The organism is Merdibacter massiliensis (assembly GCF_900155395.1).
Lineage (GTDB): Bacteria > Bacillota_I > Bacilli_A > Erysipelotrichales > Erysipelotrichaceae > Merdibacter > Merdibacter massiliensis.
Map to the genome: position 1 here is coordinate 57672 of NZ_LT699722.1, position 86164 is coordinate 143835.

Here is an 86164-nt window from a genome sequence, read left to right on the forward strand (position 1 = left end):
AACAAACTCATTTTCATAAATGTCTAAATTAATGCCTTTCAGCACGATCTGGCCATCGAAATCTTTCACGATATTTCGAAACTGAATCAGTTTTTTCTGTTCCATGCTTCCTTCCTCCCCTAAAACATCGGCGGTGTCGTGATCCATAGGATTCTTGCTTCTACACTGCCCGGATTACTTAAATAATGGCTTTCGGTCCCTTCGATATAGAAGGTTTCTTTCGCTTTGATACGATAACTTCGATTCCCTTTTACTAATAAGATGCTTCCTTTGAGCACATACCCAAACTCTTCTCCACTGTGGCTTGACATCTCCATGCTTTTTGCCCCTGGACGCAAAGTCAATAGGATAGGCTCCATGTCATTTTTCTGTGCATTGGGAACGATCCATTCGATCTTATATTCATCACGCTCATCCTCAAAAAAATCAGAAGTATGAAACACGATCTTCTGTTGTTTTTCCTGCTGAAAAAAATGGGAAAGATCCGTACCTAGTGCTTCCAGTATATCTTCCAAAGTCGAGATACTGGGACTGGTAAGATTGCGTTCTACCTGTGAAAGAAATCCTTTGGTCAGCTCGCTGCGGCTTGCCAGTTCTTCCAATGTCAGATCATTGGAAAGACGAAGCTCTTTGATCTTCTTTCCTATATCCATTGCACGCACCTCCTTGTTTTGTAATCCTAAACTTTTCGTTCAATAAAACCAAACAAGAATATTATACACGCTGTCATTGCAATTGCAATATAAATTTCAATATTATTAAATTTTTTGTTTGAAATTACTAAACTTTCCAACTGTATGCCTATTTTGATTTTTATATTTCGAATACACATGCACTATTAGGATAGATCAATATATGCATCTTTAAACAAAAAAAGCTTTGCCTTTTTTCACATTGACAAAGCTTATATTGCTGATATTACCATGTTGTTAGTGATTTGGGGAAAGATACACTTCTTTGATCACCGCTAAATTTTGCATAGCGCTGCTTTTCGCGATTACTTTCCAAGCGAGCAAGGAAATGGTGAAATCAACCATGCTGTGTACAAGCGATCCAATCCCTACCAATACAAACAATAAATAAAATAAAGAAGATGCATCATAGCCTCCATACATCGGGAATACGATCAACACCTCGCATACCGCATGAACGACACCGATCACAAAATTAAACACAACGATCTTCCACGGACTATGAAAAAGATCCGGATGTTTTTGTAAGTAAAGTGCTCCTCCATACGCCCAGATAACATGGGTAAGTGCCCGCAATACAACAGGCAGCGTAAACCCTGCCAGATAGAAACCAACGGTTGTACCAAGCGCAACTCCTAATGCTGTCATCGGTGAAACGAACATTGCGGCCATGATTGCCACATGGGAACCTAAAGTAAAAGACATCGGCTCTAACAAGATCTTGATTGGCGAGATCATAGGAATTAAAATGCCGATAGCAATCAACATTGCTGTAATGCACATTAACTGCACGTGCTTTTTTGACTGACTCATAAAACAACCCCCTTAGTATAGATATGTGTCAAGACACATATCTATACTATACTTTTTGAATGAGCAAAAGTCAATAAAAAACACAGAATACTCTGTGCTTTAATGTTTGATTGGCAATCGTTGAACGATCAACGGCACAAGGATAAGTCCTACGATACAAGTAGCAATCATATATGGTGCATTGTAAATAATGGATCCCCATAACGTTGTTTCCCATACCAATACTCCACCAATCATGTGTGAAACAAAACGCAGAAAGTTTGTAATAAGCACCCCTGTATAAAAATAACCAATATTCGGGAACAAACTTGCAATGCCGTAAATTGAAAATGCAAATAAATAGTCCAGGAAGAATCCTAGTAAGTTGGACATATACATTGGACCTGTTACAAATTGAATCAATACCGATACAACACCGGAAATCATCGCTTTCTTCCATCCCAGATGGTAACTGCAGACCAGCAACACAACTGTTGAAATACCGATGCTTCCGCCATTAGGCATTTTTAAGAAAGGAATAAACGAATTGGAAATCACATCCAGCACCGCAAATAAAGCAGCATACATTGCCATAAAAACCAGATCTTTTACATTTTTGTTCATAAAAAAACACCTCCATCAACGAGGCGTAAGGATACTGAAAAAAATACAGACTCCCTACGCTGGCATTACCCAGATCAGGTCATGAGGGACCGGCGATTTGCTCATCTCAGCATTTTCTTTAAAAATGCGCCCCTGTCTTTGACAGTTTTATTATACGTTTTTTCGCATAAATGCAAGAAAAAAAGGTGATTGCCCACCTCTTAGTGCCGCAAGCGAAAGGTCTTAGAAGCATGCTTGCCGATCAAATAATAAGCAATCACCGCATAAAGAAAAGAGAATACGATCATTAAGATACCGAATAAGAATGCATCTACACGAAGATAGATAAATGCAAAGCACAGTATATAAGTGATCCCCATAACCATGCCATAGGTAGCACTTTTCGTTTCTGTTGCTGCATTATACGGCTGTAACAAATAATAACAAGTTAAATAATGAATAGAGAATAATACACTGGATGCAAGCACGCTGATGATGACAACCAGAGAAGTCCATGCAAGGGTTGGATCACATACAAGCAATATTCCGGCATATCCTGCCCCTAATATCAAGGCCGGCAATAAATTGATACGAATGACGGCAAACAAACGAAGCCGAAACAAAGACAGGATCGTTTCTTTTCTTCGATAAAACGAATACGTCAACATACTGTGATCACAATTGCGAAACATTGCCTGCACAACAGATTTTCCTGAATGGAACGAATAAACCAAAAAAATCAAATATGGCAAATACACCAATAATACATCTCTTCCTTCAGCTTTTGCTTGAGGAAAATACAATAACGCTAGAAACAATACCAGCCATACAAGCAAAGTAATCAATGAGATCCGCTTTGCATAACGCCACAACAGCCGTTGATGCCGTTTAATAAAAAGCTCATTGAAATAAGCATACCCATGCTTGTTGCTTGTAATCAAATGATCATCGCTGATCTTGTTTTGATAATTTTCATTTGTGACCGTATTCAAACTTACATGTACTGCCGTATTCTTTTGTTGAAAAAGTTGTTGAGCCAAAGAACGATAATGAGCAAACTTCCATAAATAAGGAAATACGAATAAGCCAAATACGAAACTGCATGATGCCGCTGTCATGATACAGAAAGCGGGAAGAAACAGTTTAGGTATAATAGCACCATAAGCCAGAAAGAAACAGATCGCAATCGTGCCCCACACCCATTTGACAGGGGAATTCTCATTGCGTACAATGCCTTTCTGTTCATAGTGATAGAGCGATACAGCTACACTGATCGTTTTTGCGCCGGCAACGCCAAAAGGCAATAAACCAAGCCAAACAGGTGCCTGCCATCGTATAATCAAGAACAACAAAAACGCCTGTGTTCCCACAAATACACGAGCTATTGAATATAGGTGTTGTGTGACAGAATAAGATCGGGCATTCATTCGCATCAAAATAATTGCATAATAAGTATCTTTTCTGGGATCAAAAACTCGACAATTACAAACTGCTCCGGCAATGGTCAAAAACAAATAGATATGCGCAAATGCATCATAGGAAAAAGCAAAATATTGCATTGGAAGAAACACACAGATAAACAAGTACAAGCCATTATTCAAAAACATGGAGAGAAATTCCCAGATGATCGAACATATCAGAGCAAATCTCTTTAATCCTTTGGAAGCATATAAAGAGATTGGCAATAACCGTTTGATCAAAGGGAGTTGTTTCAATGAATATAGGATCGTATTAACACGATAAGCAATGCGTAAACGCATAGAGATCCAAAATGTATCAATCATGTGACTCCTCCCGTAATGCAGATAAAATAGAGTGACGGAAAGTTTCTTCATCCTCTATCTTCTCTATTTGTGTCAATGTTCCTTGATTTAATACTACGATTTCATCACACAGATCTAATGCGAGTTCCATGATATGCGTAGACAAGATCAAGATACAGTCTTTTTTCAATTCCCGCAAGATGTCTTTCATTTCTTCTGCAACAACTACATCCAGCGATGTCAATGGTTCATCCAGCAGCAGCACTTTAGGATGAGCAATGATATTGATCAACATCTGCATCTTGTTTTTCATTCCATGCGAATAATCTTTTAACAATCGATCTCGATCTTCCGTCTCGATATTGATAAAATCAAAATACGAATCGATTGATTTTAGATCCGATATCTGATCTGCATGAATTTCAATAAAAAACTTTAAAAATTCCCTCGCTGTTAGAAACTCCGGTACTTGCGGGGTGGAGAGCACATAGCCAATTTGTTCCATAGTTAACGGCATTACTTGTCCTTTCTCCTCTAAATAAAAAGAGCCTCCATCAATTATCAGATCCTGATTCAAACAGTTGAACAAAGTTGTCTTGCCTGCTCCGTTGCGTCCAAGCAATCCATAGATCTTTCCTTGTGAAAAAGTAAAATGGATATCTTTCAGCACTTTCTTTTCTTCAAAATTCTTTTGTAAATGTTCAATTCTTAATTGCATAACGACCTCCGCCCAATTGTCCTCATCATACCATGAAAGATGCTTCTATCATACCCCCCCCCCCCACGATTTTTTGTCAATAAAAAAGAAGTGTGGATTCTACACTTCTCTTTCATGCGCCTGTATTTGCTTTTCATATTCTGTCAATATTTCATCGAATCGCGCATATGTAGAAACACGGGCCAAACGCTCTTTAACCGGATGGCTTCCCGGCAATCCTTTTATATACCACGCGGCATGTCCGCGCATCTCTTTCATTGCGACATTTTCACCTTTTAAATCAATGAGGCGATGTGCATGTTCTCTTGCGATAGCAAAGCGCTCTTGATAGCTCACTTCTGGCAGCTGTTCTCCAGTCTTCAAGTAATGCACGCATTGGCGAATCAGCCAGGGATCTCCTAATACGCCCCGTCCAATCGCAACAGCATCCACACCGGTCTCATCAAACATTCGCTGCATATCCTGCACGCTGCGCACATCTCCATTTCCGATCACCGGAACGGAAACAGCCTGTTTGACCTGCTGAATGATCTTCCAATCAGCCTTTCCCTCATACATCTGTGCACGAGTGCGGCCATGGATACAGATCGCACTGGCCCCTGCTTCTTCCATATATTGCGCAAACATCACTGCATTGATATGTTCACTGTCAAATCCTGAACGAAACTTTACGGTCACTGGTTTTTTTACTGCTTGAACGATTTCCTTGACCAAAGAACGCGCATATTCCGGTTCTCGCATCAATGCACTTCCTGCATGCGCTTTGATCACTTTATTAACAGGACACCCCATATTGATATCGATGATGTCGCATTGTGTTTGCGTATCCAACAGCTTTGCAGCATATACCATGCTTTCGATATCATGTCCAAATATCTGCAGACTCATAGGATGTTCCTCTTCCAGCACTTGGGTCATATTCAACGTTTTTCCATTATCATAATATAAAGCTTTGTCACTGACCATCTCTGCACAGACCAGCCCAGCACCAAACTGTTTACAGATACTGCGAAATGCAATATTAGAAACGCCCGCCATTGGCGCAATCACTAAACGATTAGGAATAGATACATCCTTGATCTGCCAGCTACTGCTTGCTGAAAGTGTCGATGAATTTTTCGAGTTCACGCAGTTCCTCCTCACTGAAATGGTAATGTTCATTACAAAAATTGCAAGTAATATCGCAACCGTGATCTTCTTCGATCATCGCTTTTCGCTCTTCTTTTGACAATGTAGTCAACACTCTTTTCATCGTTGCTTTTGAACAATGACATTTAAAGCAGATATCTTGTGACGACAGGATCTTTACATCCGGAAATGCCTCTTTCAGTATCGTTTCCAGTGAGTCTTTTTCTTTGATCAATGTGGACATCGGCGCTAACTGTGACAGTACCTTTTCACAGAAGGCAATATCTTCTTCCGTAGCATCCGGCATCATTTGCACGATCATTCCTCCAGCAGAAATGATATGGTTATCTGTATCCACCAATACTCCTACGCTGACAGCACTTGGCGTCTGTTCGCTTACTGTAAAATAATAAGCGAAATCATCACCTATCTCCCCGCTTTGCAAGGCAACGGCTCCTGACCAGTTTTCTTTCATGCCCATATCCTTGATGACTTCCAATGTTCCTTCTTTGCCCACGGCAATGCCTACTGCCAATTTGCCAGTATCATTGTATTGATAATGTACATGCGGGTTTGATACAAAACCACGAACATGACCATCACTATAAGCATCTACTAAAACGGTACCGATCGGACCGCCGCCGTTGATGCGGATAGTCAATTGTTCTTTTTCACTTTTTAACATACTGCCCATCATGGACCCAACGCTCAAAGTTCTGCCTAATGCGGCAGAAGCTGTCGGCCATAAATCAAAGCGCTGTCTTGCTTCTTCTACAAGATGTGTAGAAGAACAAATATAAATGCGTACATGTTCCTCGCATGCGACTGCTTTTAACAAATAATCCTTCATAAAACACCCTCCTTTGGAGCTTTTCAAGTATAGCATAACTCCGTATGCCGTGCATATTTATTTTACCACGAAAATAGAAAGCAGGACGTCTGTCCTGCTTCTCCTGCTTATTGTTTTTTTGATAACTCTTTTACTGCTTCATCCAATTCATCTTGCGAAACTTCCGGCTGTGTCGGCACATCCTCTGTACCCTCAGCATCGGTTGACGTTTCTTCTTCTGAACTGGTTTGTATATCAGCAGCATCTTGCGTTTCTTCTGTTTGTTCTTCCTGCTGTTGCGGAGATGTCAATGTTCCATATTCCACCAAATTATTGATCTGTTCTTTTGTCAAAGTTTCTTCCTCAAACAATGAATTTGCGATCAAATCTAATAAATCGCGGTTTTCGGAAAGGATTCGCTTACAGTCAGCATAACATTCATCTACGATCTTGCGGACTTCCTTATCAATTTCTGCCGCAACACCTGCAGAATAATTATTTCCGTTATTGTAATCCCTTCCCAAGAACACATTGCCTTGCGGGTCTGCATATTGAATAGGTCCTAAAGACGACATACCAAATACACGAACCATGTTTTTCGCAATCTTTGTAATCTTCTCGATATCATTGACTGCACCTGCGCTGATTTCGCCAAAGACCAATTCTTCCGCTACGCGTCCGCCCAGCAGGCCTGTAATTTGCGCCATGTACTCGCGTTTGCGATGAAAATACTTTTCTTCCCGCGGTGTCATCAAGTTATAGCCGCCAGCATCCCCGCGTGGAATGATCGTTACTTTTTGTACCATATCTGCATCTTCCAGCTTGATACCGATCACCGCATGCCCAGCTTCATGATAAGATACCAGATGTTTATCATCTTCATTGTATTTTTTCGATTTTTTGGCCGGTCCCATCATAACGCGGTCGATTGCTTCATCCAGATCATCCATCGTAATCATCTTACGGTGATCGCGGACTGCCAGGATGGCACCTTCATTCAATACATTTTCCAGATCAGCACCCGAGAATCCCGGTGTTCTTTGTGCCAAATTTTCTAATGAAATATCTTTTGACAGTTTCTTATTGCGCGCATGTACACGCAAAATAGCTTCTCGTCCTTTTTTATCCGGCAGGTTGACTGTGATCTGACGGTCAAATCGTCCACTACGCAACAATGCCGGGTCCAATACGTCCGGACGGTTCGTTGCCGCAATGATCACGATTCCTTTGTTCTCGCCCATGCCATCCATTTCAACCAATAATTGGTTCAATGTCTGCTCACGTTCATCATTGCCGCCGCCCATACCGGCACCGCGCTGACGGCCAACGGCATCGATTTCATCAATAAACACGATGCAAGGAGCTGCCTGCTGTGCTTTTTTAAACATATCGCGCACACGGCTGGCACCAGTACCGACAAACATTTCTACGAAATCAGATCCACTGATGGAGAAGAAAGGAACATCTGCTTCTCCGGCAACTGCTTTCGCCAATAAAGTCTTACCTGTACCAGGAGGGCCCACCATCAATAATCCCTTTGGAATACGTGCCCCCATATCCGTAAACTGTTTTGGATTTTTTAAATAATCGATGATTTCTCTTACTTCTTCTTTTTCCTCATCACATCCGGCTACATCCTTAAAGCGCACTTTTACATTTGATTGAATCTTCGCCCTTGATTTTGCAAAATCAAATGCCTTATTATTTCCGCCTGCATTCATCTTAGAGAAGAAAAAGAGAAAAACACCAACCATGATCAAGACTGGAAGCAGGCTTCCAATAATGTTCATAAATTGATTTTCACGATTAGGGTCTGTAACTGCAATTTTTCCTTCACCTAGTATTTTTGTCAGCCATTGAATATTTTCGTCTGTATTCGGTACGCTGACCGTAAAGCTTTGTGTAACTCCATCTTTATCCTTATACGTACCTTGTACATCAATGACCGTAGATCCTACAGAAAGCGAGGATTGCTGGAAATTCATCGTTTCTGCTTCACTTACAAATGTTGAGTAATCATAATTTTTTGTCCGGCTATCATTGCTGAAAATGATCAGCGAAGCCAGAATGATAATCACCAAGGCATAAGGCAGGTAATTCATCCATTTTTTCATTATTTCAACCTCCTCTGCGGCGAATAGTCAAATTTACTTTTTCTCGTAAACTGACGGTTTTAATACACCGATATATGGCAGATTACGATACATTTGGTTATAATCCAAACCATAACCAACCACAAATTCATTTGGAATCTCAAAGCCGACATAATCTGCCTGGATCTCAATCACACGACGATCCGGCTTATCGAGTAGCGATACGATTTTCACTTCTGCTGCTCCTTTATTAAACAGCAGCTGTTTTACTTCTTTTAAGGTCCGTCCTGTATCTACGATATCTTCAACCAACAAGATAGACTCTCCTTTTATGGATGTATCTAAATCCTTATTGATCTTTACATCTCCAACAGATTCTGCGCCATCATAACTGGATACATCCATAAAATCGATTGTGATATCTAAATCGATATGTTTCATGATTTCCGCTAAAAAAGGGACACTTCCTTTCAATAAACCAACTACGATCGGAGTTACTCCTTTTCTTTGGTAATCTTCACTAATTTGTTTTCCTAATTCCTTACTGCGTTTTACAATTTCTTCTTCACTTACTAAAATACGATCTATTGCGTCTATCACTTCAAAATCCTCCCAATGTAGAACAATCTTTATTTTATCATAAATATGGTAGGATTGTTAGAGAAATGTGTAACATCACACCCAATTTTCGGCACAAATATCACATCCCCCTTGGCATTGACCATGACCGGCCAGCATAGACGTTCATCCATCGGAATATGACGATCTACAAACCAGCGATGAATCTTCTTTGTCCCAAAACGCAAACGAATGGCATCGCCGGCTTGAACAGGGCGAATCGTAATCGGAAAATCTTCTTTTGTCAAAGTAATGCCTTCAATTTTTTCCCCATGGGCACTCAGCATAAAATGAGGGGTTTCCATATAACATATCTCATCATATGTGTACAAATAATCACACATCTCTAGTTTATCCACAGATAGCCGCTCATATTCCTTTTTTAATGCCCAATGTACATCTAAAGACTGTGTCCACTGTGCTTTTCCATCCTTCATGCGTCTTAGCAGATCTTTTTGTGCTGCTTGCGAAAGAGAAAGATTGCATTCCTTACGGATCCAATGCTGCAGAAAATAAGCACGATGCGGCTGTGATAACAACATTTGACAAGTTCCATCCCAAGCTGCCAAGAAGGTATCGGCTTGTTCTTGTAATACGCAAAGATTTTCGTTTGCTTTTTTTATTTCCTCTAACAGTGCTTCCCGCTGTATTTGATTCATTTTTTCCAATTGGTGATGCCGTACTCGATTACGCTCATAATCGTCACTAAAATTGGATTCATCATCCTCATAAGGAACGCCCTCTTGATGACAATAGGTACGTAATTGCTGCCTGGAATAAGATAACAACGGCCGTACCACACGAACACCGTAAATGATGCTTTCTTTTTTCAGGCCATAATACGCGGGTAGTGAGCCGCGCTGTTTTTGCATCAAGTAAGTCTCCAGCACATCATCTTGCTGATGCGCCACTAGTACGCCTTCACATTGATATTGCACACACAATTGCTGATAAAATGCATATCTTTCTTTTCTGGCATTTGCTTGAAAATTGCCTTTTTCTTCATTTTTAGCATACAGTACATGAATCGGAATGGACCATTGTTTACAATAACGTTCGCACAATCGCTGATCACGATCTGCCGTATCACGATGATGATAATTAACATGTGCACAACATAATGCAATATGATTTCGTCTGCAGATATCTAATAATGCCATGGAATCGCCGCCACCACTGACACCAATCACCCAACGGCCTTTTTCAAGCATTTTTTGATCTTCCAATTTTTCCATGAACGTATTATAGTACACAGTTTTTAAATACGCAATCAATTAACCTGAAAACAATGATTTACTTCTATATCGAAAGAAAAAGACAGAATACTCTGCCTTTATTTAATTAAGAAACGGTTCTAAACGTAATAAAAGTGCTGTTGAATCATCATCTCGGACTCGTCTATTTAATATTTGCATCAGTTGTTTCAGCTCGTCATGTACATCGCCTTTTTTTCTTGTCTGCATCCAATACTGTACCTCTTGTAAATGTATACCGTCGCTGATCATCAATATCTCATCCTCTGGTTCTAATTGCAGCTCTATGCAGTCCGGTTCTATTTCCTCTATGATCCCTACAGGAAGAGAATGACCATCTAATTGTAATAAATGTCCTTTGCGGATCAAAAAAGTAGGACATGCCGCAGACTTTACTAAATATGCTTTTTTTGTATGAGCATTCATGCAAATGATATCCAATGTGGCAAAAACATCGCTATGAATAAGAGAGTTGATCGTTTTTACCGCTTGTACTGCTTCCATATCACTGGCAATCATGCGCTGCAGGATGCCGCTGATCAAAACCGAGCTCCTCGCAGCCTCTTCTCCGCACCCCATTCCATCTGACAATGCACAAATCGTCAACATCTCATGACGAAAAATCGAACAAGTGTCTCCATTTTCCTTCTCATTCACGCTGATGGAGTCATAATATGCCTCCACTCGCCATTTAGGAGAACTGTCAAAAAGAAAGGAAGTTGAACGGTAAAACAAATGTGAATCTTGCAAATATGCAATATGGAAATCACTCATATATAACGTATTCAACAAGGGCAATAAGGTTCCTTCTATCTCTTGCTTCGATACTTGATCGATCTCGCCTTTGATCCGAATATGCACATCTTGTTGTTCCACTTGCAATGAATGAACATTAAATTGATAACCTTCCAATATTTCTTGTAACATATGGGTATCCATACGAGCAGATTTTGTATTAAACAATAAAGCCATCTGTTCTACCCCGTCTGCCATTTGAAATAATAAGCCGCTTTCCTGCTGATGCAGATGCTCATAAAATTTTCCCAACGAATAAAAAATACCTGAAAAGTTTTGCAAGCGCCGTTTGATCCTTCGAATTTCCTCATCTTGTTCCTGTATCGGCAACAACGTTGCCGTTTGCACATTTCTTTGCCAGATAAGAAACTGTAATAAAAGAAAGACAATCATAATGGTGCACTGTAAAACATCTGGGTGCAGCATCCAGTTGGAACACACATATAACAATACAGCCAGGCTGTTCGGTTTTGCCAGACGCAGAAATAAAACGGTGAAGCAAACAAGGATGGGGAGATGAGAAACATACATGCTCATCAACAGGATCAATATGCCGCCATTCAATGGCCGACATAAAAACAGAATCAGAGAAGAAAAGATGATCGTAATGACATCCGCATCCTGCGGCAAATAATACAGCAGCAACAAGCAGAGAGAAACTAGCATCGCCCCTTTCCATAAGTCATTTTGCTGCAGATCATTGTGCATCCATGCATCACTATGCAGCTGCTCTATATACAATGCACTTAAAAGTCCCATGGCTAATACGATCTTTTCAATATCCTGTAACTGAATGACATAGGTGAGCTGAATCGCTAAATTAATCACGGTCACCCAGCGCGGCATGGAAGCATGGGCAATGCTCACACAAGAAACAAGCACAAAATAAATAAGGATTCCCAATATGGTCAGATATGCAGTAGAAACAGACAGAGCCAATAAAAAAAGCGATAATGAGAAGAAAAAAAATAACAGTGCTTTTCGATTATGCAGATATCCATACGTTAATATGGGAAACAATGCAATATATTGAAAGCGCAGCGGAAAAACAGCTACGATTATCCCTGCGCCCAGATATAAAAGGATCTCTAAATTTGTATGTAAGCGAATCCCCTCATTATTTCTAACAATCTTTTCCACAGCATCACCTCACGGATTTATTGTATTGAGCATGTGCGTGAAAAATTGTCATTTTCTGCGGTTACTTTCAAAAAGATGCATCAACCGATCACCTGTTGCATACGATGATAAATTTCCGTAAAAAGCGGACTGTCTTTTTCTAAATGAGCTTTGATATCTATGATACGTGCCGTATTGATAAATTTACAGTCATTTAAAAATAAAGTGGATGGTTTACGCAAACCGGGAAGAAGACCTAACCGCATCAAATGTCTTTTTCCATTCGGATTTTCATAGCGATCATACGCCTGTTGAAATGCAAGCGGATTCCCGCTCATCGGAATGACAAACGCTTTCCCATGAAACAATTTCATGATAATGCCGAAATGTTGAAATCCAATCTCACATTGATAAGCATCTGCACCGAAATCGATAAAACAAATATCTCCCACATGAACTTCGATTCCCACATCTTCGCAGGAAAACAAAGCACAGCGTTCACTATGATTTGCCTCTGAGATCAAATGTTCAGCTTTTTCTTTCCGATTCATTTTTGAAAACAAAACTTGTTTTTCGCGCAATAGTTCATCCATAAGATTTTGCCATTGCAGAAGCGTCTCTTTTGAGAAAGATCCTTTTCCTTGTGTATATAATGTCCGAACATCCATACGATTCCTCCTTTCATCCCTTATATACGTAATGATTCATTTTTCCCCTGTTGTTTTCATTCAAAGTATGTCCAGACATTCTCATTTTCATACAAAAAAAGCATTGATTCCAATGCTTTCATGTTATGTTTCCGGCCGGTATAACAACCCTTTTTCTTGTAAGGAAGCCTGCACTCTTTGAAACATTTCTTCATCTTTACAACGGATCGTATGCAAATGTACGCCATGTGTCAGCTCACTTAGCGGCTCATTCCCTTCAATTTTAGAAATAAACTGATCTACTTCATAGCGAGAAGATAATTGCAATGACGCAACAATCTGTCCATATGTCGGATGTTCAACGATCACATCCAATACCTCGGCTCCCTGATCAACGATTGCATATAATTCTTCCTGCATCCGTTCTCTTGTATGGGATACCGCCACTTTTTTCTCTAGTCCGTTCGCTTTTCTTTCTAATACATAGCCCCGCGGAGTAGCTAATATTTTCATACCGCTTGCCCGCAATAAAGCAATATCTCCAACAATGATCTGTCGGGAAACGTGCAGTAACTTAGCTAAGGTGGATGCGGAAATGGGTCGCTGACTATTTTGAATTTCTTCTATGATACGCTCTTTTCGATCCATCTTTCATCCTCCTTTATCACCACTATCTGCATTATAACAGAAAAGTAAAATAACTGTCATAGAAACTGAAATAAGATTGCAAAAACGATCCATGGCGCAAATGGCAGCCTCGTCTGTAAATTGACTCTTTTAGTCAATAAAATAAACAACGCAAATACACCGCCGACCAGGATGCTATAGCGCATGGCCGATAAAAAAGCGTATCCATAAGCAAAGGCTGCTGCCATGCATAATTTAACATCACCCCAGCCAAAACTGCCTTTCCAAAAGAAATAAAGCAAAATCACGATACCCACAATAATGATACAGGCATGGATCCTCTCCGAAAGAGGCACTTCTGATTGAAAACTGCTAAATATGAGAAAAGAAATTGTCAAGGTATCTGGAATGATCATAAAATATACATCGATCAAAAAAATGAATGCCAAAAGCAGAAGAAGAAAATATTCATACAGTGATTCAGAAAGAAGATAGAGAACAGCAGAGAGCATAAAATAAGCAAATATATGATACCAGTGCGTCGTATGAGGCATGAACGCAAACACTAACCACAGAATGCCGCTCGCAAACAAGATCCATAAAATAATTACCACCCTTTCCCTTCTCCTATACGAAAAAAAGAAGGATTTCTCCTTCTCTCTAATGATAAGTAATGATATCTGATGCTATTTTTCTTTTTGGCTTTAACGGGTCAATATCTGCATACCCAACTGCGATGACGCTCACGATTGTTTCTTCTGGCGGAATACTTACTATTTCACGCAGACGTTCTTCGCTGCGAATCCCCATTACTAAGGTGCCTAAACCAAGTTCAGTAGCTTTTAACAATAAATTCATTGTCTGTAATCCGAGATCATAACAACCCCAGCCATTTCCTAATTCATTGCTTGGTTCCCCAGTCTTTTCAAAACCGCTGCGATTTTTTACAAAAGTCTCAACGATCAATACAGGGGCATCTTCTACGTTTTCGCCATTAAAACGAGCAAGACCCTCCCATTTCACTTTCTCCAGCATCTCTTGTGATGTAATCACATGGTAACGGCCAGTTTGTGAATTTTTCCATGTAGGAGCTAGGATTGCTGCTTCAATGATCTGTTCGATCAATTCCTTTGCAACTTCTTTTTTTTGATATTTACGAATACTTCTTCTCTTTTCCATAACATCTTGTAATTCCATCTGTATCTCCTCCTGCTCTTTTATCTTCTTTCCTTCAGTATACCCTCTTTTCATACAAAAGAAAATCACCTTTTTCGACAGACCAATAAATAAAAATGAGCATCGCTCATTTATCGCTCATTTTTATTTTAATATAATTTCTTTTTGTACTTTTCCTGCTTTTTCACTTTGTACCTGTAAAAGTACAGTCTGGCCTTTTTTTCCTTTTACGATCCATGTGATCTTTTTCATCAAAGGCGCATTATTACCCGTCTCAATACCATCGTAACCATATTCCGTATTGATATTAAAGAAACCTGCTAATTCTTCCACTGTACTACTTTGTGTCAGAATTTCTGCATTTTTCAAACTGATTTCCAAAGGCTGGTTTACTTGTGCTTTCTTTGCCTCTTCACAAATATAGGTTGGTAAATAACCTTTATTGGCAATCACTGCATCGATCTGGAAAATATCTTCACTTTGTTGCGTCACTTTCACATCATCAATGATCAGTTTCGGTAAAACTTTTGCATGACGCAATGCAAATGCCGTTGTCTTCTCCATCTCTTGCAGCAAATAATCTGGCGGACAATTCTGACAAGTAAATTTAAAATCAATGCCTCCGATCTCAACATCTCCTAATTGCGGATGTGTGCAATGTGTCCAAGGTAAAATGCCGGAAGGACAATGCTCTTTTACCCATGCTGTTACTTTGAAGAATTCTTCTTCTTTTTTTGCATCGCTCTTATCTCTTTCAATCGGCCATTGTTGCGGACATCCAGCTCTTTCTTTCACATTCCAAAGCTCCACTGTATAAGCAGGGATCCCCTGTGTATGATAACACCAGTCATCAAATGCTCCAGAAGAATAGTTAACTGTATCTTGTAAAAAATTATCAAAGATATTTACAACAGGATAGTGCATTTCCTGAGTTGCCATCACGCCAATTTCTTTATACATGCGCATGTCTTCCTGAGAAGCTTCTTTACTAGGCATCGTTCCCGGAGGGTAAACAAGCACTCCGCCTGTCGTATGCATCGTCAATACACTGCCAATATTTTTGTGAGCAATAACAAAATCGGCAACCGCTTTATTTTCTGGATTCGATAAAGGATATTTCCCGGCACCCGGCTGTCTGGCTTCGATAAACCATCCGAATGGATAATTTCTATTAAAATCTAATCCCCATTTTTCTGTACCAATTTTGATATTTACACCATCAAAATTTACGATCGTTCCTTCTGTATAAATATTATAAAATTCACCTTCCTGATCATCAGGCAAGCGCTTAGTCATGACAAAATCATCGCCATCGCGCTTCTTCCATGCACCAAACGGAGTCTTTACACGCATCATTGCAATAATACCGTCCTCATTGATATCCTGCGCATGCAGTCCGTCATCTAATGCTGCTTTTGGATAGGGACGATTGACAGAACGAAGCTTGTTAGCGGTATGCAAATACTCATCGCTGCCGTCCGGTGAAATCTTAGGGATCACATAGATCGTTGTTTCTGCTAATAACTTTGCCATGGATGGCTCTGCATGGTTTGTCAAGATTGCATCGATAAAATGCATACATGCCATAGAACCGGTTACTTCCCCCGCATGATGATTCCCGTCCATGTAGTAAGCCGGTTTATCCATAGCGTCGCCTGTCGTTTTATCTGTCAGTGTCACCGCCCAGACGTTTTTACCCTCTTCGCTTACACAAATACTTTCCAGTTTCATGATTGTAGGATATGTTTCCTGCAATGTTTGTAAACAAGCGGTCAATTCTGCATAGTCATAATAATGATCATATTGAAATGTCGTTTTCATTTAACTCCTCCTTTTACAAAACCTTGCTCAAAAAGTCAATCGTACGTGGATTCTTAGGGTGTTCAAAAACTTCCTGCGGCGTTCCTTTTTCTTGAATGATACCTTGATCCATAAAGAATACACGATCACTGATTTGTTTTGCAAATGCCATCTCATGTGTCACAATAACAATGGTCATTCCTTGATCTGCTAATTCTTTGATAACATCCAGTACATCTTTAACCATTTCCGGATCCAATGCACTTGTCGGTTCATCCATTAAAATGACATCTGGATTCATGGCAAGCGCACGAACAATTGCTAAACGTTGTTTCTGCCCGCCTGATAATTTACGCGGATACTCATCTTTCTTATCTAAGAGTCCTACTTTCTCTAACAAAGCACAAGCATTTTTTTCTGCTTCAGCTTTGCTGACACCCAATTCCAATGTAGGTGCCAAGGTAATATTCTCTAATACGGTCAAATGTGGAAATACATTAAAGTGCTGAAAGATCATACCCATTTTTTGACGATGCTTGTCAATATCGATATTTTTATCTGTAATGTCCACACCTTCAAAAATAACTTGGCCCTTGTCTGGTGTTTCCAGCAAATTTAAACAACGTAAGAAAGTTGATTTTCCACTTCCGCTAGGTCCGATGATCGAAACGACTTCTCCTTTATGAATTTCTTCACTTACCCCTTTCAGGACCTCTAAATCATTAAAACTTTTATGCAGGTTTACGACCTGAATCAATGCATCATTAGTCACTGACACTCAATCTCCTTTCCATGAATTTCACACCTTTTGACAATGTGAATGTAACAATGAAGTAAATCAAACCAACGATCACTAATGGTTCGATCGATTTATACGTTGCTGATTTGATCACGGTATTGACCGTCATCAATTCTCCAATAAAGAAGGTAGATGCCAAAGAAGTTTCCTTTACCATCATAACAAATTCATTACCTAACGCCGGCAATATATTCTTGACTGCCTGTGGAAGGATGATCTTTGTCATTGTATTGCGATTGCTCATACCTAATGACTTAGCTGCTTCTCTTTGTCCTTTATCTACAGACTGGATACCGCTACGAATGATCTCTGCAACATATGCACTACTGTTAATGATCAATGCAATGATAACACTGACTAACATCGGCATATTGCCGCCGGACAATGTAGAGAAGACAGTAATAAATAACCATAATTGCAATAACAATGGTGTACCACGAATCAATTCTACATAAGCAGTGCAGATTGCCTGTACGAGCTTATTCTTGCTCATTTTGATCAATGCAAAGACAGCGCCGATCAAGGTTCCGCAAAGTACAGTAATTGCAGCTAATCCCAAAGTAATCAATAGACCTTGCAATAACTGCGGCCAGAATGCTTCTACGATTTGAACGATCGTTCCAAAAAAATTCGTTGCAGTAATCGAAGTCATATTGTTATTCAATTCGATTGCCTCTTCATACCATTGTTCATAGAGTCCCTGTTCATTGACATCTTCTAGGATCTTATTGACTTCTTCGATCAGTTCTTTTTCACCTAACGGTGCCCCGACACGCGTACCAGCATATTCAGCACTGATATCGAACTCCTGTTCCATCATCATCAGTTCACTGTTATTTTCTGCATATTGGATACCAGTCGGTTCTGATGTCGCTACCGCATCTACACTGCCATTTTTTAATAAAGCAACACCATCATCAATGGAAGAGATACTTTGCAGCTGTGTATTCGGCAACTGATCTTTTACATACTGTTCTTGAATGGAACCAGATTGAGCAGCAATCTTAATACCATCTAAATTATCAAATGTCTTATATTTTTCAGCATCTGCGCTTCGAATCAATACGCCCTGCCCTGCTGATTCTGAATCAGCTTCCATATTATAACCAATGGACATCTCCATAGACTGTGCTCTGGCAGGTGTATAAGCTAGTCCTGTAATTGCCAGATCAATTTGTCCAGTAGATAAATTAGCAAGAACCGTATCAAAATTGGAAGCTTCAATACGCAGATCTACTCCCATACGTTGTGCGATATATTTTGCTAACTCTATATCGCTGCCGACATATTGATCTTGTCCGCTTTTTGTTGAATCAATAAATTCATTCGGCGGGAAGTCAGGAGAAGTTCCTACGATCAACACGCCTCTTTCTTTGATTTCATCTAGTAATGACTGCTTACCATCCTGTGTTTCTTCAGCAAAAATATGGATCGGCATCCAAGCAAATGTCAATGCAACAGCCATCATGCACGCAAATAATTTCTTTAGTTTCTTCATTATTTCGTCCCCTTTCTATCAAAAAAGTCCTTGTCATCAGACAAGGACGTTCATCACGCGGTACCACCTTACTTCCCATATGGCTCTCCCATATGGACCCTCGACCTTTAACGCAGGTTTTACGGCCATTCCCTCACTTTGTTTCGAGAATGCAACTCCAAGACACGTTCATCATCTTTGTTTACCTGCTTCCACCACCCGCAGGCTCTCTAGCAAACGCTGTATGATTACTTCTTCTCTTCCTTGTTTTTTTTATATAAAAACGTCCTTGTTATCAGACAAGGACGTTCAATACGCGGTACCACCTTACTTCCCATATGGCTCTCCCATATGGACCCTCGACCTTTAACGCAGGTTTTACGGCCATTCCCTCACTTTGTTTCGAGAATGCAACTCCAAGACACGTTCATCACCTTTGTTTACCTGCTTCCACCACCCGCAGGCTCTCTAGCAAACGCCGTATGATTACTTCTTCTCTTCTTTGTTTCTTGTTAGTATTATACGTGCCTTTTTTATAAAATGCAACTAATTTTTTGAAAAAATATCAATTTGTTTCTGAAAATGTTTTCATTCATTGGCATGATCATAGTCCATCTGCTCAACTGTCCAATCTTTTAAAACTGCTGCATACTCTTTTGCGTAGTAATTTGCCTTGTGCAGATCATGATCTAAATAATTTCCACATTCTTTGCTGCAGGAAGCGCCTGGAATCTCTCCTTTGAATTCTGCAATAAAAGCTAAAGTCTCTTTTACCAACAAGAGAGCTTGTTCCTTGGACATAGTATCCCTTGTTAATAAATAAAAACCTGTCCGGCATCCCATTGGACCAACATAAATGATCTGTTCACTCATTTTTGAATTTCGCACATAAGTAGCAAACAAATGTTCAAACGTATGCAATCCCGCATTTTCTAAATATCCGCCTTGATTTGGTTTCACCATACGCAAATCATACGTTATGACATCTCCATCTATCCGCGAAACATACATGCCCTTTTCTAAACGATCATGATCTACACAAAAACTTTTTATTTTTTCCATCTTCTTTTGCTCCTTCATAAAAAGATCCGCAACTGCGGATCTTTACATACCTAATTTTGATCAGCCATCGCCTGTGCATATGTACGGCGTTCTGGACTCAAATTATCTACATAATAGCGAACCGTCAATGTACCTGCACATTTGCTTCGATTTTTTGGTTCAACGATAAAATTATCGCCTTCCAACATCTTTGACAACATTGCTTTGCAGCATGCATTTAAATTTTTTACCCCCGGTTCACATTCATTCATAAAATCTTTTGCATTCACTTCGATATAAAGCCACAATTTATCGTGTGCCTCACACTTCATGGCTTGTAGACGTTCACAGTATTTTTCAACACTCCATTTCTCCATAATGCAAAACTCCTTTTCGTTTTCTCTTACGATTATAGCATGTTTACAATACAATGACAAATCGCCGTTGTTTTTTCATCTTCTTTCATTGTCTTACAAATCTTCTTTTTATATCAAAAAAGAAGAGAACAGATTCTCTTCTTAACAACTATAAACATTAATAGGCAATGATTTCAACACCATGTTCTCCGATATAGATCGTATGTTCCCATTGTGCACTTAATGATCCATCACAAGTATAGGCCGTCCAGCCGTTGTCTTCATCGATGAACAATTCCCATCCTCCGGCATTGATCATCGGTTCTACCGTGATCACCATGCCAGGTGCTAATACCATACCTGTACCCCTCATTCCTATATGCGGAACGATCGGATCTTCATGAAACCCGTTGCCTACACCGTGCCCTGCAAAATCACGAACGACGGTATAACCGTTTTTATGTGCATGTTCCATGATTGCTGCACCAATGTCGCCAACATGGCCCCAAGGTTTGATTGCATCTAATCCGATCTGCAAACATTCCTTTGTTACTTCTACTAAACGTTTTGCCTCCGGCGAAACATCTCCGATCATGAACATACGGGATGCATCTGCGTAATGCCCTTTATAGATCGTTGTAACATCTACATTGACGATATCTCCTTCTTGCAAGATCACATCTTTGCTTGGAATACCGTGACATACTTCATCATTAACAGAAGTACAAACGCTTTTAGGAAATCCTTCATAATTTAATGGAGCCGGAATACCGCCATGCTCTATGGTGTAATTATGCACCAGTGTATTGATATCCTCTGTTGTCATTCCTACATGGATTCGCTCGCTCACCATATCCAATACACCATTATTGATATCCGCTGCTTTTTTTATCAATCGCAGATCTTCCGGACTCTTGATCAAGGAACGAGCCGGCATGGAATGCCCTTCTAATTTCAAGATATTATATCGGTCATCCCATTTTTCATGGCAGTGTTTATATTTCTTTCCACTTCCACACCAGCAACGAGAATTTCTCTGTATTTTCATATTATCACCCTCATTTTATGATTATAACACAAAGTTGAAATAAACGCTTCCCTTTCAACTCTCCTTCGCATGCAAAGCAAAAAAGAAGCCATATGGTGGGTGCATATGGCTTCTCTGCTACAGGATGAAATGAAAAAGTTGATATTAGGGATAGAGGTCCATCCTGCAACAAGCTTTGCAACAGCATGCTCTTTTGACAAAGACAAGACAGATACACACTGTTGCTATTTAAGCATAGCATTCGATTGTGTTGTTTTTGTGACAGTTCTGTGAATTTTTTAAAGGCCGCAATATATAAACAACATTCGATTTTTCCCGCTAAGATCTTTTATGATTTCAATTCTGGCTTGTGGAAAAAACTGTTTGGCCAGAGCGGACAAACGTTCCCCTTGATCATATCCCATTTCGAAAGCTAAGATTGCTTTTTCTTTCAATACACGATGTGCATTTGCAAAAATCTCCCGATAAAATTTCAATCCGTCTTCACCGCCAAACAAAGCAACATGCGGTTCATAATCTACAACACTATGCTCCATCTGTTCATGTGCAGGAATATAAGGCGGATTTGAAACTAAGATATCGCAGTGTATCGCATGATCGATAAACGGCTGCAGCATATCCCCAACCAAAAATTGAACATCCGCTTCATTGGATATTGCATTTTCTTTTGCAACTTTAATTGCTGCCTCACTAATATCGCTTGCCGTCACATGCAGATTGCTTTCTTCCTTGCACAAAGATATCGCAATGGCACCGCTGCCTGTACCTACATCGATCACATCGATTTCCTGATCAGGAAAATATTCATCATATGCAGCCAAAATATTCGCTACCAATTCCTCTGTTTCCGGACGAGGGATCAATACATCGCCATTCACTTTAAAACGGTATCCGTAAAACCATTCAAATCCTAAAACATGTCCCAAAGGCTCCCCTTGTTCCATGCGCCGAATGCCCTCTTCAAAAGATGCCAAGAGATCATCTGGCACTTCTTCATCATATTCCATATAGAGATTGTGTGCCTGCATATTTGCCAGCTCTAGCATCAATAACTGTGCAGCTTGTTCTCCCTGGTTTGCTTCATACAAGCGTTCTTTGGCATCTCGTAATACTTGTCGATAACTTGCCATTACTTTTCTCCTGCCAATTTTGCCTGTTGATCTGCTTCGATCAAAGCATCTAAGATATCATCCAAACGGCCTTCCATCACACGGTCTAGTTGTTGGATCGTAAAGCCGATTCGATGATCTGTCACACGATTTTGTGGATAGTTGTACGTACGAATTTTTTCTGCACGATCGCCTGTTCCGATTTTTGAACGGCGTTCGATACCTTGTTCTTCTTCTAACTTTCTTTGGTGTTCTTCATAAACACGGGAACGAATCGTCATGAGTGCAGTAGCTCTGTTTTCGTGTTGTGAACGTCCATCCTGGCATTTGACAACGATTCCTGTCGGTTTATGCACGATACGTACAGCAGAGTCAGTTTTGTTGATGTGCTGCCCTCCGGCACCGCTGGAACGCATGGTTTCAATTTCTAGATCATTCATATCAATTTCGAAATCTTCCGCTTCTACTTCTGGTGTTACCAAAACTGTTGCTGTAGAAGTATGAATACGTCCCTGGCTTTCTGTCTTAGGCACACGTTGTACACGATGACTGCCGGATTCAAATTTCAAACGCCCATAGACCCCATCTCCGCTGATCTTACAGGAAACCAGCGCAAAGCCGCCAGCTTCACTTTCGTCCATTTCGATCGTTTCGACACGCCATCCTTTGGATTCAGCATATTTTGTGTACATGCGGTATAGATCTCCCGCAAAGATGTTTCCTTCATCTCCTCCAGCAGCACCGCGGATCTCTAAGAACGCATTATGTGAATCGTTTGGATCTTTTGGAATCAATAATACTTCCAAACGGGAAAGAAGCTGTTCTTGTTTAGGTTCTAATTCTTCTACTTCCAATTTTGCCATTTCACGTAATTCTTTATCATCTTCATTTAACAACGCTTTCGCTTGTTCCAATGCTTCTGCTGTTTTCTTATATTCCGTGTATGCTTCTACTACCTGCGTCAATTCTGCCTGTTCACGTCCTAATTTTGCAAGTTGTTTACTATCTGAGGTAATCTCTGGCATCATCATCAAATCGGTGATCTCATTATAGCGGTTGACCATGCCTTCTAATCGTTCAATCATTACACTCATCTTACTACCTCCTTTAAAAAACCATAATTTCGCTTTTATACTATATCATGCCTCAGCACTTTGGAAAAGAGGATTTTCTGATGATTCTATGCTTTTTTCGCATTTAACAAGGCCTGAAATAAAGACAGACATCCTTCTTCCCGGTAGGAAGGAACAATTTGTTTTGCATATTGTTTACAAAGTGCACTTCCATTCTCCAAAGTCACCCCATAAGCGCTGTGCTGAATCATCTTTGCATCGCTATTGCCATCTCCGATAGCCGCTGTTGTCGCAAAACTTTGACCGGTCAAAGCAAACAATTCTTGTAAACCGTTTTCCTTGGTGCATTTTTCCTTCACGATATCAATGATCGTATCCGTACTGCGAACAAGTTGATATGGATATCTCCCGTTTACTTCTTGTTGAAAAGGTATAAAAGCTGTATCCAGTATCTCTTTCTTTTGTGAAGCAGCACATTTCCAAATTTCATCTTTTACATAAATAGACGGCCGGTCGGTGATCAAATAATCGATCTCACAATTTTTATGGTCTAAATAAAAACCTTCGCTATAGCCACTGGCAATCATATAAGATGGCTGTGCAATAGCAAAATCAAGTCGAAGCTGTACAGCTGTATTCCAAAGAAACAAACTATCTTCTTTCTTTATGTCATGTAGAAACAACACTTTTTTATTTGCTACATCATATCCCATCGTCCCATTTTGAGCAATGATATATCCCTGATAATGATCCATCTGCAATTGCAATGCAATCGGAAGGATGCCTTGAAAAATACGTGCAGATGCTAAAACAAGAGTAACTCCTTTTTTTTGTAAAGAGATTAATGCATCAGCAACTGTATCGCTCAGACGAATGCCCCCTCCCGGGGCAAGCAAAGTACCATCCAAATCACAAACAAGTGTCTTGATGTGCATAATTATGACCTCCATCCTTTTCACACAAAAATCGTAGCATATTTTTACTTGATTTTCTATCGATCCCTCTAACCATGACAAGCACAGATCTATTCGTTTTCCCGTTTCTTTTCTTCTTTCTATCGTAAAAAAATGCTATACTATTATTGATTCCCAAATATCGGAAGATCCAGGGAAATCAGCCGTACAGCGTTTTCTTTCATACACCCAATTAAGAAAACTTATCCTTTTTTATAGCTATGCTTGGAGATTTCCACTCTCCAGAACTAGAAAACGACTGTTGGCTTCTAATAAAAAGAAAGGATAGATGTTTTATTCAAAAGAAGTGGAACTTTTTGAATAAAACAAAGAGGTATTCATATGAACGAAAACCCTTTAAAGCAAATTATCGCAAAGCAAAAAGCAGGTGAAGCTGTTGGAATCTATTCTGCCTGCAGTGCAAACAGCTATGTAATTGAAGCTGCAATCGAATGTGCAAAACGTGACAATTCCTGTGTCCTGATCGAATCTACAGCTAATCAGGTCGATCAAAATGGCGGATACACAGGAATGAAACCAGTTGATTTCCGCAACTTCGTGCATGAGATTGCTGAAAAAGTTGGATTCCCTACTAATCGCATCTTCTTAGGCGGAGATCATTTAGGTCCTTTAACTTTTGCATCCAAACCAGAAGCAGAAGCAATGGCAGATGCACGTGAATTGGTACGTTGCTATGTCGCAGCTGGATTTACCAAAATTCATATCGATACAAGCATGAAAGTTGCTGATGATGATCCAAATGTTCGTTTAAGCGATGAAACGATCGCCCGCCGCGGTGCAGAATTGGCTCGTGTCTGCGAAGATACATATCAGGAACTGCTGAAAACGGATCCTGCAGCCATTCGTCCTGTTTACATCGTAGGTAGTGAAGTTCCAATTCCAGGCGGTGCACAAGATCCAAATGCCGGTATGCAGGTTACACGTGTAGAAGATTTTAAAGCAACAGTTGCAGCCTTTGAAAAAGCATTTAAAAATGAAGGTCTTGAAGAAACTTGGAAAGATGTGATCGCTTGCGTCGTACAGCCTGGTGTAGAAGAAAAAGATGCCGGATGTACAGAATATGATCGAGCAAAAGCAGCAGAATTGATGGCCAGCATCAAAGAATTCCCAAATCTTGTATTTGAAGGACATTCAACAGATTATCAGACGAAATACAAATTAAAAGAGCTGATCGAAGATGGTGTCGGCATCTTAAAAGTTGGACCAGCATTGACTTATGCAATGCGTGAAGCTTTATTTGCCCTTGCTTATATGGAAGAAATGATCATGCACGGAAAAGAAGAAGAACAGTCTCATTTTATTGATGTATTGGATCAAGCTATGTTAGCAGAACCAAAGAACTGGAAAAAGCATTACCATGGAGATGATGATGAATTATGGTTCAAACGCAAGTTCTCTTTCTCTGACCGCAGCCGTTATTATATGCCGGTACCTGAAGTAGAAGCAGCAAAAGACAAACTATTAAGCAACTTACGTAAATATGGTGTTTCACTTGCTGTTTTATCTCAATTCATGCCGCTGCAATACACAAAAGTGCGCGAAGGTGTCTTAGAGAATGATCCGGAAGCATTGATCAAAGATCGTATCAAATACACTATTGATGAATATTTGTACGCTTCCCACCAGGAAAAGTTGTTTTAATGATTAGAATGCCGGTATGCACCGGCATTTTTTTATATACAACGAAAAGAAATTCATTTGTTTCCTTCTCACAAACACTTCTTTTCATGTTATATTGTAGTTAGTGTAAACGCTATCATAGAATGATTAGGAGGGAGATATGAGCAGACTCACGATCATGACCGCTACGAAAGCTCAGCGTGTCATTGAAGATCTTTATAAAGATCTCGAAAGAAGAATCATAGCCAGTCCACCGGGGCTGTGTCCGGTGGATATGGCCAGTGCTTTTTTAAAACTTTGCCATGCGCAAACTTGTGGAAAATGCGTGCCCTGCCGTGTTGGACTTGCACAGCTGCAGTCACTATTGGAAGATGTCTTAGAAGGCAGAGCATCGCTTGATACAATTGATCTTATTGAAAAAACAGCCCAATCGATTTCATGGAGTGCAGACTGTGCCATCGGCTATGAAGCAGCAGAGATGATATTAAAAGGTGTCAGAGGATTTCGCGATGATTATGAGGAACACATATTATATGGAAGATGTACGGCCAGCCTGAATCAGCCTGTACCTTGTGTCTCCTTATGTCCTGCGGGCGTTGATGTCCCGGGATACATCGCTTTGGTAAAAGAAGGAAGAAATGCAGATGCTGTCCGTTTGATTCGAAAAGACAATCCGTTTCCTGCCGTATGTGCCTTCATTTGTGAACATCCTTGTGAAGCACGCTGCCGTAGAAACATGTTAGATGATCCCATCAATATACGCGGTATCAAACGTTATGCCGTTGACCACGCAAGAAATGTACCAGCAGAAAAATGTGCGCCTGCTACAGGTAAACGCGTTGCCATCGTCGGAGGCGGACCAGGAGGTTTGAGCGCAGCCTATTATCTGCAGCTGATGGGCCATCAAAGCGTCGTATTTGAAAAAAGAAAACAATTAGGCGGCATGCTGCGCTATGGTATTCCGAATTATCGTTTACCAAGACAACGGTTAGATGAAGAAATTCAAATCATCCTATCTACCGGTGTTGAGACGCATACCGAAATCGATATTGGAAAAGATATTACGCTGGCCCAGCTAGATAAGCAATACGATGCTGTCTATCTGGCAATTGGAGCACAGAACGATAAAAAGGTCGGTATTCCTGGTGAAGAAGGTGAAAATGTCATATCTGCCGTTACCATGCTGCGAAATATTGGTGATGATCAGTTGCCAGACTTTACAGATAAGCGCGTACTTGTAATTGGCGGCGGAAATGTTGCAATGGATGTTGCCAGAAGCAGTCTTCGACTAGGAGCAAGTTATGTCGGCATTGCTTATCGAAGAAGAAAAGAAGACATGACTGCTTTACCTGAAGAAGTAGAAGGAGCTTTGGCTGAAGGTTGTGAATTATTGCAACTACAGGCACCAAAACGCATCGAATTGGATCACGAAAATCGTGTATGTGCACTTTGGGTGCAGCCGCAAGTCATCTCCACTTATCGTGGAGGAAGACCTGCCCCAAAAGATGCCGAAACGAGCGAACAGCGGATAGCCTGCGATATTGTCATCGTTGCCATCGGACAGGGGATCGAGTCTCAGCATTTTGAAGAACAAGGTGTCCCGATCCGTCACGGAGCCATTGATGCTTTAGATTCTTCCGGAGTAGAAAATAAAGCGGGAATCTTTGCAGGAGGGGATTGTGTTACTGGTCCCGCTACTGTCATTCGTGCCATTGCAGCCGGTAAAGTAGCTGCAGCCAATATCGATGAATATCTAGGCTTTCATCATATCATCGCTTGCGATGTAGCCATTCCGGCAGCAAACTATGCAGACCGTCCAAAATGCGGACGTGTCCAATTAAAAGAAAGAGGATCCACGCAAAGAAACGAAGATTTCGATTTGATCGAACATGGTATGAGTCAACAAGAAGTCCAGCAGGAATGCGGGCGCTGCTTGCGGTGCGATCACTTTGGCTTTGGCATATTCAAAGGAGGTCGAACAACCAAATGGTAACCATTACGATCGATCAACAAAAAATAACAGCGGAAGAGTCTGTCACGATTTTGGAAGCTGCTCAAAAAGCGCATATCCAAATACCGCATTTATGCTATTTGAAAGATATCAACGAGATTGGTGCCTGCCGCATCTGCGTGGTCGAACTAGAGGGGAAAGACAAACTTGTTACTGCGTGCAACACCATTGTACAGGATGGAATGGTCATTTATACAAACTCTCCTAAAGTACGCGCAACAAGAAAATGCAATGTACAATTATTATTGTCCCAGCACGATTGTGAATGTGCTTATTGTTCCCGAAGCGGCAACTGTGAATTACAAAAAATCAGCAATGACCTGGGAATTACTTCTCTTCCTTTTGAAAAAAAAGTTACGTATATCCCTTGGAACAAGAACTTTCCTTTGATTAGAGAAAGCAACAAATGCATCAAATGTATGCGTTGTATCCAGATTTGTGATAAAGTGCAGGATCTGCAGGTTTGGGATGTTCAAAAAACCGGATCCAGGACAACGGTCAATGTTTCTTTCAACCGCAATATTGAAGAAGCACAATGCAGTTTGTGTGGGCAATGCATCACGCATTGTCCTGTCAATGCCTTACACGTGCGTGAGGACAGCGAACGCGTTTTTGATGCTTTCAGCGATCCAGATAAAATCACGATCGTACAGATTGCACCGGCTGTACGCGCTGCATGGGGAGAATCACTTGGTTTGCCTAGGGAAGAAGCAACCATTGGAAAATTAGCAGATGCTCTACGGAAGATGGGGGCAGACTATGTATTTGATACAGACTTTGCGGCAGATTTAACTATCATGGAAGAAGCTAGTGAATTCCTGGAGCGGTTCAAACAGCAACAACACCTGCCAATGTTTACTTCTTGTTGTCCAGGATGGGTGCGGTTTCTTAAATCACAATACCCTGATATGGCAGATCATTTGTCATCTGCAAAATCACCCCATCAAATGTTTGGAACGATCACGAAAACCTGGTTTGCAGAAAAGATCGGGGTCGATCCTTCTAAGATCTACAATATTTCGATCATGCCTTGTGTAGCCAAAAAACAGGAAATCGATCTTCCAAATATGAATGATTCCGGTTATCGCGATGTTGATGTCGTTTTGACCACAAGAGAAATCAGCAGAATGATCAAAGCTGAACACATTGATGTAAATTATTTAAAAGATGATCCGCTCGATGACCCGCTTGGTACCGCCAGCGGTGCCGGCGTGATCTTTGGAGCCAGCGGCGGTGTAATGGAAGCAGCGTTGCGCAGTGCATATTACTTTGCGACCAATCAAAATGCAGATCCGGACGCTTTCTCCCATGTACGCGGCATGAAAGGATGGAAAGAAGCTACTTTTCAGATGGATGGCAAAGAAATACGCTGTGCTATAGTGAGCGGATTAGGCAATACACGAAAACTCATGCAGGCATTACGCCGTAAAGAAGTTGCCTATGATTTCATAGAAGTCATGGCCTGTCCAGGAGGATGCAGCGGAGGCGGCGGACAGCCAATTCATGAAGGCGTGGAACTGGCAAAGGACCGTGCACAGGTTTTATATCATTTAGATGGAAATTCGAAGTTGCGCTTCTCTCATGAAAACCCGGCTATTCAAATTCTTTATTCAGAGTTTCTAGGTAAGCCGTTGTCGCCATTAGCAAAACAGCTGCTGCACACAGATCATGATGCTTGGCAAATGCCGTTGTATCAAACAAAGTAATCTTGGAAATATGAAAATACCTATCTGATCATAGTAAAAACTAGAATTAGATAGGTATTTTCTTTTTTCATTTAATGCAGGCTCCTTATCGATTAATTCTTTGTCCGCTGACAACTGGTCCACAATCAATATAATCTACTTTGTAATCATCAACTGCTTTTTCTGTCACGACTAGCATCGTTGTCATTGAATAGCCTTGTTTACGGATAAAATCAGCATCCACTTTTACAGCAGTCTGCCCTGCATAAACAAAGTCTCCCTGCTTAATATAAGGATGAAAACCTTTCCCTTGCAAATTAACTGTATCGATGCCTATGTGGACCAAAAAGCCATTTCCTTCTTTTGTTGTTACGCCAAATGCATGTCCGCTTGGAAACAGGGCCGTTACCGTTCCATTTACAGGAACCACTACTGTATCATTGGACGGTTCAAATCCAATGGTCTGTCCCATGCATTCAGTACTGAAAACAGGATCAGCGATATTGCTTGCAGGAATCATTTCTCCCGTAACAGGTGCGCAAACGGCATCATCTGGCATCCTTTTTATTTTTTCATCCGGTTGTTTCCTTTTAAATAAACGCATATTAGTCTAAACACGCTCCATTTGTTTCAATCACATTCTTATACCATGCAAAACTATCCTTCTTGATTCTTTCTTTTGTCCCATTTCCATGATCGTCTTGATCCACATAAATGAATCCATATCGTTTTTTCATCTGAGAGGTAGAGCCGGCAATCATATCAATGCAGCCCCAATACGTATAGCCAAAGCAATCCACGCCATCTTCATTGATGGCAAGCATGACCTGTCGCAAATGGTCGCGTACATACTCAATTCGATAATCATCATGAATTTTTCCATCTTCTACAGTATCATTATAACCAAGACCATTTTCTGCTACGAATACCGGTTTTCTATATCGATCATACATTTGATTCAACGAATAACGCAGTCCTATCGGATCTATTTGCCATCCCCATTGTGTCTGCTTTAAGTATGGATTTTTTTCACCTACCAATAGATTGCTGTTGCTTAGATCTTTTTCTTCTCTTCCCGCGCTTGTTACAAGACTGGCATAGTAACTAAACGAAATAAAATCAACTGTGCCCTGTTTCAGTGTTTCCTGATCATCCTTTGCAAAATGAACAGATATTCCTTCTCTCTTCCATTTATTTAAAAGTGCAGGAGGATAACTGCCAAAAGCTTGTACATCTGTATAAGAAGTATCTTCTAATGTTTCCAACAAACACTGCATGTTATCTTCTGGTTTGCAAGTTTTTGCATATTTCAGATTTTTTGTAGACATGCATCCAATCTTTATATCCGGATAATGTGCATGCGCATATTGAATGACTTTTGCACTTGCCACAAATTGATGATGCAATGCCTGCCAGCAAGCTTGTTTTTCATCGCTTGTCTTTTCTTTGATCATACCGGCACCCACATAAGGAATATGCACAGTAGCATCGATTTCATTGAACGTGATCCAATATTTGACTTCTTCATGAAAAGCATCTAAGATGCATTTCCCGTAACGTTCAAACAGATCGACCAGTTTTCTGTCTTCCCATCCGTTGTATTTTAAAGATAGGGCTAAAGGCAGATCAAAATGAGACATCGTTACTAACGGTTCAATGCCGTTCGCCCGCAAGGTATGAAAAACGTCTCGATAAAATTGAAGCCCTTCTGGATTGGGAACCTCTTCTTCTCCTGTAGGAAATATCCTGGACCATGCAATGGACATTCGAAATACTCGAAATCCCATTTGCGCAAAAAGCTGTATATCCTTTTTATAATTATGATAGAAATCAATACCTCTGCGTTTCGGATATAATGCATCGTTACGATCTTGTGCAGCTTTTACTATTGTTTCATAAGGTAATTCGAAACATCCGTTTTTTACTTTTTCATCAAACTGGAAAACATCCCAAACAGAGAGACCTCTGCCGCCTTCTCTGCATCCGCCTTCAATTTGATTAGCAGATACAGAACCGCCAATCAAAAAATGCTCTGGAAATTTCATATTTATTCCTTCTCTTCTTTTAATCCAAGAACTGCAAGAGTGATCATGGAAACAATAACAGAAACAACGATAGCTAATACATAATACAAGAATTTATCACCTAAGAACAATGCGATTCCTGCCAGCGGAACAGGTCCAATACCGATACCAACTACACCAAACAAGGAAATGATGATTCCTCCTGCTGCACCGCCAACAAAGCAAGAAATAAAGGCATTGCGATAGTTACTAACCACACCATACAAAGCAGGTTCCGTAATACCGATGATTGCTGAAAAAGCACTTGTAGAAGCCAATGATTTCATCGTTTCCCGCTTGCTCTTGATTGCGATCATCAACGTCGTTCCGGCAACAGCCGCATTGCCGACTGCACAGAATCCTAAGATCGGGTCAATACCAATTTGTGCAATCTGCTGTAATTCAATTGGTGGAATCGCTTGGTGCAAACCAAAGAAAACCAGAATTGGATAGACACCGCCAAATACAATTCCGCCAAAAATGCCTGTTGTCTGCAATAACCATACTGAACCATTACCAACAGCATTCGCAATCGTATTGATCACCGGTCCAACCAAGCATAACATCAACGGCGTCATGATAAAGATCGTTAACAATGGCACAAACAAGAAAGAAACAATTTTTGGTATGATGCGTTTCAATCCTTTCTCGACCCAAGACATGATGTATACACCAATGATAATCGGGAAAACAGTTGCTGAATAATTGACATATTGAATAGGTAATCCAAAGAAATCTATCTGATCACCTAATGTAGCAAAATTTGGATGAATCATGATAGCTGCAATTACAACTGCAACAAATGGATTTGCTTTAAAGTATTTTGCAGAAGTATATGCTAACAGAATTGGCAAGAAATAAAATGCTGCATCACCGATCATGTTCAGAATACCGTATGTGGTAGTCGTTGCATCTACCATACCCGCAAAGGTCAGTGCAACCAGTATCGCTTTACTTAATCCCCCTGCTACCAATGCCGGGAAAATAGGAATAAAGATCTGCGTTACCATTTCTACCAGCTTATCCATGATATTCTTTTTTTCAAGATCTTGATCTTTATGTTCGTTTACGATTTCTTCACTAGATAATCCTGCTATCTTGATCAGGTCAGCATATACTTCATCCACTTTGTTGCCAATGATGACCTGTAATTGTCCATTATTAAATAATGCTTTGTTCACAATTCCAATGGAATCTAACTGTTCCAATTGCGCCTTATCATTATTGACTAAATCGAATCTTAGACGGGTAAAACAATGTGTAGCTTTGACGATATTTTCTTTTCCACCAACAAACTCTAATATTTGTTTTGCTTCCGTTTCGTATTTCATAATAATCTCCTTTTCCTCGAGGACTGCAGTTCCTTTACATGCCTTATTTTAGTGAGTTAAGCCCTTTCATACAATTACGAAAAGGCTATCATTTTCGATTGCTTAGTTACCTATTCCGACTTCATATATGATAAAATATAAACATGAAAATGCTTGATGAAATAAAAAGTGAATATTCATCCTGTAGAAATATTCATTTTGTAAATGAAAACGAAATGCTGCATGCAAAATATGATGTAGGTAGAAAAACGATTCTAAAAGAAGGATATTACATCTTTCAAACGCAGGAAAAGTTTTCTACCTCAGTTTGTTTTTTTCATAATAAACAAATGTCTGCTTTGCAGTTTTCCAATGGCTCTCCTTCACTCTATCATTTTTCCGATAAAATATTTTCTCCATTTAAAACAAATTATATGGAGATCCGTTATATTTTAGAAGGATTTTTACAAGTAGAAATCAATGGAGAAACTTTATGCATGCAAGAAGGGGATCTGTTAATTGTTTCAGAAGATGCGATTCATCGCGATTTACCAAGTCAATCTGAAGGTATCGTATTAAATATTTCCTGCATCAACGATGTATTTACTCCTGTTTTCTTTGAAAAAATTGATACAAGTCCATTAAAAGAGTTTTTAAGAAAAAGTATCCTTTTTTACAATCAGGATAATAAATATATCTATTTACAAAGCACTTCCAAATCACAGTCAGAAGAAATGCAATGGTATTGTTACAACTTTTATCGAGAAGCAAAGAATCAATACCCCGGCTATGCTGATATTTGTGTTGGACATTTAGTCCGCCTTTTTTCCTTATGCATCACCAGTTATCATTTTCATTTTTCAAAAAGTGATCATGCCCTTTATTTAGAGACTTTATTTCATTCCGTCAGCGAATATATGAAGGAAAATTTAATTTCTGTCAAACTAAAAGACTTAACAGAAATCTTTCATCACAACCCGGATTTCTTCAACCGGCTGATAAAAAAACACACTGGAATGACGTATTCGCAGTATCTAATATCTTTACGTATGGATCGTGCAAAAACACTTTTAATTACGACCGGTCTTTCGATCGAAACGATCGTATTTCAATGCGGATATAATAATAAGGGGTTCTTTTTCCGGAAGTTTAAAGAATATACCGGCTATTATCCAAAAGAATATCGACTATCCACTGTCATCAAAAACAGGTAACACTTCATAAGAAAACTGATGTACTGAACCATCTTGTCCTTTCTTAAAAGTTTCTGTAAAATAGCCATGTAAAGGAGGATTACGATATGAAAATCGGTATTTTAGGAGCAGGAAAAATTGCACATACAATGGCAGCGACACTCATCCAGATGAAAAACAGCAATATTGAACTGTATGCTGTTGCCTCTTCTTCTTACGAGAAAAGCAGACCTTTTGCACAAGAATATCATATTGCAAAAGCCTATGGTTCTTATGAGGAATTAGTAAAAGATCCTGATGTAGAATTGATTTATATTGCGACCATTCATACTATGCATTATGCACATGCGCTGTTATGCATAGAAAACCACAAACATGTATTAGTGGAAAAACCGCTGACTATTTGTCATCAGCAAGCACAGAAATTATTTGCAAAGGCAAAAGAGAACAATGTTTTTATTAGTGAAGCCATGTGGACCAGGTTCATGCCTTCAGCAGCATTTCTGCAAAATATACAAACCTCTCAACTGATTGGAGATGTCAACAGCATCGATGCACATATCGGTTATCGCCTGAATGATGTACAGCGCATGGTCGATCCTTCCTGCGGTGGAGGTGCATTGCTAGATATCGGTATCTATTTATTGCATTTCGCGATGATGGTATTTTCGAACAATGTGCGATCTGTTGAAGGCAGCTGCCTTCCTCTTTCAACAGGTGTAGATGCAATCGATTCCATCACCATGCAATGGGATAATCATTTAGCTACTCTGCAAGCAACCATGCTATCAGACAGTGACAATCACGGTTATATTTATGGTTCTCAAGGTTATTTAAAAGTAGATAACATCAATAACCCTCACAAGATCGAACACTTTGACCGTTCTAACCAGCTGATCGATACTTATGATTTTTCAGATCAAATTACTGGATATGAATATGAAATGATCGCAGCTGTGCAAGCCATTCAGGAACATCAACTAGAATCTTCTTTCATTCCTCATACACTGACGCTGCAAGTATTGCAGTATATGGATCAATTACGTCAGCAATGGTCGATCCATTATCCGCAAGAACAATAAAAATACAAAGACGCAACTCCCTAAAAGTTTGCGTCTTTTTTTGCTTATTTCATTATATATCTTCCCATACGATGCAGTACAAATATAATAACCTGCGTAATGAGATATACAAACAGGGTTTTAAACAGATCTATATGTGCAATTGACGTATAAATAATGAAACACAAGATAAATATAGGAGCAAAGATAAGAATACGAACTGGCAATGACTGACAAATATGCTTCTTTTCCAAAAACATATTTAAAACATATACTGCGCCAATGATGACACCCGTACTGCAGACAACGAATAAAGTTTCCATAATGATTTCCTCTTATATGCATTACATTGTGATTATAGCATTTTATTAATTAATAGGAATATTTATCTTACATAGTTTTGTTAGAATATTATAACTTATTATTTTCTCACAACGTTAACTTTTTGGGCTATACTTTATCCGGCTGCTGTCCGTCATGAGCTTTCCATCTGCACTCTGTAAGCTGCATATTGGAAAAAACTGCTTTAAACGAAGAATTCTCAGGTGAACAAGCATAAATGCCAAAGCGTATCGTTTCATTGCCTTTGTGCATATGACAAATCCGCATTTGTTGAAAGACAATTCCGTCATAGGAGCATTCTATACAATAGTCATCCTCTCTTCGGCTGAAACGATACCATATGGAGCGAATGCCTGCATCTATTTCAGTGGTTGCCCAATCAGAATATCCTAGATTGGTAACAACACTGCCTAAATGCTGAAACTGAGCATTCTCATATTCAACAGATGCTTTTAACCAATTCTCGCTGTCCAGATACATCACGATTCCACACTGATCAAAACGGCAATGACTATCTTGAAAATCTGTTTTTACAATAAAACTAAAGAATTTTTCATCTGTCTCCATTTGAAAAACAGGCGCATTGTCATTTCGAAAATGATAATACGTTCTTTGCCACAAATCTGTATAGGGCTTTGTTATCACTTCAACTGAATGCTCATTTACTTCATATTGTTTTGGCTGTCGTATCCAATAAAATCGGTTTAGATCCATCATTTCTCAACTCCCCTATCTACTATATTACAACAATGCACCTGCAAATAGATGCACTTTTATCAAAAATATCTTATGTATCGGGCAAAACAGCAGAAATAATTCATACTTTATTTATAGTGTTGATAAAACAAAATGAACGATCCATGCGATGAAAGAAAGGGCCATCAGTCCGCAAGACACTAGCAATATTCTTTCTTTATTTAATCGATATTTCGCATAAAAGGTGAATGCACTAAACCCGGATAATAATGCCTTATAACCTGCGGTTTCTTCTCCTACGACCATTGAGTAAATCATTAATAAGGCAATGACACAAAGCAAAAAAATCGCACCCATAAAAACTGCTTTATACTGGTTATAATTTGACAGCTTTATAAAATTTTGTTCCGCCTGCTGCATATATTTTTCTTTTGAAATATGTTCACCAGATAATATTTCATTCACAGTAACTTCTAATATTTCACTCAAAGGCTTTAAAAGCCGAATATCCATCAAACAGATACCACGTTCCCATTTACTGACAGCATTTTTACTGATATTCAATCTTTCAGCCAGCTGTTCCTGTGTGATATGTTTTTCTTTTCGACAGCTGCTAATAAACTTGCCAATTTTGATTTGATCCATCACTCACGCCTCCCTGTCATCAAAGTAACATATTTCTTAGGTCAATTCCACACACCTCAGGTTTACTTTGCCATTTCTGTGTTGACATGATTTGATGAGAGGCCTGTTTTCTATTTACTGCATTCTCGTATGCAAATGAAAAAGCTACTCTTTTTTCTTCATGACTAATTGAAAATTGGAATCATAGTACAATCCCAATTCTTCACAAATTTTTTTATTAACAGCTTCAACAGCATCATGATATTCTTTATACTTTGGAGATAGTTTGATCATATTTGGTATAAAAATATCATTATAACCTTTATTTTGTAATTCTTTCATCAATCTTCGCTGAGTGAATCCTGCTAAACTATATTTGTATAGAATGCTGTTTCGTATTTTCACACCTTTCACAACTCTGTTTTTCAGTTTCTCATATTTTTCTGGTGTCATATCTTTATAGTATGCCATATTCTGATCTATTTTTTTGATCATCTCATTCATAGCTGGTCTGGGAATCCATTTATATAATAAAAATCCCATCACTTTGTAACTGAATGGCAATCGAATGGTTGTTGTATCCCAAAAATCAACGATATTATCGAACGCTTCCTGCTGTTCTTTTGTTTCTATGCTTATTTGTAAATAAGGCAGAAAATGATTGATAAAATAATATCCGACAAATCCCGGAACAGCATCCTGCATCGCATCTGCTATTGTTTGATAATCCAATAGTTGATATATCTCATCCACATTATGCGTTTGGATAAAAGTTTGTAATGCTTTTACTTCATCTGCTTTTTCTGATAATTCCATTTTCCTCTTTTTAAGAATATCCAAAAGAATCTGATCCTGATTTTTCTTTTGCAGTTCCTTGATGTCTTGGATAGAGATGCCCAACTTTCGATAGACGGAAATCTCTTTCAGTGTCTCAATATTTTCTTTCGAATAATTTCTATACCCATTACTGTCACGTTGTACCTTTAGCAAACCCTCTTCTTCATAATATTTTATTGCACGTTTGCTTAGCTTTACTTCTTTGATCACTTCATTTATCTTCATATTCCTTCTCTCCTTCAATAAAAGTGTAATCTTATACGTAACGTGCAGGTCAACAAAAATTCTATTTTTCTACGTTCAAATATATACAGTCAAGAACTATTCATTTGAATCAGACAGTTACTTTCTATAAAAAAATAGAAGCACTGATGAAAACGGCACAAAAGATTGATTTTGCTGAAAAAAAGATTTCTATGGTAAAGTGCACTCTATAATTTGTGTTGGGAATTCCAGGTACATATTATAGAGTGCACTTCATGGAAAGAATATTTTACATTTTTAGGATTCACACATTATCAATTTTCCATCTTCCAATCGATAATGCATCTTACATCTTTCTGCTAGTTGATTATCATGTGTAACCATTATAATCGTTTTCCCTTTATTATTTAATTCTGATAATAACTTAAATACCAATTCTTTATTCTTCGGATCCAAATTCCCTGTCGGTTCATCAGCTAGTATGACATCGCAAGGTTTGATTAATAATCTAGCCAATGCGATTCGCTGTTGTTCTCCCCCAGAACATTGACATACTTTTTTATTTTCGAATCCAGAAAGTCCAACGATATTTAAAGCTCGCTGTATTTTCTCAAAACGTTCTTTTTTTCTTTGAACAAAGTTAAATACTAAATCACAATTATATTCCACTGTTTTATTTTCTATAAGAGCGTAATTTTGAAATAAATACCCGATATGATATTTTAATACCTTTTGTGCTTTCCTAGAAAATGGCTTTATATTCTTCTGCCCAAAATAATGCATTTCGCCTTGATCGGGAGATTCCAACAGACCTATGATGTTTAACAATGTCGATTTACCACTTCCAGATAAACCTGTGATGGCAATAAAATCACCTTGTTTTATATCCATATCTAAATGATCTAAAACAACAGCTTTCTGATATCTTTTTATAATATCCCTTAATTAATTCTATAATTGTATCGTTCAATTAGATTCCTCCTCTCAATGCAGGTACCATTTCATGCTTCTCAGTTTTATGTATAAAAAACAGAATATTTATCGTATCTAAAGTAAAAAACAGTAATGAGAATTCAATACAAATCGATATAGGATAATGGTTCAAGAGCAAACTTGCTAATATGACTATTACATAAATAATAAAATTGATCAGCCATATGGATCCATATCTTTCGATCTTGGATTTTCCATTCAGATATTCAATAGCAATTTCCTTTTTATAATTATCCATATACAGGTAACAAAACTGAATAATAAATAGGCCATAAAGCAAAATAAAGATGATCGTAATTGAAGCGCAGCTTAATATTGTATCTTCACAGTTTATGAGTTCCCGGCTGACATTCACATCCATTTGATGTACCAAAAAACTTTTATTTGTTGTGCTTGAAACCAAGTCTTCAATTTCACTTCCGCTCTTATTTGAAAATAAGACATTGTTTGGATAGATATTCATGCCAGTATATTTCGGATAATAAACCAAGATAGGCTGCTTGACTTGATAAAGCGGCTGATCTGCATGTAAGTTTTTGTGCACACCAGTGCTTTCCACATAAACGGCTGTACCATCATCCGGACGATAAATTGCCGATTTGCCAAGAGGAATCAAGTAGGTTTTTTCTTTGAACTTTGATAAATCTATTTTATTATGATCCTCATCATAGAATTGATAATTGTTTTCTATCAGATATGTCTTGTTCACATACAAGAGAGGAAGACTTTCTTCAATACCTTGATAATCATACAATGATAAACCGGTAAGACTGTAAGCTGTATAATCGTTCATATATGCATAATCGGACATATCAAAATAGATGGTCTGATCGTAGATCTTTTGCAGTTCTTCGGAAGAACCATTAAAATAAGAAAAAGTATAGAAACTACGCAAATAGGATTCGTTTATCTTCAAATATTGGTATTTTTGTAAGTTTGGAATCAATCTATTAAATGTGGTGATGAATGGAGAAAGAACAACTATAGAAATAATGATCTTTAAGCCAATATTAGCATAATTCATTAAACTGTATGATTGATTGTTCTTTAACTCTAAGACATGTGTTGTAGTCTTGATATAAATAGCCGATGCCAGTAAGACAATTGGAACCAGCAGCATGCCATAGAGCATATAGCTGAAGTTTTCATTGATTAGATCAGAAAAGTATGGATCAAATACATCCGTAAAGAACATCAAAAGCAAAAATGTACTAATAGTAAATAACAGATATAAAATAGCTAGAAAACGAAGATATAATTTTATCGCGATAGATAGGGTCTTTCGTCCGTGTAGTCTCATGATCAAGATTTCTTTTTTGTCTTTTGTTATTAAACAGATGATTAAAAAAATGGTAATCATGATGCTGCAGATGATTACAAATAAAATTTCTCCTGACCGATATGTACTTTGAATTGATTCTTCACTTCCTCCATATCCGCCGACAGCTTGAAATTGAAAATCATTTGTATAGTATTTTAATAAAAAATTCTTTATATCTTTCGCACTTTCTTCTGAGTCCAAGTAAAAAGTAATAATCGGTTCATCTGCAGCATTTAAATTGCTTACATTCATTATTTGAATTACTTCATTTTCCTGCGAAAAATGCTTATTGTTATAAGAAGAAAATGTACCAGCTGCATTTTTGTCATTTGAATCTGATGAAAGGTATTACTTATTTGTTGAAGAAGTTAATGAGATTTTCTTGCCGCTCGTCATATGGATCGACTTATATATCCAGCGATCATCTACAGTTTGAACATAGTAATGGTACAAGTAAGTTCCATCCTCTGTTGGCATCAGTTTTTTTATGATAAATTGGATATTATGATCGTCTGAATATGCAGTAACTGCTTTGGCCAGATCTTCCGCTTTCTCTTGATTTTCGATCACCAAATTATAACAATGCTTTTCATTAGATAAAGCATTTTCTAAATTTAATATATTACTATAGTGAATATAATTAAATGAATCGTAAGTATAGTAAAACAAAGCACAAGCAAGGAAAATGATAAATGCTCCTAAAATTTTTTTCATTTCTTTTCCTCCTGGTATGAATGAAGCATCAGAGCAGCTCTGATGCTTCATTAACAATATTCTTTCATGCTTAATAGATCAATACTAACAGATAAACTTAAATGCAATAACTTATATTTGTAGAAAAGAGGCATATACATGTAACAAACATAAATAATAGAATGATCTCAAATAGGAATATATAGATAAAATAATAACTATCTCTCTTATTTTGCAAAATCATTTGATACCTTTTATAGATTAGCCAAGGGATGCACGGCAGAGCTATTAAATTTATAAACATCAAGTTAGACACACGCATGATAAGCATAACAGGTATACAGCAGAGAAGAATCACAAAAATTAATACCGAAAAATAAATGATATAAGATAATTCCATTTTTTGACTCGTCTTTGAAATCTGTTTAAGAATTTTTTCAACAATAAATGGGAACATAATGAGCAAAATAAATAATATACCTAAAACAAATATATAACTGAATTCCATTTTGTTCACCTCTACCTTTCTATTAGAACCAGAATTCCATACATACTATAGACAAATATGAGTAGATTTTATTTCATGATGATTATTCTCACACAAGAATCAATAGTGAAATAAAAACAGCAAATAGAAAAAATCATCAGTAATCCTTTATATAGAATATTGCTGATCATATGAATATTACAAAATCATTATGTAGAATCATGCTCTTCCTCATAAAGACGAATGTTTCTATAATCCGCCGTACTGGAATCTGCATGATGCAATCCATAACTATTCTCTATGCATTTCTTAAAAATCAACAGGATAATAAATTATATGTGATAAGAAAGCAGTACACGTTTTATCAGGTATCTAACTATATTTTATATAAAAATCATAGCAAAAATTGTCTTGTATAATAAGACTTTATATATCTTTTTAAAAATGTTATTGTTAAATAATAAATTTATGTATATATAATTTTTATTAATTTGATAAATATTCTTGTATCAATATATGTTTAGCTTAGAAATTACTTTATTTATTTAGTAATCGATAGATATCAATAGATTTTTATCCCTTAAAATATATACAAATATAAATATGAATCCAATAATCCTCAGCTTGCATATTCATTCAAACCATATGCATATTTTATGATAAATATTGACAACTATCCTATTAAAATGTGCAATATATAAGTGAAATATGCTATTTTTTTGTGGTTTTCTATTGTGCATTTTTTTATTCTGTCTATACTTATATGTAAAAGATCTGTTACACAATGCTATATTCAAAACGAAAAATAGATAGGTATTTGTTAAATTGAAGAACAGAACCAAATAAGACATCATTGACCAGTAAAGGTCCAAGACAAGCAGATAAGGATAAATCCATCATACGATTTGGTTATCAAAATGATAAAAGTATCATCTATATCTATTTTGTAGAGGGAGCAAATTATAAGATAATTACTAAGTATGATTATTAATGCAAAATGTCTTAAAAACACATCTAAAATTGAGCCATCTAAACAATATATCGAAAATGATACACTTATTATTTTTGATAAACTACAAGTTTTTTCCAGAAATTGATACTACGATATTTAAATTCTTCAAAATCGATGAACATTTTGATGTAATATGTAGAGATGCTCTTTTAAGAGTTAACTATTAAAGAATAACAACAAAATCAAAATGAGGTGATAAGTGTGAATAAAACTGTAAAAAAAAAGCCGACTTAAAAATAAGTAGTAAAAATATCGAAAAAATTTATAAGTTGATTTGAATAGAAGATATATCAATGCCGGATTGTTTCAAAAAGTTTAATGCTTCTTCAACTGTTAGTGATTGTTTGGTATCGGATCGTGGATTCATGAAGGATTCATAATCCGTTGGTTGAAATACTTCGCCTGTTAGGATCATGTGATAGATACTGACCAACATCATGCGTGCGATCGCAATGATGGCTTTCTTGTGACCACGTCGTTTCTTGATATTGGAATACTTTCTTCCAAAATAAGATGTCTTATCTTTGATGGTCGATAAAGCACATTGGACAAGCAGTGGTTTGAGATATTGTCCAGCTTTGGAGATACGAACTGACTTTTTCTTGCCGGCACTTTCGTTGTTGGCAGGAGAAAGTCCAGCCCAACTGACAAGTTGTTTGTCGGATTCAAACTGAGACATATCGATTCCTATTTCAGAGATGATCAGAATGGCCGATAAGGAACTAATTCCTTTTATTTGTGTGATATGCTGGAAAGATTCGCGTAAAGGATAAGCCCGCTTGACCAATTCTGCTTCACATGAATTGATGAGTTGATCCAAGTACTCCATATGATTCAATGATTTTTCCATCTTGAATCGTTGATCCGCTTCGATGTGATAGCCGTGAAGGGAGTCTAGTATCTTATCTTTGTTCTTACAATTTTTGTGAATGAGTTTTAAGATCTTGTCATCATCAATCACGTTTGGCTTCATGACTTCTTTCATGATATTGGAAGCTGTCTTGCCAAAAGGATCGGAGACAACAGAAGCTAATCCGATATTGGAAACGGTCATACAGTTCTGATAACGATTCCGTTCTGAAGAACGCATGCAGACCAGCTTGTATCGGTAACGGGCGATCTCACGCAGTTCTCGGATTTCTTTTGGAGGGATAAACGAGAATTTGATCAGATCATGTTTGAAGAGATCACAGATCCATTTGGAATCTTTCTTATCAGTTTTTTTGCCTTTGATGGCTTTGACATACTTGGGATGAGTTAAATGGACATTGATCTCACCTTCAAGAATGTTGAAGATAGGGATCCAGTATTTACCGGTAGATTCCATGCAGACATCACAACAGTGATAAGAATTCAGCCAATCCTTTAAACGATATAGGTCCGAGTTTAAAGTGGAAAAAGATTGTTGGAAATATTCTGTGATGTTCGACTGTCTATCGGTGATCCCAATAGTAGCGACAACCAGGTTTTTGTGAACATCCATGCCACAGCAGTTGAAACGAACGATTTTCATTGCCATATAAAAAAGCTCCTTTCATACAAAAGGAGAGGTGGCATTGACTGTCATCAAAGCGAATCGACAACAGTTGATTGAACAATCATAAGTGTCCAGGCTCAAAGTCCTACTTATTTGTGCTTGATATGATGACGGCAACTTATAAAAATACAGGATATTCAATTGAGTAGAATTCCTACTCACCTCCACGTGCTCTGTAGTATACCACCTCTCTTATAGGGTAACACGAAAATAAAGCATGTGGGATTTATTGATGAAATATTTGTGTCCGCGCGACTTTAGGCGCGGGGAAATGGAGGAAAAAATGAACAAGATCAGTTCAAACGAAAAACTAGCAATAGGAATCTGTCTAGGATTAGCAATAGGTACCGTCTTTGATAATATCGGCATAGGATTAGCTCTCGGTGTAGCCTTTGGAGCCATTTGGGGTTCAACTGACAATAAAGATCAAAAATGAAAGTATTGTTTTCTATGTTGATTTTCGTTGCTTGTTAGAAACAAGCATTCTTTATACGATTTAAATGTAGAAAGAAAGGAATGTTTTAACATGATAAACGAAAATATCAAGTATTACCGTAAAAGAAAAGGTATAAGCCAAGAAGAAATGGCAGTAAAGCTGCATGTTGTTAGACAAACCGTTTCTAAATGGGAAAATGGGGGTTCACTTAGATAAAGATACCACACCAATCCCACGCTGACTTTTGCTCAACCAATACAGCCGGAGGGCTGGATAACAAGAAAAGGCGGTATGCGCCCCGTGGAGGGGTAGCATATCGCCTTTTCTTGTGGGGGTTTCCAAAGGGGGCAACGCCCCCATTTGGCACACGACTTTGCGAAGCAAAGTGTAGTGTGTTATACGCTCTGTCGGCGTTGTCGTGAAAATGCCGTTGCCGCCGGGGAGGGCAAGGGCATTTGAAGCGGCAAGATTTGAAGCGGCAAGAAAACAGGGCTGTGCTTGCGTGGCGTGGAGCCGCAAGCGCAGGTCTGGTTTCATCAGCAGACAGGGCGTATATGAAAGCCCCCGTCCCTCGTCCTACGCTCCGACTTGTGGACAAAGTGTCCCGAAGTTGTGGCCACACTCCCGGAAAAGTAGCAGGACAGCGGGCAACCGTCAAGGCTGAAATGAACGGGGTTACACCCGGCCTTGACCGCCGCCCGCCGCCCCGCTGGATGGGTGGACAAGGCGGCCAATCCCTCAAAGTGCTTGGCCGCGCTCTTTCTGATTTTGAGGTATTCAGTTTTTCAAAATTGAATAATCAAAATAAATTTTTTCGATTGAAAAAATTTTATTTGTTATCATCTTCAATGCCATATTTTTTCTTTTGCCGAATCACATAATTACTGATTTTTTCATCATATAGTGGATACTGGTAATCCAACTGGCATGCCACTTCTGACGAAACCTCCCGGAACAATGCCATACATTGTTCAAAGGATTCCCACATATGGGGATAGGAATCCATATTATAAGTAGACATAAGTCGTTCCCACAATTCCTCTGGGACATATTGCTTCATAAATTTATAGTTTTTTCCCAAACTGAAATGAAATCCCTGTTTGATACCAATCAGCCAGGAAATCATGCGAAGCAATTCTTTTCGTACTATATCATTCATATGGTCAATAGCAAAAAGAATTTCTTTGCGGCATAAGCCCTTTACTACATATGTTGTAGTATTCCAAAATTCATTACAGCAATCGTCAAACATTCTTTGAGTAGGCTTCTGCAAGTGGTAGTCTATATCCGTTGGTATTGGCGGCTTTACGATACGGTTGTCTTTATCCAACAGTAACTTTACCAGTTTATCCCATGTAAAATACTCGTCTATCAGTTCCAGCGGCAGCAAAGTTAAATCTATCTTAACATCATCAGTAAACAGCATTAAATATGAAAATCCCTTTTCTACAGCTGGAAATAATTCCATATCTTCCGGCTTTTGCAGAATCAACCTTTCACCAAATATATCTAGCCATTTATCATCACTTGTGAAGCTGTCCATATCCGTAACAAAAAAAGTAATATCAAAATCCTGAAAATCATCAGGCGGAATATTTGTATTTGTTCTAGATCCTTCCAAAGTAACCATGCGAATGCGTTTGTCTGTTTTTGCAAAATTCAAAACAATATCATAAACTTCCTTTTCTGATCTCATTTTTTCCTCCATTTCCCCGCGCCTAAAGTCGCGCGGACACAAATATTTCATCAATAAATCCCACATGCTTTATTTTCGTGTTACCCTATAAGAGAGGTGGTATACTACAGAGCACGTGGAGGTGAGTAGGAATTCTACTCAATTGAATATCCTGTATTTTTATAAGTTGCCGTCATCATATCAAGCACAAATAAGTAGGACTTTGAGCCTGGACACTTATGATTGTTCAATCAACTGTTGTCGATTCGCTTTGATGACAGTCAATGCCACCTCTCCTTTTGTATGAAAGGAGCTTTTTTATATGGCAATGAAAATCGTTCGTTTCAACTGCTGTGGCATGGATGTTCACAAAGATCTGGTCGTCGCTACTATTGGTATCACCGATAGACAGTCGAACATCACAGAATATTTCCAACAATCTTTTTCCACTTTAAACTCGGACCTATATCGTTTAAAGGATTGGCTGAATTCTTATCACTGTTGTGATGTCTGCATGGAATCTACCGGTAAATACTGGATCCCTATCTTCAACATTCTTGAAGGTGAGATCAATGTCCATTTAACTCATCCCAAGTATGTCAAAGCCATCAAAGGCAAAAAAACTGATAAGAAAGATTCCAAATGGATCTGTGATCTCTTCAAACATGATCTGATCAAATTCTCGTTTATCCCTCCAAAAGAAATCCGAGAACTGCGTGAGATCGCCCGTTACCGATACAAGCTGGTCTGCATGCGTTCTTCAGAACGGAATCGTTATCAGAACTGTATGACCGTTTCCAATATCGGATTAGCTTCTGTTGTCTCCGATCCTTTTGGCAAGACAGCTTCCAATATCATGAAAGAAGTCATGAAGCCAAACGTGATTGATGATGACAAGATCTTAAAACTCATTCACAAAAATTGTAAGAACAAAGATAAGATACTAGACTCCCTTCACGGCTATCACATCGAAGCGGATCAACGATTCAAGATGGAAAAATCATTGAATCATATGGAGTACTTGGATCAACTCATCAATTCATGTGAAGCAGAATTGGTCAAGCGGGCTTATCCTTTACGCGAATCTTTCCAGCATATCACACAAATAAAAGGAATTAGTTCCTTATCGGCCATTCTGATCATCTCTGAAATAGGAATCGATATGTCTCAGTTTGAATCCGACAAACAACTTGTCAGTTGGGCTGGACTTTCTCCTGCCAACAACGAAAGTGCCGGCAAGAAAAAGTCAGTTCGTATCTCCAAAGCTGGACAATATCTCAAACCACTGCTTGTCCAATGTGCTTTATCGACCATCAAAGATAAGACATCTTATTTTGGAAGAAAGTATTCCAATATCAAGAAACGACGTGGTCACAAGAAAGCCATCATTGCGATCGCACGCATGATGTTGGTCAGTATCTATCACATGATCCTAACAGGCGAAGTATTTCAACCAACGGATTATGAATCCTTCATGAATCCACGATCCGATACCAAACAATCACTAACAGTTGAAGAAGCATTAAACTTTTTGAAACAATCCGGCATTGATATATCTTCTATTCAAATCAACTTATAAATTTTTTCGATATTTTTACTACTTATTTTTAAGTCGGCTTTTTTTTTACAGTTTTATTCACACTTATCTCCTCCAATTATTGAAATAGGTGTGAAGCCATTTTAGGGCTTTCCCGCCTTGATTACCCTTTAGCAAAGACGGGCGGGACTGTCAACGGCGGCGCATGAAATGCGCCGTTCATCTTGACCGTTGACTGGCTCGGCTGGCTTTGCTATTTTCTCGATGAAAAACAATTTATTCGTATTTATTTCCATCATTGTCATAGTAAGCCACATGAATGGAATACTCTTTTTCTGGGTTTTTAATTGAGATAATATCCATATCATCTGTGTTGTATCTCAATGTATCTTGCACTTGTCCATTTATTGTATAAGTGATTTCAGCATACTCTGTTTTAGCACCATTAAACCAAATTAAATCATACCATTCTCCGTTTATTGCAACGCCACCGACAATAATCTCATCACTATTTCGGTTTGTTGATGTACTAAATTTGTAGTCTCCATTTCCTGTTGGTTCAAAGATAGCAAGTGTAGATTTATTATCTGTACTGTATGCTCCACTCACGATATAACCGCCAAGTTCCAGTTCTTTTGCGATAGTCCATTCATTCCCTTTTGAAATTGCGGTGTTCAATATGCTTTCTCTGCTGGTAATGGTATCTCCTTTGGGAGTTAAACTAAAGAAATATAAAAAAGCGGCAGCAACGCAAATAACAGTCGCTGAAATTATCAGTAACCACTTTTTCATAACCAATACCTCCATATAATCTGATTTATTATTCTCTTACTTGCGTCCCCGCTGCGGCTTTGGATTTTTCAGCAAATCCGATTTCTGTGCAATCTTTTTCAACCACTTCTTTTCTTCCTCTGACAGTTTCCCATAGTTCAGCTTGAGCCGCTTACAGATAAATGCCATAGCCGCCTGCTCCGGGTCGCTGTCCTCTCTGGTGGTTTCCTCTGCGGTCTGCAAAAAATCTTCCAGAGGATTGTCCTCCGGGACGCTGAAAAAATCGTCCTTGTGGGCTTCCCGCAGGTCGAAGGCTATCTTGTTTATGTCCTGCTGTATCACATAGCGGCAAAAGCTGTCATCGTCAATATGGGCGGCGATAAGCTGTCGCAGCTGTGGGTCAGTCAAGCCGGGATTGTGTTGTTTCATAATCGTTGCACTCACAGCGTCCACAATGGCGTTTGCGCTCTGCACCTGCTTTCCCGCTACGCCGTTCACATAGATTTCAAGGTCGGCCATGAGCCGGGGAAAATCCGGGTGGGTCGCCAGTTCACACAAGAGGGAATTGTCCACCCGCCCGCTTTTCAATAGTTCAATCATATCGTCGCTCAAACGCAGGTCTGCAAGATCGGCGTTTGGGTGATTTTTTGTTTGGGAACGGCCCAGCAGATAATCAACAGTCACTTCGTAAAACTTTGCTAACTCAATAAGGGCATAGTGGCTGATGTCCTTATACTCGTCCGCTTCATAGCTGCCAAGCGCAGATTTGGAGAGGTGCGTCTGTTCCGCAAGCTGTTCCAGCGTCAAGCCACGCTCCACACGCAGGTCTTTTAGTCGTTCTTGAATAGTTAGGGCCATACTCTCCCCCCCTCTGTCCTCTGTTCTAAAATATCATCCAATCTTACCACGACTTTTTGATTTCTCTTAATAAAGCAACCGTAATATCTTTGGCAATACTTGATGCTTTTGCACAGTTTCCGTCAAAATTATCAACTCCGCTGTGTTTTTCAGTATCGGTCACACACCGAATGGCGATAAACGGTATGTCATTTGCATAGCAGACATGAGCGATACTGGCAGTTTCCATGTCAACCGTCAAGGGAGCAAATTCATCGTTTATTTTTTGCCGGCTCTCATCGGTTATAAACGATTCTCCCGTTACCATACGGCCCCAAACTACCTTTCCAGAAGTTGAAAGCTTGTCAACAGCAGACTTTGACATATCTATCAGCTTTGGGTCTGCCACAAAAAACACAGAATTCATCCACGGATGAAATTCCGTTAAAATGTCTGGCGCTACATCGTGGTAACAAACTTCTGTGGAGATAACTGTATCGAATATTTCAAGTTCTGGCTCCATACCGCCCGCTGTCCCTGAATTGATAATTATATCCACGCAAAATACATCTATCAAAAGCTGAGCGGCTATGGCGGCATTTACTTTGCACACGCCGGAAAACAGGGCGACAACTTCTACACTATCAATCTGTCCAGCATGGAATTTCAGCATAGCTTTTTCCGTTATCTTACAGTTGCTTATCAAGGGCAAAAATGGGGCGAGTTCTTCGTCACCCGCACATAAAATTCCGATTTTCATAGATTATTGTCCTCCTATGGCTTGAAAGCCAATTTTTATGTTTATTTTACCATAATTCCGAGAGCACGGAAATAGCCTGTTTTTTAAGCCGATTTCCTACCTTTCGGATATACGGGACGGGCGGTCATTTAGGTGTAGACTTAGGGTAGTTCATCGATGGACAGCACCTTGAAAACAGAATGACCGTCCAAAAAGGAATACCCCGGCTGGGGAAGCACTGCAAGGAGCCAGCTTCTGGACACTTTGTCCAGAGGTCACTTCGGGACAAGTTGTCCCGAAGTTGCGGGGAGCGTGCCTCGTCGCCGCAAGCTGCGTATCATTCGCTTCCGCCAGAGGGCGAAAGCTCACTCGCTCCGCTGCGGCTCCTCTCCCCACAAAGTCTGACGACTTTGCGGGGGCCCCTGTTGGGAACACGCCGCAGGCATGGGGCAAGAAACCTTTTCGGGGAGAACGGCAACGGAAAGCAAAATGGAGGGAACGCATGAGAGATAACCCCTATAAAGACTTGCCGCCGCTGGAACGCAGGCCGGACGGTTCCCTTTACCGCATGACACCGGCGCAAAGGAAACAGGCGGCCAGCCTGATACGCCAGGAGTGCTGTTGCTGTGAGGACGGCAACTGCATTGTCCTTGATGATGGGGACACCTGCACCTGCCCGCAGACAGTTTCTTTCTCGGTCTGCTGTAAGTGGTTCCGCTGGGCGGTCTTGCCGCTGGACGGGACGCTGGAAGCGGAGATTTTCCGGGATAAGGACTTGAAACGCTGTGTGGTCTGCGGCGGTGTGTTCGTCCCCAAATCCAACCGGGCAAAATACTGCCCCGGCTGTGCCGCCAGAGTTCACAGGCGGCAGAAAACAGAAAGTGAACGGAAAAGGAGGTCTGCTGTGGACAGTTAGGAGCGAAAAAAGCCTTGATTTATTAGGCTCCGCAAGCCCCAAACCGGGGCAGGTGGTATAAAGTATCGCCCGCCCCGGAAAACGGGCTTCTAACCGTCCACAAAACACGATATGACAAACACGATTTACATTCATCAGCCGGAAAAGGCGTTCAGCTTCACCCGGCTCCCGAATTTTCTCTTTGAAGCCCCCACATTCAAGCCCCTGTCTAACGAGGCAAAGGTTCTGTACACCTTTATCCTGCGCCGGACAGAGTTATCCCGCAAGAATGGGTGGGCGGATGACTGCGGACGGATTTTCCTGTATTACCCTATCTGCGAAGTGGTTGACCTGCTCCACTGTGGGCGGCAGAAAGCGGTGAACACCCTGCGGGAACTGCAATACGCCGGACTGGTGGAGATCCAGAAGCAGGGCTGTGGAAAACCCAACCGCATTTTTCCAAAATCCTATGAAGCGGTTCCAAACACCGACTTCAAGAAATCCCGTTCTGGTACGCCGGAGGACTGAAAACCGTACCCTTGAAGTACGGAAACCGCCCCCCTAAAGTACGAAAACCGGACGGTATATAGAAATACAAAGATTAAAATGATTTATTTATATCCATTCCATTCCTATCGTATCAGAGATAATTCTGGCAGGATTTTCCCTGTGGAAAACCCAGGATAGGAAAGGAATGGGGAAAGGAGCAGAATGGCACAACACGCAATTTTGCGGTTTGAGAAGCACAAGGGCAACCCGGCAAGGCCGCTGGAAGCCCATCACGAAAGGCAGAAAGAACAATACGCCAGTAACCCCGACATTGACACAAGCTGGAGCAAATACAATTTCCATATCGTCAAGCCGGAGGGACGCTATTACCACTTCATTCAGAGCCGTATCGAGCAGGCCGGATGCCGAACCCGCAAGGACAGCACACGGTTTGTCGATACGCTGATAACCGCCAGCCCGGAGTTTTTCAAGGGGAAATCTCCAAAGGAGATACAGGCGTTCTTCCAAAGGGCGGCAGATTTCCTCATTGGCCGGGTAGGACGGGAAAATATCGTGTCGGCGGTGGTACACATGGACGAGAAAACGCCCCACCTGCATTTGACCTTTGTTCCGCTGACAAAGGACAACTGCCTGTGTGCAAAGGAGATTATCGGCAACCGGGCAAACCTGACGAAGTGGCAGGACGATTTTCACGCCTATATGGTGGTGAAATATCCCGACTTGGAGCGTGGGGAGAGTGCCAGCAAGACAGGCCGGAAGCATATCCCCACCCGGCTTTTCAAACAGGCGGTTTCCCTCTCCAAACAGGCCAGAGCCATTGAAGCCGCCCTTGACGGCATTAACCCGCTGAACGCCGGAAAGAAAAAAGAGGAAGCCCTCTTCATGCTGAAAAAGTGGTTCCCGCAGATGGAGAACTTCTCCGGGCAGTTGAAAAAGTACAAGGTCACAATCAATGACCTGCTGGAAGAAAACAAAAAGCTGGAAGCAAGGGCAAAGGCCAGTGAGCAAGGCAAGATGAAAGACCGCATGGAACGGGCAACGCTGGAAAGCGAATTACACAATCTCCGCAATTTCGTTGACCGTATCCCGCCGGAAGTGCTGGCGCAGGTGAAACGGCAACAGCGGCACACAGTAAAGGAAAGGTGATAGATATAAGCAGAAATTTTCGCCGCCCCTGTGCGGCATTGTACCTTGAAAACTGAATATGGAGGACACTGGATGGCAAAAAGCGAAAGCGATATTTTTACGCCCCGGACAGGGCAGGTCATACAAGCAGAGAACGGCACGCAGTATTTTGTATGTGGGAACAACCGTATAAAAATCTCCGAACACTTCGCCGCAGGCGGGAAGCCCCTCGGTGATCTGATTGTAGATGTGGTGCGGCATACCGCAGAAAAAGCCGCTTCAACCTGATAGCCCATCATTGATAACACGCCCACGCTTATGATATAATTGCCATAGAGCAAAAGTATTGTAAGCGTGGGTTGTTTCTTTAAGAAGGAGGATTTTTAACGGTGAAACAACCTTACAATACTACGATTTACAACACGGCGCTTTATATGAGATTGAGCCGGGACGATGAAAACTATGGTGACAGCGTAAGCATTGAAACACAGCGGACAATCCTGCAACAGTACGCAAAGGAACAGGGACTTCATGTAGTCGGTGAGTATGTGGACGATGGCTGGTCGGGGACGAACTTTGCTGGGGTTAGATAGCGATACTTTTTACATCTACCATGTTGCGGCGGTCATGGTTGACAACTTGCGTCGGCTCCTGCTCGGTATCAACCTGTCCGACAAAGCTATAATGGATTTCGATTTTCCGGGTGTTGGTTTCCCGGTCTAATTCATGTATCAAAATACGGTCGATAAACTCATGGACGTTTTCATAGGTCAATTCCTGTATGTCGCTGTATTTCCCGACAATCTGAATAAACCTTGATATATCCCTTTTTCGCTCGGTAACGGTTGCGATCTGCTGTTGTAACTCGTCTATCCTTGCGGCAAGGGATTTCTTTTCGTCCTCATAGCCGGAAGTTAGAAACACAAACCGTTCATCTGTCAGTCTGCCTAATGCGTTGTCCTCATACAGCTTGCGGAAAAGCGTGTCAAGTTCGGTCATACGCGCCTGTGCTTTGAAAAGTTCCTTTTGCTGCTGCGCTAATGCCTTTCTCGCTTCCATGTCGCCGTACTCGGTAGCTTTACAGATAAAGTCCTGTTCGTGTTCCTTAACATACCGCAAAACCCGCCGCATATCTTCCAGCACTAAATCAAGAAGTACGTTTTTGCGGATATAATGAGAGGTACACTCGCTGCCTGTCCTTGCCCTGTTGCGCCATGCGCCGCAAGAATAGGAAAACTTGCGCGGCTCGATATTTACGCCCTGTTGGTAATACATCTTATGTCTGCAACCAGCGCAAAACAGCAAGCCGGAAAAAATATCAATCTCCGCTGCTTTTGTCGGGCGGTGGCGGGTAGCAATCCGCTTTTGCGCAAGTTCAAAGGTTTCCTCGTCAACAAGCGGCTCATGGGTGTTTGGGAAGAAATAGCGTTGTTCTTCTTCGTTCTTCCGGGTCTTTTTCGACTTGTAGGATACCTTGTGAGTTTTCGCGGTTATGGTATGCCCTAAATATTCCTGCCTTGCTAATATGTCATAGAGCGTTTTGTCCGGCCAAGTATAGGGGGCGATCATTGCCCGCTGATACCGCGCCTGTCCTGTACGCTGATAGCGCAACGCTCCAATCGTCAAGACTTTGTTTTCCGCAAGCCATTTTTGGATTTCGCACATACGCACGCCGCTAACAAACATAGCGAAAACCTGTTTGACAATCGGCGCGGTTTCCGGGTCGGGTATAAGGTGGTGGCGGTTGTTCGGGTCTGGGATATAGCCGTATGGATATTCCCCGTTGACGCGCTCGCCTTTTTGCGCCTGTGCCTGTTTAACTGCGCGGATTTTCTTGCTTGTGTCGCGGGCGTAAAACTCGTTAAACCAGTTCCGCAAGGGGGTAAACTCGTTATCCTCCCGCGCTGTGTCAACTCCGTCGTTGATCGCGATATAGCGTACTCCGTTTTCGGGAAATACAATCTCTATGAGTTCGCCCGTTTTCAGATAGTTTCTGCCAAGACGGGAAAGGTCTTTGGTAATGACCGTCGCCACTCGTCCGGCTTCCACTTCCTGCAACATCGCTTGCAGCCCCTCGCGCTCAAAACTCACGCCGGAAAATCCGTCGTCCACAAAAAACTTTGTGTTCAAAAAATGGTGTTCGTCCGCATAGCGTTGAAGTATCATTTTTTGGTGCTGTATGCTTCCGCTTTCTCCGGCTTGCATATCCTCTTGACTTAAACGGCAGTAAAGGGCGGTGATTTTATTCGACTGTAACATTAGTCCTCCTTTCCGACAGCCGAATAAACAGGTATAATGTGTTGCTATCATTATACCATATCCCGCCGCCTAATGCACTACTCGGACGCTAAAAATCCCGGATTTCCGGGCTTTTTCTGCAAATCCTTTACAATGAGTTTCTCAATCTTTTTATGGATTGTATCGGTTGCCTTTTCACTCGGCAACGCTTGAACAAGATAGGTGATTTTCCCTATTTTGCGTTCGGTTGTAATTGTCTGTTTTTTATCCATTAGAAAAACCTCCTTTTCCTGTATGGATAAACTATATTCGTCAAAAGGCAAAAACGGGCGGTTGTTAGCTGCAACCTCACGGGAGTTTCACCCCGGCCCATGCTTATGGGTGCGCCGCGCAATACTTTGAGGGTGTTCAACGCGGGAGTATCATTGTGCCGCCTTGTATGTCGTCGCCCACAAGCTGCTAAACCTGTTTTACGGCGCGGTAGTTCTCGCTCGGCTTTTCCCCTATGGGGAAAAGCTGTCATGGCGTACCCGCCGACTGGCTCGGTACAGACGGAATGTACCCGTTTGCCTGTTATGCTGCGCACCAAAGGCCGCTTTCTTTGTCAAAGAACAATAGGCTTTGTCGGCCTGCAAAAGCACATCAACAGCGGATATGCTTTTGCGGAACGACAAATAGCCCATAACGGGAAGCGTGGAAAGGGGACACGCTCCCCGCATGGGCTAAAAGATTATCCTACATGAAAAGCAAGGGTGCGGGTAATAAGGCGCACTTGCAGCCTGTTACGCATTTCCTCGTCCACATAGGAATAGGTATTGCCCGCGTCGTCTTTCAGCGTGCGGGTACAAAGTTTCGCTATGTAACCCTCGTAGTGCTTCAAGATCGCGCACATGGCGGTTGTGTCGCCGTTTGCCGCTGCGGAAATGACAGGGAACGGCAACAGATTTTCAGACTTCCTAACGGTATTCATCATCTGCTTTTCCCTCCAAATACTGTTTGATTTTCGCAAGCGCGGATTTCCTGTGCCGGAAAACCGTCGTGCGTACAACATTCAGCAGTTCGCCAATTTCCGCGTCGCTCATATCCAAGAAGTAGGACAAAAGGATAATGTCGCGTTTCCTTTCGGGCAAAGCGTTAAGGGCTTCGGCAAGCAGTTCATTTTTGACGAGTACATCAAAGCCGGACACTTGAAAACGGAAATAATCGCTTTCGTATTCGTCCGTTGTGAAAAGCTGCGCGAGTTCGCTTTCGCTCAAATCCGAAAAAGTAACTTCGCGTGCTGCGCGTTTCGCAAGAGTGCGGCGGTGGCTTTTCGCTTCGCCGACCAAAGTTTTCTTTGCTAATGCGTCGTACTGATGTTGTATTCTTTCCTTGTCGGAAGAAGATAGCTCCATAGAGTTCACCTCCTTCCCGCGTGGAGTAGAGGACGGGAGTTAAGGGCTTGTCCTCTCTGCCCCTTTCGCTCCGTACCCGTTCGGGAGATGGCTCTTGAGTGCGCTTTTCAGAAAAAAGTTGAAAAAAGCAAAATGCGCCCGTCCGCAAGACGCGGACGGGCGCAAAGGAAATGTAAGCAGTAGCTAAATGTATTGACAGTTCACATTCATAGCCGGAATATCCCGCTTGCGGAGCATAGCTTTTTTTGACCGCAAAGCATTAGGCGGGTTACAGTAAATAAAAATGGACACGGCGATACCTCCCCGATACCGCCGTATCCTTAAAAAAGGGCGACTTTAATACACTACCCGCAATCCATTCTATAATAGGGAACAGCGGCTTTTGCGCAATATTAAATAAAAAAGCCGATAACACATAGGTTTTTTGACCTAATGCGTTATCGGCTCTGCGTCTATGCGTCTGGCACTTTTAATCATTTTTTTTTGAATTTATTATATGTGTTAGCTAACTGTCCACAAGCCGCGTTAATCTCTCTGCCATGAGAAACTCTCATAGTAACTTCAAGTCCTGCTTGCTCTAATTGATGTTTGAATGCAACTATTTCCCGTTTCTGTGGTGCTTTAATTCTTGAATTGCTTGTTGGGTTGTATTGTAACACGTTAATCATAACTTTTTTGCCCCGAAACCATTTTGCAAGTTGTCTTACATCTGAGGGCCGGTCATTTATACCCGGTAAAAGCAAATACGCAAAGACAATTTTGCGATTATGCCTTTCAGAATAGGATAAGGCTTGCTTAACAACATCTTCAATAGCATATATGCGCATGTGAGGAATAATACGATTTCTTGCAGATTGTGTTGCTGCGTGTAAAGATATTGTCAACTGAATTTTAAGATGTTCCTCGCGCAATTTTTTTAATTGATCAACCGGACCAACTGTTGATATGGTAATGCCGTCGGTTGGAAAGTTGAGCCCATATCTATCTCGGAGAATATGGATTGCTTTTATCAAGTTGTCATAATTGAATAAAGGCTCTCCCATACCCATAAAAACGATACGGTTTACTTTTCGACGCAACAATATAATCTGTTGTACGATTTCTGACGATGTTAGATTACGAACAAAGCCATTTCGCCCGGACTCACAAAAAATACAACCAACAGGACAACCGACTTGTGTGCTCACGCAAACAGTTCCACCATCTCGCCGCTTGATAAAAACCGTTTCAATGTATTTGTTGTCTTTCAGTTCGTAAACATACTTTTCAGTATCACTGCTTTTGCAAATATTTTTTACCAACATTGATAGATTTTTTTTGCGTGGTAATTGCTTATATAATTCTTCATATAAGGCTTTTGCTTCATTCTCGCCAATAACTTCCGACATTTCTTTGTAAGTAAATCCGTATGGATCATTCCGTACTTCCGCAGGCGTATATTTAGGTAAACGTTTCATTTTTATATCCTTTCTTCTAAATAATAAAAGTTTGTTTTTCTGTATTTTTGATTACAATCTCTAATTTTTCTACATCAATGATATGCGTCAATTTGCATTTAGGGCAGAAAAGAGGAAAATCTTTTAATACAGTATTATGAAATACTTGAACTCTCGTCTTTCCGTTACAAATCGGACATTTTATCCAATATTTTTTAAGCATTATATTTCACTCGTCCTTTTTACACAAAAAAATGCAGGTCAATCCTCAACATGAGCATTGACCTGCATTTATAATGCACAGAGCAGTACAACAAAACTAAGGCATAGCTTGCACTATGTCTATACTATATCTATACGTCGTTAGTTTTTTGTATAGCATCCGCAAAATAAGCATGACAAAAAAGCCCATGTTGAAAATGGGAAAATCCTTTTTTTCAATGCTTATCTAATACGCATGCTATGCAACATAAACGCCGCCTCCTTTTACATAAATTTTATTTTATCAGAAAATCAGTCTACTGTCAATACACAACAGGAAGTATTTAACCTAATGATATGAATTGTGTGGACATATCCAAAAAGAAAGGTGAACTGTAAAATGTAACAGGGTGAATGAAAATGGCAAAAAGACCCGTACCATTGTACGACTTTAAGGCTTTCGGGGCAGCTATAAAAGCCGCGAGAAATGAATACGGCGAGAGCCGCAAAAAGGTAAGCGACGAGTTATATATTTCCCCGCGCTACCTTGCGAATATCGAGAACAAGGGACAACAGCCGAGTTTACAGGTATTCTATGACCTTGTAACCCGGTATCATATTTCGGTAGATCAATTTTTCTTCCCGAACAGCAATGCGGAGAAATCCACCGGGCGGCGGCAGCTTGACGCGCTGCTGGACGGTATGAGCGATAAAGGCATACGGATTGTAACCGCAACAGCAAGGGAGATAACGGAAGTCGAAAAAGCAGAGGATTAACCTCACAATATGAGAAATCGGGAGATTGCAGCGCATGGCGGCTGCAATCTTTTTTTGCGTCCAAAATCAAAGGAACGCGCAACAAATACCGCCTTTCGGTGGGGGTATGGAGTAGATAGCAAGCACAGCAAACGAGTACCCGTTTGCGGAAAATGCTTGTTGGGATAATCCCAAACCCTTATACCGAAAGGCGGTGCGGAAATGGAAAACCGAAAGAGAAATATACAGATGAAGTTTTACGTTACGGAAGAAGAAAAGCGGCTGATCGACGAGAAGATGAAGCAGCTTCCCATAAAGCAGTATGGGGCATACTTCCGTAAAATGGCGATAGACGGGTATATTCTTGTCGTTGACCGAAGCGACACAAAAGCATATATCCGGGAACTGCAAGCGGTGAGCCGGAACATCAACCAAATTGCAAAACGCGCCAATGCGACGGGGACGGTTTACAGGCAGGATATAGAGGACATTAAAAAGGCGGTGGACGAGATATGGCGGTTACAAAGACGCACCCTATTAAATCAACCTTAAAGGCTGCGATAGACTATATCTTAAATCCCGAAAAGACAGACGGGAAGCTGCTTGCGTCCTCTTTCGGCTGCGGGCTGGAAACCGCCGATATTGAGTTTGCATGGACGCGGGAAGCTGCCGGAGATCGCGGCACACATTTAGGGCGGCACTTGATACAATCCTTTGCGGTGGGAGAAACCACACCGGAAGAAGCGCACAAAATCGGCATGGAACTTGCCGGGGCGGTATTAGGCGGCAAGTATGAGTTTGTTTTGACAACTCACGTCGATAAAGACCATCTGCATAATCACTTGATTTTCAACGCGGTTAGCTTCGTTGACTACAAAAAGTACCATTCCAACAAGCAAAGCTATCACTTTATCCGGCGCACCAGCGACAGGATATGTAAAGAGCATGGGCTATCCGTCGTCGTACCGGGACAGGACAAGGGAAAAAGCTATGCAGAATACACCGCCGAAAAGCAAGGGACAAGCTACAAAGCAAAGCTGAAAACGGCGATAGATACTCTCATTCCCCAAGTGAAAGATTTTGACGAACTGCTGCGCCGCTTGCAGGAAATGGGGTATGAAATCAAACAGGGCAAATACATTTCCTTTCGCGCTGCCGGACAGGAACGGTTTACCCGCACAAAGACGCTCGGCGCGGCCTATACGGAAGAAGCGATAAAGGAGCGTATCAAGGGCGTGTATGTTGCCAAAACAAAAACGCTGCGGGAAGATAAGAAAATCCGGCTTGTCGTCGATCTTGAAAACAGTATCAAAGCCCAACAGTCGGCGGGCTATGAACGGTGGGCAAAAATCCATAATCTGAAACAGGCTGCTAAAAGCATGAACTTCCTAACCGAAAACAAGATTGAGTATTATAGCGAACTTGAAAGCAAGATAGCCGATATTATGACCGCTCATGACGCGGCGGCAAAGGCGGTTAAGGAAGTGGAACAGCGTATGTCTGATTTGTCGCTGCTTATCAAGCACACCACCACATACCGACAGTTAAAACCGATTTACGATGAATACCGAAAATCGCCGGACAAGGAAAAGTATCTGCGGGGGCATGAAAGCGAAATTATCCTGTTTGAAGCTGCGGCAAGGGCATTAAAGGAAATGCAGATAAAGAAGCTGCCCGATCTCGCCGCGCTGCGCAAGGAGTATAGAAGCTTAAACGACAGGAAAACCAAATTGTATGAAGATTATCGGCAAGCCAAGAAGCAAATGCAGGAATACGGCGTTGTCAAAAAGAACGTCGATAGTATTCTTTACCCGTCCCAAAGCAGGGCGCGGGAGCAGGAGCGATAAGGCGCAAAACATGGGGTGGCAAGTGGAATGTTAAGGGCTGAAAACGCCTGTGTTTCTGCGGCTTCCAGCGCATGAAAACGACATAGACGATAAAGTATATTCAAACCCGCAAAAACGGCTTTCTAATTGTCCACGCAAGGACAAAAAAAGAACAGGGGCGCGGTGCCGGAAATCGGCAACCGCGCCCCTGTTCTCTATGGGCTATTCCTCGTCGGTCAAGATAAACTCCCTTTCGGAAAACTCGCTGTCCGTCATGGCTTGCAGCTTGTTCACCGCTGCGGCGGCAAGCTGGCGCATATCCTCGTCCATGTAGGGCATGGCGGCAAGGATATTTTCAAGCGTTGTTTCCCGGCTGTCCTCGGCGTAGATCGCAACAATGTTTTCTTCCTCAATGGTAAAGCGGGTATTCATGCTATCAAACCTCCAAATCCTTTTTATGCTCTTTCTGTTTATCTTTCGGCTGCTGCGCCGCCTGTTTCTTGTATTCGTCCAGCTTCTTCAAAATGGACGGTTTTTTCTGCGGCTGTTCCCGTTTCTCGGCTTTTACCGCTTTTGCAAGGTCGGTAACGGAAATCGCTTCCCCCGCCTTTGCCCGCTGCTCAAAATCTGCAACGGTGGGCGTTTGCGGCGTATTGTTGATAAGCCCGTCAAAATTGTTGTCGTTCTGCTCTATGGTGTCCTCGACGTGCTTTAAGGGATTATCCCGCTGCGGCTGCTCGGCGGCTATGGCATAAGCCTGTGTGCCATTCCCCATAATGAGATACTTCCCGTCCTCCGACGCATGGTGAAAACCAAATCCCGCCGCTTCGATCTGTTCACGGCTCATATCGGTAATATGAAAATTGCCCCTCGGCGTTCTAACGGTTTCACCCGTCAAAAGGCTGTCGGGGGTCGCTTCCGGCTGCTGCTTTTCAAGCTGCCCGTCCTTGTAGGAATATCCTTGCGCCGCGATTGCTTCAAGGGTCTTGCCCGTAACGTCGCCATAAATCCGCTTGTCTGCGTCAACCAGCATTTGCAAAGTGTCTTGTACGGTGTCGGACAAGGCTTGCTGCTGTTCGGGCGGCAGCTTGTCAAATACGGGGGTCTGCTGCTCCTGCAAAAACTCCGGCACTTGCTGAAAACCGATACTGTCTACATAGTGGGCGGTGTCCTCGTCGTTCTGATGAAGCACAACAATGTCGGAAACGGAAAGGCTATGCCCCTTAAAGTCGGCGGGGTGGTCGATATTAAACCTTTCCCAAATGTCGCCCAGCGTCATATCCTTTGTAAGCGGTGCAGTATAGACGAGTTCATAATTTACCCGGTCAATGGTAAGTCCAGCCGCTTGCAGACGGTCATAAGGCTCAAAGCGCAAGTCCCTTGTTTCGTCCCCGCGCTTTAACTGATAAATGGAAAAGGTATCGCCCTGCTCCTGCTCGGCTTGCCGCTGCTGCTGCAACTCGGTAAAATGCCCCTCAATCTCGGTAATGAGTTCCTTTGCGGTGGTCTGTATTGTTTCAAGGGACGCTTTTAACTCGGTCATTTCCTTGCCGCTGCTCCAACCAGCCACATAGCCGAAAGAGTAATCGGAAGTATCAAGGCCGAAATGCTGGCAAACCGTATAAGCGACGCTTTCCGCTTCTACCTCGCAGGTATGGCGGTCAACGCGGTTTTGCTGCTCCGGCGGGGCGTTTAAGTCTACGTCGTGCAGCTTCGCATGGGCGATTTCGTGAATGGCGGTCTTTACCGCCTGTAATTCACTCACGCCCTCTTTGATTGCAATACGCTTGTCGGTCAAACTGAAATACCCATTTGCGCCGTTTGTGATCTGCTCAAATGCAATCGGGACGGGGGACGCTTTTTCAAGGGCGGCGAAAAAATCCTCGTACTGCTCCACATCGGCAAGCAGCGGTTTAACGGAAAGGTCGGGAAACTCCTTGCCCTCGGTCTGCGAAATATCAAAGACGGTTATAACCTTAAAGGCGGGGACGGTGATTTCCTTTTCTTCCTTTACCACTTTTCCCTCGCGGTCAAGCATGGGCTTTCTCGTTTCGGGGTCGATTTTATCAACCAGCTTTTTCACCTTGTAGGGCGCGGGGGCAAAGATTTTAATGCCTTTCTCGCCTTTCTTTACATGGCGGTCAAACTCCTTTTCCCATTGACGGAAGCCCATTACCAAATTGCCGCCCTGCATAGCAATTAGGATAGTGTTATTCAAACTATAATCATGGAACTTTGACATAGCGGTTAGAAACTCTTTGTAGCGGTCGCTGTCAAAAATCGCCTGTACGCCCTGTTCCAAACGCGCGGTGATCTCCTTTACCTTTTCGGCGGGCTTTTCGGAAGTAAGGATAATGGGGACGACGGGGCGGGGCTGCTGCGGCTCTGCGGCCTGTGCGTCTGCTTGCTGCGTTTCGGCTGCGTCCATATAGGCTTTGTCCTGTTCGCCGCGCTCCGGCTGCGGGTAACTCATAATGCGGTATTCTTCCGGCACTTCGCGCCCCTCAAACTGCCGTTCCCACTCGTCGCCGCTTTCCACGATATAGCCGTACTCGGTAAACGCGCCTTTTTCCTGCGCGGCAGCGTTCCTGCCAAAAGTAGAAAGGTCAATGCCGCCTTTCCATTCTTCGGGCATTTGTACCATGCCGGATTGATTTAAGTAATAGTCGCCCAAATCGTGGTAGTTATGTACTTCGGGGATATGGACGTAAAAATCCACGTTGTAGGTGAAGTCAATTACCTGTCCAATATTTGCAAGCCCGTTTTTCTGCTGCAAAGCTGCGTTCAGCTTGCCAACCTCGGCGGGGTCAAGCTGTTCGAGCCGCGCCGCAAGAAAATTGAGTTCGTCCACGTCGGCGGCGCATACCATTTCATAAGGCAAGGCAATATGTTTCTCCGGGTCGTCGGAATAGCCGCGAATGGAAAAATCCTGCGGGTTGTCGGCGGTAATGCCGACGTTCCGCATAGCTTCGTGCAACTGCTCCTTTGTGGCGGGCATATCCAACCAATAGCCGCCGGGGTCGCCCGCGTCAAAGCGGCTGCGGTTGCCTATCATAATAGAAAACTGTTCGCTCATGTGTTCACGCTCCTTTTCCTGCCCGGTATTTTCGGGGATAGCTGCCGCCTGTTGCTGCTGCGGGGGTTCTTCGCCCTCTATGGTGTAGTCCGGCATGAGCATACCGTTTACTTTGAAATAGTCGGCGTACTCCTGCGGGATAGGCGGGGAGATTTCCGTAAACAAGCGGTCATACGCTTTGATACGCCCATTCAGATACTTTTCCATAGCTGCCTTGTCGGTGAAAACCTTTCTATCTTGTCCGGCAATCTTCGCTTGGGTTCTGCTTGGGCTGTTGGTGCGCACGCTCCATGTAAGCGTCCATGAATACGGGATAGATTTCTGCGCTTCTTTGTCGTAGCGGGTATTCTCGTAAATGTAGTAATTCATCTGATATACCCGATTGCTGCGAATATGGCGGTTATGCTCGGTGGTCTGCCACTCGTTAGCGGTGTGCTGGACGTGCGGCGTTCTCACATATTCAAGTGTTTTATCCAGCAAAAGCGTTCTTCCCGCCTGTTCTTCCCATGCGGCGGCGCGTTCTTTAAGGTCGTCAAAAATCGCCTGTTCTGCCGCCGCGCTTTCGCTGCGCATGGAAAGTAGCTGCGCAATCGGCAAGGAAGCATAAGGGGCAATCTCCCTGTCCTTTGCTTCAAAATATATCCGGCGTTCTATCCGCATGGTTTCGGCGGCTTCTAATTTGTCATGGTCGTATGAGGAATACGGCATATTCTTTCATCACGTCCTTTCTCGGTCATATAAGGGTTTGGGACTATCCCAACAAGCAAAATGCCCGCGCTCTCTATGGGAAGCGCGGGCATTTCTCGCAAACGGGTACTCGTTTGCTGTGCTTGCTATGTAGTTGTTTTTATCCGTAAACGCCTGTTTCTCTCGCTTTGGGCTTTCTGTCTGCGGCGTATCTTTGCCGCGCAATCGGGGCAGTATTTCGCCCGGTTGCTGCCCGCCGCAAACGTGCTGCCGCATACCGCGCAACGCTTCAAATCGGTTTCCCCGCTGCGGGTGATCTGTTCGCAAAGCTGCCTGTCGGCGGGTAATACCGCTTCGCGGAAATAGCGGCATAGCAGCGAATAGCTGATACTCTGCACACAAACGCAAGTTTCCCCGTCGTCCAGCAGCAGACAATTCCCGCAATCGTTGTTTGCACAAGCGGCGCGGGTCATTTTCTTTACGGCGCGGTATTGCTTTTCATCAAGCCTTATCATTTTCGGTTCTGCTCGACGCGGAAGTTTACATACTTGCCGCCTGTGTCGGCAAGCAGCACAACTCCGTCAAAGGTCTTTCCCGTCTTGGTCGAGTACATACCTTTGATTTTTACCTTTCCGTCTTTCAAAAGGGCGGCGGCAATCGCCTTTGTGAAAGCCTTTTTGCGCTGCTCAAAAAAGCGGTCATTCTTCCACATCACAAAGCTGCAAGCCCTGTCGGAGCAGTAAAAGTTTTTCTTGCCCTCGTAAACCGCCGCGCCGCAACGGGGGCAAGTGCCGATTGCTTCCCGCTGCGGGGTAAACAGCTTCGCTTTATCCTCGGAAATCGCGGAATAGGTCTTGACAAGCCCCGCTGTCATTTCCTCAATCCCGCGCATGAAGTCGGCGGGGCTGTCGCTGCCCTTTGCAATCCCGGTAAGGCGCGTTTCCCATTCTGCCGTAAGCTGCGGGGACGTAAGGCTGTCGGGCAGAATAGCGACAAGGTTATACCCGTCCTTTGTGGGGATTAGCTTTTTGCCCTTGCGCTCGGCAAAGCCCGCGCTAATGAGTTTTTCAATGATACCCGCCCGCGTCGCGGTGGTGCCTAACCCTTTGCGCTCCGCGTCCTCCGGCGTGTCCTCCTTTCCCGCACTCTCCATAGCCGAAAGTAACGTATCTTCGGTAAATGCCTTTGGGGGCTGCGTGTAACGTTCGGAGATCTCCGCTGCCGGATTGTCAAAGGTCTGCCCCTCGGCAAGCGGGGGTAAAACCGCTTCCGGCTCTGCGTCCTCGTCCTGTTCCCCGGACGCGGCGCGGGATAGTCTTTCAATCTCGCGCCAACCCTCGCAAAGCGTCGTCCTGCCCTTTGCGGTAAAGGTATAGCCGCCGCAAGTGAAAACCGCCGTAACCGCTTCATACTCATAGGGCGCGGCAACGGCGCAAAGCAGTTTTGCGCACACAAGGGTCATTAGCTTTTTCTCACTTTCGGCAAGGGAAGAAAAGCCCGTTTTCACAAACTCCGCTGTCGGCAAAATGGCGTGATGGTCGGTTACTTTGCTGTTGTCGCAAATCCTCGCAAGGTCGGCTTGCAGCTTCACGCCCTGCATAAAGGGGAGAGCAGCGCAAAGGCCGGTGATAAGTTCCTTTGTGCTGCCCTCCATATCGGAAGTGATATATTTGCTGTCGGTGCGGGGATAGGTCAAAAGCCGTTTTTCATAAAGGGCTTGCGCATAGTCAAGGGTCTGTTTCGCCGTAAACCCATACAAACGGTTTGCTTCCCGCTGCAAGGCGGTGAGGTCAAACAGTTTCGGCGGGGCTGCGGTCTTTTTCTCTTTTTTAAGGGAAGTACAAACGGCCTGCGATTTCTCGCAAGCCGCTTTCATCTGCCGCGCCGCCGCTTCGTCGTCCTGCCTTTCGGAAAGGGCGGCAACGCCGCCAACGTCCAGCCGGACGACATGATATTTCTCTTTCTTAAAGCTGCTGATTGCATAGTCGCGGTTTACCAGCATAGCAAGGGTGGGCGTTTGCACTCTGCCGACATTCAATGTTTTATGGTAGAGGATAGAGAAAAGGCGGGTCGCGTTAATGCCAATGAGCCAATCGGCCTTTGCTCTGCAAAGCGCGGATTGATAGAGGTTGTCATAGCCGCGCCCGTCTTTGAGATTTGAAAAGCCCTCGCGGATTGCACTTGCTTCCATGCTGCTAATCCAAAGGCGGGAAAAGGGCTTTTTGCAATTCGCCTGTTCATAGACAAAGCGGAAAATGAGTTCCCCCTCGCGCCCGCTGTCGCAAGCATTGATAATCTCGGTAACGTCGCTGCGGTGCATAAGGTCTTTGAGAATGGAAAACTGCTGCTCCTTGCCGCTGGCAACAATAAACTGCCACTCCTGCGGGACAATGGGAAGATCGTCGTACTTCCATTTACGGAATTGTTCATTGTAGGTCGCCGCGTCTGCAAGGCTAATCAAATGCCCGATACACCACGACACAAGGTAGCCGCCGCCCTCAAAATATCCGCTGCGCTTTTCATTCGCGCCCATAACGGCGGCAATCGCCGCCCCGACGCTCGGTTTTTCTGCAATTACAAGTTTCATAGATTATCGTCCTCCTGCTCGGTCTGTTCGGTTTCGACTACTTCCGTTTCCTCGTCGTCCTCGTCAAAATCAAGGTCGTCAAGGCTGCTGCTGCCTTTCGCCGCGTCCTTTTTGGGCTTCAAAATCTTAAAGTAGTAGAACGCGCCGCCGCCCGCTGCGGCAACAAGCAGCACGACAAGCAGAATACCCATGCCGCCGCCTTTTTCTTCTTCCGGCGGCTGCTCGGTTTCTTCCGGCTCCGGCTCGGCTTCCACACCCGCGCACTCGCTCATGTTGACGCTGCAAACCGGGCAAGCGGTGTTGACGCTTCCGGCAACGCATTTATCGGTGCAGCTACAAACGGGGGCTTCGGTCTGCCCGTCCTCCATAAGGGCGGTTAAATCCGCTTCGTCCACTTGGTTAAGGAAATGGACGGTATTTTCCCCGTCCTCGGCGCGGTCAATGATGATGTAAAAATAGTTGCCACTTTTGGTAACGACGGTGATAAACTGCTTGTCGCCGGACGCTTCACCCGTTATATCGTCCACAAGGGACATATTCCCGTCCGGGGTAAGGGGCTGCGGCTCATAGCCGCCCGTCGTTTCTTCCGGCTCGGTTTCCGGCGCGGGGGTTTCCTCGGTTACGGGGGTAGGCGTGTCGTCGCTTTCATCGCCACCGCCCGCATAAGCGGTAACAGAAAAGCCGCACATGATAACCAGTGCGGCAAGCAATACGGTAAACTTTCGGATTATCTTTTTATTCTTCATTGTCGTTGTCCTCCTGTTCGGCGGGGTAAGTGGCTTCCGGCTGCGGCAAGGTGATTTCGCCGCTGGCGTAAGCGGAGAGGAACGCGGCAAGCTGCGTCCCGTCAAGGTGTACCGCCTTTACCATTTGCACGATCTGCGCGTTTTCTTCCTCGACTTTCTGCGCTTCAAGGTCTTTCAGCTTCTTTTGCTGTTCAAGGATTTTTGCCCTCGTTTTCTCAATATCCCTTTCGATACGGTCAAGTTTCGTGTTCGCCATAGTCATTTACTCCTTTCCAAACTGTTCTTTCCATGAATAGCTGCGCCCCAATCCCTTAACGGTTTTAAGATAGGGCATAGCGTTTTCTTCCAAAGTCGCCGCCCGGTTAAATAGATCGGGATAGTGTTCTTTGAGATATAAAATCTCTTGTTTCTTCATGCTCGGACAAAAGAAACAGGACGATTTACCCGGCTGCGGCAATCCTGCCGCTTTGATTTCCCGGATACAATCGTCCCTGTCCAGCCCCATTCTTCAATGAGGGGGTAGCGGTTATGATATTTTTTGTCGGCTTCGTTGTACTTGCGGGAATGTTCATACCGTTTCACTTCTCCCGCGTCATAGCCGATATAGCGGTTGACTTTCTCGCCGCGCTGCCATACTTCGCGGCAAGGCGCATAGTGGTTGCAAAACTTTTCCTGCGGTGCGATTTTGTGTTTCTGCGAACAACGCTTATGCCCGTAGGCAATCGACGGGAGCGTATGAGAGCGCAAGCACTCGGTTTCAAGAGATAGGCGGTTGCCGTAGCGGTCAACATACTGCACAACGGTAATCTGCGGCATACCGTGTTCCGCAAGCCATTGATTGATTATCTCGATAAATTGATAGGTATGCGGGTGTTCCGCGCCCGTATCGGCAAAGGTGATAAGGTCAATCGGGATTTTGTGCTTGTATAGGCCAATAAGTAAGGCGGCACTATTCGTGCCGCCGCCAAAAGATACAATATTCATTTTTCAACTCCTTTTAATTGTAATTTAACCGCCCGTAGGCGTAAAAGTGGGATTGCCAATAGCTGGTGTCCAGCTTTGAATACTGGATAGGGTCGCCACAATGCAGCATGACGGGGCTTCCGTCCCCGTCCTCGCCCACATAAATCCCCACATGGGAAACGCCGGGGGTGTCGTATGTACCCGTAAAGAACACCAAATCCCCCGGCTGCGGGTTAGAAACAGGGGTTGAGATGTTGTAAAGCCCTTGCGCCCCAAGTCTGCCCGTATTGTATAGGCCGCTGTTCGTCAACACATAACTCACAAAGCCGCTGCAATCAAAAGAGGTTTCCGGGGTGCTGCCGCCCCACACATAGGGAAAACCGACGTATTTATCTGCTTCCTCCATGAGCCGCGCAAACTTTTCATCGGAACCCAGCAGCGCGGCGGGTACTTCATAATCGGCGGGCGGGTTTTCATAGTATTTAGACACATAGCCGGATTGCGGGAAAAGGTCGGGTCTGTTTCCCAGCGACGACATATACATAGCGTACATGGATAGCTGTTCTTCGCCCATGATGTAAACGGGGACATGGGAGAGGTTGAAGTTTTCCAAATCCACATGAAGAATGTAATAGTTATAGGGGACTTCAACCGTATAGGGGTTGCCCTCGCTGTCCGTCCTTGTTTCGGTGCGGTAGCGTACCTGTACTTCTTCCTCGACCGTCAAGATATACTGTTTCTCAAAGAGCATTTCAAGGGTGCTTTGCACTTCATCGAGTGTAAACACGCCCTCATGCCACGCGGAAAGGATAGAAATTAGCACATAGGGGTCATGCTCGATCTCGTCCGCGTTTACCCGGTATTCGTCATAGCCGGGGTATTCGCTTTCGATATTGTCCAGCATATCTTGTAACTCGGCTTCCATAGCGGCATACGCGCTTTCCGCGCCCGTTATATCCGCGTCCTCGGAGAGATAGGACGACGCAATCAAGCCGCTGCCGCTGTTGCCGCCAAAGAGGGAGCAAGAGGACAGCCCGCCGAAAAGCAGCAGCACGATAAAGGCAATCCCGCCCACAATCAAGCAGCCTTTCCAATGCCGGACAACAAAGAACGCCGCCCGTTTGGTTTCCTGCGCGGTTTTCTTCGCCGCCTTTGCGGTGGCTTCAGCGGTTTTTTTCGCTTTGCCGCCCGCTTTCAGCGTTTTTGCATACTGCTTTTTAATGCGCTGCTTCTGCCAAAAACGGGAAATGGGGTTGGAGTGCGCAAGCGCGGGGTTATCGTGCAACGCCTTTTGATAGAGAAAATCTGCGTTTGCCTTTACCGCTTGTTTTTCCGCTGCCGCCGCTGCCCGGTAGGGTTTCAGCTTATGGCGGCGTATGCCGCCCTTAACTGCCCGCGCCGCCATGCCGCCCGCTTTCTCTCCGGCAAGTTCTACCCGGTGCCCGCTTTCCACACCGACGTTTTCTTTCTCTACCTCGTAGATTTTCCCATGTACGGTACTGTTTAACTCCTGTGCCGGACGGGATAAGGGGTTATGCCGCAACTTGCCGTTTGGGGGCTTATCCGTCTTTTCAAAGGAAAGGCGCGTCTTTGCCTTGCCTTTCGCTTCGTCAAAAACGCGCTCTTTCTTGATTTTGGTCTGCTTGGGGATAGCCGCCCGCGCTGCGTCTAAACAGTCTGCCGCCTTATCCGATTTCTTGATCGCTTTTTGAAGTTCCGGCGTTGCCCGTTCCGCTTCGGAAAACTGCAAGCGGGAAGAATGGGTTTTAGGCTGCGTCGCGTCAAGGGCTTTTTTCTCCGCGCCTTTTGCTGCGTGTCGCTCAATCTCTGCGCCGATATGCTGCACAACCTTTTCCGCTGCCACCCCTGCGGGGGCTGAATAGTTTTCTTCCTGCGGCCTTTCGCTGATACTGGACGTTTCGCCCGTCGTGAGGTTTTCCGCAACCGCACCGTCGCGGGTCATTTTTTGCGTTACCTTGTCGGGGGCTTTCAGTTCCTTGCTCAATCTTCATCACCTCCAATCCGCTGTTTTGCAAGTTCGCAATAGTCGGGGTTTAACTCAATGCCGATATAGCGGCGGTTAAGCCGTTTTGCTACCATGCCCGTCGTGCCGCTGCCGAAAAAGGGGTCAAGGACAATCCCGCCGATGGGACAGCCCGCCAAAATGCACGTTTCCGCAAGTTTCGGCGGGAACGCTGCGAAATGCCCGCCATGATAGCCGACATTGTTAATCTGCCAAACGTTGCGGCGGCTGCGGACGGGAGAAATCAACTCGTCGGCGTATGCGCCCTTTTCGCGGGGGCGGTTGATTTTCTGCGGTTGGTTTTGCCCCGGAACAGTAACGTTATACTTATTTCCTTTGCTAACTCCGCTTTTCAGCCGCCCCGCCGTTGTGGGGGCTATCGGCTCGGCTACTGCTTGCCAATCGTAATAATACTTCTTTGACTTGGTAAGCAGAAACACATATTCATAGCAGCGGGTCGGCCTGTCCCGCGTGCTTTCCGGCATGGGGTTTGTTTTGTGCCAAATGATAGAACTGCGCAAATACCAACCGTCGCCCCGCAAGGCGAGGGCTACAAGCCACGGAATACCAATTAAATCTTTGGGCTTGCAGCCGGGGGCGCGGTGGTTAAACGCCACTTGCTGCCCGTTCCTGCCTTTGGGGTATTTGGGGTCTTGGTGGTCGGCTTTGCTGCCTGTGCCGCAATAAGTGTCCGCGATATTCAGCCAACAAGTACCCTCCGGCGTAAGCACCCGCTTTACCTCATGGAATACCGCCGTAATACGGGAAACATATTCCTCCGGCGTTGCTTCCCGTCCGATCTGCCCGTCTGCGCCGTAGTCCCGCAAGGCATAGTAGGGTGGGGACGTTACGCAACAATCAACTGCATTTTCCGGCAAGGTTTGAAGCACCTGCAAGCTGTCGCCGCAATAGATTTTGTCCATTTCTATCCTCATGCCGACACCTCGCCGGGTTTGGTCGTCATTACACGATAGAGTTCCGTATCTTGCGGGAAACGGTCAATAAAGGGCAAAATCACGTTGCCATAGAAGATAAGCCCCTCGCCCGCGTCGGAATGGGTTACATAGGTCATTTGCTGCTGCGAAATGTTAAGCTGCTTTGCAAGGATTTCCCTGTCGCCCTGGGCTTGGTTGAGCATATACACAAAATCGCTGTTTTCAAAAATGTTCTCCACCTCGCGGGACGATAACAAATCTTTCACGTTTTGGGTGATACCTGTCGGAATACCGCCCCATTTTCTAAAACGCTTCCAAATCTCAACGCTGTACGCTGCGGTCTGTTCCTCTTTGAGCAGCAAATGAAACTCGTCGATATAGTACCGCGTCGCCTTGCCTTCGCTGCGGTTTATGGTAACTCTGTTCCAAACTTGATCTTGGACAATGAGCATACCGAGTTTTCGTAGCTGGGTGCCGAGTTCTTTAATATCAAAGCAGACAAGGCGGTTGTGAATGTCAACGTTTGTTTGGTGGTTAAACACGTTCAAACTGCCATTTACATAGAGTTCCAATGCCGACGCGATACGCTGCGCTTCCTTTTCCGGCTGCTTCTTGATTTCATTGTAGAGGTCGCCCAAAATCGGCATATTCTCCGGCTTCGGGTCTGCAAGGTAGCTGCGGTACACGCTGATAACGGCGCGGTCAATCAAAGTCTTTTCAACCGCTTCCAGCCCGTTTTTGCCGCCCATAATCAACTCGCAAAAGGAAAGGATAAAATCGCTCTTTAAGGCTATGGGCGTGTCGCCCTCGCTGTAATTGAGGTTTATATCCATCGGGTTAATGTACTGCGTGCTGTTCTGCGAAACCTTGATAACCTGCCCTTTCAGCCGTTCCACAAGGGGGTAATATTCCGCTTCCGGGTCGCAAATGATAATATCGTCTGCGGTAATGAGAAAAGCGTTGGTGATCTCGCGCTTTGCCGAAAAACTCTTGCCGCTGCCGGGTGTGCCGAGTATCAAGCCGTTAGGGTTCTTCAGCCTTTTCCTGTCGCACAAAATCATGTTATTCGATAATGCGTTTAAGCCGTAATACAACGCTTCGCCGCTTTGGAACAGCTCTTGTACCGTAAAGGGGACGAAAATGGCGGTGCTGGAAGTCGTCAAGCCCCGCTGGATTTGGATTAGGTTTTCGCCCAATGGGATAGAGGACATAAGCCCCTGTTCCTGCCGGTAGTCAAGGCGGGTGAGCATACAGTTGTATTTCTGTGCGATACTTGCGGCCTGAAATACGTCGTTGTCCAATTTCTGCTTTGTGTCTGCCACATTCAAAACTAACAGCGTAAGCAAAAACATTCGCTCGTTCCGGCTCTGCAAATCCCGCAAAAGGTTTTTCGCTTCGCCGCCGTAGGTGGCAAGGTCGGACGGAATTATATCCATATCGTAGCCGCTGCGGATTGCCTTTTTCTGTTCCTCGATTTTCATACGGTCAAGGTCGGTGATTTTCCGCTTGATCGTCTTGATCGCTTCGTTGTGGTCGATACTCTGAATGTGCAGATTGACGACAATCCCGTTTTCCGCTTCCATGAAGTCGGCAAGCATACGGTCTGAAAGTTCCGGCGCGGCAATCTGCAAAAAGGAAACCGCGCCAAACTTCCCGCCCATTTGAAACATTCGCCCGTCGCCAAAACGGAAAGAGGACGGGGCAATAAAGTCTTTGACGGAAAGGCCGCTTACGGGTAGCCATTCCCACGCAAAGTTGAAGCGTTCCCCGTCCGGGTGGAAAAGCCCATGCAGCACTTCAAGCCGCTGCTTCCCGTCCAATACCCGCGCCGCCGCGCCGATCACCTTAAAATGGTTGAGGGTGTCCGTTTCGATACGGGCAAGCCGCGCCCGCGCCGATTTAATATCTTTTGCTTCAATGGTAAAGGTGAGAAACTTTGTCTTGATAAGCCCGTTGTTGCCGCGTTCAAGCTGTGTTTGCAGCATTTCGGTGTATTCGGCTCTGATACTGTCAAAGTCGTCATTCTGTGGGGCAATCGTGATACTGCTCTTGAAATCCTCCTTGTTCGCATGGCGGCTGATTAAGGAAAGCTGCACACTGATAGAAGCGTCAAAAGAGTTATACATATCGCAAAGGGCTTCAAAAATGGCGGTCTTGTCGTCCGGCTGCGCAAGCTGATAGTTAATATCTTCAAACTCAATGCACTTGGAATACCGCCCGTTTGCAAGGCGGCAAATCCCGTCCTTATACATTCGTTCAAACGGTATGCTGTCCTGCGCCGTATGGGGCTTCCCGTCGCCCTTTGACTGCCGGATAAGCGCGTCGATCTGTTTCTTTTCCTGCCGCGTAAGTTTACGCTTTTTGTTTTGGGTCTTTCCCTTTTCCTTTGACAATCGCCCGTACCTCCTTATCTAATCGCTCCTGCCGCGCAAGGGCGGTATAAAAATTGTTGGTCTGATAAGGTCGCTCTTTGGGGCGAAGAAACTTCACTTCCACAAATTGCCGTATAATCACTTCCAGCGGTTGCCCGTTCTTCTCGTACATAGCGAGTAGGAACATGGGCAGCATGGCAAGCACCATGCACAAAGCCGCCGTTGTCGTTCCCGCGCTGTCCTTTGTCAAAAAGAATAGCGGTAGCCCGATAGCCACCGCCGCGCCGAAACAGAGTAATTGTCTTTTGGTAAGGTTGAACATTACCTTGCTCTTGATTTTGGTTAAATCCTTTGGGACGGTTACATACGCCATTTCAAACCTCCTTTCCGGCAAACCGTATGTCGCTTTTGATTTCATTTCCCCATACGTCCCAACCAGGGGTATGCTGCCTTGCAAACAGTTCAATACGCGGTAGGTCGCCCATAAGGGCAAGTATCTTTTCCCGCGTTATATCCGGCTTTTTGCTGTGCTGCTCAACAGGGGAAATAATAAATTGATGTACCTTGTTTGATTGTCGCTTCGGGTGTCCTTTGGTAGCAAGCAAGCAGATTTCCGCATTTCCTCGCGTCCAAAAGCCCAAGCCATAAAACCAAGTGGGCGATTTCCGATTTTGCTTTAACCATACAAAGGCAACGGATTTATAGGTAAATCCCCAAGCCTTGATTAACTGCAACGCTTCTTTAAGCTGCGGGAACGTCGCCCATAGGAATAAAATACAGTCCTTATCCGCAATTTCTTTGACGGGTAAAGCGCAAAGTTCCTCAATACTCATAGTGGGATAGTGCTTTTCCGCTGCGCCCTGTACCTTGCTTCTCGCGTATCTCCAAGGGGGATCGGCGTAAATGATTTTGTATTTCTTCATCTGCACCCCCTTAATGCGCGCTGAATACGGATTTTGCAAGGCTTCCCGTTTTGAAAAGCGTAAAACACAAGAGGACGGTATAGCCCATGCAAGACCAGATCGCGCCGGATATGTCATCGGTTGCTGCGATTGTCTGTATCAAAACCGCATAAATACCGACGCACACAAGAATTAGAAAAGCCTGAAAACCGAGGGCAAGCAAGGATTTTAAGTAGTTCTGTCCCATGCCGCCCCATTCACGATTTACCATTGTCGCAACGGGGATAGGGGCGATACTCGTTACAAGGTATATTTCAATCATGCGCCCGTACACCACCAGCATGATACAGATAGACAACGCTTTCATGGTAAGCCCCACAAAGAGTGATTGAAACCATAGCCCCAAAAGCCCGCCGACGCTCATAGCGTCCAGCTTTGCTTCTATATCGGTGATAACGGTTGCAATATCTATGCTTGTGTCGGATATGATAACGCCCGCGCTGTCGTTGACGACGCTCTGTGTAATGTCAAATACGCCCATGACGATGTTCCAAGTATTTGTTACCAGCAGCACCGCAACAAAGGTTTTGAAAATCCACTTGAAGAAAATCCAAGTGTCGAGATCGTGCAGATTGTTTTTCTCAATTACAAGCTGGATTAGTTCGTAGCACATGACAAAGGTAATGATAACGCCCGCAATCGGCACAATGACGTTTTCCGATAGGCTGCGTATCATATTGAATATGCCCGCGTTCCACCCGGCGGGGGTTGTGCCGACTTGCGTTGCGATTTCTCCAACCTCTGTATTTACGCTGTCGAACAGCCCGGAGAGATTAGAGAGTATTCCGTCTGTCAAAATGCCGCGAAACCAATCTTCAATCATCTGCCATATCAAAAGCTAATCCCTCCTTTCCCGCGCCCTCCCGCGTGAAGCGGGAGAGCGCGGCGGGTAGTGTTAGTTTGTGGCATTATCCAAACAGGCCGGAGAGCAGCGGGACAAGGGTAAGGCCGATAAGGGCAACGCCGCCGCCCGCCATCAACTGTTTTATCCCTAATTAGGAGTAAAACCTTGCTCGATGGCGGGCGGCGGCGTGTCAAAAAATATATGGAATTGTTTTAGAACCGCCCCAGCGGGAACAGGTCAGCCCTTGACCTGTTCCACCTCCGGGATGGGTTTGAGATTGAAGTGAATTTCGATAGAAATGTGTCGTGTCTTATCGCTGTCGATGTGTTCATGGACAACGATTTCTTTAATCAGGCGGTTTAAGGTGGCTGTGTCCAACTCCGTGATGTCGGCATATTCCTGAATGGCGTCCACCCATTGTTTGGCGTCCATTGCCAGCCGCATTTCATCAGCCAGCTTCTTGCGCCCCTGTGCAACCCGTTCTTTCAACTCGGCCTGTTCCTTCTGCGTCTTGTCCAGCATGAGATTGAAGTTGGCTTCGCTGATCCGCCCGGCAACCATATCCTCATAGAGCCGCAGCACCATCTTTTCCAGAACCTCAATTCGTTCCTCGTCTTTTGTCAGGGAACGCTCCAACGCTTCCCGCTGGCCTTTCTGTTCGGCTTCACAGGTGTTGGTCAGCTTCCCGGCAATGGCTTCCCCATCGGTCAGGGCAGCCCTGGCACACTCCCGGATTTTGTTCAGGACAAGGTGGTAAAGGGTGTCGTACTCCACCCGGTGCTGGGAACAGTGGTTCTTGCCGAACGCCCCATAGGTCTTACAGGCGTAAATCTGCTGCGGGTGCTTGGCGTGGGTGGTACGGATGGTCAGCGACTTGCCGCACTCGCCGCACTTGATAAGCCCGGCAAACAGGCTGGTTTCCCCGTCCTGACGGGGGCGCTGCCGGGATTTCAGCTTGCGCTGCACGATGTCAAAGGTCTTGCGGTCAACAAGCGGCTCATGCTGGTTCTCCACCACAATCCAGTCCTCCGGCTTTTTCTCCCCGATGGTGCCGATTTTGAAGCGGTATTCCTTCTTCTGGGAAGCGATAGCGCCGGTGTAGACAGGGTTCATCAGGATGTCCTTAATCACGGAGAAGTCCCACATATACCGCCCGTTTACCGGGTCTTTCTTTTCCCACTTGGTTGACACGTTCCGAAAGCCCCTCACCCGGTTCCAGTAGGTCGGGCATGGGATTTTTTCTTCTTCCAGCCTGCGCCGGATGTAGTTGGGGCCGTGTCCTTCCAGCGCCCACGTAAACAGACGCCGGACAATGGGAGCCGTTTCCTCATCAATCAGCAGATGGTTTTTGTCCTCCGGGTCTTTCCGGTAGCCGAAGGGGGCAAGGCAGCCGGTAAACTGGCCTTTCTGCGCTTTCAGCAGATAAGAGGAATGAACCTTCTTGGAAATATCCTTGCTGTACATCTCGTTGAGGATGTTCTTGAACGGCGCTATGTCGTTGTTGTCCCGCATGGTGTCGATACCGTCATTCATGGCGATATACCGCACTCCGTTGCGGGGGAAGAAATCTTCAATCAGGAAGCCGGTCTGCAAGTAATTCCTACCCAGTCTGGACAGGTCTTTCGTGACCACAAGGTTTATCTGCCTGCGCTCGATGGCTTTCAACATCCGTTTCAGGTCGGGGCGCTCCATGTTCAGCCCCGTGTAGCCATCGTCCTGATAGACTGCAACAACCTCCCATCCCTGCTTTTCGCAGTAGGTTTCCAGCATAGCCCGCTGGTTTGCGATACTGGCGCTCTCCCCGTCAAGGTCATCGTCCTTGGAAAGCCTGCAATAGATAGCCGCCCGGAAGCTGCCTGCCAGTATTGCGTCTACGCCTGCATATTCAAATCCGTTCATCATAACCGTTACCCGCACAATCCAGACGGAACACGGTCACTCTGAACCTTGTCTTTATTATACTCTAAATCTTGCTTTTTCGCAAGATATTCTTTATCATTTCTCTGGCTGTATTTCTGTGCAATCAGGCTCACGAAAACGTCCGTAGCGTCCAGTTCGCCGTCAAATACCGTTGTGACATGGATTTCAGTTTTGCTTTTTGCCATAGGCAGTTACCTCCATAAATGAAATAAGCCAGACAGGAGAGGGTCGGCAACGAAGTCCGGCAACGGGCTTCAAAAAACCTCGAAAACAATCTCTGTCTGGCGGTTGGGTTATTTATTACTTTTTCTTTTATTTTTCTGTTGCTTTGGTTGTCAGAGGGAAGAAAAGCCCGCAGTTACGGGCTTTTTCCCGGCAACCGGCCCGGCAACGGGATAGCAACGGGGTCGGCAACCGGCTGTGATTTCCCCGGATTTTTCAGAAGGGAAGCTCCATCTGCTCCGTGACTTCCACAAATCCGTCCGGCGTTTTTTCACGCCCGTTGTCAGCGCCCGTTGCCGGGGCTTCCCGTTCCCAGCCCTTCTGTCTGCCGTATCCCTCAAATATCCGCGGATTGGAGAAATACTTCCATCCCGTGATACCGTGGTTCATAATGTCGTTGACTTCCCGGATTTCCCACTGTTTCGGCTCGTCAAAGGGGTGGTTTAAGGCTTCCTTGAAAAGCTGCTTGGAGCATACGGCGCTGCCGGTGTAGCGGTCAAGGTACGCCTGTATCATCCCGGCCTTGGTGTCCTCCGGCATAAAATCCCGCTGGTGTTCTTTGAGGTACTGTATCATTTCGGGGGTAAAAGACAGCTTGAAATCGCCGCTTTTGTAGGTTGTCATGGCTTCCGCCCATACCTGTTCCAGATAGGCTCTGGAAGCGGCTTCATCGTCCAAAATGTGTACCTCGGCCTGTCCGGGGTAGACCATGACCGGCAGGAAGCGCCGGTTCCCGGAACGGTCAAGGGGCAGGAAGTCCAGCGCATTGGAAGTCCCGCCGAACACACATTGCCGCAGCCTGTCCTCCGGGTGGGTTTCGTAGGGGATTTTATAGACCTCCTTCTGGCGGCTTAAAAATGACTTGATTTCCTCTATGCTCTTGGCGTTGGCGGTGGCAATCATCTCCGACATCTCGATTATCCAGTGGCCTTGTAGCTTCCGGTACACGTTATCATCGTCCAGCTTCCGCAAATCATCGGAAAACCACTCGTCCTTTACGGCCAGCAGCCGGAAGAAGGTGGATTTCCCGGCTCCCTGGCCGCCTACCAGACAGAGCATGACCTCAAACTTACAGCCGGGGCAGAAAGCCCGGTGGATGGCTCCCAGCAGGAACAGCCGCAGGGAATGGTAAGTGAAGTTGTCCATGTCGGCTCCCAGAAAATGCCGCAGGCAGTAGCGGATACGCTCTTTCCCGTCCCAGACAAGGCCGTTCAGGTAGTCCCGGATGGGATGGTAGCTGTTGGCGTCTGCGGCCAGATCAGCGGCGTCTGCTATCTTTTTCTCGCTTGTCAGGCCGTAGGTATCTTCCAGATACAGCCGGATATATTTCATGTCCGTGTCGGTCATGGCCTTGCTGCCGGTTCTGCGTTTCCTACCGATGGGCTTTAGAAGGTCAATACGCTCGGTCAGGAGATTTTTCGCAACCGCTCCGGAAAGGACGGGGTCATACTGGAACACGGTCAGGCAGTTGTGGATACTGTTCCGCACGCCGCCTTTCTCGGTGCTTTCCAGCATGGCTTTGACTTCCTCAACGCTCCGGGGCGGGGGTGCGGTTTCGATGGTTTCCGTCACGGCCTGCCGCAGTTCGGGCGGCAAGGTCTGCCATTCTCCGCTCAAGGTTCCTCACTTCCTTTCCGTAGCTGGCAATCAGGGCGGCACGTTCACCCATATCGGAGAACAGCAGCACATCCAGCAGATATTCCACATGGGATTGTTTCTGCAAGGCTTCCACGAAAAGCGGGTGCCATTCTTCCTCCGGTGTCTTGGGGGCATAGTCCCGCTTCCAGCGGCGCAGCAGATTGTGATAGTCGGACAGTACCCGGAAACAGTGGCGTTCCATGCGCTTGAATTGCTGCTCCGGGCTTTCCTGCCGGGGCTGGGGGCAGCGGCTCCTGCTTGGCGGCTCCTTATCCTCATAGGGGATGGAGAAATCCTGCGCCAGCATGAGGGCGGCTTCCTTGGGGCTGACGTTTTCCAGACGGGAAACAAAGTCAATCACATCCCCGTCTGCCTGACAGCCGAAGCAATGGAAGCGCCGGTCAACCTTCATGCTGGGGTTTTTATCGTCATGGAAGGGGCAGGCACACATCCCGCTTCTTCCTACCCGGATACCGTAATGCTCGGCGGCCTGCCGGGTGGTAACAGACTGCTTCACGGCTTCAAATACGTTCAATAGGCAAATCCTCCTGAAAATAGAAAAAGCGCCTGTCATTCTCACGGGGAAAATGGTAAGCGCCTGATTGGTTAAAGTTCCATATCCTGTTTTTGCTGGCGGCGGGGCTGCTGGCGTTTCCGTTCTTCCCGCTGCTTCACGCCCTCTATCTTCCAGCTTAATTGTTCGTTGATTGACGGTTTCTTTCCCGGCTCCGCCACGGCTCGGCGCTGCTCCGGCGGCAGCACATGGTTTATCCAGTTCCGCACATCCCGCAGCAGCTTCATGTCCTCCTGAACCACCTGCAATCCCTCATTCTTTTCAGACAGTTCCCCGGAAAGCTGCTTCCGTTCCTCGTTTAGTTTCCTTTTGTCGTAGGGCAATTCATCATGATGGGCTTTGAAGAAACGATTGGCGGCAAGGTAGGCGTCCAGTTCTTCCCGGTGTTCGGCGGCAAATTTCTCCTTCCGGGTTTTCCAGCCGATGGAAGCGTATTTCTTGTAAACCTCTTTGTAGGCTCCGTGGTTGGCAAGATGGGAAAGCGTGGTATCAATGGCCTTTATCCGGCGTTCCGATTTTCTGATGTCGGTCTTTGCGGAAAGTATCTCCCCACTGACCTTATCCAGATAGGCGTCAAGACTCTCCACGGTGGAAATCTCTTTCTGCCGCAGGAAGTCAAGGGCTTCCATGACCTTGTTGAAATCTCCAACAGTGCCTTTCAGCTTCCCCTTGGAAGTCCAGCCGGTGCGTTCCTCACTCCGCATATCCAGATACCGGGAAAGCAGTTCGGGGATGGTCGGCTCCTTTGCCTGTTCCAGTGCTTCCAGCAGCGCCGCCTTTTTCTCTTTCAGGCCGGACAGCCAGCCCTTTAAGCTGCGTACCATCTGCCGGATAGACTGCATGAGGGAATTGGCGGCTTTGATGTCCCGGTTCAGGTTGCCGATGTTGGTCTGTATGCCTTTTTTCTCCAACTGGCTGACCGCTGGCCCCATGTGGACGGTGGGGATTTTATCAATCCCCTGTCGGGCATAGGAGCGAAGGTCAAGGCGCTCCGGGTTGCCGATGGCTTCCAGATAGCGGTTCGCCGTGTCAGCCCAGCCCTGCCGCCATATCTCGGCGTACTTCTGGTCGTTCCAGTCCACGGTGTCCTCCTTGTGGCTTTTCCATCTGCCGGACGCAAGCCGGATACGCTCGCCGTTCTCGTCAAGGTCGTAGACCTTCCGGCTCTTGGGAAGCCATTTGCCGGTTTCGTCCATTGCCCGCATGGTAAGAAGGATGTGGGCGTGGGGATTTCCGTCCCCCTTGTCATGGATGGCAAAATCGGCAATCATGCCCTTGGAAACAAAAAACTCCCGGCAGTAGTCCCGGATAAGGTCGGCGTACTGTTCCGGGGGAAGTTCCCGCGGAATGGCAAGCACAAACCTCCGGGCAAGCTGGGAGTTCCATTGTTTTTCAATCGCTTCGGCGGCGTTCCACAAGGTATTCCGTTCGGCGTACTCCGGCGGGGCATGGGGTGGCAGCATGATTTCGGTGTGGACGATTTCACTTTTATGGGAATAGTATTTCTGTTTCTGGTCGTATTCGGAAAACAGCCGTTCCCCGCTCTGGTAGGCGGCAGACGCAACGGCTGACTGGCGCTTACTGCGCTGGATGATTTTCACATCAAAGTGCGGGCATGGCAAGTCGTGTCCTCCTTTCTCCCGGCGTCCGGGCAAAAAAAGAGCAGGGAACCTGTTTCAAGATTTCCTGCTCGGTGGTGCCGCCGGTGGGCGGCTGGTATTCGGTTTTGAAAGTTCGGGTCAGGATGGCCCGATGATAATAGGCTGATAAATGGGAAGTTATTTATTATCTGCATTTTCTTCCAATAATGTTTCAAGTTCCAAATCTTCTGTGAGTTTTTTACCAGTTATATCTTTATAAGCTTCTTTTATCCCATTTTTTACAGACCACTTGATAATAAAATATAATGCAATCAGTATAATAATTGCTGTACCAGCACTGATTCCCAATTCTTGAAACATCCTAATTACCTCCATAAATGTACGATTTGTCGCTGGCTCTATTATACTATGACCAGCCACTTTTGGGAATAGAAGAATTGTAAACTTGCTGGACGGGAACAGCTTGCAGCGCAAGGTGTTTCCGGGCGGCAAGTCCACAAAGGGGTAGCTGGCGGCAGCCAGCGCAGGGGAAGTGTAGCTTCCCCTGTGATGATTGACAGGAGCCGGAACGCTGCGGGCAATCATCCGCTTTCCGCAGGGCGCATGACGTCCAGTGGACGTCAGCTCTGCGCCGACCGGAGCGGAAGCGGAGACGCCCCCGGCAGGGCGCAACACACTACCTTCAGGTGGTGTATAGTTGCGCCCTTAGTAAACTAAGGGGTTTCCGGCTTCTCCCGTTCCAGCATTTTTTTCAATAGTTCCTGCGTGTCCTGTCTGTGAAAAATGAGTTTCAACAACAGCATGACATCATCATCTGTCAGGCGTTCCGGCTCTTGCAGAAAACTTTCCAGCATACCGCCACGGGTACAGAGCCGGTGTGTCCGTTCCTTTCGGGTAAGCTGCTTTAACTGGTGCTGCAATGCCTTTTCATCATTGATAGCTTTCCGCAGTTTCTTTTCGCTTTTCTCCAGCTCCCGGTTGAGCTTTTCCAGCTTTGAGGTATCAGGCAAGGGCGGCGTCCTCCTTTCCCGGTATCAGCACATAAATCCTATTCGGTTCTCCCACGCCCTGACGCACCCGCATGATAAGTCCGGCGGTTTCCAGTTCATTCAAAGAACGCTTGACCGTCATGGGGCTGCGGGACAGGACTGCGGCAATGGCTGTAACAGGGAAGCAAACAAACAGGATTCCGTTCTCGTCCTCCTGCCCTTTGGAGAGCATAGCGTCCAACATCCGGCAGTACATAACCTTTGCGGTGCTGCTAACTGGAAACCCTGTCAACGCTCTGGGAAATGGCATACATGGCGGCAATGGTGTGTCTATCGTCATAAATTCAAAATTCATTCTGTGTGTTCCTCCTTTTTCTTTGCTCGTTTGGATAAATAACGGGGGCAGTCAATCACAACCGCCCGGAAGCTCTGCTTGCACCCATGCTGGCATTTCCGGCATAATTCGTTGTAAGTGACACGCCCCCGGTCATTGAGGTAAAAGGAAAGCTCATACTTCCTCTTTTTGCTCATTCTCGGCATATTGCGCTTCCTCCCGTTTTAGTGTATGGTTTCGGGGCGCTTTTCGGCAAAATTACGGTCATAGAGCCGCTTAAAATCTCCCGAAGTATCAGCGATAGGGTAGACTATCCCCCTATCAGATTGTCGTGTTTCGGTATCATTTCGGTGTCAGTTCGCCAGTTCTCCCTGGTGTCGTTCCTCCCCTGAATCTCACAGCGGCGTATTGCTCCCTTTGGTACGCTCGTTTTGGTCAGGATTCCTCCACATCCCTGCCAAAAGTCATGGCACTACATCGCCGGGGAAGCATATCCCACACAGGCTGGTCATTCGATTGGAATAATCCATCGATGAACTACCTGTATCATAGAACATTTTTGTACCCTGTGCCGTATGTCCACAAAGTAGGAATTAAGGGTAAAAATCAGAAATTTCCACGATTGCGGAAAGTGTGATATAATCCAGTTAAGCGGCAGCAATCAAACCGCCGGAAAGGAGCGTGTGCCCATGAAAGGAGCGACAAGCATACAGGAACGCCTTTGGGAACTCCGCAAGGACAAAGGCTTAAATCTGGAAGAATTATCAGAGTTGACGGGTATTTCCAAATCAGCTCTTGGAAGTTATGAAAAAGAGGATTATAAGGAAATCAATCATGGCAACCTTATCGCGCTGGCAGACTTCTATGGAGTTTCCGTTGATTATCTGCTGTGCCGGACAGAGAACAGGGAGCAGATCAACACGCCATTGACGGAGCTGCATTTGAATGATGAGATGGTCGCACTTCTGAAAAGCGGTCGGATTAACAACCGTCTGCTCTGTGAGCTTGCCACACATAAAGATTTTATCAAGTTTCTTGCAGATATTGAGATTTATGTGGACGGGATTGCCACCATGCAGATTCAAAACCTCAACGCCCTTGTCGATACCGTCCGGCATGAAATCATTGAACGGTATCGCCCCGGCGAAGATGACCCGCATTTGAAGGTGCTGCAAGCTGCCCATATCAGCGATGATGAGTATTTCAGCCACATGGTTCTGGATGACCTCAACCGGATTATCCGTGATATTCGGGAAGCCCACAAAAAGGACAGTGAGAGTGCGCCCCAGACCACTGTTGCCGATGAACTGAAAGAAAATCTGGAAGCGGTCGAAAATTTCAAGGGCAGCCGGGATGAAAAGTTGGTTGTCCTTTACTGCAAGCAGCTCGGCATCAACTATAAAAATCTGTCAGACGAAGAATTTCGCTGGCTGATTCGGATTCTCAAAAAATCAAAGAAAATGGGAACGCCTATCAGCCAGAGGAAAAAAAGGTAAGGAAAAACCGCTGTTGCATGGTTTGTTGGCTCCCATGTAGCAGCGGTTTGTGCTGTGGTTATTCAGTTAAAATTTCAAAGCGATAAAGTGGAATTTATCTTAGAAATTACAGCAATGTTATTTTGATAAACTTTCAAGAATTGAAATATCATGCTTATCTTTATCTCTTAATTCATAACCTGAGTGGAAAACTCTTTGACCTTTTAAGGATATACAAGGAATTGTTTTTCCTTCAAAAAAAGCACTACCAAAGTAATCTTTTTCAAACTCATACCAGCCACCCTCTAAATCAGCTTGTTTTGAAGTTCCGTCCTCATTTAAAACGAACGGGTGAATGTCTAAGTAACCAAGTTCATCACTATATAACTCTATTCTAACCGGTTTCCAGTCTGTATCAATTTTATAGCCCAGATTCAAAAGCACATTTAACAATTTTTCCGTATGTTGAGCATCAAAATTTATATCTATATCTCTATGAATTCTTGTTTGTTTACCAGCTAAAATATCTACACCCCATCCGCCATCCAACCAGTATGTAATTCCAGTATTTTCGAATAATTCTATTACTTTCATTAAATCTTCTTTTGTTGTTATTTCTTTTCTACCCATACAAAGTCTCCTTTACAACTTCTAATTTGTAATAATCATTCTACCATACCGTTATGAATAAATCATCTCATGCAAAACAATTTCTTCTGCCCGGTTGTGAATGTTATTGCAACGCTGCACCCATTCCATTTGACAGGTACGCTTTAATTCCTCTGTCACGCCCTCGGCAGCTTTCAGCTGTTCCATGATAGTGTCTGACCGTTCCTGTGCCTGTTCGTTCATGTCTACAAGATATGTCCACAATTCTCCGGTCAGTATCAATGTATTCAATCTGGATGGGTGGACTTCTCTTAAATATTCCCGGTGCATCCGTCCATACTTTCCGATGGGGCGGTGTTCTTCCGGAAGTTTCAAATCCGGGATGTAGTAATCTCCGACAAGGATATAGTCAATTCTGTTTTCTGTTATTCTTGGTTTCAATTCGCTCATGTTCCTTACCTCCTGTGGAAGCAGGCTCGTCTGATACTAACTCAATCACATCGGTAATCTCACAATTCAGGGCTTCGCAGATACGCAGCAGCGTTTTCATACTGATATGCTCGCCCTTGCCCATGTTGGCAATCATGTTGGTTGTCAGACCGGCGGCAAGCCGCAAGTCCTCTTTTCTCATGCCACGCTCTTTCAGGGTGTTCCATAATGGCTGATAGCTGATGTTCATAGGCTTCCCGTCCCTCTTTCCATCGTCAAGTGTTCTGCACCCATTATAGCAGAAATCTTGCGTTTCCACAATATTTCTTGACCGCACCGCCGGTTCCGTCTGGATTGTGTTTTCCCTTTCTTCGCTTTTTTATTACATCTAATTAGCCATAAGCTGTTTCATGCCCTGCGACTTTGCTTATGTGCTATAAAGAAGCAATAGAAGCGTAAAAAATTTTGCCGTTCCTATCCGGCACTTGGCCATTGTGTCGGATAGGTCGGGCGGTTATTCGGGCAAGTCAATCTTGCCGACAAAGCTGTAATAAATCTCAATGTCCTGCCTGCGGGTGCCGTT

91 protein-coding genes, 1 riboswitch and 2 other annotated features (1 of these 94 running past the window's edge) are annotated in these 86164 nt (G+C 43.6%); of the genes, 18 read left to right on the forward strand and 73 right to left on the reverse strand.

The features are described from left to right. The 25 genes from BQ9859_RS04055 to BQ9859_RS04175 all read right to left on the reverse strand — a co-directional run. Positions 1-105 carry the start of an ABC transporter ATP-binding protein gene (locus tag BQ9859_RS04055; RefSeq protein ID WP_075876994.1) on the reverse strand. 1473 nt of this gene lie to the left of the window's left edge, so 105 of the gene's 1578 nt are visible here — the first part of the coding sequence; the start codon lies at positions 103-105; its stop codon lies beyond the left edge, outside the window. A 14-nt stretch (positions 106-119) separates the two neighbouring features. After that, positions 120-653 carry a helix-turn-helix domain-containing protein gene (locus BQ9859_RS04060; protein WP_075876995.1) on the reverse strand — a complete coding sequence of 178 codons (534 nt, stop codon included), beginning with the start codon at positions 651-653 and terminating at the stop codon, positions 120-122. 276 nt (positions 654-929) lie between these two features. Beyond that, on the reverse strand, positions 930-1505 hold the full coding sequence (locus tag BQ9859_RS04065) for a hypothetical protein (protein WP_075876996.1): 576 nt from the start codon (positions 1503-1505) through the stop codon (positions 930-932). A gap of 99 nt (positions 1506-1604) precedes the next feature. Next, on the reverse strand, positions 1605-2108 hold the full coding sequence (locus BQ9859_RS04070; RefSeq protein ID WP_075876997.1) for an energy-coupled thiamine transporter ThiT: 504 nt from the start codon (positions 2106-2108) through the stop codon (positions 1605-1607). 34 nt (positions 2109-2142) lie between these two features. Further along, positions 2143-2252, reverse strand: a riboswitch (TPP riboswitch). A gap of 56 nt (positions 2253-2308) precedes the next feature. Then, on the reverse strand, positions 2309-3871 hold the full coding sequence (locus tag BQ9859_RS04075) for a hypothetical protein (protein ID WP_075876998.1): 1563 nt from the start codon (positions 3869-3871) through the stop codon (positions 2309-2311). Further along, positions 3864-4568: an ABC transporter ATP-binding protein gene (locus BQ9859_RS04080; protein ID WP_075876999.1), complete on the reverse strand. Its 705-nt coding sequence runs from the start codon at positions 4566-4568 to the stop codon at positions 3864-3866. The genes BQ9859_RS04075 and BQ9859_RS04080 overlap by 8 nt, the downstream gene beginning before the upstream one ends. A gap of 99 nt (positions 4569-4667) precedes the next feature. Continuing rightward, a complete protein-coding gene (dusB, locus tag BQ9859_RS04085) occupies positions 4668-5696 on the reverse strand; it encodes a tRNA dihydrouridine synthase DusB (protein WP_075877000.1) in 1029 nt (342 codons plus the stop codon). Then, positions 5656-6546: an Hsp33 family molecular chaperone HslO gene (hslO, locus tag BQ9859_RS04090; RefSeq protein WP_075877001.1), complete on the reverse strand. Its 891-nt coding sequence runs from the start codon at positions 6544-6546 to the stop codon at positions 5656-5658. The genes dusB and hslO overlap by 41 nt, the downstream gene beginning before the upstream one ends. A 107-nt stretch (positions 6547-6653) precedes the next feature. Then, on the reverse strand, positions 6654-8639 hold the full coding sequence (ftsH, locus tag BQ9859_RS04095; RefSeq protein WP_075877002.1) for an ATP-dependent zinc metalloprotease FtsH: 1986 nt from the start codon (positions 8637-8639) through the stop codon (positions 6654-6656). A 33-nt stretch (positions 8640-8672) separates the two neighbouring features. Beyond that, positions 8673-9218, reverse strand: a complete 546-nt coding sequence (hpt, locus tag BQ9859_RS04100; RefSeq protein ID WP_075877003.1) for a hypoxanthine phosphoribosyltransferase — start codon at positions 9216-9218, stop codon at positions 8673-8675. Positions 9219-9247: 29 nt separating this feature from the next. Next, complete coding sequence (gene tilS / locus BQ9859_RS04105; RefSeq protein WP_075877004.1) at positions 9248-10447, reverse strand: tRNA lysidine(34) synthetase TilS; 1200 nt, start codon at positions 10445-10447, stop codon at positions 9248-9250. 126 nt (positions 10448-10573) lie between these two features. Next, a complete protein-coding gene (locus BQ9859_RS04110; protein ID WP_075877005.1) occupies positions 10574-12424 on the reverse strand; it encodes a PP2C family protein-serine/threonine phosphatase in 1851 nt (616 codons plus the stop codon). A gap of 80 nt (positions 12425-12504) precedes the next feature. Beyond that, positions 12505-13071, reverse strand: coding sequence for a hypothetical protein (locus tag BQ9859_RS04115; RefSeq protein WP_075877006.1), 567 nt, complete (start codon positions 13069-13071; stop codon positions 12505-12507). Between the two features lie 123 nt (positions 13072-13194). Further along, positions 13195-13698 carry a transcription repressor NadR gene (locus tag BQ9859_RS04120; RefSeq protein ID WP_075877007.1) on the reverse strand — a complete coding sequence of 168 codons (504 nt, stop codon included), beginning with the start codon at positions 13696-13698 and terminating at the stop codon, positions 13195-13197. 56 nt (positions 13699-13754) lie between these two features. After that, positions 13755-14291 (reverse strand): prepilin peptidase, encoded by a 537-nt coding sequence (locus BQ9859_RS04125; RefSeq protein ID WP_075877008.1) that lies wholly within the window; start codon positions 14289-14291, stop codon positions 13755-13757. A gap of 46 nt (positions 14292-14337) precedes the next feature. Next, a complete protein-coding gene (locus BQ9859_RS04130; RefSeq protein ID WP_075877009.1) occupies positions 14338-14874 on the reverse strand; it encodes a nitroreductase family protein in 537 nt (178 codons plus the stop codon). Between the two features lie 123 nt (positions 14875-14997). Then, complete coding sequence (locus BQ9859_RS04135; RefSeq protein ID WP_075877010.1) at positions 14998-16674, reverse strand: M14 family metallopeptidase; 1677 nt, start codon at positions 16672-16674, stop codon at positions 14998-15000. A 13-nt stretch (positions 16675-16687) separates the two neighbouring features. Next, entirely contained in the window at positions 16688-17425 is a 738-nt protein-coding gene (locus BQ9859_RS04140) for an amino acid ABC transporter ATP-binding protein (RefSeq protein WP_075877011.1), read from the reverse strand. Beyond that, complete coding sequence (locus BQ9859_RS04145; protein ID WP_075877012.1) at positions 17418-18950, reverse strand: ABC transporter substrate-binding protein/permease; 1533 nt, start codon at positions 18948-18950, stop codon at positions 17418-17420. The genes BQ9859_RS04140 and BQ9859_RS04145 overlap by 8 nt, the downstream gene beginning before the upstream one ends. Before the next feature lie 39 nt (positions 18951-18989). After that, positions 18990-19203: a binding site (T-box leader), on the reverse strand. 24 nt (positions 19204-19227) lie between these two features. Further along, positions 19228-19441: a binding site (T-box leader), on the reverse strand. A gap of 76 nt (positions 19442-19517) precedes the next feature. Further along, entirely contained in the window at positions 19518-19991 is a 474-nt protein-coding gene (locus tag BQ9859_RS04150) for an S-ribosylhomocysteine lyase (RefSeq protein WP_075877013.1), read from the reverse strand. Positions 19992-20041: 50 nt separating this feature from the next. Further along, positions 20042-20347 carry a hypothetical protein gene (locus BQ9859_RS04155; protein WP_075877014.1) on the reverse strand — a complete coding sequence of 102 codons (306 nt, stop codon included), beginning with the start codon at positions 20345-20347 and terminating at the stop codon, positions 20042-20044. Positions 20348-20504: 157 nt separating this feature from the next. After that, the gene (locus BQ9859_RS04160; protein ID WP_075877015.1) at positions 20505-21374 is read right to left on the reverse strand and encodes a methionyl aminopeptidase; all 870 of its coding nucleotides are present in this window, start codon (positions 21372-21374) and stop codon (positions 20505-20507) included. Positions 21375-21652: 278 nt separating this feature from the next. Beyond that, positions 21653-22504, reverse strand: a complete 852-nt coding sequence (gene prmC / locus BQ9859_RS04165) for a peptide chain release factor N(5)-glutamine methyltransferase (RefSeq protein WP_075877016.1) — start codon at positions 22502-22504, stop codon at positions 21653-21655. After that, complete coding sequence (gene prfA / locus BQ9859_RS04170; RefSeq protein WP_075877017.1) at positions 22504-23577, reverse strand: peptide chain release factor 1; 1074 nt, start codon at positions 23575-23577, stop codon at positions 22504-22506. The genes prmC and prfA overlap by 1 nt, the downstream gene beginning before the upstream one ends. Positions 23578-23663: 86 nt before the next feature. After that, a complete protein-coding gene (locus tag BQ9859_RS04175) occupies positions 23664-24491 on the reverse strand; it encodes an HAD-IIB family hydrolase (protein WP_075877018.1) in 828 nt (275 codons plus the stop codon). Between the two features lie 360 nt (positions 24492-24851). On the opposite strand from BQ9859_RS04175, the gene BQ9859_RS04180 reads away from it, so the two are divergent. From BQ9859_RS04180 to BQ9859_RS04190, 3 genes are all read left to right on the forward strand, one after another. Then, positions 24852-26171 carry a class II D-tagatose-bisphosphate aldolase, non-catalytic subunit gene (locus BQ9859_RS04180; protein ID WP_075877019.1) on the forward strand — a complete coding sequence of 440 codons (1320 nt, stop codon included), beginning with the start codon at positions 24852-24854 and terminating at the stop codon, positions 26169-26171. A 139-nt stretch (positions 26172-26310) separates the two neighbouring features. Next, complete coding sequence (locus tag BQ9859_RS04185; protein ID WP_075877020.1) at positions 26311-28143, forward strand: NAD(P)-binding protein; 1833 nt, start codon at positions 26311-26313, stop codon at positions 28141-28143. Further along, positions 28137-29867, forward strand: coding sequence for an NADH-dependent [FeFe] hydrogenase, group A6 (locus tag BQ9859_RS04190; RefSeq protein ID WP_075877021.1), 1731 nt, complete (start codon positions 28137-28139; stop codon positions 29865-29867). Before BQ9859_RS04185 ends, BQ9859_RS04190 begins: the two co-directional genes overlap by 7 nt. A gap of 85 nt (positions 29868-29952) precedes the next feature. On the opposite strand, the gene BQ9859_RS04195 is transcribed toward BQ9859_RS04190, so the two are convergent. The 3 genes from BQ9859_RS04195 to BQ9859_RS04205 are packed head-to-tail and all read right to left on the reverse strand — an operon-like array spanning position 29953 to position 33240. Further along, positions 29953-30450, reverse strand: a complete 498-nt coding sequence (locus BQ9859_RS04195) for a PTS sugar transporter subunit IIA (protein ID WP_083662654.1) — start codon at positions 30448-30450, stop codon at positions 29953-29955. A gap of 1 nt (position 30451) precedes the next feature. Next, the gene (locus BQ9859_RS04200; RefSeq protein WP_075877022.1) at positions 30452-31891 is read right to left on the reverse strand and encodes a glycoside hydrolase family 1 protein; all 1440 of its coding nucleotides are present in this window, start codon (positions 31889-31891) and stop codon (positions 30452-30454) included. Between the two features lie 2 nt (positions 31892-31893). Continuing rightward, positions 31894-33240 (reverse strand): PTS transporter subunit EIIC, encoded by a 1347-nt coding sequence (locus BQ9859_RS04205; protein WP_075877023.1) that lies wholly within the window; start codon positions 33238-33240, stop codon positions 31894-31896. Positions 33241-33383: 143 nt separating this feature from the next. Here BQ9859_RS04205 and BQ9859_RS04210 point away from each other — a divergent pair, with 143 nt between their 5' ends. Both BQ9859_RS04210 and BQ9859_RS04215 read left to right on the forward strand, forming a co-directional pair. Next, complete coding sequence (locus tag BQ9859_RS04210) at positions 33384-34433, forward strand: AraC family transcriptional regulator (RefSeq protein ID WP_075877024.1); 1050 nt, start codon at positions 33384-33386, stop codon at positions 34431-34433. Positions 34434-34519: 86 nt separating this feature from the next. After that, the gene (locus BQ9859_RS04215) at positions 34520-35494 is read left to right on the forward strand and encodes a Gfo/Idh/MocA family protein (protein ID WP_075877025.1); all 975 of its coding nucleotides are present in this window, start codon (positions 34520-34522) and stop codon (positions 35492-35494) included. Positions 35495-35538: 44 nt separating this feature from the next. On the opposite strand, the gene BQ9859_RS04220 is transcribed toward BQ9859_RS04215, so the two are convergent. The 8 genes from BQ9859_RS04220 to BQ9859_RS04260 all read right to left on the reverse strand — a co-directional run bounded on the left by BQ9859_RS04220 (position 35539) and on the right by BQ9859_RS04260 (position 44201). Next, positions 35539-35796 carry a hypothetical protein gene (locus BQ9859_RS04220; RefSeq protein ID WP_075877026.1) on the reverse strand — a complete coding sequence of 86 codons (258 nt, stop codon included), beginning with the start codon at positions 35794-35796 and terminating at the stop codon, positions 35539-35541. A gap of 127 nt (positions 35797-35923) precedes the next feature. Beyond that, positions 35924-36532: a DUF1349 domain-containing protein gene (locus BQ9859_RS04225; RefSeq protein WP_235846388.1), complete on the reverse strand. Its 609-nt coding sequence runs from the start codon at positions 36530-36532 to the stop codon at positions 35924-35926. Between the two features lie 111 nt (positions 36533-36643). Then, entirely contained in the window at positions 36644-37156 is a 513-nt protein-coding gene (locus tag BQ9859_RS04230) for a DUF6442 family protein (protein WP_075877027.1), read from the reverse strand. A gap of 144 nt (positions 37157-37300) precedes the next feature. After that, positions 37301-38197, reverse strand: a complete 897-nt coding sequence (locus BQ9859_RS04235; protein WP_075877028.1) for a MerR family transcriptional regulator — start codon at positions 38195-38197, stop codon at positions 37301-37303. Positions 38198-38473: 276 nt separating this feature from the next. Continuing rightward, on the reverse strand, positions 38474-39112 hold the full coding sequence (locus tag BQ9859_RS04240) for an ATP-binding cassette domain-containing protein (RefSeq protein ID WP_075877029.1): 639 nt from the start codon (positions 39110-39112) through the stop codon (positions 38474-38476). Between the two features lie 34 nt (positions 39113-39146). Further along, the gene (locus BQ9859_RS04245; protein WP_075877030.1) at positions 39147-40742 is read right to left on the reverse strand and encodes a DUF1430 domain-containing protein; all 1596 of its coding nucleotides are present in this window, start codon (positions 40740-40742) and stop codon (positions 39147-39149) included. 96 nt (positions 40743-40838) lie between these two features. Then, entirely contained in the window at positions 40839-41204 is a 366-nt protein-coding gene (locus tag BQ9859_RS04250) for a hypothetical protein (protein ID WP_075877031.1), read from the reverse strand. Positions 41205-42944: 1740 nt separating this feature from the next. After that, positions 42945-44201, reverse strand: coding sequence for an IS110 family RNA-guided transposase (locus BQ9859_RS04260; RefSeq protein WP_075877033.1), 1257 nt, complete (start codon positions 44199-44201; stop codon positions 42945-42947). A gap of 235 nt (positions 44202-44436) precedes the next feature. On the opposite strand from BQ9859_RS04260, the gene BQ9859_RS12600 reads away from it, so the two are divergent. The 3 genes from BQ9859_RS12600 (at position 44437) to BQ9859_RS04275 (ending at position 45536) form a co-directional block, all read left to right on the forward strand. Then, entirely contained in the window at positions 44437-44655 is a 219-nt protein-coding gene (locus BQ9859_RS12600) for a glycine zipper domain-containing protein (RefSeq protein WP_235846389.1), read from the forward strand. Between the two features lie 90 nt (positions 44656-44745). Continuing rightward, positions 44746-44871 carry a helix-turn-helix transcriptional regulator gene (locus tag BQ9859_RS04265; RefSeq protein WP_075877034.1) on the forward strand — a complete coding sequence of 42 codons (126 nt, stop codon included), beginning with the start codon at positions 44746-44748 and terminating at the stop codon, positions 44869-44871. Between the two features lie 239 nt (positions 44872-45110). After that, on the forward strand, positions 45111-45536 hold the full coding sequence (locus BQ9859_RS04275; RefSeq protein ID WP_032548332.1) for a hypothetical protein: 426 nt from the start codon (positions 45111-45113) through the stop codon (positions 45534-45536). Here BQ9859_RS04275 and BQ9859_RS04280 read toward each other — a convergent pair. Further along, entirely contained in the window at positions 45485-46351 is an 867-nt protein-coding gene (locus BQ9859_RS04280) for an aminoglycoside 6-adenylyltransferase AadE (RefSeq protein WP_001255868.1), read from the reverse strand. The genes BQ9859_RS04275 and BQ9859_RS04280 overlap by 52 nt on opposite strands. Positions 46352-46652: 301 nt before the next feature. Here BQ9859_RS04280 and BQ9859_RS04285 point away from each other — a divergent pair, with 301 nt between their 5' ends. After that, positions 46653-47909, forward strand: a complete 1257-nt coding sequence (locus tag BQ9859_RS04285; protein ID WP_075876486.1) for an IS110 family RNA-guided transposase — start codon at positions 46653-46655, stop codon at positions 47907-47909. Between the two features lie 234 nt (positions 47910-48143). Here the strand turns inward: BQ9859_RS04285 and BQ9859_RS04290 are convergent, their stop codons facing one another. Genes BQ9859_RS04290 through mtnN form a run of 3 tightly spaced genes read right to left on the reverse strand, consistent with a single transcriptional unit; the run spans position 48144 to position 50235 of the window. Next, positions 48144-48659, reverse strand: coding sequence for a hypothetical protein (locus BQ9859_RS04290; protein WP_015573183.1), 516 nt, complete (start codon positions 48657-48659; stop codon positions 48144-48146). A gap of 36 nt (positions 48660-48695) precedes the next feature. Then, positions 48696-49496 carry a helix-turn-helix domain-containing protein gene (locus BQ9859_RS04295; RefSeq protein ID WP_008395979.1) on the reverse strand — a complete coding sequence of 267 codons (801 nt, stop codon included), beginning with the start codon at positions 49494-49496 and terminating at the stop codon, positions 48696-48698. A 43-nt stretch (positions 49497-49539) separates the two neighbouring features. Next, entirely contained in the window at positions 49540-50235 is a 696-nt protein-coding gene (mtnN, locus tag BQ9859_RS04300) for a 5'-methylthioadenosine/S-adenosylhomocysteine nucleosidase (RefSeq protein WP_008395978.1), read from the reverse strand. A gap of 481 nt (positions 50236-50716) precedes the next feature. Between mtnN and BQ9859_RS04310 the strand changes: the two genes are divergently transcribed. The 5 genes from BQ9859_RS04310 to BQ9859_RS04330 all read left to right on the forward strand — a co-directional run bounded on the left by BQ9859_RS04310 (position 50717) and on the right by BQ9859_RS04330 (position 53337). Further along, positions 50717-51130: a cysteine-rich VLP domain-containing protein gene (locus BQ9859_RS04310; protein ID WP_044930679.1), complete on the forward strand. Its 414-nt coding sequence runs from the start codon at positions 50717-50719 to the stop codon at positions 51128-51130. A gap of 111 nt (positions 51131-51241) precedes the next feature. Continuing rightward, positions 51242-51637, forward strand: coding sequence for a replication initiator protein A (locus BQ9859_RS04315; protein WP_008395976.1), 396 nt, complete (start codon positions 51242-51244; stop codon positions 51635-51637). A gap of 183 nt (positions 51638-51820) precedes the next feature. Then, positions 51821-52765, forward strand: a complete 945-nt coding sequence (gene mobV, locus BQ9859_RS04320) for a MobV family relaxase (protein ID WP_075877035.1) — start codon at positions 51821-51823, stop codon at positions 52763-52765. Between the two features lie 72 nt (positions 52766-52837). Further along, positions 52838-53032, forward strand: coding sequence for a hypothetical protein (locus BQ9859_RS04325; protein WP_002334813.1), 195 nt, complete (start codon positions 52838-52840; stop codon positions 53030-53032). A 146-nt stretch (positions 53033-53178) separates the two neighbouring features. Further along, positions 53179-53337 carry a recombinase family protein gene (locus BQ9859_RS04330; protein WP_083662659.1) on the forward strand — a complete coding sequence of 53 codons (159 nt, stop codon included), beginning with the start codon at positions 53179-53181 and terminating at the stop codon, positions 53335-53337. Here the strand turns inward: BQ9859_RS04330 and BQ9859_RS04335 are convergent. The 7 genes from BQ9859_RS04335 to BQ9859_RS04365 all read right to left on the reverse strand — a co-directional run bounded on the left by BQ9859_RS04335 (position 53330) and on the right by BQ9859_RS04365 (position 58035). Then, the gene (locus BQ9859_RS04335; RefSeq protein ID WP_002604471.1) at positions 53330-55003 is read right to left on the reverse strand and encodes a recombinase family protein; all 1674 of its coding nucleotides are present in this window, start codon (positions 55001-55003) and stop codon (positions 53330-53332) included. The two genes, BQ9859_RS04330 and BQ9859_RS04335, sit on opposite strands and share 8 nt — an antisense overlap. Positions 55004-55080: 77 nt before the next feature. Then, on the reverse strand, positions 55081-55254 hold the full coding sequence (locus tag BQ9859_RS04340) for a transposon-encoded TnpW family protein (RefSeq protein ID WP_002604472.1): 174 nt from the start codon (positions 55252-55254) through the stop codon (positions 55081-55083). Between the two features lie 231 nt (positions 55255-55485). Continuing rightward, positions 55486-55701 (reverse strand): hypothetical protein, encoded by a 216-nt coding sequence (locus tag BQ9859_RS12410; RefSeq protein WP_206671749.1) that lies wholly within the window; start codon positions 55699-55701, stop codon positions 55486-55488. Positions 55702-55712: 11 nt separating this feature from the next. Next, positions 55713-55955, reverse strand: a complete 243-nt coding sequence (locus tag BQ9859_RS04350) for a helix-turn-helix domain-containing protein (protein WP_002604473.1) — start codon at positions 55953-55955, stop codon at positions 55713-55715. Next, positions 55939-56376, reverse strand: coding sequence for a sigma-70 family RNA polymerase sigma factor (locus BQ9859_RS04355; RefSeq protein WP_002604474.1), 438 nt, complete (start codon positions 56374-56376; stop codon positions 55939-55941). Before BQ9859_RS04355 ends, BQ9859_RS04350 begins: the two co-directional genes overlap by 17 nt. A gap of 473 nt (positions 56377-56849) precedes the next feature. Beyond that, positions 56850-57833: a 23S rRNA (adenine(2503)-C(2))-methyltransferase RlmN gene (rlmN, locus tag BQ9859_RS04360; protein WP_002584956.1), complete on the reverse strand. Its 984-nt coding sequence runs from the start codon at positions 57831-57833 to the stop codon at positions 56850-56852. A 16-nt stretch (positions 57834-57849) separates the two neighbouring features. Then, positions 57850-58035, reverse strand: a complete 186-nt coding sequence (locus BQ9859_RS04365) for a cysteine-rich KTR domain-containing protein (RefSeq protein WP_003431289.1) — start codon at positions 58033-58035, stop codon at positions 57850-57852. 398 nt (positions 58036-58433) lie between these two features. Between BQ9859_RS04365 and BQ9859_RS04370 the strand changes: the two genes are divergently transcribed. The 3 genes from BQ9859_RS04370 (at position 58434) to BQ9859_RS04380 (ending at position 60616) form a co-directional block, all read left to right on the forward strand. Then, on the forward strand, positions 58434-58790 hold the full coding sequence (locus tag BQ9859_RS04370) for a helix-turn-helix transcriptional regulator (protein ID WP_002584957.1): 357 nt from the start codon (positions 58434-58436) through the stop codon (positions 58788-58790). Positions 58791-58991: 201 nt separating this feature from the next. Next, positions 58992-59321 (forward strand): plasmid mobilization protein, encoded by a 330-nt coding sequence (locus BQ9859_RS04375; protein ID WP_002584958.1) that lies wholly within the window; start codon positions 58992-58994, stop codon positions 59319-59321. Beyond that, positions 59282-60616: a relaxase/mobilization nuclease domain-containing protein gene (locus tag BQ9859_RS04380; protein ID WP_002584959.1), complete on the forward strand. Its 1335-nt coding sequence runs from the start codon at positions 59282-59284 to the stop codon at positions 60614-60616. The genes BQ9859_RS04375 and BQ9859_RS04380 overlap by 40 nt, the downstream gene beginning before the upstream one ends. Before the next feature lie 201 nt (positions 60617-60817). On the opposite strand, the gene BQ9859_RS04385 is transcribed toward BQ9859_RS04380, so the two are convergent. The 23 genes from BQ9859_RS04385 to BQ9859_RS04495 form a co-directional block, all read right to left on the reverse strand. Then, positions 60818-61027 (reverse strand): transposon-transfer assisting family protein, encoded by a 210-nt coding sequence (locus BQ9859_RS04385; protein WP_002584960.1) that lies wholly within the window; start codon positions 61025-61027, stop codon positions 60818-60820. Between the two features lie 4 nt (positions 61028-61031). After that, positions 61032-64379, reverse strand: a complete 3348-nt coding sequence (locus BQ9859_RS04390; RefSeq protein ID WP_002584961.1) for a YodL domain-containing protein — start codon at positions 64377-64379, stop codon at positions 61032-61034. Between the two features lie 125 nt (positions 64380-64504). Beyond that, positions 64505-64873: a cysteine-rich VLP domain-containing protein gene (locus BQ9859_RS04395; RefSeq protein WP_002584962.1), complete on the reverse strand. Its 369-nt coding sequence runs from the start codon at positions 64871-64873 to the stop codon at positions 64505-64507. Further along, entirely contained in the window at positions 64870-66945 is a 2076-nt protein-coding gene (locus BQ9859_RS04400) for a type IA DNA topoisomerase (RefSeq protein WP_002584963.1), read from the reverse strand. The genes BQ9859_RS04395 and BQ9859_RS04400 overlap by 4 nt, the downstream gene beginning before the upstream one ends. Continuing rightward, on the reverse strand, positions 66942-67691 hold the full coding sequence (locus tag BQ9859_RS04405; RefSeq protein WP_002584964.1) for a DUF4366 domain-containing protein: 750 nt from the start codon (positions 67689-67691) through the stop codon (positions 66942-66944). Before BQ9859_RS04405 ends, BQ9859_RS04400 begins: the two co-directional genes overlap by 4 nt. After that, complete coding sequence (locus BQ9859_RS04410) at positions 67681-67947, reverse strand: DUF4315 family protein (RefSeq protein WP_002584965.1); 267 nt, start codon at positions 67945-67947, stop codon at positions 67681-67683. The genes BQ9859_RS04405 and BQ9859_RS04410 overlap by 11 nt, the downstream gene beginning before the upstream one ends. 155 nt (positions 67948-68102) lie before the next feature. Next, a complete protein-coding gene (locus tag BQ9859_RS04415) occupies positions 68103-68675 on the reverse strand; it encodes a phosphoadenosine phosphosulfate reductase domain-containing protein (RefSeq protein ID WP_235846390.1) in 573 nt (190 codons plus the stop codon). Positions 68676-68688: 13 nt separating this feature from the next. Continuing rightward, a complete protein-coding gene (locus tag BQ9859_RS04420) occupies positions 68689-70659 on the reverse strand; it encodes a C40 family peptidase (protein ID WP_075877037.1) in 1971 nt (656 codons plus the stop codon). Then, positions 70656-71600, reverse strand: coding sequence for a DNA-methyltransferase (locus BQ9859_RS04425; RefSeq protein WP_232305646.1), 945 nt, complete (start codon positions 71598-71600; stop codon positions 70656-70658). Before BQ9859_RS04425 ends, BQ9859_RS04420 begins: the two co-directional genes overlap by 4 nt. An 8-nt stretch (positions 71601-71608) precedes the next feature. Further along, positions 71609-74005: a VirB4-like conjugal transfer ATPase, CD1110 family gene (locus tag BQ9859_RS04430; protein WP_002604478.1), complete on the reverse strand. Its 2397-nt coding sequence runs from the start codon at positions 74003-74005 to the stop codon at positions 71609-71611. Next, positions 73965-74357 carry a PrgI family protein gene (locus BQ9859_RS04435; protein WP_002604479.1) on the reverse strand — a complete coding sequence of 131 codons (393 nt, stop codon included), beginning with the start codon at positions 74355-74357 and terminating at the stop codon, positions 73965-73967. Before BQ9859_RS04435 ends, BQ9859_RS04430 begins: the two co-directional genes overlap by 41 nt. Before the next feature lies 1 nt (position 74358). Further along, positions 74359-74907, reverse strand: coding sequence for an MT-A70 family methyltransferase (locus BQ9859_RS04440; protein ID WP_002604480.1), 549 nt, complete (start codon positions 74905-74907; stop codon positions 74359-74361). A 10-nt stretch (positions 74908-74917) separates the two neighbouring features. Continuing rightward, complete coding sequence (locus tag BQ9859_RS04445; protein ID WP_003502113.1) at positions 74918-75769, reverse strand: VirB6/TrbL-like conjugal transfer protein, CD1112 family; 852 nt, start codon at positions 75767-75769, stop codon at positions 74918-74920. Between the two features lie 85 nt (positions 75770-75854). Further along, positions 75855-75926: a Maff2 family mobile element protein gene (locus tag BQ9859_RS04450; RefSeq protein ID WP_456237775.1), complete on the reverse strand. Its 72-nt coding sequence runs from the start codon at positions 75924-75926 to the stop codon at positions 75855-75857. A gap of 101 nt (positions 75927-76027) precedes the next feature. Then, on the reverse strand, positions 76028-77692 hold the full coding sequence (locus BQ9859_RS04455) for a recombinase family protein (protein WP_075877038.1): 1665 nt from the start codon (positions 77690-77692) through the stop codon (positions 76028-76030). 5 nt (positions 77693-77697) lie between these two features. After that, positions 77698-77895, reverse strand: a complete 198-nt coding sequence (locus BQ9859_RS04460) for a hypothetical protein (RefSeq protein ID WP_055271298.1) — start codon at positions 77893-77895, stop codon at positions 77698-77700. A 253-nt stretch (positions 77896-78148) separates the two neighbouring features. After that, complete coding sequence (locus tag BQ9859_RS04465; RefSeq protein WP_456237773.1) at positions 78149-79549, reverse strand: virulence-associated E family protein; 1401 nt, start codon at positions 79547-79549, stop codon at positions 78149-78151. Then, a complete protein-coding gene (locus tag BQ9859_RS04470; RefSeq protein WP_181968387.1) occupies positions 79461-80105 on the reverse strand; it encodes a CHC2 zinc finger domain-containing protein in 645 nt (214 codons plus the stop codon). Before BQ9859_RS04470 ends, BQ9859_RS04465 begins: the two co-directional genes overlap by 89 nt. Positions 80106-80176: 71 nt before the next feature. Continuing rightward, positions 80177-81766 (reverse strand): MobQ family relaxase, encoded by a 1590-nt coding sequence (mobQ, locus tag BQ9859_RS04475; RefSeq protein WP_075877041.1) that lies wholly within the window; start codon positions 81764-81766, stop codon positions 80177-80179. A 156-nt stretch (positions 81767-81922) separates the two neighbouring features. Continuing rightward, positions 81923-82420 (reverse strand): DUF6019 family protein, encoded by a 498-nt coding sequence (locus tag BQ9859_RS12700; RefSeq protein WP_235846391.1) that lies wholly within the window; start codon positions 82418-82420, stop codon positions 81923-81925. A 38-nt stretch (positions 82421-82458) separates the two neighbouring features. Next, positions 82459-82755, reverse strand: a complete 297-nt coding sequence (locus BQ9859_RS04485) for a DUF3847 domain-containing protein (RefSeq protein ID WP_009296086.1) — start codon at positions 82753-82755, stop codon at positions 82459-82461. After that, positions 82748-83074, reverse strand: a complete 327-nt coding sequence (locus BQ9859_RS04490) for a DeoR family transcriptional regulator (protein WP_456237774.1) — start codon at positions 83072-83074, stop codon at positions 82748-82750. The genes BQ9859_RS04485 and BQ9859_RS04490 overlap by 8 nt, the downstream gene beginning before the upstream one ends. Before the next feature lie 11 nt (positions 83075-83085). Continuing rightward, positions 83086-83274 (reverse strand): hypothetical protein, encoded by a 189-nt coding sequence (locus BQ9859_RS04495; RefSeq protein ID WP_020989947.1) that lies wholly within the window; start codon positions 83272-83274, stop codon positions 83086-83088. Between the two features lie 483 nt (positions 83275-83757). Here BQ9859_RS04495 and BQ9859_RS04505 point away from each other — a divergent pair, with 483 nt between their 5' ends. Then, a complete protein-coding gene (locus BQ9859_RS04505; RefSeq protein WP_075877043.1) occupies positions 83758-84564 on the forward strand; it encodes a helix-turn-helix domain-containing protein in 807 nt (268 codons plus the stop codon). A 117-nt stretch (positions 84565-84681) separates the two neighbouring features. Here the strand turns inward: BQ9859_RS04505 and BQ9859_RS04510 are convergent, their stop codons facing one another. From BQ9859_RS04510 to BQ9859_RS04520, 3 genes are read right to left on the reverse strand one after another with little or no spacing between them, the layout of a single operon-like run. Then, positions 84682-85173, reverse strand: a complete 492-nt coding sequence (locus BQ9859_RS04510; protein ID WP_009266803.1) for a nucleotidyltransferase domain-containing protein — start codon at positions 85171-85173, stop codon at positions 84682-84684. Positions 85174-85224: 51 nt separating this feature from the next. Continuing rightward, positions 85225-85602 carry a TnpV protein gene (locus BQ9859_RS04515; RefSeq protein WP_075877044.1) on the reverse strand — a complete coding sequence of 126 codons (378 nt, stop codon included), beginning with the start codon at positions 85600-85602 and terminating at the stop codon, positions 85225-85227. Further along, a complete protein-coding gene (locus tag BQ9859_RS04520) occupies positions 85562-85831 on the reverse strand; it encodes a helix-turn-helix domain-containing protein (protein ID WP_075877045.1) in 270 nt (89 codons plus the stop codon). The genes BQ9859_RS04515 and BQ9859_RS04520 overlap by 41 nt, the downstream gene beginning before the upstream one ends. Positions 85832-86164 lie beyond the last annotated feature (333 nt).

Coding starts and splice junctions, on each gene's coding strand:
- BQ9859_RS04355 (WP_002604474.1), bottom strand. CDS start 56,376: ATGGAGCTATCTTCTTCCGACAAGGAAAGAATACAACATCAGTACGAC.
- BQ9859_RS04265 (WP_075877034.1), top strand. CDS start 44,746: ATGATAAACGAAAATATCAAGTATTACCGTAAAAGAAAAGGTATAAGC.
- BQ9859_RS04290 (WP_015573183.1), bottom strand. CDS start 48,659: ATGAAAAAGTGGTTACTGATAATTTCAGCGACTGTTATTTGCGTTGCT.
- BQ9859_RS12410 (WP_206671749.1), bottom strand. CDS start 55,701: ATGCGGGGAGCGTGTCCCCTTTCCACGCTTCCCGTTATGGGCTATTTG.
- BQ9859_RS04075 (WP_075876998.1), bottom strand. CDS start 3,871: ATGATTGATACATTTTGGATCTCTATGCGTTTACGCATTGCTTATCGT.
- BQ9859_RS04070 (WP_075876997.1), bottom strand. CDS start 2,108: ATGAACAAAAATGTAAAAGATCTGGTTTTTATGGCAATGTATGCTGCT.
- BQ9859_RS04260 (WP_075877033.1), bottom strand. CDS start 44,201: ATGGCAATGAAAATCGTTCGTTTCAACTGCTGTGGCATGGATGTTCAC.
- prfA (WP_075877017.1), bottom strand. CDS start 23,577: ATGAGTGTAATGATTGAACGATTAGAAGGCATGGTCAACCGCTATAAT.
- BQ9859_RS04505 (WP_075877043.1), top strand. CDS start 83,758: ATGAAAGGAGCGACAAGCATACAGGAACGCCTTTGGGAACTCCGCAAG.
- BQ9859_RS04315 (WP_008395976.1), top strand. CDS start 51,242: ATGACAAACACGATTTACATTCATCAGCCGGAAAAGGCGTTCAGCTTC.
- mobV (WP_075877035.1), top strand. CDS start 51,821: ATGGCACAACACGCAATTTTGCGGTTTGAGAAGCACAAGGGCAACCCG.
- BQ9859_RS04235 (WP_075877028.1), bottom strand. CDS start 38,197: ATGAAGATAAATGAAGTGATCAAAGAAGTAAAGCTAAGCAAACGTGCA.
- ftsH (WP_075877002.1), bottom strand. CDS start 8,639: ATGAAAAAATGGATGAATTACCTGCCTTATGCCTTGGTGATTATCATT.
- BQ9859_RS04205 (WP_075877023.1), bottom strand. CDS start 33,240: ATGAAATACGAAACGGAAGCAAAACAAATATTAGAGTTTGTTGGTGGA.
- BQ9859_RS04410 (WP_002584965.1), bottom strand. CDS start 67,947: ATGGCGAACACGAAACTTGACCGTATCGAAAGGGATATTGAGAAAACG.
- BQ9859_RS04230 (WP_075877027.1), bottom strand. CDS start 37,156: ATGGATCAAATCAAAATTGGCAAGTTTATTAGCAGCTGTCGAAAAGAA.
- BQ9859_RS04340 (WP_002604472.1), bottom strand. CDS start 55,254: ATGGATAAAAAACAGACAATTACAACCGAACGCAAAATAGGGAAAATC.
- BQ9859_RS04160 (WP_075877015.1), bottom strand. CDS start 21,374: ATGAAAATACAGAGAAATTCTCGTTGCTGGTGTGGAAGTGGAAAGAAA.
- BQ9859_RS04155 (WP_075877014.1), bottom strand. CDS start 20,347: ATGGAGAAATGGAGTGTTGAAAAATACTGTGAACGTCTACAAGCCATG.
- BQ9859_RS04405 (WP_002584964.1), bottom strand. CDS start 67,691: ATGAAGAATAAAAAGATAATCCGAAAGTTTACCGTATTGCTTGCCGCA.
- BQ9859_RS04520 (WP_075877045.1), bottom strand. CDS start 85,831: ATGAACATCAGCTATCAGCCATTATGGAACACCCTGAAAGAGCGTGGC.
- BQ9859_RS04310 (WP_044930679.1), top strand. CDS start 50,717: ATGAGAGATAACCCCTATAAAGACTTGCCGCCGCTGGAACGCAGGCCG.
- BQ9859_RS04060 (WP_075876995.1), bottom strand. CDS start 653: ATGGATATAGGAAAGAAGATCAAAGAGCTTCGTCTTTCCAATGATCTG.
- BQ9859_RS04210 (WP_075877024.1), top strand. CDS start 33,384: ATGAAAATGCTTGATGAAATAAAAAGTGAATATTCATCCTGTAGAAAT.
- BQ9859_RS04370 (WP_002584957.1), top strand. CDS start 58,434: ATGGCAAAAAGACCCGTACCATTGTACGACTTTAAGGCTTTCGGGGCA.
- mtnN (WP_008395978.1), bottom strand. CDS start 50,235: ATGAAAATCGGAATTTTATGTGCGGGTGACGAAGAACTCGCCCCATTT.
- BQ9859_RS04395 (WP_002584962.1), bottom strand. CDS start 64,873: ATGATAAGGCTTGATGAAAAGCAATACCGCGCCGTAAAGAAAATGACC.
- BQ9859_RS04185 (WP_075877020.1), top strand. CDS start 26,311: ATGAGCAGACTCACGATCATGACCGCTACGAAAGCTCAGCGTGTCATT.
- BQ9859_RS04455 (WP_075877038.1), bottom strand. CDS start 77,692: ATGATGAACGGATTTGAATATGCAGGCGTAGACGCAATACTGGCAGGC.
- BQ9859_RS04385 (WP_002584960.1), bottom strand. CDS start 61,027: ATGAATACCCGCTTTACCATTGAGGAAGAAAACATTGTTGCGATCTAC.
- prmC (WP_075877016.1), bottom strand. CDS start 22,504: ATGGCAAGTTATCGACAAGTATTACGAGATGCCAAAGAACGCTTGTAT.
- BQ9859_RS04375 (WP_002584958.1), top strand. CDS start 58,992: ATGGAAAACCGAAAGAGAAATATACAGATGAAGTTTTACGTTACGGAA.
- BQ9859_RS04425 (WP_232305646.1), bottom strand. CDS start 71,600: ATGGACAAAATCTATTGCGGCGACAGCTTGCAGGTGCTTCAAACCTTG.
- BQ9859_RS04390 (WP_002584961.1), bottom strand. CDS start 64,379: ATGCCGTATTCCTCATACGACCATGACAAATTAGAAGCCGCCGAAACC.
- BQ9859_RS04180 (WP_075877019.1), top strand. CDS start 24,852: ATGAACGAAAACCCTTTAAAGCAAATTATCGCAAAGCAAAAAGCAGGT.
- BQ9859_RS04295 (WP_008395979.1), bottom strand. CDS start 49,496: ATGGCCCTAACTATTCAAGAACGACTAAAAGACCTGCGTGTGGAGCGT.
- hslO (WP_075877001.1), bottom strand. CDS start 6,546: ATGAAGGATTATTTGTTAAAAGCAGTCGCATGCGAGGAACATGTACGC.
- BQ9859_RS04130 (WP_075877009.1), bottom strand. CDS start 14,874: ATGGAATTACAAGATGTTATGGAAAAGAGAAGAAGTATTCGTAAATAT.
- BQ9859_RS04440 (WP_002604480.1), bottom strand. CDS start 74,907: ATGAAGAAATACAAAATCATTTACGCCGATCCCCCTTGGAGATACGCG.
- BQ9859_RS04325 (WP_002334813.1), top strand. CDS start 52,838: ATGGCAAAAAGCGAAAGCGATATTTTTACGCCCCGGACAGGGCAGGTC.
- tilS (WP_075877004.1), bottom strand. CDS start 10,447: ATGCTTGAAAAAGGCCGTTGGGTGATTGGTGTCAGTGGTGGCGGCGAT.
- BQ9859_RS04285 (WP_075876486.1), top strand. CDS start 46,653: ATGGCAATGAAAATCGTTCGTTTCAACTGCTGTGGCATGGATGTTCAC.
- BQ9859_RS04220 (WP_075877026.1), bottom strand. CDS start 35,796: ATGGAAACTTTATTCGTTGTCTGCAGTACGGGTGTCATCATTGGCGCA.
- BQ9859_RS04280 (WP_001255868.1), bottom strand. CDS start 46,351: ATGAGATCAGAAAAGGAAGTTTATGATATTGTTTTGAATTTTGCAAAA.
- BQ9859_RS04380 (WP_002584959.1), top strand. CDS start 59,282: ATGGCGGTTACAAAGACGCACCCTATTAAATCAACCTTAAAGGCTGCG.
- BQ9859_RS04150 (WP_075877013.1), bottom strand. CDS start 19,991: ATGGAAAAAATAAAAAGTTTTTGTGTAGATCATGATCGTTTAGAAAAG.
- BQ9859_RS04435 (WP_002604479.1), bottom strand. CDS start 74,357: ATGGCGTATGTAACCGTCCCAAAGGATTTAACCAAAATCAAGAGCAAG.
- BQ9859_RS04175 (WP_075877018.1), bottom strand. CDS start 24,491: ATGCACATCAAGACACTTGTTTGTGATTTGGATGGTACTTTGCTTGCC.
- BQ9859_RS04510 (WP_009266803.1), bottom strand. CDS start 85,173: ATGGGTAGAAAAGAAATAACAACAAAAGAAGATTTAATGAAAGTAATA.
- rlmN (WP_002584956.1), bottom strand. CDS start 57,833: ATGAAACGTTTACCTAAATATACGCCTGCGGAAGTACGGAATGATCCA.
- BQ9859_RS04195 (WP_083662654.1), bottom strand. CDS start 30,450: ATGCGTTTATTTAAAAGGAAACAACCGGATGAAAAAATAAAAAGGATG.
- BQ9859_RS04120 (WP_075877007.1), bottom strand. CDS start 13,698: ATGGATCGAAAAGAGCGTATCATAGAAGAAATTCAAAATAGTCAGCGA.
- BQ9859_RS04115 (WP_075877006.1), bottom strand. CDS start 13,071: ATGGATGTTCGGACATTATATACACAAGGAAAAGGATCTTTCTCAAAA.
- BQ9859_RS04335 (WP_002604471.1), bottom strand. CDS start 55,003: ATGTTACAGTCGAATAAAATCACCGCCCTTTACTGCCGTTTAAGTCAA.
- BQ9859_RS04445 (WP_003502113.1), bottom strand. CDS start 75,769: ATGATTGAAGATTGGTTTCGCGGCATTTTGACAGACGGAATACTCTCT.
- BQ9859_RS04245 (WP_075877030.1), bottom strand. CDS start 40,742: ATGAATGTAAGCAATTTAAATGCTGCAGATGAACCGATTATTACTTTT.
- BQ9859_RS04350 (WP_002604473.1), bottom strand. CDS start 55,955: ATGATGAATACCGTTAGGAAGTCTGAAAATCTGTTGCCGTTCCCTGTC.
- BQ9859_RS04330 (WP_083662659.1), top strand. CDS start 53,179: ATGAGATTGAGCCGGGACGATGAAAACTATGGTGACAGCGTAAGCATT.
- BQ9859_RS04400 (WP_002584963.1), bottom strand. CDS start 66,945: ATGAAACTTGTAATTGCAGAAAAACCGAGCGTCGGGGCGGCGATTGCC.
- BQ9859_RS04080 (WP_075876999.1), bottom strand. CDS start 4,568: ATGCAATTAAGAATTGAACATTTACAAAAGAATTTTGAAGAAAAGAAA.
- BQ9859_RS04200 (WP_075877022.1), bottom strand. CDS start 31,891: ATGAAATTTCCAGAGCATTTTTTGATTGGCGGTTCTGTATCTGCTAAT.
- BQ9859_RS04490 (WP_456237774.1), bottom strand. CDS start 83,074: ATGACGATAGACACACCATTGCCGCCATGTATGCCATTTCCCAGAGCG.
- BQ9859_RS04515 (WP_075877044.1), bottom strand. CDS start 85,602: ATGAGCGAATTGAAACCAAGAATAACAGAAAACAGAATTGACTATATC.
- BQ9859_RS04460 (WP_055271298.1), bottom strand. CDS start 77,895: ATGGCAAAAAGCAAAACTGAAATCCATGTCACAACGGTATTTGACGGC.
- BQ9859_RS04415 (WP_235846390.1), bottom strand. CDS start 68,675: ATGAATATTGTATCTTTTGGCGGCGGCACGAATAGTGCCGCCTTACTT.
- BQ9859_RS04225 (WP_235846388.1), bottom strand. CDS start 36,532: ATGATGGATCTAAACCGATTTTATTGGATACGACAGCCAAAACAATAT.
- BQ9859_RS04215 (WP_075877025.1), top strand. CDS start 34,520: ATGAAAATCGGTATTTTAGGAGCAGGAAAAATTGCACATACAATGGCA.
- BQ9859_RS04190 (WP_075877021.1), top strand. CDS start 28,137: ATGGTAACCATTACGATCGATCAACAAAAAATAACAGCGGAAGAGTCT.
- BQ9859_RS04495 (WP_020989947.1), bottom strand. CDS start 83,274: ATGCCGAGAATGAGCAAAAAGAGGAAGTATGAGCTTTCCTTTTACCTC.
- BQ9859_RS04365 (WP_003431289.1), bottom strand. CDS start 58,035: ATGCTTAAAAAATATTGGATAAAATGTCCGATTTGTAACGGAAAGACG.
- BQ9859_RS04250 (WP_075877031.1), bottom strand. CDS start 41,204: ATGAAAAAAATTTTAGGAGCATTTATCATTTTCCTTGCTTGTGCTTTG.
- BQ9859_RS12600 (WP_235846389.1), top strand. CDS start 44,437: ATGTGGGATTTATTGATGAAATATTTGTGTCCGCGCGACTTTAGGCGC.
- BQ9859_RS04145 (WP_075877012.1), bottom strand. CDS start 18,950: ATGAAGAAACTAAAGAAATTATTTGCGTGCATGATGGCTGTTGCATTG.
- BQ9859_RS04135 (WP_075877010.1), bottom strand. CDS start 16,674: ATGAAAACGACATTTCAATATGATCATTATTATGACTATGCAGAATTG.
- BQ9859_RS04065 (WP_075876996.1), bottom strand. CDS start 1,505: ATGAGTCAGTCAAAAAAGCACGTGCAGTTAATGTGCATTACAGCAATG.